The sequence below is a fragment of the Citrobacter portucalensis genome, from assembly GCF_023374935.1.
GTDB classification, from domain to species: domain Bacteria; phylum Pseudomonadota; class Gammaproteobacteria; order Enterobacterales; family Enterobacteriaceae; genus Citrobacter; species Citrobacter portucalensis.
The window spans coordinates 3,278,428-3,393,770 of record NZ_CP092466.1 but is presented as its reverse complement, the minus strand read 5'-3'; the positions used below and the strand labels follow the sequence as shown (position 1 = coordinate 3,393,770).

The following is a 115,343-nucleotide window of genomic DNA, read 5'->3' as shown; positions in this document are numbered from 1 at the left end:
TTTATGGCGATGTTCATTGATGTGCATTTGCTGACGCAGCTCCCGGCCTTGCAGGGGATTTCCCACCAGATTGGCACGCTCTCAGCACCGGGACTTTGGTTAACGGCTATTGGCCTGTCGCAGTTTATCAGTAATGTGCCCAGTACGATTTTGCTGCTGAACTATGTCCCGCCGACGTTGCTGCTGGCCTGGGCGGTTAATGTGGGCGGCTTTGGTCTGTTGCCGGGATCGCTGGCGAATCTCATTGCGTTACGGATGGCAAACGACCGACGGATCTGGTGGCGTTTTCATTGGTATTCGGTACCGATGCTGATATGGGCGGCGCTGGTGGGGTATGGTTTGCTGCTGTTGATGTAATTGATGTGATGTGCCGGATGGCGGCTGGCGCCTAATCCGGCCTACTGCGTTGGTAGGCCCGATAAGCGTAGCGCCATCGGGCATATATAGCAGATTAGTTCAAACGAACCGGCATACCTGAACGGTTCTGTACCGCCTGCTCAACGACGGCTTGATCGACGTCAGACTGGCCGGTGATGCTGGTAATGCTCTTGGTCAGGGTAATCGGTACGATTTCTCCGCCTTCGAACTGTGCTTCAGTCGTAGACAGTGGGTTATGTACTTCGATGTAACGGCTGCCGTCTGGTTCGGTAGTGGCTTTTACCGGCTCATCAATAAACTGTACACGGGTGCCGACTGGCACATTTTCAAACAGGAATTTGATGTCGTCGTTACGCAGACGCACGCAACCGTGGCTGACGCGTAAGCCTACGCCGAAGTTAGCATTGGTGCCGTGGATGGCATACAGGCGACCGATATACAGCGCGTACAGTCCCATCGGGTTATCCGGACCTGCCGGAACAACGGCTGGCAGCGGCTCGCCCGCAGCGCGGTATTCCGCATGCATTTTCGCCGTTGGCGTCCAGGTTGGGCCCGCTTTTTTACGTTCTACTTTGGTTGTCCAGTTGATTGGCGTGTCTTTGCCCAGCTGGCCGATACCGATCGGCAGAACAATTACGGTGTTGGTGCCTTTCGGGTAGTAGTACAGACGCATTTCAGCGCTGTTGATAACAATACCTTCATGCACGGTATCCGGCAGGATCAACTGCTGAGGAATGTTCAGCACGGTGCCGCCTTTCGGCAGGAAGGTATCCACGCCCGGGTTGGCTTCCAGCATGTTAGACAGACCCATCTGATACTCTGCCGCAAAATACTCCAGCGGTTGGGTGTTGCCTTCAGGAATAGTAATGACCTGGTTTTGGCCAATCAAACGGCTACCATCAGTCGGCAGCGGGTACGTGACGGCTGAAGCGGTATTACAAAAACCAACTATTGCGAGTGCCGCCGCGAAAAGCGTTGTTAATTTCATATTCATATTCATGTATGCGAGATTCAGTGCCAGGCAGGCTAGTGGGTTGAGATTTATGTAGTGTTGGGCACGCATTATATGTGCAATCTGAGCAACAAGGAATTCGGATGTGTACTAAATCACATTTTTTTCCTTTTGGTTTCACTTTTTCCCTTCCGCATGAAGACGCGATCTTCTTGCAGACTTATGGCATAATAAGCGGTTTGTCACATATTTCTTTCTCTTTCAGGATACGCCAGTGTTAGTTTCCAGCAACGTCACCATGCAGTTCGGCAGTAAGCCGCTGTTTGAAAATATTTCCGTCAAATTTGGCGGCGGCAACCGTTACGGCCTGATTGGCGCGAACGGTAGCGGTAAATCCACTTTTATGAAAATTCTCGGCGGCGATCTCGAACCGACGCTGGGCAACGTTTCCCTCGATCCTAACGAGCGCATTGGTAAGCTGCGCCAGGATCAGTTCGCCTTTGAAGAGTTCACCGTGCTTGACACCGTGATCATGGGTCACGCTGAACTGTGGGAAGTGAAGCAGGAGCGCGATCGCATTTACGCTCTGGCCGAGATGAGCGAAGAAGACGGCTATAAAGTTGCTGACCTCGAAGTTCAGTATGGCGAAATGGACGGCTACTCTGCGGAAGCGCGTGCGGGTGAACTGCTGCTGGGCGTAGGTATTCCGGTAGAACAGCATTACGGCCCGATGAGCGAAGTCGCACCCGGCTGGAAGCTGCGTGTGCTTCTGGCGCAGGCGCTGTTCTCTAACCCGGACATTCTCCTGCTCGACGAACCAACGAACAACCTGGATATCGACACCATCCGTTGGCTGGAGCAGACGCTGAACGAGCGTGACAGCACCATGATCATCATTTCACACGACCGTCACTTCCTGAACATGGTCTGTACGCACATGGCGGATCTGGACTACGGCGAACTGCGTGTTTATCCGGGTAACTACGACGAATACATGACGGCGGCAACCCAGGCGCGTGAACGTCTGCTGGCCGATAACGCCAAGAAGAAAGCACAGATTGCCGATCTGCAATCCTTCGTCAGCCGCTTTAGCGCCAACGCGTCTAAATCTCGACAGGCGACTTCTCGTGCGCGTCAGATTGATAAGATTAAGCTCGACGAAGTGAAAGCGTCCAGCCGTCAGAACCCGTTCATCCGCTTCGAACAGGATAAGAAACTGTTCCGTAACGCGCTGGAAGTGGAAGCGCTGGTGAAAGGTTTTGATGAAGGCCCGCTGTTTAAAAACTTCAACCTGCTGCTGGAAGTAGGGGAGAAGGTTGCCATCATTGGTGCCAACGGCGTGGGTAAATCCACTATGCTGAAAACGTTGGTTGGCGACTTACAGCCGGACAACGGTACCGTTAAGTGGTCTGAAAACGCCCAGGTCGGTTACTACGCGCAGGATCATGAATACGAGTTCGAAAACGATCTGACCGTTTTCGAATGGATGAGTCAGTGGAAGCAGGAAGGCGATGATGAGCAGGTAGTACGTAGCTTCCTTGGTCGTCTGCTGTTCAGCCAGGACGATATCAAGAAACCTGCAAAAGTCCTCTCCGGTGGTGAAAAAGGACGCATGCTGTTCGGTAAGCTGATGATGCAGAAACCGAATATCCTGGTTATGGATGAACCGACCAACCACCTGGATATGGAATCTATCGAGTCGCTGAACATGGCGCTGGAAATGTACCAGGGCACGCTGATCTTCGTTTCTCATGACCGTGAGTTCGTCAGCTCGCTGGCAACCCGCGTGATTGAAATTACGCCGGAACGCGTAATCGACTTCACCGGTAACTACGAAGATTACCTGCGTAGTAAAGGCGTCGAATAAGTCTCCCGTCGTTCTCGTGTTACAGGTGTGATGGTTGCACCTGTAACACGAGATACTTAGGGATAAGGGGATATAAAATTAAACAATCCCCAGCGCGCGTTTACCGTGGATATTCAAATCCTCCAGCGTGAAGCGTCCTTCCCAGTTAGTTTCATAATCCTCCCGTGGAAAATCACCCGGTGATGCACCTTTTTCCAGCGCGGCCTTCACTTTGTGGGCGTAGGCCAGATTCTTTTCGCACATCGGTGCGGCAGGAATGTACATCACGTTACCCCAACCCTGCTGATTTTCCACCGGTGCGACGGAGTGAATCACATCACAATGCCACCAGACGGAGTCTCCGGCGTCCAGTTGTGGAATGCTGGTTAACGCTTCAATCAGCAGAGGATGCCATTGCGTGGAAATCGGCAGCACCCGGCCGGGCGCGACGCCGCAAAGTTCATCTTCCGGCACATCGTCAAGCAATGGGCGTAACAGCACATACGCCATCGCTTCAGGGATCGGGACCACATGCAACAATCCCTGACCTGGCAGCATATCGGACAGTGCAGTCCAGCCCTGGAAGGTACGGAATACCGAACATTTGGTGGTGTTATCCACCGTATACTCTTCTACCTCAGTGCGATGCGCCGCCTGCCACGGATCGTAATCTTCCAGCTTGCCATTGAAAACATGAGCAAAGACCTGCTGATATGCCGGAAGAAGCCAGCGTTCCAGCGCGCCGGAATCCGTATGCGCGCCCAGCCCTTTAGACGTGGTTCCCGGCGGTCGACGGCGAATGCGGTCAGGGTAAATAACGCTGATATCCGGGTTAAACCATTGTTTACCTTCGCTTGTAAAGGTCCACAAACGATTGAGGAACGACTGTGCATTGGCCATTTCTTCACTCTGGCGGGCCTGCATCTGCGCCTGGGACCAGTAGATGGGGTAGATTTCAGGCCGTGATGCGCTCAGAGTACCGAAGAAATTATCGCCGGGTCCTTGATAGACGTCGTCAAAGTGGTTGCGGTCCAGATAGTCCAGCATTGAGCTGTCCCATCCGAGAGCCTGTTCGCGAGGGAAATGACCTTTAATGACTGCGCATCCGCGACGCTTAATTTCTTCACGCTGCTCTGCACTTACGTGGCCTGCTTTGATATCTGCATAAGATATCACTGGCCACACTGGGGCACCTTGCGCTTTGAGGGCGTTGATTTCCGCCACGCGGGTGGCGATAGCATCGCTCAACTGATTGAAGATTAACTGAACATCCCCAAGCTGTGCCCGCAGTTGCTGTTTCATCTGCCGGATTGCCGCTTTGTGATCGGCAGGCAGCGTGTCGCTGGTAAAAGTAAAAGCCATATCCACCTCGCATTAACTTTCATTCGAAACTTAACTAACTTACAGATGATAATATAAGTTAAAATTTAGTTAACGCAAGTTTAAAACTTGATGGAGTGAGCAAAATAGAAAAAGAGTGAAAACCGGGATGAGGGATACCCCGGTTGGCAGGATTAGACGTTAAAAGGGGAGGTGTTATCCAGCACAGCCTGAATTACGTTCAGCGCGCCCTGATGGTTATTGTCGTCGGTCTGATAGCGAGCAATCGCTTTGATATTCTCTGCCGCGTTGGCCATGGCGAAAGAGTAGTGCGCCATTTTCAGCATTTCCGCGTCGTTTCCGCTATCGCCAATGGCGACTACGTTTTGCGGTGACAGGTTCCAGCGTTTAAGCAGGCGGCTGATCCCGTTGGCTTTATGTAGGCCCGGAATGATCAGATCGATAAACCCGAAGCCGCTGGTGACGGGCTTCATAATGCCGTCCAGCGCAGCATGCAGGTGATCGATAACCAATGGGATTTGTTGGTCCGGTAAATTTAGCGAGAACTTGAACAGCACATCATCGATATCCTGATAATCCTTTACGGGTTTCAGGCGATGGTAGTGTTTTGACATCAATGCGACAAAGGACTCCGGCGCATTTTCGCTAACGTAAGCGCTTTGCAGCCCACAAGCCACAAAGTTGAGCTGCTTATCTTTTAGCAGTTCACCAATGACAATACGGGATTCGTGGCGGGTAAGCTCGCCGTGAAACAGCTGTTTGCCATGTTCAAAGACCAAAGCCCCGTTCTCAGCGACAAAAGAAATTTCCTCTTTGAGCTCCGGGAAAAAGGAGATCAGCTGGTAATACTGGTTACCGCTGGCCACGACAAATTCGATATTTCGTTTTTTCAGTTCCAGATACTGCGCCATAAAACGTGCACGATCGTATTTCTTGGCGTCGTCGAGAAAAGTTCCGTCCATATCGGTGACGATAACTTTGATGGTCATAAAGATAGGCTCCTGGCGATTACTGCAACCAGAAACATTCTAATAACAATGTGACCTGTAGCACAAATTTAATTTCGAATGAAAGTAAAAAGCCGGATGGTAGCTTTGCCTTACCCGGCTACGGGAAGAATCGTTGTAGGCCGGATAAGCGTCAGCGCATCCGGCAATGGGGAGGGTAGCGTGCCGGATGGCGGTGTGGAATCTCATCCGGCCGACAATATTGTTTACAGCATATGTTCAGTACGCGCGATGATGTCGTCTTGCGCATCCGGAGAAAGCGCAGTGAAAAAGGCGGAATAACCTGCTACACGGACCACCAGGTCACGATATTGATCCGGGTGTTTTTTGGCTTTCAGCAGCGTTTCACGGGAGACAATGTTGTACTGAATATGCCAGCCTTTGTGCTCTTCGAAGAAGGTACGCAGCAGGATCATCAGCTTTTGCTTATCGGATTCATTTTCCAGCGTGGCCGGGTTGAGCTTCTGATTTAACAGCACGCCGCCGAGAATCGAACCGGTCGGCAGTTTACCCACCGAACCAATTACCGCCGTTGGGCCGAGATGGTCCGTACCGGAGGCCGGGCTTGCGCCTTCTGCCAGCGGAGTGTGTGCTTTACGGCCATCCGGCGTTGCCATCGTTGCTGCGCCAAACGGCACGTTTGCCGAAATAGATGAGGTCCCGGCGTAGTAATTGCCGCCAACCGGGCCACGTCCGTAACGCGGATTATGATACTGTTTCAGTTCATCGATATAGGTCTGATAAGCGCGGGCCAGCAGCGTATCAACGCTATCGTCATCGTTGCCGTATTTCGGCGCGCCGTTGATCAGTCGTTGGCGTAACTGCTCATGGGTCAGACCGTCAAAATCATCGGCCAGCGCGGCGGCCAGCTGTTGTTGACCAATAGCGCCCTGTTCAAAGACCAGTTTCTTCACTGCTGCCAGGCTATTACCGAGGTTGGCAATACCCACCTGCAAACCCGATACCCAGTCATACTTCGCGCCGCCTTGCTTAATGCTTTTCGCCCGTTCAATGCAGTCGTCTACCAGCGCGGAACACAGAATATCGTGCACGTTCTCTTCCAGCATGGTGTCGACGACATACTCAATTTCTATGGATTTACGCGTGTAGTAGCGGATTTGCGTATCCCAGGCATCCATCACTTCGTCGAAATTGTTGAAGTTACCAGCCGAGAGCGCTTTTTCCTGTGGCAGAAAGACTTTGCCACTGGTGGCATCACGCCCACCTTCCAGTGCCGCCAGCATCACGCGGGCAAAGTTAATAAAGCTCATGCCGGTGCAACGGTAGCCCCATTTCCCGCCGACTGCGGTTTCGATACACCCAATGGCCGCATAGTCATAGGCATCCTGCGGTTCAATGCCCAACTTAATGAATTCCGGTATGACGATTTCATCGTTGTTAAAGGCTGGCATCCCGAAACCGCAGCGGATCACCTGCACGCAGGCATCAAGGAAGTCATTACTCATCCCCGCGTGATAACGCACGCTCAGGTTTGGCTGCGTAGAACGCAGACGGCCACAGGACTCCAGAATCGCGTAGGAGAGCGGGTTGACGGCATCCATCGGCTGGCCGTTGACCAGGTTTTGACCACCAATGGTCACGTTCTGATACAGCGGACTGCCCGCCGAGGCTTTCGAATGGGAGCCGGAACGGATTTTGTTCACTTCCAGCAGTTTCAGCCAGCAGCTGTGCAACAGTTCAATAGCGTGCTCACGATCAAGACTCTGGTTCAACTCGACGTCGCGACGATAGAACGGGTAGAGGTATTGATCCATACGACCAAACGACACCGAGTGACCGTTTGATTCAATTTGCAGGATCAGCTGGATGAAATAGCACAACTGCAATGCCTGCCAGAACGTTTTTGGCGGCTCATGGGCGATCACATCGCAGTTTTCCGCCATGGTCAGCAGTTCATCTCGACGGCTGGTGCGGGTTTCCGTGGACGCCATTTTACGCGCCAGCGCGGCAAAGCGCTCAATGTGAAGACTGACGGCTTCCAGCACGATATCAATCGCTTTCAGGAACTGATCGCCATGGAGGTCTTCCAGACATGTCAGATTGATGCGGGAGCGACGTTCATCGACTTTGTGACGCAGGCCGTCGAGACCTTTTTCCAGCAGCAGCGGGAAGTTTACCGCCAGGTGTGCGTCGCCGGAGGTCATGTTACCTTCGGCTTTGATAATGCCGGTTTCCAGCAGCCCTTTCTGCTCATCAGTGAACATCCCGTAGCAGCGATCCTGCACGGTCTGACCACGCCACCATGGGCACACCTCATGCAATACACGTTTGTTCTCTTCGCTTACCGCAAAGCCTGCGCCCGGTCTGTCGGCGAGGTCGTCGATCTCTTTTTCAATCCACGAGACGGTGTATTCCGGGAAAATAGGCGCGGCACGCACTTCGCTTGCCTGGTTACCAATGATCAGTTCGTCATGTTTGATCCAGATGGTGCGTTCCGCCAGATGATGAGCTAGTGCCAGTGCACGACGTACCGGGATAGGCTTATCCAGGTGTTGCTGATACATCTCGGTATAGTGCTGGGCGCGCTCGGTACAAACCGGTGGTTTCACGATGTGGATCAGGGCCGTTTTATGCGCTTTGATACGGTCGCTGAGTGTGTCCAGTTTCAGAGTGGTCATGGCGATTATCCTCGTAGGGTCGCGGTTAAACCTTTAAGGCTGGCGTACTGCTGGGCAAATTCGAGCAGTGCTGGCGCATCAAGCGGTTTATCCGGTGCGTTGTAGGGTTGACTGAGTAAGTGGTATTTGTTGATGCCAAGGGTGTGGTAGGGCAAAAAATGGATCTCACCGACGTGAAGCTCATCGGCGGCAAAATCGGTAATGGCCTGAATAGCGGCTTCGTCTGCGTTGAATCCCTGAATCAGCGGTACGCGGATAATCATTTTTTTACCGGCGGCAGCCAGTTTTTTTAGATTTTCCAGTACGCGAGAGGCACTGCCATCGGTCCATTGTTTAAACGGCGCATCCGCCACGTGTTTTAGATCGGCCAGAAACAGATCGACGTCAGGTAATGATGGTTCAATATACTTCCACGGGACATGCAGACAGGTTTCGACCGCGGTATGAATGCCTGCGTCGTGGCTGGCTTTGAATAATTCTGCCGCCAGTTCTGGCTGCATAAACGGTTCACCGCCGGACAGGGTGAGGCCTCCGCCACTGCGGTCGTAAAACGGTTTATCTCGCAATACGGTCGCCATGATATCGTCCACGCTTTTTACCTCTCCGCAGACGGTTAACGCCTGAGTCGGACAGCAGTCGGTCAGTACGGTGAGAGCGTCATCGGTCAGTTTTTCGCGATGAATAAGTAATCCGCCCAGCGTCCGTTCAATCACCGCGGGTGCAGCCTGAGCACAGAGATCGCAACCGTCGAGGCACAAACGCGCGTCATAAAGCAGGTCCTGCGTACGGGCGCGGCTTTCCGGATTCTGGCACCACCGACAGCCCAGGGAGCATCCCTTAAGGAACACCACGGTACGAATACCGGGACCATCATGCGTGGAGTAGCGCTGGATATTGAAAATCATAAGCGACCTCTCTTCTTTCGTATAAAGATTAAATTACTTTCGAATGAAAGTTATATTGACGTGCGTCAACTAACCGTGAGGTTTCGCCGTGCTACCTTTTATTCATGCTAATTATTCGTTTGAGGAAAGGTTATGGAACTCTATTTAGATACGTCGGATGTTGCCGCTGTCAAAGCTCTGGCGCGTATTTTTCCGTTGGCCGGGGTGACCACTAACCCGAGCATTGTGGCGGCAGGGAACCAGACGCTGGAAGTACTACTGCCGCAACTGCAGGAAGCGATGGGGGGACAAGGCCGTCTGTTTGCTCAGGTGATGGCGACGACCGCCGAAGGTATGGTCAGCGATGCGCGTAAACTGCGGACAATCATTGCGGATATCGTGGTTAAAGTACCAGTGACGGCAGAAGGTCTGGCGGCGATTAAGCTTCTAAAAGAAGAAGGGATCCCGACGCTGGGTACCGCGGTATACGGTGCTGCTCAAGGGTTATTGGCTGCTCTGGCGGGTGCGGAATACGTTGCGCCTTACGTTAACCGCGTGGATGCGCAAGGAGGGGATGGCATTCAGACGGTGACCGACCTGCAGACGTTACTGAAAATGCATGCCCCGCACGCCAAAGTACTGGCGGCCAGTTTTAAAACACCGCGTCAGGCGCTGGATTGTCTGCTGGCGGGCTGCGAGTCCATCACGCTACCGCTGGACGTTGCTCAGCAGATGATTAGCTCTCCGGCGGTTGATGCTGCCGTCGCGAAGTTTGAGCACGACTGGCAGAGCGCATTCGGTCGCACGTCGATCTGATGCTGTTGCCGGGTGGTGCTAACGCTTACCCGGCCAACGTTCGAGCTGTTGTAGGTCGGGGAAGGCGAAGCCGTCACCCGACTTTTTTACCGACTACAAACCTCACATCCCGGGTTGCGCATCAGCTTCATTTCGCGAAACTGGCAGGTCATGGCATCGTACATGACGATTTTTCCGGATGCCGGTTTACCGTAGTTTGCCAGTAGCTTAATGGCTTCCATCGCCTGTAACGATCCGATCACGCCGATCAGCGGGGCCATCACTCCGGCTTCTACGCAGGTCAGGGCATTTTCACCGAACAGACGACTCAGGCAACGGTAGCAGGGCTCACCGTCCTGGTATGTAAATACGGTAATTTGTCCTTCCATGCGAATAGCTGCACCGGAAACCAGCGGGACTCTGGCGGCAAAACATCCGGCATTCAGCTGATTGCGGATGCTGACGTTATCCGTACAGTCCAGCACCAAATCGTGTTCGGTAATAAGCGCGTGAATCTCGCTATCGTCAAGCAGCGCATTCACCGGCGTAATGGCGATATAAGGGTTAATCCGCGCTAGCGCGTCACGGGCGGATAGCACTTTGGGTTGCCCGACTGTTGCATCGCTGTGCAGCGTCTGGCGTTGGAGGTTTGACACGGAGACCGTGTCAAAGTCGAGCAGGGTTAAATGCCCGACGCCAGCGCCCGCAAGGTACTGGGTTGCTGCGCATCCCAGTCCCCCCAGACCAACGACCAGTACCCGCGCATCTTTGAGCGCTTCCTGACCTTCGAAATCGAAGCCGCGCAGAATGATTTGCCGGTTATAGCGCATCATCTCCTGATCGCTGAGTTCTGCCATTACAGGCCTCCAAACAATGCGTTAAACGGCTCTACCTCAACCCATTCTCCGGCCTCAACGTTACCGCGATCGCGCTCCAGCACGATAAAGCAGTTGCCCTGGCTAAAGGAGCTAAAAATATGCGAGCCCTGGTGTCCGGTGGTGGTGACTTCCAGTTCGCCTTCCGCGGTACGCTGCAATACACCACGTTGAAAATCCAGACGCCCTGGCGTTTTCTTCAGGCGTGAGGCGGTGCGCACGCGCTGGCGCGCAGGCAACCCACAGGCGGTGTTGCCGCTGAGTTTCGCCAGCATCGGTTGCACCAGCTGATAAAAGGTGAGGGCCGCAGAAACCGGATTACCCGGCAGGCCGCAAAACCAGCTGTTGCTCAGTTTACCAAACGCGAACGGTTTACCGGGTTTGATGGCCAGCTTCCAGAAGGCAATTTCTCCCAGCTCTTCCAGAATGGTTTTGGTGTAATCCGCTTCGCCTACCGAAACGCCGCCAGAGCTGATGACGACGTCGGCCTGGCTGTCGGCTTCGATAAATGCGGCTCGCAGCGCGTTGGGATCGTCGCGAATAATTCCTAAGTTGATCACTTCGCAGCCCAGCTGCTGCAGCATCAGGTGAACGGTCAGACGGTTTGTATCATAAATCTGCCCGTCGCCCAGCGGTTGACCCGGCAGTTGCAGCTCATCACCGGTGGAAAACAACGCCACGCGAACTTTGCGCACAACCGGTACTTCGGCAATGCCGAGCGAGGCCAGAACCGGAAGCTCAGCGGTTGTCAGACGAGTTCCGGTGGGGAATACCACCGCGCCGTTTGCGATATCTTCACCGCGCAGACGAATATTTTGTCCGCTGCGGACCTCGGCGGTAAAACGCACACCGTCGTCAGTTTGTTCCGTTTGCTCCTGCATGACCACTGCTTCACAACCGGCAGGCACCGGGGCACCGGTCATAATGCGGATGCAGGTTCCCGCAGGCCACTCGCCGTGGAATGGTTGACCAGCAAAGGCTTTGCCAGCCACCGCAAGAGGCTGGTCTGATTGTAAATCGGCTAATCGCACCGCATAGCCATCCATTGCCGAGTTATCGAATCCCGGCACATCGATCGGGGAGATGACGTCGGTGGCCAGAATGCGGCCAAAGCATTGAACCAGCGGCAGCGTTTCGACGGCGGTGAGTGGGGTAATACGCGAAAGCATCTGAGAGAGAGCCGTTTCAAGCGGCATCAGTCCGGCGGTAAATTCCATGAGAAGACTCCTGCGGGGCAAAATCGAATCCGCTCATTATGTCAGAAAATGGACGCGGACAGTATGCTACCTCAGGCTTAGGATCCGATCTGAGACAGGTTTTCTGCCAGAGAATAGCGCTACAGGAAAAATGCAGTATAGACTCATTATTTCTGCTTTTTTCCAGGAGGCTAAATGGCTGCGACTATCCCGAATTCAATTCGACAACAGGTGAATGCCGCCAGTGCACTGATTGCGCTGATTATCGAGGGCGACCTGGTTGCTGTTCATTTGTATGGCTCTGCTGTTGAAGGTGGCTTAAAGCCCCAAAGCGATATCGATTTACTGGTTACCATTAGGCAGCCACTGAATACCCGGCAAATAAAAGATCTGATGCAGGGGTTTCTGGAAATATCAGCACCGCCTGGCAGCGTTGATAACTATCGGGCGCTGGAAGTGACCATCGTGGTCTATTCACAACTTGTGCCGTGGCAATTCCCACCGTCAAGAGAAATGCAATTTGGCGAATGGTTGCGTGACGATATTCGCGCGGGAATTTTTGAACCGAGACAGGTGGATCCTGATCTTTCCATCCTGCTGACCCAGGCCCGGCGCGTCAGCGTAGCGTTGTTCGGTGAACCCGCTGAGACGTTATTCAACGTCATCCCTTTTAGCGATGTCTTGCAAACGTTTCGGCATATCCTTGATATGTGGCAGAAACCGGGCGATTTAGAGGGTGACGAGCGAAATATCATCCTTACTCTGGCGCGTATTTGGTACAGCGTAGTTACGGGCAATATTGTCGCTAAAGATGAAGCCGCCTCCTGGCTTATACCGCAATTACCCGATGAGTATGCTGATACGCTGCAAGCCGCACGTGCGGAATACCTGGGGTTAACCAAAAAGAACTGGGCTGCGTCTATGCCATCTGTTGAACGCTTTGTGTTTTATGCAAAAAAACAGATTGCCGATCGGCTTGAATAATATATTCAACGATGTTGGAAGATACTCTTTCTGTTTAACTCATCTAAATAACCTGATGGGATGGGGCGTGAGGTACGGGCCTTTACCTTTACATGACGTCTGCATCTTTCTATATTCAAAAATCGAATCAATAAGTCACAGAAATTCTGATATTTATAACCCCGGTACCTGCCACCTAATGGACGAAAAAAATGGGTAAAGCAGTCATTGCAATTCACGGCGGCGCAGGGGCTATCACCCGTTCGCAGCTGAGCCAGGAGCAAGAGTTGCGTTATATACAGGCGCTGTCGGATATCGTTGAAACCGGTCAGCGGATGCTTGAGGACGGTCGTAACGCACTGGATGTGGTGACCGAAGCCGTGCGCTTGCTGGAAGAGTGCCCGTTGTTTAATGCCGGAATTGGCGCGGTGTATACCCGTGATGAAACCCATGAACTGGATGCCTGCGTGATGGACGGTAACACGCTCAATGCGGGAGCCGTCGCCGGAGTCAGCCATTTACGCAATCCGATTCTCGCGGCGCGCCTGGTAATGGAACGCAGTCCACACGTCATGATGATAGGTGAAGGGGCTGAAAACTTTGCCATTGCGCAGGGTATGGAGCGCGTATCCGCGGATATTTTCTCGACGCCAGAACGCTACGCTCAACTATTAGCGGCGCGAACAGCGGGTGAAACGGTGCTGGACCATAGCGCGAGCCCGCTGGATGAAAACACCAAAATGGGTACCGTGGGTGCGGTCGCGTTAGATATGTTTGGCAATCTGGCGGCCGCAACATCGACCGGTGGGATGACCAACAAATTACCGGGGCGGGTGGGCGACAGTCCGTTGGTCGGCGCAGGCTGTTATGCCAATAATGCAAGTGTGGCAGTCTCCTGCACCGGAACCGGGGAAGTCTTTATTCGTGCGCTGGCGGCCTATGACATTGCGGCGTTGATGGACTATGGCGGCCTGAGTTTATCCGAAGCGTGTGAACGCGTAGTGATGGAAAAATTACCGGCGCTTGGCGGCAGTGGCGGTTTAATTGCTATCGATCATGAGGGCAACGTGGCCTTGCCGTTTAATAGCGAAGGCATGTACCGCGCCTGGGGATACGCAGGCGATACGCCAACCACCGGTATTTATCGGGAAAAAGGAGATAGCGTTGCCACACAGTGATGAGCTTGATGCCAGCGACGTGCTGGCAGTCAGCAATCTGAATATTGCCTTTGAACAGGAGCAGCAGCGTGTCAGCGCAGTGCGTAATCTGTCATTTCGCCTGAAGCGTGGCGAAACGCTGGCGATTGTTGGTGAGTCCGGTTCAGGAAAGTCGGTGACAGCCTTGTCGCTGATGCGTCTGATTGAACAAGCAGGCGGCGAGGTAAGCTGCGATGAAATGCTGCTGCGACGCCGCAATCGGCAGGTTATTGAGCTGGGTGAGCAGAGCGCGTCGCAGATGCGTCACGTACGCGGCGCGGATATCGCCATGATCTTCCAGGAGCCGATGACATCGCTCAATCCGGTATTCACCGTGGGTGAGCAGATTGCCGAGTCAATCCGTTTGCATCAGGGGGCCAGTCACGAAGAGGCGATGGTGGAAGCTAAACGGATGCTCGATCAGGTCCGTATCCCTGAGGCGAAGGCGATTTTATCGCGTTATCCACACCAGCTTTCCGGCGGTATGCGCCAGCGGGTGATGATCGCCATGGCACTGTCGTGTCGCCCTGCGGTTTTAATTGCCGATGAGCCGACGACCGCGCTGGATGTCACTATCCAGGCGCAGATCCTGCAACTGATAAAAGTGTTGCAGCAGGATATGTCGATGGGCGTGATTTTTATTACCCACGATATGGGCGTTGTGGCGGATATTGCTGACCGCGTGCTGGTGATGTATCAGGGTGAGGCGGTAGAAACCGGCAGCGTTGAGCAGATTTTTCATGCTCCCCAGCACCCCTATACCAAAGCGCTGTTGGCCGCTGTGCCGCAGCTTGGGGCGATGAACGGGCATGAGCTTCCGCGCCGTTTCCCGCTCATTTCATTGCACGATCCCAGTCATGTAGAACCGCAGACCGAGCAGGACACCGTGGTTGAAGGCGAGCCTATTCTGCGGGTACGTAATTTGGTGACGCGTTTTCCTCTGCGCAGCGGCATTCTAAATCGCGTGACTCGCGAGGTGCATGCAGTGGAAAACGTCAGCTTTGACCTGTGGCCTGGAGAAACGCTCTCACTGGTGGGGGAGTCGGGCTGCGGGAAATCCACCACCGGGCGGGCGCTGCTGCGCCTGGTTGAGTCTCAGCGTGGGGAAATCATTTTCAACGGACAGCGTATTGATACCCTTGCTGCCAGCAAGTTGCAGCCGCTGCGTCGGGATATTCAGTTTATCTTCCAGGATCCGTATGCCTCGCTCGATCCGCGCCAGACCGTGGGATATTCCATTCTGGAGCCGCTACGGGTACATGGGTTATTGCAGGGCGATGCGGGGTCAAAACGGGTTGCATGGTTGTTGGAACGTGTAGGCTTGCTGCCTGAGCATGCCTGGCGCTATCCGCACGAGTTTTCCGGCGGTCAGCGTCAGCGTATCTGCATTGCCCGGGCGCTGGCGCTCAATCCCAAGGTGATCATTGCCGATGAATCCGTTTCGGCGCTGGATGTCTCGATTCGCGGGCAAATTATCAACCTGTTGCTCGACCTGCAGCGTGAACTGGGGATCGCATACCTGTTTATTTCCCACGATATGGCGGTGGTGGAGCGGATCAGTCACCGTGTGGCGGTAATGTACCTTGGGCAGATTGTCGAGATCGGCTCCCGGCGCGCGGTGTTTGAAAATCCGCAGCACCCATACACCCGCAAACTGATGGCGGCGGTCCCGGTTGCCGATCCATCGCATCACCGGCCCCAGCGCGTGCTGTTGTCGGATGATATCCCCAGTAATATCCGCAAACGCGGCGAAGAGATTCCCCCCGTTTCACTACAGTTAGTTGGCCCGGGGCATTATGTCGCGCGTGGGCAACCAGAAAATGCGCTTTCGCGTTTATAACAGGCAGGCAGGGTTTAAGGAGAATAACATGACAAAAATTGTTGCTCGAAAATGGCTGGTTGCTGTGGGTGTGGCCTCTGCTCTGGCCGCAACACCTGGCTGGGCCGCCAAGGATGTGGTGGTGGCGGTAGGATCTAATTTCACCACGCTCGACCCCTACGACGCGAACGACACGCTGTCGCAGGCGGTAGCGAAGTCGTTTTATCAGGGGCTGTTTGGCCTTGATAAAGAGATGAAGCTGAAAAACGTGCTGGCGGAGAGCTATACGGTTTCTGATGATGGCCTGACTTACACCCTTAAGCTGCGTCAGGGCGTGAAGTTTCAGGATGGCACTGACTTCAACGCCGATGCGGTTAAAGCTAACCTCGACCGGGCCAGTAATCCGGAAAACCATCTGAAACGTTACAATCTGTATAAGAATATCGATAAAACCGAAGTCGTCGATCCGTCGACGGTGAAGATTACGCTGAAACAGCCGTTCTCTGCCTTTATCAATATTCTGGCGCATCCGGCAACGGCGATGATTTCTCCCGCCGCGCTGGAGAAATACGGTAAGGAGATAGGTTTCCACCCAGTGGGGACCGGGCCGTACCGGCTTGATACCTGGAATCAGACGGATTTTGTGAAGGTTAAGAAGTTCGCGGGCTACTGGCAGCAAGGGCTGCCAAAGCTGGATACGATTACATGGCGTCCAGTGACCGACAACAACACGCGTGCGGCCATGCTGCAGACCGGGGAAGCGCAGTTTGCTTTCCCGATCCCTTACGAGCAGGCGGCGTTACTGGCGAAGAACAAAAACCTGGAACTGGTGGCTAGTCCGTCTATCATGCAGCGTTATATCAGCATGAACGTCACGCAAAAACCATTCGACAACCCGAAGGTGCGTGAAGCGCTGAATTATGCCATCAACCGCCAGGCGCTGGTGAAAGTGGCTTTTGCCGGTTACGCGACGCCGGCATCCGGCGTTCTCCCCCCGTCGATAGCCTATGCGCAAAGCTATACGCCATGGCCATACGACCCGGCGAAAGCGCGGGAACTGCTGAAAGAAGCAGGTTATCCGAACGGTTTTACCACCACGTTATGGTCTTCGCATAACCACAGTACGGCGCAGAAAGTGCTGCAATTTACCCAGCAGCAGTTGGCGCAGGTGGGTATTAAGGCTCAGGTAACAGCGATGGATGCCGGACAACGCGCGGCGGAAGTTGAAGGAAAAGCGCAGAAAGAGAGCGGAGTACGGATGTTCTACACCGGCTGGTCTGCCTCTACGGGTGAAGCTGACTGGGCGTTGTCACCGCTGTTTGCATCACAAAACTGGCCGCCGACTCTGTTTAATACGGCGTTCTACAGCAACAAGCAGGTGGACAGTGATTTAGCGGCAGCGTTGCAAACCAACGATCCGACGCAGAAAGCGAAGCTGTACAAGGATGCGCAGGATACTATCTGGAAAGAGTCGCCGTGGATCCCGCTGGTAGTGGAAAAACTGATTTCGGCGCACAGCACCAGGTTGACCGGGTTCTGGATTATGCCGGATACCGGATTTAGCTTTGATGATGCGGATTTAAAATAAGCTATTCATTCGGCCCCGCAGCCCAGGGGCTGACGAAGGGAGTGTGATGCTTAACTATGTTTTCAAGCGCCTGCTGGGGTTGATTCCAACTCTGTTGATTGTTGCGGTGCTGGTGTTTTTATTTGTTCACCTGCTACCCGGCGATCCGGCCCGGCTGATTGCCGGACCGGAAGCTGACGCCGAGGTGATTGAACTGGTGCGCAAGCAACTGGGTCTGGACCAGCCGCTGCATGTTCAGTTCTGGCATTACATGACCAATGTATTGCAAGGCGATTTTGGGACCTCGATGGTTTCTCGTCGCCCGGTTTCAGAAGAGATAGCCAGTCGTTTTATGCCATCGCTATGGCTGACTATTGCCAGTATGGCGTGGGCGGTGTTATTTGGCATGACGGCAGGGATTATTGCCGCGGTATGGCGCAATCGCTGGCCGGACAGATTGAGTATGACGCTGGCGGTCACCGGGATCTCGTTCCCGGCATTTGCGCTTGGCATGCTGCTGATGCAGATATTCTCTGTTGAACTTGGTTGGTTGCCTACCGTGGGCGCAGACACCTGGCTGCACTACGTCCTCCCGTCTATTACGCTGGGTGCGGCGGTGGCTGCGGTGTTAGCTCGATTTACTCGCGCCTCGTTTGTTGATGTGCTCAGCGAAGATTATATGCGCACCGCGCGGGCTAAAGGGGTGAGTGAAACTTGGGTGGTGTTAAAACATGGTCTGCGTAATGCGATGATCCCGGTGGTCACCATGATGGGACTACAGTTTGGCTTTTTGCTTGGTGGATCAATCGTGGTTGAGAAGGTGTTCAATTGGCCCGGGCTTGGGCGGCTGTTGGTGGACTCCGTCGAAATGCGCGACTACCCGGTGATTCAGGCCGAGGTGCTGTTGTTTTCTCTGGAATTTATTCTTATTAACTTAGTGGTGGATGTGCTCTACGCTGCCATTAATCCGGCTATCAGGTACAAGTAAGGATGCGATTTTTTAACTGGCGCCGACAGGCGATTTTAAATGCGATGCCCCTTGTTAAGCCAGAGCAGATACGCACACCGTGGCATGAGTTCTGGCGTCGGTTCCGTCGACAGCACATGGCGATGGTCGCTGGGCTGTTTGTATTGCTCCTGATCGTGGTAGCGATTTTTGCCCGCTGGCTGACGCCATTTGATGCCGAGAATTACTTCGATTATGACCGTCTGAATGACGGGCCATCGATGCTGCACTGGTTTGGCGTTGACTCACTGGGACGGGATATCTTTAGCCGCGTGCTGGTTGGGGCGCAAATCTCGCTGGCGGCAGGGGTCTTTGCCGTATTTATTGGCGCGGCGATTGGTACGGTTCTGGGTCTGCTGGCGGGGTACTACGAAGGCTGGTGGGATCGACTGATCATGCGAATCTGCGATGTGCTGTTCGCCTTTCCGGGGATATTGCTGGCGATAGCCGTGGTCGCTGTGCTGGGCAGCGGTATTGCTAACGTGATCATTGCCGTGGCCATTTTCTCCATTCCAGCCTTCGCGCGCCTGGTGCGTGGGAATACGCTGGTGCTGAAGCAACAGACGTTTATTGAGTCTGCGCGTAGTATTGGTGCCAGCGATGCGACCATCATCTTCAACCATATTCTGCCTGGAACGGTCTCATCGATCGTGGTCTTTTTTACCATGCGAATTGGCACGTCGATCATCTCTGCCGCGAGCCTGTCATTTCTGGGATTAGGCGCACAGCCGCCGACGCCGGAGTGGGGGGCAATGCTTAATGAAGCGCGAGCTGATATGGTGATCGCACCGCACGTGGCGATTTTCCCGGCGGTAGCGATATTCCTGACGGTGCTGGCGTTTAACTTACTGGGAGATGGTCTGCGTGACGCGCTGGACCCGAAGATAAAAGGGTAAACCGTAGGCCTGATAAGACGCTTCAGCGTCGCCATCAGGCATTGCCGGATGCGGCATAAATGCCTTATCCGGCCTACGTTGGGTTACGCTAATTAAACGCGGGTGCCCCACAGATCGTATTCATCTGCGTTTTCGACCTTCACGCGGATGATATCGCCAGGTTTCACCTTGGTTTCACCATTCAGGTATACCGCGCCGTCGATTTCTGGAGCATCAGCCATGCTACGACCAATTGCGCCTTCTTCGTCAACTTCATCAACGATAACCAGAATCTCGCGGCCCACTTTCTCTTGCAAACGTTCAGCAGAGATCTGCTGCTGCAATTGCATAAAGCGGTTCCAGCGTTCTTCTTTCACCTCTTCCGGGATTTGATCCGGCAGGTCATTAGCGCCAGCGCCTTCTACCGGGCTGTATTTAAAGCAGCCCACGCGATCCAGACGCGCTTCCTTCAGGAAGTCGAGCAACATCTGGAAGTCTTCTTCCGTTTCACCCGGGAAACCAACAATGAAAGTGGATCGCAACGTCAGTTCAGGGCAGATTTCACGCCACTGCTTGATGCGCGCCAGCTGTCTGTCCACGGAGCCCGGGCGTTTCATCAGTTTAAGAATACGCGGGCTGGCATGCTGTAACGGGATGTCCAGATACGGCAGGATTTTGCCTTCCGCCATCAGCGGGATCACATCATCAACGTGCGGGTAAGGGTAGACGTAATGCAGACGCGTCCAGATCCCCAGTTTTGATAACTGTTCGCACAGATCAACCATGCTGGTTTTGACCGGCTCGCCGTTATGGAAACCGGTACGATGCTTCACATCTACACCGTACGCAGAGGTATCCTGAGAGATTACCAGAATCTCTTTCACGCCCGCATCGACCAGACGCTTGGCTTCGCTGAGGACGTCGCCAATCGGACGGCTCACCAGATCGCCGCGCATGGAGGGAATAATGCAGAACGTGCAGCGGTGGTTACAGCCCTCGGAAATCTTCAGATAGGCGTAATGGCGAGGAGTCAGCTTGACGCCCTGCTCAGGAACCAGACTCTGGAACGGGTTGTGTTTTGGTTTTGGCACATAGTGGTGAACGTGCTCCAGAACCTGTTCATAGCTATGCGGCCCGGTGATTTCCAGCACCTTCGGGTGGACTTCACGGATCTGATCGACTTTCGCGCCCAGACAGCCGGTGACGATCACCTTACCGTTCTCGTTCAGCGCTTCGCCAATTGCTTCCAGGGACTCCTGAACCGCACTGTCGATAAAGCCGCAGGTATTAACGATAACCATATCCGCGTCGTCGTAGCTTGGCACAACATCATAGCCTTCGGTACGAAGTTCGGTCAGGATGCGCTCAGAATCGACGAGGTTTTTCGGACAACCTAGTGATATAAAACCAATTTTTGCCATTTTCTTATACTGTACATTGCTCGTAATCGGGGGATTATACAGATGCCTTCACGGTACATCTATATCTGATCAGCATAAGACGGAGAGAATAAAGAGCGATACCTATAAAGAGTAGATCGGTCAGTGAAAGGTGTTTAGTGAGTCTAATTCCGGCTTTAAGTGCCGCTTCTTGGCTATAGACACTCATTATCGTAAATTTTATCTCGTCGAGCGTTACTAATGAGGTTAAATTTGAAAGATATTGTTTTGAAGTCGAAACTTGAAATGGCTAAAACTCTTTATGCTAATGGTGTGAGTTTATATTATATCTCGCTTGCCACAGGCTTAAGTTGGCGTGTATTAATGACAGAATTAACGTTTATCGCCAGTCATGAAAATATTCGACAAAAAGCTAACGCTCACGTACCCAAACTTTAAATAATTCACCTGTCTATTACCATCCTACAAAATTTGAAAGGTAACGTATAATATGTATATTTCGCCACTTCCGGTCGTCACGGACTCTGATGTTGATAAACTTAGAGATGATATTGCTAATAAACTTTTATTCATAATTGGCAAAGATCCCGCAATCGCCACGAAACGGGAGTGGCTTAATGCGACATTATATGCGGTACGCGATCGGATGGTCGAGCGCTGGCACCGTTCTAATCGGGCGCAATTCTCTCAGGATGCGCGCCAGGTATATTATCTGTCGATGGAATTTTTAATTGGTCGTACGCTATCCAATGCATTGCTCTCTTTAGGTATTTATGACGAAGTCAGAAGCGCGCTGGAGGCAATGGGGCTTGAACTGGAAGAACTGATTGATGAAGAAAACGATCCCGGGTTAGGTAATGGTGGTCTCGGTCGTCTGGCGGCCTGCTTCCTTGATTCACTGGCGACGCTTGGGTTGCCGGGATGTGGATACGGTATTCGTTATAACTACGGTATGTTCAAACAAAATATCGTTAACGGTGTACAAAAAGAGTCGCTCGATTATTGGCTGGAATACGGTAATCCCTGGGAGTTTAAACGTCATAATACGCATTATAAAATACGTTTTGGCGGGCGTGTTCAACAGGAGGGGAATAAAACCCGCTGGCTTGAAACCGAGGATATTCTGGCCGTGGCGCATGATCAAATTATTCCAGGTTATGCGACGGACACGACTAATACGTTGCGCTTGTGGAACGTGCAGGTGAATAGCGAAGTTAATGCGGGCAAACTGAATCAGCAGGACGACTTTGCTACTGAAGTGGAAAACAAATACCACTTCGATCGTATCTCGCGGGTTTTGTACCCGGATGATTCCACCGATGCGGGGCGTGAATTGCGTTTACGCCAGGCCTATTTCCTGGCCTCGGCGACGATTCAGGATATTCTGAGTCGTCATTATCAGTTGCACAAAACTTACGACAATCTGGCCGATAAAATTGCGATTCACCTTAATGATACGCATCCGGTACTGGCGATCCCTGAGTTGATGCGTTTATTGATTGATCATCATCAGTTTAGTTGGGATAACGCGTTTGACGTGACTTGTCAGATTTTTTCTTATACCAACCATACGTTGATGAGTGAGGCGCTGGAGACCTGGCCAGTAGAAATGCTAAGTCGAATTTTGCCGCGCCATTTGCAGATTATTTTTGAGATTAACGATCGTTTTCTGAAGACCTTACAGGAACGTTATCGTAATGACAGCGATCTGCTAAAACGTGTGTCGTTAATTGATGAGTCCAATGGTCGTGTGGTGCGTATGGCCTGGCTGGCGGTAGTTGTCAGTCATAAGGTAAACGGCGTGTCGGCATTGCATTCAAAACTGATGACCGAATCACTGTTTGCAGATTTTGCGAATATTTTTCCCCTGCGTTTCACCAACGTAACCAATGGTGTGACTGCGCGTCGTTGGCTGGCGCTGGCGAATCCACCGCTTGCCAAAGTGCTGGACGAAAATATCGGTGACAGCTGGCGGACTAAATTAATGCAGTTGGGCGAGCTGAAGCAGTTTATAGATTATCCGTCGGTGAATGAGGCTGTGCATCGTGCGAAACGTAAAAATAAGCAGCGACTGGCGCACCATATTGCCACCCACTATGGCGTGGTGGTGAATCCTGATGCGCTGTTTGATGTGCAGGTGAAACGCATCCACGAGTACAAGCGGCAACTTATGAATGTGCTCCACGTTATTACACGCTATAACCGAATTAAAGCCGCGCCGGATGCCAACTGGGTACCGCGAGTGAATATCTTTGCCGGAAAAGCAGCCTCCTCTTATCACATGGCAAAACAAATTATTCGCTTGATTAACGATGTGGCGCAGTTAGTCAATAACGATCCGCAGATTGGCGGCAAACTGAAAGTAGTGTTTATCCCGGATTACAGCGTCAGTCTCGCTCAGCTAATTATTCCGGCAGCCGATCTGTCAGAGCAAATTTCCCTGGCCGGGACGGAAGCCTCCGGGACCAGCAATATGAAATTCGGTATGAATGGTGCGCTCACTATCGGTACGCTCGACGGTGCGAATATCGAAATGCGCGAATACGTTGGGGAAGATAACATCTTTATCTTTGGCAATACGGCGAATCAGGTTGAAACTCTGCGACGTGATGGCTATGACCCGAGGCACCTCTTTGAAAAGGATGAGGAACTTCATCAGGTGCTGACGCAAATCGGTACGGGGATGTTTAGTCCGCAGGAGCCAGGGCGTTATAGGGAGGTGTTGGATTCATTGATTAACTTCGGCGACTACTATCAGGTGTTGGCAGATTACCGCAGCTATGTAGATTGTCAGGATGCGGTGGACGAGTTGTATCGTACTCCCCGGGAGTGGACGACAAAAACCATGCATAATATTGCTAACATGGGGTATTTCTCGTCGGACAGAACGGTTCAGGAATATGCCGACCATATCTGGCGCATAGCAAAAATTCGCGTGTAGCCAGTATTTCTAACGCTCAGCCTCTCTGGTTTTCATAACAGGGAGGCTGTTTGCAAATCAGCCAGAATAGGTGAGAGGATTTTGTGGGTATTACTTTCTTTGCGCGATGAGGCAAACACGCTAAATTGTGGCAAGGGAAACGGAGTGTTTATTTTTTTTAGTCCATACAGGTGAGCGTGTGTTTCAAATACCTTTTCCGGGATTACCCCTAAACAATGTGTATTGGACACAATCGTCAGAATCGCCGTAAACGATGAGGTAAGCAGGCAGCGTTCTCCGGTTCTAAATTTTTTATCTACAATACTGCGATGATAAATGATTTTCTCATTCTTAGTATTGTAACCGACCAGGTTAGCGTTTCTGAATTGCGCTTCACTGATGGTGTTACCATATAAAGAATTATTCTGCGAGGCCGCCAGCACCAGGCGCATATCGCATATTTTCTGGCATGAAAGACTTGCTGACTCTACAGAAAAGGTAGAAAAAACGGCATCTGCCTGACGCATATTCAGCAGTTCAATAATACTCTGTTCATTCAGGTCGGCGGTAAGGTGCAGGAGGCTGATATCGGCGTCAGTCTCGATTATTCTGGCGGTGACATCTGGAATAACGATAGGGGAAATAAAAGATTCCGTATAAAGCGTTAACCTTTTTTTGGTGGCAGGCGTGGAAAGCGGCATCAGCGTTGACAGCTTATCGATAATTGGGATTGTATTATCATACAGTTCATCAGAATAGACCGTCGGTAACAGTGCATTCCCGCTACGGACAAACAGATTATCCCCCATCATTTCGCGCAGTTTTCTTAATGACTGGCTGACGGCGGAAGGTGAGATGTTCAGCATGTCAGCGACTCTGGAAATGCTACCCACGCTATAGATCAAACAGAAAATGGTCAGCAGATTGAGATCTATTTTTGATAGTGTGCGTATCTTTTCTGCATCATTTGCTTTCGACATAGACCCCTCATCATCAACACCATGGCAGTAACCACATCAGGTATAGCAAAAAAAGTCAGGCGAGTCAGACACTGGGCGCTTTCTATAAGCGTACCGGATGAAGTTGTAACATTGTAAATTATGTTAATCAATTGAGCTTTATTGATGTAGGACATCTATTTGTTCAAAAAACAACCATACTATTAAGTTGCACCATAGTTGGAAAGAGGAGGAACAAAGTATGGTTGTTGACAGACTGAGAACCGATCTTCTCAACAAATTGATAAACGCCCGTATCGAACTTGCCGCTTATCTGCAGTTGAGAAAAGCGAAAGGCTACATGTCAGTTAGCGAGAGCGATCGCCTGCGTGATGTTTTTTTTGCACTGAATCGCGAATTGCACGAGCAATCACAGCTTCACGGTATGCATCTTGATCAGGAAGAGTGGAATGCCCTTCATCGTGCTGAAGGGGCGTTAGCCGCCGCCGCTGTTTGTCTTATGAGTGGACATCACGATTGTCCAACGTTTATCGCCGTTAACGCAGAGAAACTGGAAAACTGCCTGACAACGCTGACGCTGAGCATCCAGTGTTTGCAATCTTACCCAACGCTGGAACACGTCTGAATCAGGGGGAGGGCGCTCCCCCTTTTCGTCAAGATTATGTAAATGTAGCGGGATAATTCCCCTTGCTGGCTACGCTTTATGCAGAGCCATTAAGGAGGTGTTATGCGTCGACTCTTTCTCTGTGCTATTCCACTTGCGCTATTTTCCACTTATGCCGCCGCGGTAAAAGTGGAAGTGCTGCAAACTAAACTCGATCACCCATGGTCACTGGCTTTTTTACCCGATAACCGCGGTATGCTCATTACGCTCAAAGGTGGACAGCTTCGACTCTGGCAGCCTGATAAAGGGCTTTCCGACCCGCTGACCGGCGTACCCAAAGTTTGGGCAAATGGTCAGGGAGGACTGCTTGATGTGGCGTTAGCACCGGATTTTGCACAATCTCGCCGGGTATGGCTAAGCTTCGCTGAAGCCGACCGCGAAGGCAATGCGGGCACTGCGGTAGGCTACGGGCGATTGAGTGACGATCTCAAACATCTGCAAGGATTTCAGACCGTTTTTCGCCAACAGCCAAAGCTTTCCACCGGAAACCATTTTGGTGGACGTCTGGTATTTGATGGTAACGGTTATCTGTTTATTGGCCTGGGGGAGAATAATCAACGCGCTACCGCCCAGGACCTGGATAAATTGCAGGGTAAATTAGTCCGACTGACCGACGAGGGAAAAATTCCGCCGGATAATCCGTTTGTGAACATGGCAGGAGCGCGGGCAGAGATTTGGTCGTATGGCATCCGCAACCCGCAGGGTATGGCGATGAATCCGTGGAGTGATGTGTTGTGGCTCAATGAGCATGGTCCACGCGGAGGCGATGAAATCAATATCCCCGAGAAAGGGAAAAACTACGGCTGGCCTATCGCGACCTGGGGTGTTAACTACAGTGGTTTGAAAATTCCCGAAGCAAAAGGTCAAATTGTTGCTGGCACGGAACAACCCATCTTTTACTGGGAAAAGTCGCCGGCGGTTAGTGGAATGGCTTTTTACAATAGCGATACCTTCCCGCAGTGGCGGCAGAAGTTGTTCATCGGCGCGTTGAAAGATAAAGAAGTGATCGTGCTGAGCATTAAAGGGAATACGGTCACTGAGGATGGTCGTCTGTTGCAGGAAAGGGGGCAGCGGATCCGTGATGTGCGCGTCGGACCAGACGGTTATTTGTACGTGTTAACCGACGAGTCCGACGGGGAATTACTGAAAGTGAGTCCCTGATTTGGTTAGCTGACCGGGATCATCACGATTTTTTGAAACGCCGGGCGCTCGGTCAGTTGTTGATACCAGCGTTCCAGATGCGGGCGCGGGGTCCAGCTCAGACCAACGTTGAACAGGTTATAGATGAACGGTGCCACAGCGATATCCGCGGTGCCAAATTCAGCGCCGGAGAACCATGGCTGGTCTGCCAGCGCGTTATCCAGAATGGCAAACAGGTTCTCGCAAACTTGCTTACTTGCCTCAATGGCCGCCATATCGCGCTGATCGGCAGGTGTTCTGACCAGACCAAATAAGATAACCCGATGCGCAGGGCTTAGCGTCTGATTTGCCCAGTCCATCCATTTTTCACCGACTGCGCGCGCGGCCGGGGCGTCAATCCACAAACGTTTTTGTCCGTACTGAGCGGCCAGATAGCGGACAATGGTATTGGATTCCCACAGAACAACGTCTGTTTCATCATCGCGTAGCAGCGGGACCAGTCCGTTCGGGTTCAGTGCCAGATAGTCGGCATCGCGGTTACCGCCATGCTGTCCGCCCGCCAGAATTTGGTTATACGGCAGTTCCAGTTCCTCGAGCGTCCACAATACTTTTTTTACGTTGGTCGAGTTATTGCGACCCCACAGTGTAATCATAGTAACCCCGCAAATTAATTGAGCAGCTTTATGGCTGCAGATGCCATCTGACTAGCTCACATGGTGGGGTAAACCTAATATTTACGCAACAAAGTCTAAAAAAATCGTGCCAGGAGCAGCGCACCGCGGCGTTATTGCATAAACTTTAAAAACTTTACCAACTTACGGTTTCTTTAAGCTCGTTAGTGCGTTATTACTCACCGCACTTATTTTACACGTCATCCATCAGACTTTTTCTGCATGGGTTGGTCGAGGTCGCTTGGCCGGTTTTGTGTAAACACGGTGTGGTATGACGTGGTTTTTTGGAATGGATACTCGGGTGGCATTTATGACGCAATACTTCTCTTCACTTCGCAGCTTTGCTGCAGGTTCTGCACTCTTAATCCTTTTGGCGCCGACCGTACAGGCGGCGGAGCAACCGACGGCCCCGCCGAGCGTGGACGCGCGCGCGTGGATTCTGATGGATTACGCCAGTGGTAAGGTGCTGGCGGAAGGTAATGCTGATGAGAAACTGGATCCTGCCAGTCTGACCAAAATCATGACCAGCTATGTGGTTGGGCAGGCGCTGAAGGCCGGGAAAATTAACCTCAACGACATGGTCACCGTGGGCAAAGACGCCTGGGCGACCGGTAATCCAGCCCTGCGCGGTTCGTCGGTCATGTTCCTCAAGCCCGGCGATCAGGTCGCGGTGTCCGATCTGAATAAAGGCGTTATCATTCAGTCAGGTAACGATGCCTGTATTGCACTCGCTGATTACGTTGCCGGTAGCCAGGAATCTTTTATTGGTCTGATGAACGGCTATGCGAAAAAACTGGGGCTGACCAACACGACTTTCCAGACGGTACACGGCCTGGATGCGGCAGGACAGTTCAGTACCGCACGTGATATGGCGTTGCTCGGGAAGGCGTTAATCCACGATGTGCCGGAAGAGTACGCTATTCACAAAGAGAAAGAATTTACCTTCAATAAAATCCGCCAGCCGAACCGCAACCGTCTGTTGTGGAGCACCAACCTGAACGTGGACGGTATGAAAACCGGGACCACTGCCGGGGCGGGATACAACCTGGTGGCCTCCGCGACCCAGGGCGATATGCGCCTGATCTCCGTGGTGCTGGGAGCAAAAACCGACCGCATTCGTTTCAATGAGTCAGAAAAACTGCTGACCTGGGGCTTCCGTTTCTTTGAAACCGTTACGCCGATAAAGCCGGATGCGACTTTCGTCACCCAGCGCGTCTGGTTTGGCGATAAGAGTGAAGTGAATTTGGGCGCCGGAGAAGGGGGGTCTGTGACCATTCCGCGTGGCCAGCTCAAAAACCTGAAGGCCAGCTTTACCCTGACTGAACCACAGCTAACTGCACCGCTGAAGAAAGGTCAGGTTGTGGGCACTATCGACTTCCAGTTGAACGGAAAATCCATTGAGCAGCGTCCGTTGATGGTGATGGAAGATGTGGAAGAGGGTGGTTTCTTTAGCCGCATGTGGGACTTTGTGATGATGAAATTCCACCAGTGGTTTGGTGGTTGGTTCTCGTAATCTTATTTATTGCCGGATGGCGCAATCGCCGTCCGGCAGTATCTGTTAGTACTTCAGCGTGATACGTTGCGCTTTAGCGTACTCAACAAACTCATCGTCAGGGCGGTTATCACTGATGATGGTATCAAAGCGTTTCAAGTCCCCCATCCTCGCAGGTCGCACCTTGCCAAACTTGCTGTGATCGACCACCAAAACGTGATGCTGCGCCATCGACATCGCCCAGTGTTTCACCGGCAGTTCTTCCAGATTAAAACAGGTCGCGCCTTTCTCGATATGAACACCTGCCGCAGAATAAAAGGCGATATCCGGACAGAGGTTGTTCAGCGTTTCCTGAAAATCGAGCGGTTTAAAAATCGCGTTACTGGCATGGAATTCACCACCACACAGAATGACGCGGCAATGCGGTTTTTCCTGTAGCACCAGAAACGTATTCAACGAGTAGCAGATTGCGGTGAAGGGCAGTTCATTGTCGATCGCTTCAATGATCCACGGCGTGGTCGTACCGCAATCGAAAAAGATGGTCTGATGCGCCTGCACGAGACTCGCCGCCTGCTGGGCAGCGCGACGCTTTTCATCAACCAGACGGGATTTTTGATCGCTGATTAAATAGTGGTTAGCGCTGCGGGGTTCCAGAACAATATAGCCCCCGAGCAGCACGACGGGAGCATCATGATTATTCAGGTCGCGACGAATGGTCATCTCAGATACGCCCAGCAACGTCGCGGCTTCTTTGAGGTGTAATTTATCGCTGCGTTTCAGTGCCTGCAGTAATTGACCAATACGCTCGTCGCGTCGAGTTTCCATAGTTCCCCTGGAGAATAGAATAAGTGCTTAGTTTCGCGCTTAATACTACTCTTTTTACCGCGGGTTAGTCACGTACCCAACCTTTACGGATGGGGAGAGCGAAGCAGGTGCGATAGCACGTCTGCAGGCCGAGGTACAAGGTTGTGCCGAACCGTTGCCAGATCATCTGGGCGCTCAGACAGCCGATCAACCCGGCCAGTAATCCGCCCAGCATATCCAGCGGCCAGTGAACGCCAAGGTAAACTCGTGACCAGGCAATCGCCACGGCGACAACCATCAGCAGAGCACCCGTCCACAAGCGATGCCAGAACAGGAAGGCCAGAGCAAAGGTAAAGATAACCGTACCGTGGTCGCTCGGGAAAGAGTCATCTGCCGCATGGTGCAGGAAGTTATAGCCGATGTGGTTAACGAACGGACGATCGTGGGGGAAAAGATGCCCCATCAGCCAAGAAATCGTCAGACCGACTACCAACGCAATGGCCATTTTGATGACCAACTGGCGCTGGAGCGTAACTTGACCACGAGGTCCCCAAAGCCAGAGCACAACGGCTAACAGCGGCACAATGCTGATCAGATCTTTGGCAATGAAAATGGCGAGCGAAATTGCCCATCGCTCAGAGTCGGGTGTTGCATTGATCAAGTAAAAAAGCGAATTGTTCAGATTTTCCAGCATAACGTCCAGACTCAGTGTAATCGTTAAATAGACCCATTTGGGGAGAGCATAAAATTGCTTCCACGGGATAAAAAGCGGTCTTGTCTTATTTGCCTGTTAAATGACGATTTTTAAGACAATTAATGAGACTTATTGAGCATGATAGCGGTCTCAACTTAAATTAACCTTAAAGCAAAATGTTCTTGAGCAAATGAGTGTAAAAATGTGCGCATTTTGCTTTCAAATCACATAATTCACTATCACCAGTACGGCGCATTTATTACACTTTGCGCGATTTTTCTATAGTTAAGAGATTGCATGCAGAACCGTTTATCTTCAGGCGTCCGTTTGGGGCGTCAGGCATTACTTTTCCCGCTCTGTCTGGTGCTTTACGAATTCTCCACTTATATCGGCAACGATATGATCCAGCCCGGAATGTTGGCGGTGGTGGCGCAATATAACGCCGGATTAGATTGGGTACCTACGTCCATGACCGCCTATCTGGCAGGCGGCATGTTTTTGCAGTGGTTGTTAGGACCGCTGTCGGACCGTATTGGTCGTCGTCCGGTAATGTTAACCGGTGTGATCTGGTTCATCGTTACCTGCCTTGCAACCCTGCTTGCACAGAATATTGAGCAATTTACCTTCCTGCGTTTTTTGCAGGGGATAAGCCTGTGCTTTATTGGTGCGGTGGGTTACGCCGCCATTCAGGAATCCTTTGAAGAAGCGGTCTGCATAAAAATTACCGCGCTGATGGCAAACGTGGCGCTGATTGCGCCACTGCTGGGTCCGTTGGTAGGCGCAGCCTGGGTACATGTTCTGCCGTGGGAAGGGATGTTTATCCTGTTTGCTGCTCTGGCGGCCATCTCCTTTTTTGGTCTGCAACGCGCGATGCCGGAAACGGCAACCCGGCTTGGTGAAAAGCTGTCCATTAAAGAACTGGGCAAGGATTATAAGCTGGTGCTAAGGAACGTGCGCTTCGTTGCAGGCGCACTGGCGTTGGGTTTTGTCAGCCTGCCGTTACTGGCGTGGATTGCGCAGTCCCCGATTATTATCATCAGTGGTGAACATCTCAGCAGCTACGAATATGGTCTGTTGCAGGTACCGATTTTTGGCGCGTTGATTGCCGGTAACCTGGTGCTGGCGCGTCTGACTTCGCGAAAAACCGTGCGTTCGCTAATTATCATGGGCGGCTGGCCAATCGCCGTTGGCCTGATTATTGCTGCTGCGGCCACGGTAGTGTCATCTCATGCATATCTATGGATGACGGCAGGTTTGAGTATCTATGCGTTTGGCATTGGCGTGGCGAATGCGGGGCTGGTGCGCCTGACGCTGTTTGCCAGCGAAATGAGTAAGGGTACCGTTTCTGCCGCAATGGGTATGTTGCAGATGCTGATTTTTACCGTCGGTATTGAGTTGAGCAAACACGCGTATCTGCTGGGAGGGAACGGCTTGTTCAGCCTGTTCAATCTGGCAAGCGGCGTACTGTGGCTGATTTTGATGGTTATCTTCCTGAAAGATAAACGGGTAGGGAATTCCCGGGAAGGTTAAGGCCCGGTTGTCCGCAATCCAGCGCAGATAAGCATAATGACGCCGATAAATTCATCATTATGTTGATAATAGAATCACGCTGTAGGCCGGATAAGCGAAGCGCCATCCGGCGGCCTGTAGCAAATTGCCGGATGGCGGCGTAAACGCCTTATCCGGCCTACCGCTCACCAAAGATCTTAACTGACCAGTATTACTGTTGTCTGGGCCTGGCGACAACTTAGTGGTGGTCGTCAATCTGATGTTCGATAACCATCCCTTCACCGACGCTTGCCACATGTCGCGCATAAGGATGTGCGCGATAGACAGGGGCCGGAGCAGGCGCTGGAGCAACATATACCGTTTGTGGTGCGGTCGTTACGCTGACCGCCTGCGGGACGCTGACGGAAGAGGGCACTACCACCACTTTATAACCGCTGGGGACATCAACGGTAACGCTCTGTGCAAATATTGTCCCCGCAAAGCCCAGCAACAATGTCGCCATCAGTACACTTTTCTTCATGATCCGCTCGCCTGAAATATTCACTGGAAGTAATAATCCAGCGGGTTAATTTGAGGCGGATTATGAATAGATCATGCCATCATTTTGTTGCCGTCTGTGCTGAGCCGTTAATGCGTAAACGGTGCTTCATTCTTTAACACGCGGTCGATAACATCCAGCACGCCCTCTTCGTTGTTCGAGCCTGCACGATATTTTGCCGCCTGGACAACCGGTTCGTGAGCGTTGGCCATTGCGAAACTAAATCCCGCCTGACGCAGCATCTCAATATCATTTCCGCCATCGCCAAACACAACAACTTCGTCGTCGTTAATATTCCAGCGTTGTTGCAGCAGGCGCAGACCGTTAGCCTTATGCACGCCGGGTATTATTAAGTCGATGCTGCCGTAGCCGGTATGCACCGGTACCATAATATCGCCAATCGCCTCGTGGAGATCGGCCTGTACCTGTGGAATTCGGTCGTCGGAAATATTCAGCCCGAATTTGAAAAAAACGTCGTTGAGATTGTCAAAATTATCTACAAATTCGAGACGATGATAGTACATGGCGGAAACGTTCTTATGCTCATCGCTGTACTGTTTCAACGTATAGGCGCTGTTTTTACCACAGGCAATAATGTCGATATCGGCGCGGGTCAGCAGATGATCTACGATGGCATGGAAATCGTCTTTAGCCAGTTCGCCGTTAAAGACATCTTCTCCTTCACTGACCACCCAACCGCCGTTTTCGGCGACAAATGAGATCTCATAGGCCAGTTCGGGGAAAAAGGAAATCAACTGATAATATTGGTTGCCGCTGGCGACCACAAAGCGGATCCCTTGTTCTTTCATCTGGCGGTATTGCGCCATAAAGCGCTCACGGTTATAGGTTTTTTGGTCGCTTAAAAATGTGCCGTCCATGTCGACCGCAATTAATTTGATACTCATTAGCTGTTCTCCATCAACGTAGTATTTTTGAGATCCGGTTTCGCTACCGCTTTCGCGACGACGGCGGCGACAAGCACCAGCGCCAGCACCACTAACATAGCGCTGCGCAGGCCATAGTGTTCACCCAGATAGCCCAGCAGCGGCGGTCCAACAAGGAACGCCAGGTAACCGGTGGTCGCTACGACGCTGACGCGGGTCGGTGCATCGGGGCCGGTGTCGCTGGCGGCTGAAATGGTCAGCGGGAAGCCGAGCGAAGCGCCGAGTCCCCACAGAATAACGGACACACCGGCCACCCAAGAGCTGTCGACAAAAATAATCAGGCTAATCCCGAGAGCGCCCATCAGCGCACTGGCGCGCACCACCGCAACGCGGCTGTAACGGTCGATGAACCAGCCACCGGTAAATCGCCCAACGGTCATACCCAGCGTAAAACCGGCATAAATCAGCGAGCCTGATGTCGGGCTAAATCCATGTCCGTCCACCATTAACAGTGGAAGCCAGTCGTTGGCGGAACCTTCAGCAAATGCCATCGCCAGCACTACAACGCCGATCAGCAATAGCTGGATATCACGATAAAAAGGCAGTCCTTTTTCACCGGAGTGAGAACCGTCAGCGGCATTTTTGCCCGTGCCGTCAGGAATAGCTTTGATGGCGATGAAAATAGGTGTGATAGCAACCATTGCAGCCAAAATGATATGCGCGGTAGCCGGGACGCTGAAGGCGGTAAGCATCATTCCAACTCCAGCCCCTGCCAACGTTCCCAGGCTGTAAAAACCGTGCATCATCGGCAGCACGGTTTTGTTCATTTCGCGCTCAACGGCTGCACCTTCGACGTTGATGGCAACTTCTGCCGCACCAAAGCTGGCGCCAAATACGCCCAGGCCAAACGCGAAAAGCCATGCGGAATGCAGCCAGAGCGCTACGCTGAGGATCGCCATTCCGAGGACGGCACAAGACATGGTGGTGCGAATCACCTTACGCGTGCCAAATCGTTTCACCAGCCAGGCCGAACAAAGTATGCCACTCATCGAACCAATAGAGAGCCCAAACAACACCGCACCCATTTCGGCAGTGGAGATGGAGAGGATATCTCTGATGGCAGGGGTACGCGTTGCCCAGGAGGCCATTAATAATCCTGGTAAAAAGAAGAACGTGAACAGCGCCCAGGTGCGACGTCTTAAGGCTTTGCGTGATGAGATGCCAGTCATGAATTCGAGCCAAAGAAAAGAGGGAAGGAGACAACATTAGCAAGACTGTGTACATTTGTACACAAATGCAAGAAGAGGAAATGTAGTGCGACGTGCAAACGATCCGCAGCGGCGGGAAAAAATAGTTCAGGCGACTCTGGAAGCAGTAATAGCCCATGGTATTCATGGGGTTACACATCGTAAAATCGCTATGATTGCCGAGGTGCCACTGGGTTCTATGACCTATTACTTTTCGGGAATTGATGAGCTTTTGATGGAGGCATTTGGCCGTTTTACTGACAGGATGATGCTGCAGTATCAGGACTTTTTTGCCGACGTTAAGGATGCGTCGCAGGCTTGCCATGCCATTACCGATATGATTTACGGCTCTCAGGTCACAACGCCTGATAATATGGAGCTCATGTATCAGCTGTATGCTTTTGCCAGCCGTAAACCAGCGTTGAAAACGGTGATGCAGAACTGGATGCTACGCAGCCAACAAACGCTGGAGCAGTGGTTTGACCCGGTTACTGCGCGGGCGCTGGATGCTTTTATTGAAGGAATGACGCTGCATTTTGTCACGGACAAAAAACCGCTGCAGCGAGAAGATATCTTGCTGATGGTGGAGCGTATTGCAGGGATACCCGCGACAGTCAGCTGTGCGTAGCGCCTCCGGTAATATTCACCACCGTCGCGGTCATGGCGCTGGCATGGTCTGAAGCAAGAAAGGTCATGACCTCAGCGATTTGTGCAAGCGTAGGCAGGCGCGCGAGCATGGTACTTTGCGCCGCACCCCCTAACCATTGATCGACGGTTAAACCCATTGACTGTGCTTTGGCGGAGAAAATTTCTCCGGTATAGGAGCCAGCTGCAACAGCATCCACAATCGCATGCGAGCGCACGCCGACGACCCGGATATTTGCCGGTCCTACCTCGCTGGCGAACGCTTTAATAAAAGCCTCTGTTCCTGCACAACCAACAATATGACCCAGATGACCCGGCATCGCCATCGGGGCCGCGGGGGCAACAACGCTGAGAATGACGCCCGCACGATTGCCGCCCATGTGCGGCGTTACGGCTTTAGCGATATTGAACTGCGCCGAGAGGAAAGGGGTGATGCCGCTCATAAACTCAGAGAGGGATAATGTGTCAATGCGTTTGCCCTGTTCGTGCATAAATCCCGTTGCGTTAACCACCACATCTATTCCACCGGTTTGCTGCGCAAGGCGGGTAACTTCCTTCGATGCGTTGTGCTCGGCGAGTACATCGGTGATAAAGGTTTCGACTGTACCACCTGCCGTTCGGATAATACTGGCCGCCCGATCAAGTTTTTCCTGGCTGCGAGCACCCAGACACACATGGGCTCCTTCGCGTGCCATGGCCTGCGCAACCGCACTACCAATAGCCCCGCAGCCACCAAAAATTACTGCGACTTTGCCAGTAAGCAACATGACTAACCCCCATCCCCGATAAAGCACCGTTTTAAAGTATGTGCCATAACCGGCATGCTGCAAATTTGGGAGGAGTTTCAGAGGTGGAAGGCGATGAACGCAAATTTCAGGCAACAAAAAACCCATCAACCTTGAACCAAAACGGCGGGGTTGATGGGCTCCACAAATTGGGGACATCAAAGAAAAGCAGTGGCAATAGTTATGACTGACGCCTTGAAGAAAAGTTCTGCTTACCTGCAAAAATTTTTCAATTAAGGGAAAATTTCAGCGCTACCCAAGGCCAGGCCAGACAATGACGATGAGTGTCCCCGCTAATGTCAGCAGAACGTTAGCAATCGCGTAAGTCCCGGCATAGCCTAACGCAGGGATGTTGCTGCGTGCGGTGTCGCTGATGATTTCCATTGCTGGAGCACAGGTACGTGCGCCCATCATGGCACCAAACAGCAGGGCGCGGTTCATGCGCAATACGTAAGCACCAAACAAGAAACAGATGACAACCGGAACCAGGCTGACTACCAGACCGGCAATCAACATTTGACCACCGACGGCACCCAAGCCATTACCAATGCCACTGCCTGCGCTTAAACCGACGCCTGCCATGAATACCATCAGGCCAAACTCTTTCACCATATTCAGCGCACCCTGTGGGATATAGCCAAATGTGGGGTGGTTGGCTCGCAGGAAGCCCAGCATGATCCCAGCGAACAGCAGTCCAGCCGCATTCCCGATGCCGAAGCTGAAATTACTGAACTGGAAGGTGATCATCCCGATCATCAGACCGATGATAAAGAAGGCGCAGAAGGCCAGCAGATCGGTCACCTGACTGTGAATGGAAATGAAGCCGATACGATCGGCAATGGTTTTCACGCGACGAGCATCACCGCTGACCTGCAACACGTCGCCTTTATTGAGTACGACGTTGTCATCAATAGGCATTTCAATCTGGCTGCGGATCACGCGGTTCAGGAAACAACCGTGGTCGGTCAGTTTCAACTGGGCCAGGCGACGACCAACGGCATTGTGGTTTTTCACCACAATTTCTTCAGTGACGATGCGCATATCGAGCAGATCGCGATCGAACACCTCTTTACCGTTACGGAAGCTGGGATCGAGGCGAGCATGGGCGTCCGGATAACCCACCAGGGCTATCTCATCGCCCATTTGCAACACTGCATCACCATCCGGGTTGGCCAGAATGCCGTTGCGACGGATGCGTTCAATGTAACAACCGGTCTGGCGATAAATACCCAGTTCGCGCAGATTTTTGCCATCGGCCCATGCCACTAGCTCAGGGCCAACGCGATAGGCGCGGATCACCGGGAGGTACACTTTACGATTGGCGTCGGTGTCCAGACCTCGTTCACGCGCGATTTGTTGGGCGCTGGTTTGCAGATCCTGATGCTGCAGTTTCGGCAAATAGCGCGCACCAACAATCAGGCTGACCAGACCAATCAAATAGGTGAGGGCGTAACCCAGGCTCAGGTTATCGAGAGCACTTGAAAGTTGTGTCCCTGTCATTCCTGAATGGCGCAAGGTATCACCCGCGCCGACCAGCACCGGCGTTGAGGTCATCGAGCCAGCCAGCATACCCGCCGTCAGGCCGATATCCCAGCCAAATAGCTTACCCAGCCCCAGCGCGATCAGCATTGCGCTACCGACCATCACCAGGGCAAGCATTAGATAATTTTTCCCATCGCGAAAAAAAATCGAAAAAAAGTTGGGACCGGCTTCGACGCCGACGCAAAAAATAAACAGCATAAAGCCGAGATTTAATGCATCGGTGTTAATACTAAAGTGCTGCTGACCTAATAATAGGGAGACCACTAAAACGCCAATGGAATTACCGAGTTGGACTGAACCCAGACGTAATTTGCCCAGACACAGGCCCAGAGCCAGGACCACAAATAATAACAGGATGTAATTCCCATTTAACAAATCTGCGACGTTTATATTCACGGAGACTAACTTCTTGTTTACTAGTAAGCTATTGAAAGAAATGGCAATTTACGCTAATGTTTTTGCCAGAAATTAAGGGGCGATAGCATCGTACACAGCCCCGAATAATGCAGCATAACAATATATGCGGTTAGTTTAATCTCATTACGTATCAACGGCTATAAGAATCGTGTGGGTGTGTTTTTGGCATGGAATGCCGAGTTACTTTATCTGACTGGACGCCTGCGGGCGAAAAGAGTGTTCGATAGAGAATGTGTCAGGAGGAACGATTGAAACATAAGCAAAGTTGGGCGAGTGCGGTCTGCTGCTTTGTGCTCTTTATTGTGGTGTGTCTTTCATTAACGCTGAACGTGAAAGGGGCATTCAGAGCGGCAGGGCATCCTGAGGTCGGATTGTTGTTTTTTATCTTACCTGGTGCTGCAGCAAGCTTTTTTTCCCATCGTCGGGAAGTGCTCAAACCCCTGCTTGGTGCAATGTTGGCGGCGCCGTGCTGCCTGTTACTGATGCGGTTCGTTTTTATGCCGACGCGTTCATTGTGGCAAGAGCTGGCGTGGTTGTTTAGTGCGGTGTTTTGGTGCGCACTTGGCGCATTATGTTTTTTATTTATCAGTAGCTTATTCAATCAGCATCAACGGCGGAAAAAGAACTGATGACGCCCTCAGGGTGAGGGCGTAGAAACCGCTATCAGGCGAACAGATTCATGTTCTCTTTTGCCCAAGCTTCAAAATCCGTGCAGCCGCCGATGTGTTTTTGATCGACAAAAATCTGTGGAACGGTTTCAACTGGCTTACCTACCGTCTTTTCCAGATCTGCTTTGGTAATTCCTTCAGCATGGATATCAATGTAGCGGAAGTTAAAATCTTCATGCTCACTGCTTAATTTTTCTGCTAATTCTTTTGCGCGCACGCAATACGGGCACCCTGGGCGACCAAAAATAACGGCAAACATCTCTTTCTCCTCGAACTTATCAGGCCGGATGGCAATACTGGTTATGATGCCGCGATTTGTGACGGATGGAAAGCAGGTTCAGCCTGTTGCTTTGATATCCTCAAGCTATATCTGTTAAACACGGCAAGCCGGAACGTTTTATAATGAAAGCCATTTCGCCGGGAGGCCGCGTATGCGCACAATTGGTGTATTACCCAAAAGCGTATTGATGCTGGAAATAATTGGGATGGTTTTGTTATCGCTGGCGCTACTATCGCTTAACGATTACCTCACCTTGCCCGCACCGCTTAACAGCCCGTTAGCCTGCGTGGTGATGATATTTCTGGGCGTACTGCTGATGCTCCCTGCTGCGGTGGCGTTGATGTGGCGTGTTGCTCAACTGCTGGCACCGCAACTGCTGGCACGCGCACCCGGTGATTCAACTGATTCAGACAGAGACAAAAGAGATGACTCCAACCATTGATTTACTTCGCAGCCACCGTTCCATTCGCCATTTTACTGATGATGCCATTTCGGATGCACAGCGTGAGGCGATTATTGCCGCCGCTCAGGGAACGTCAAGCTCCAGTTTTCTACAGTGCACGACGATCGTTCGCATAACGGATAAATCCCTGCGTGAATCACTGGCTACCTTATCTGGCGGCCAAAAGCATGTGGCTCAGGCCGCTGAGTTCTGGGTGTTTTGCGCTGATTTTAACCGTCATTTGCAGATTTGCCCTGACGCGCAACTTGGGCTGGCGGAACAGCTGCTGCTGGGCGTGGTTGATACTGCAATGATGGCGCAAAATGCATTGACGGCGGCAGAGTCGCTGGGACTTGGCGGCGTGTTTATTGGCGGTTTGCGTAACAATATTGAGCCGGTCACCGAACTGCTGAAGCTTCCGCAACATGTTCTGCCGCTCTTTGGATTGTGCCTCGGCTGGCCTGCGGATAACCCGGATATCAAGCCGCGGCTGCCCGCGTCGCTTGTGGTGCATGAAAACCAATACCAGCCACTCAACAGCGATGTTTTGGCGCAATATGATGAGCAGCTCGCGCAGTACTATCTGACCCGAGGAAGCAATACCCGTCGCGACACCTGGAGCGATCATATTCGCCGTACCATCATTAAAGAAAGTCGCCCCTTTATCCTGGAATATTTGCATAAACAGGGATGGGCCACGCGCTAAAGATTTTAACCCAGTGTATGATACGCCAGCTTTTACCAGGTCATTCAGAGAGGTGCAGGGTGAAAATTGCCATTTTGTCCCGGGACGGAACGCTCTATTCTTGTAAACGCCTGCGTGAAGCGGCGATGCAGCGCGGTCACCTGGTTGAAGTTATCGATCCCCTTTCTTGCTATATGAACATCAGCCCGGCGGCATCCTCTATTCATTACAAGGGCCGTCAGCTTCCCCATTTCGACGCGGTGATCCCGCGGATTGGTTCCGCGATTACCTTTTATGGGACGGCGGCGCTGCGCCAGTTTGAGATGCTGGGTAGCTATCCGTTGAATGAATCGGTAGCGATTACGCGAGCGCGCGATAAGCTGCGTTCGCTACAACTGCTGGCGCGTCAGGGAATTGATTTACCCATCACCGGAATTGCTCACTCTCCGGACGATACCAGCGACATGATTGACATGGTTGGCGGTGCGCCGTTGGTGGTGAAACTGGTTGAAGGCACCCAGGGGATCGGCGTGGTGCTGGCGGAAACGCGGCAGGCTGCAGAAAGCGTGGTAGATGCCTTTCGTGGGGTGAATGCCCATATCCTGGTTCAGGAATATATCAAAGAAGCGAAGGGGCGGGATATCCGCTGTTTCGTGGTGGGCGATGAAGTAGTGGCCGCCATTGAACGACGGGCTAAAGAGGGCGATTTTCGATCTAATCTCCATCGCGGTGGGGTGGCGACTATTGCGAATATCACGCCGCGCGAAAGAAAAATTGCGCTCAAAGCCGCTCAGACCATGGGGCTGGATGTTGCAGGTGTTGATATTCTGCGTGCAGAACGTGGGCCGCTGGTCATGGAGGTTAACGCTTCTCCGGGTCTGGAAGGGGTCGAGAAAACCACCGGGATAGACATTGCCGGCAAGATGATCCAGTGGATCGAGCGCCATGCTACGCCTGAATTTTGTCTTAAAATCGGCGGCTAAACACAATATCGATTGCGATCGTGGTATGACACGCTCTTTTTGCGTAAGCTGTGCCGGTATTTTTTTCATCAATAGAGGTCGCACATTATTATGACATCACTGGTCGTTCCCACTCTGGATACGTTGCGTCAATGGCTCGACGACCTGGGCATGAGTTTTTTTGAATGCGATACCTGTCAGGCGCTGCACTTGCCACACATGCAGAATTTTGACGGCATCTTTGATGCAAAAGTTGATTTGGTCGATAACGTCATTCTGTTTTCTGCGATGGCGGAAGTCAGACCTTCTGCATTGCTGCCACTGGCAGCCGATCTGTCTGCGATCAATGCCAGTTCACTGACTGTGAAAGCGTTTCTGGATATGCAGGATGATAATCTGCCAAAGCTGGTGGTTTGCCAGTCTTTATCCGTTACGCCGGGCGTAACGTTTGAGCAGTTTGAATGTTTTGTTCGCCAGAGCGAAGAGCAAATATCGATGGTGATCCTCGAAGCCGGAGCGCATCAGCTGTTATTTAATGCTGAAGAAGATGCGCAAAACAGCACCGCTGAAATTCATTTCCTCCATTAATTCTTCCTGAATCTGGACATATATTGCGCAGCCGCTGCCAGAGCGGTTGCGTATTGCCTGTTTTTATTCTGCATTTAACCTTTCATTAAAGAATTATTCACCTCGATTCAGCGCCTTCCGCTTTATGTCATAGACAATTCTTGCATAAAAAATTGATAAAAGACGTTTTTTAATCTGGGCTATATCCACAATTCCTGGCTAAAGTTATTCTTGCGAAGCTTACCAACGTCATCATTTAAACAACCCCTTGTGACCTGACCTGTGGCCACAATGTGTGTTGAATGCATCGGCGGATGCCAGCGAGCAACAGCGGCATGAGGAGAGGTCTCTCTTTTCATCGGTGCCGCATGAAAGAATATGCACGTTTCTTGCATATCATTAGAGTGTGACATTTTTGTTCGTTTGTTAACGAACTTTCAGAAGGAAAGAGATTATGACCGCCTTAAATAAAAAATGGTTATCAGGCCTGGTTGCGGGTGCTCTGATGGCCATCTCTGCCGGCACGCTCGCTGCTGAACAAAAAACGCTGCATATATATAACTGGTCTGATTATATCGCCCCGGACACGGTGGCTAATTTTGAAAAAGAGACCGGAATTAAAGTTATCTATGACGTATTTGATTCCAATGAAGTACTGGAAGGTAAGCTCATGGCTGGCAGCACCGGCTTTGACCTTGTCGTTCCTTCTGCCAGCTTCCTTGAGCGTCAACTGACTGCGGGCGTATTCCAGCCGCTGGATAAGAGCAAATTGCCGGGCTGGAAAAATCTTGATCCTGAACTGCTGAAGCTGGTGGGTAAACACGATCCGGACAACAAGTTCGCGATGCCGTATATGTGGGCTACGACCGGTATTGGCTATAACGTGGACAAAGTCAAAGCGGTGCTGGGGCCGGATGCGCCGGTTAACAGCTGGGATTTGATCCTCAAACCGGAAAATCTGGAAAAACTCAAAAGCTGCGGCGTCTCTTTCCTCGATGCGCCCGAAGAGGTGTTTGCCACGGTGCTGAACTATTTGGGTAAAGACCCAAACAGTACCAAAGCGGATGATTACACCGGACCGGCAACTGACCTGCTGTTGAAGCTGCGCCCAAATATTCGCTACTTCCACTCCTCGCAATATATTAACGACCTGGCAAACGGTGATACCTGCGTCGCGATTGGCTGGGCAGGGGACGTATGGCAAGCGGCAAACCGTGCGAAAGAAGCGAAAAATGGCGTCAATATCTCCTTCTCAATTCCTAAAGAAGGTGCAATGGCGTTCTTTGACGTATTCGCGATGCCTGCCGATGCGAAAAACAAAGATGAAGCCTATCAGTTCCTCAATTACCTGCTGCGCCCTGATGTGATTGCGCATATCTCCGACCACGTGTTTTATGCCAATGCCAACAAAGAAGCGACGGCTCTGGTCAGCCCTGAAGTTCGTGACAACCCGGGTATCTACCCGCCTGCAGATGTTCGCGCCAAGCTGTTCACACTGAAAGTACAGGATCCGAAGATCGATCGTGTACGTACCCGCGCATGGACGAAGGTAAAAAGCGGGAAATAAACCGATGTTTGGGACATGACCCGGCAGGATTTTTGCCTGCCGGGCAGCGTTGAACCCGGACACATATAACCCGGCAATACGCACCGTTATGGTGCGTTATTTGCACCGTTTCTTTGTTTTATGCCGGAGAGCACCTGAGTGAATGATGCAACCCCACGCCCACAAGCGAAAATCCGCAAGGCGCTGACCCCGCTGCTTGAAATTCGCAATCTGACCAAGTCATTTGACGGTCAGCACGCCGTTGATGACGTCAATCTTACTATCTACAAAGGTGAAATATTTGCTCTGCTCGGCGCGTCCGGCTGTGGCAAATCGACTCTGCTACGGATGCTGGCGGGATTTGAACTGCCGACTACCGGGCAAATCATGCTGGATGGCGTCGATTTAGCGCATGTCCCGCCTTATCTGCGTCCGATTAATATGATGTTTCAGTCCTATGCCCTGTTTCCGCACATGACGGTGGAGCAGAACATTGCCTTTGGCCTCAAGCAGGACAAGCTGCCGAAGGCTGAAATCGCCAGTCGGGTGAATGAGATGCTGGGGCTCGTGCATATGCAGGAGTTCGCCAAACGCAAACCGCACCAGCTTTCCGGCGGTCAGCGTCAGCGTGTGGCACTGGCGCGTAGTCTGGCGAAACGGCCAAAACTGCTGCTGCTGGATGAGCCGATGGGAGCGCTGGATAAAAAACTCCGAGACCGCATGCAACTGGAAGTGGTGGATATCCTCGAACGCGTCGGGGTTACCTGCGTGATGGTGACACACGATCAGGAAGAAGCCATGACGATGGCGGGCCGTATCGCGATCATGAACCGTGGCAAATTTGTCCAGATCGGCGAGCCGGAAGAGATCTACGAGCATCCGACTACGCGCTACAGCGCAGAGTTTATCGGTTCGGTAAACGTTTTTGAGGGACTGCTAAAAGAACGCCAGGAAGATGGTCTGGTGATTGAGTCTCCTGGACTGGTGCATCCGCTGAAAGTGGACGCCGATGCGTCTATTGTCGATAACGTCCCGGTATACGTTGCGCTGCGCCCGGAGAAAATCATGCTCTGCGAAGCCCCTCCGCCAGAGGGTTATAACTTCGCGGTAGGCGAAGTGGTACACATTGCCTATTTGGGCGATTTGTCGGTGTACCACGTACGTTTGAAAAGCGGCCAGATGTTGAGCGCCCAGCTACAAAATGAGCATCGTTATCGCAAGGGATTACCAACCTGGGGTGACGAAGTCCGTTTATGTTGGGATGCGGACAGCTGTGTGGTGTTGACGGTTTAAGGAGCGAAGATGAGTACACTTGAACCTCCGGCACGCGTGGATAAAGCAGGGCGATTCACGCTGTTTATGTCGCGGCTGCAAATGAAGCACGGGCGCAAGCTGGTGATCGCGCTGCCGTATGTGTGGCTGCTGCTCCTGTTTCTGCTGCCTTTTCTGATCGTCTTCAAAATCAGTTTGGCTGAAATGGCGCGCGCTATTCCTCCCTATACGGACCTCGTTTCATGGGCTGACGATCAGCTATCCATCACGCTCAACTTAGCCAACTTCCTGCAGTTAACGGACGATCCGCTCTATTTCGATGCCTACCTGCAATCGTTACAGGTGGCGGGAATTTCGACAATCTGTTGCCTGCTGCTGGGATACCCGCTGGCATGGGCCGTCGCGCACAGTAAACCCTCAACGCGTAATATTCTGCTGTTGCTGGTGATCCTGCCGTCCTGGACCTCGTTTTTAATTCGCGTATATGCCTGGATGGGGATCCTAAAAAACAACGGCGTGCTGAACAACTTCCTGATGTGGTTGGGCGTCATCGACCAACCGTTGACGATTTTGCACACCAATCTGGCGGTCTACATCGGTATTGTTTACGCCTATTTGCCCTTTATGGTGCTGCCGATTTATACCGCGCTGACCCGTATCGATTACTCGCTGGTGGAAGCGGCGCTGGATTTAGGTGCCCGGCCGCTGAAGACCTTCTTTAGCGTGATTGTGCCGTTGACCAAGGGCGGGATTATCGCCGGGTCAATGCTGGTATTTATTCCGGCTGTTGGCGAGTTTGTGATCCCGGAACTGTTGGGCGGCCCGGATAGCATCATGATTGGTCGCGTGCTGTGGCAGGAATTTTTCAATAACCGAGACTGGCCGGTGGCTTCTGCTGTCGCGATTATTATGCTGCTGCTACTGATTGTGCCGATCATGTGGTTCCACAAATATCAGCAAAAAAGCGTGGGGGAACACGGATGAATAACTTACCGGTCGTTCGCTCGCCGTGGCGTATTTTTATCCTGGTAGTGGGCTTTACCTTCCTGTACGCGCCGATGCTGATGTTGGTTATCTATTCGTTTAACAGCTCGAAGCTGGTGACGGTCTGGGCGGGGTGGTCAACACGTTGGTATGGCGAGCTTTTTCACGATAGCGCGATGATAAGCGCCGTCGGCATGAGTTTAACGATTGCTGCGGGTGCTGCGACGATGGCGGCAATCCTTGGCACCATCGCCGCCGTGGTAATGGTGCGCTTTGGTCGTTTTCGTGGTTCGAATGGTTTCGCTTTTATGATCACCGCGCCGCTGGTTATGCCAGATGTCATTACCGGTTTGTCGCTGCTGCTGCTGTTTGTAGCGTTGGCTCACGCCATCGGCTGGCCAGCGGATCGCGGTATGTTGACCATATGGCTGGCGCACGTCACCTTCTGTACGGCATATGTGGCGGTGGTGATTTCTTCACGTTTGCGCGAACTGGATCACTCCATTGAGGAAGCGGCGATGGATCTCGGCGCCACGCCGCTGAAGGTCTTTTTCGTCATCACCCTGCCGATGATTATGCCGGCCGTGATTTCCGGTTGGTTATTAGCCTTCACGCTGTCACTCGATGATCTGGTTATTGCCAGCTTTGTCTCTGGTCCTGGCGCCACAACGTTACCGATGCTGGTGTTCTCCAGCGTACGTATGGGGGTGAACCCGGAGATCAACGCCCTGGCGACGCTGATCCTTGGTGTGGTAGGAATTATCGGATTTATCGCGTGGTATCTGATGGCGCGAACAGAAAAACAACGGATCCGCGATATCCAACGTGCAAGACGCGGCTGAAAAAACTAAAATCTGCCAACCTGTCTATACGGCGCAGCTGTGGTGGCTGCGCCGTTTTCATGGAAGACGACGCGTTGGGATTTTTTAAGAAATCATCCACATCACATGCTCGCTTAAACGTCCCTGCTTTGGTGCAGGTGGCGGCGCTGGCTATTATCATGATCCGCTGTCTCGATCTGTTGATGATTTTTAATACGCTTGGGTTTCGTGGAACCAGTGAGTTTATTCATCGCAGTGTGCAGACCTGGAATTTGACGCTGGTGTTTCTGGGCAGTCTGGTGCTGCTATTTATCGAAATTTACTGCGCATTTTCGCTGGTAAAAGGACGGAACTGGGCACGCTGGATCTATCTGTTGACCCAGATTATCGCCAGCGTCTATCTGTGGGCTGCTTCGTTGGGCTACGGATATCCAGAATTGTTCAGCATTGCGGGGGAGTCCAGACGCGAAATCCTGCATACGCTGGTGATGCAAAAACTGCCGGATATGCTGGTATTGCTGCTGCTGTTTGTTCCTGCGTCCAGCAGGCGGTTCTTCCGTTTGCAATAACGTGTATAATCTTGGCCCCCGGTTAATTTGTAGGTCTTTGTATGCAGTGCGCACTATATGACGCCGAACGCTGTCGCTCCTGTCAGTGGATAACACAGCCTGTCGCCGATCAACTCTTCGAAAAAACAGCCGATCTGCAGAATCTGCTGGCCGAGTATCCGGTCGGAGAATGGTGCGCGCCGGTCAGTGGTCCGGAAAGCGCGTTTCGTAATAAAGCCAAAATGGTAGTCAGCGGCAGCGTGGAAAAACCGCTGCTGGGAATGCTGCATCGTGACGGTACGCCTGAGGACTTGTGCGACTGTCCGCTCTATCCTGAGTCTTTTGCACCCGTATTTGCCGCGCTTAAGCCGTTTATCGCTCGGGCGGGGCTGACGCCCTATAACGTGGCGCGCAAACGCGGGGAGCTGAAATATCTGCTGTTAACGGAAAGCCGATACGACGGCGGTATGATGCTGCGTTTTGTCCTGCGTTCTGAAGCAAAATTAGCACAGCTGCGCGCGGCGCTCCCCTGGTTGCAGGCACAACTCCCACAGTTAAAAGTGATCACTGCCAATATTCAACCGGTGCATATGGCGATCATGGAAGGGGAGACAGAAATCTTCCTGACCGAACAACAGGCGTTGGCGGAACGCTTTAACGATGTGCCGTTGTGGATCCGCCCGCAGAGCTTCTTCCAGACTAACCCGGTGGTGGCGGGACAATTATATGCCACGGCGCGCGACTGGGTGCGCCAGCTTCCGGTTAATCACATGTGGGATCTGTTTTGCGGCGTAGGGGGTTTTGGTCTGCATTGCGCTACGCCGCAGATGAAACTGACGGGTATTGAAATCGCGCCAGAGGCGATTACCTGCGCGAAGCAGTCAGCGCAGGAGCTTGGGTTGCAGAATCTGCATTTTCAGGCGCTGGATTCAACCCAGTTTGCTACCGCTCAGGGCGAAGTACCTGACCTGGTGCTGGTGAATCCGCCGCGTCGCGGGATTGGAAAACCGTTGTGCGATTTTCTTTCCCGCATGGCACCGCGTTTTATTGTTTATTCCAGCTGTAATGCGCAAACCATGGCGAAGGATATTCGTGAGTTGCCCGGGTATCGCATTGAACGCGTCCAACTTTTCGATATGTTCCCACACACCGCGCACTATGAAGTGCTAACGCTACTCAGCCGACAATAACTGCCATGCCTGATGGCGCTTCGCTTATCAGGCCTACAGAGATATGCGGGGCTGTAGCAATGTAGGCTGGATAAGGCGCTTGCGCCGCATCCGGCAAATGCAACATGCGAAAAAAAAGCCCGTACTTTCGTACGAGCTCTTCTTAAAATATGGCGGTGAGGGGGGGATTGACTCGCTTCGCTCGCCCTGCAGGGCAGCCCGTTCGCTGCGCTCCCGGTCTGTCCAGTTGGCTGCGCCAGCTGTCGAACCCCGGTCGGGGCTTCTCATCCCCCGCAGATTTGCAACATGCGAAAAAAAAGCCCGTACTTGCGTACGAGCTCTTCTTTAAATATGGCGGTGAGGGGGGATTGACTCGCTTTGCTCGCCCTGCAGGGCAGCCCGTTCGCTGCGCTCCCGGTCTGTCCAGTTGGCTGCTGCGCCAGCTGTCGAACCCCGGTCGGGGCTTCTCATCCCCCGCAGATTTGCAACATGCGAAAAAAAAGCCCGTACTTTCGTACGAGCTCTTCTTTAAATATGGCGGTGAGGGGGGGATTGACTCGCTTTGCTCGCCCTGCAGGGCAGCCCGTTCGCTGCGCTCCCGGTCTGTCCAGTTGGCTGCGCCAGCTGTCGAACCCCGGTCGGGGCTTCTCATCCCCCGCAGATTTGCAACATGCGAAAAAAAAGCCCGTACTTTCGTACGAGCTCTTCTTTAAATATGGCGGTGAGGGGGGGATTGACTCGCTTCGCTCGCCCTGCAGGGCAGCCCGTCGCTGCGCTCCCGGTCTGTCCAGTTGGCTGCGCCAGCTGTCGAACCCCGGTCGGGGCTTCTCATCCCCCGCAGATTTGCAACATGCGAAAAAAAAGCCCGTACTTTCGTACGAGCTCTTCTTTAAATATGGCGGTGAGGGGGGGATTCGAACCCCCGATACGTTGCCGTATACACACTTTCCAGGCGTGCTCCTTCAGCCACTCGGACACCTCACCATATTGTATTGCTGCCTGACCGCTTGGGGGCAACGGGGCGCTACTATAGGGAGTTGCGCTAAAACGGTCAAGCAGAATTTACGTGTTAACTCTCGTTTGGTTACGCAATATACATATTCCTCCGCCCAGGCAGGCGCGGAGGAAAGGATTAGCGCTGAGAGTCCAGTTTTTCGCCGCTGGTCACGACATCCTGAGCTTTGCTGTAGCTTTCGATCAGCAACTGATAAGCCGGGAAGACTTTGGTATACACTTCCGCCCATTCGGCGGCGTCTTCACGGTTCCATGTACCCTGAATTTCAGAAGCGACGGCGGCGGTATCCATCGGCACGACGCCAGCCTGAACAACACGAGCCAGGGTGATTTCCTGCGCCATTTTGCTGTAAGTACCGGAAGCGTCGATCACAGCGAAAACCTTATAGCCTTCCGCAACCGCGCTGATAGCCGGGAAAGCCATGCACACGCTGGTAATCGTACCGGCGATAATCAGCGTTTTACGACCCGTTGCTTTGACCGCTTTCACGAAATCTTCGTTATCCCAGGCGTTGATTTCGCCTTTACGCGCCACGTATTGGGCATGCGGCGCATTGGCGTGGATCTCAGGGATCAGCGGGCCGTTAGGTCCCTGCGGTACGGATGCCGTGGTAATCACCGGCATCTTCGCCAGAGTCGCCATTTTAGCCAGCGCGGCGGCACGCGCACGCAGTTCTGGCATTGGCATGTCGCCGACGGTCTGGAACAGCCCGCTCTGATGATCGATAAGCAGCATGACGGAATCATTCACATCGATGACCGGACGTGAACCATTAAAGTTTGCAGGACTGGACATATTCTTCTCCTTCGATTCAGATTTGGCCAAAGCGGCCGGAGTTAAAATCGCGTACGGCTTCAGCGATTTCTTGTTTCGTGTTCATTACAAACGGACCGTAACCTACAATCGGCTCGTTCAACGGTTCTCCAGAAAGCAGCAGCACGCTGGCGTCGCTGGAGGCTTCAATATGCAGCGTTTTCCCCTGCTGGCTCAGCACCACCAGTTGCGCTTCGCTGGCAGACGTAGTGCCGTTTACGGTGATATTTCCTTTCAATACCACCAGGGCAGTGCTCCATCCTTCCGGCTGGGACAACGTGAGCTGATGATTACGTTGCAAACGCATATCCCAGACGTTCAGCGGCGAGAAGGTATGTGCCGGGCCTTTTGTATCCTGATAGCTGCCCGCAATCACACGAACGCTCCCTGCTTCATCAGGCAGGGCGACAGTGGGGATCACATCGCTGCTGATGCCCTGGTAACCCGGAACGGCCATTTTGTCTTTTGCTGGCAGATTGACCCACAGCTGTACCATTTCCAGTTCGCCACCCTGACGGGTAAATTCAGGTGAATGGAACTCTTCGTGTAATATTCCTGCTCCTGCGGTCATCCACTGCACGTCGCCGGGGCCGATAATGCCGCCGCGACCGGTTGAATCACGGTGTTCAACTTCGCCGCTGTAAACGATGGTCACCGTCTCAAAACCACGGTGAGGGTGTTCGCCTACGCCGCGTTTTTCGTTACCCGGCGTAAACGTATGTGGACCGGCGTAATCCAGCAGCAGGAACGGACTTAGTTGCTCAGCATGAGACTGGTAAGAAAACATCGAGCGAACCGGAAATCCATCGCCAACCCAGTGTGGGCGAGGTGCGGTGTAGACGCCTGTTACTTGTTTCATATGTGTCTCCTCTGTGGCGTTATCTTGATGTGAATAAGCTTATATTCATGACAGCGAGCTGAGTAGTAGCTAAAATAGTCCTCACTGTCTCATAAATAGGACAATTAGATGACAAAGCCGGATCTCAATGATTTTGCATGGTTTGTGCATGTTGTAGAGGAAGGGGGATTCGCGGCGGCGGGTCGGGCGCTTGATGAACCGAAATCAAAACTAAGCCGACGGATAGCGCAACTGGAAGAGACGCTGGGAGTTCGACTGATTCAGCGAACCACCCGCCAGTTTAACGTGACGGAAGTTGGGCAAACCTTTTACGAGCACTGTAAGGCGATGCTGGTGGAAGCGCAGGCAGCGCAGGATGCGATTGCCGCGTTACAGGTTGAACCGCGTGGCGTGGTGAAGTTGACGTGTCCGGTCACGCTGCTGCATGTGCATATCGGGCCAATGCTTGCCCGTTTTATGGCGCGTTATCCTGACGTATCAGTGCAATTGGAGGCCACTAACCGCCGCGTGGACGTTGTTGGAGAGGGCCTGGACGTGGCGATTCGCGTCAGGCCCCGACCATTTGAGGATAGCGACCTGGTGATGCGTGTGCTGGCGGACAGGGGACATCGTTTGTATGCCAGCCCGCAGTTAATAGAGCAAATGGGAACGCTACATTCTCCGGCGGAGTTGACGCGTTGGCCGGGCCTGAGTCTGGCGACGGGTAAACATGTGCATCGTTGGGAGTTATTCGGGCCGCAGGGCGCACGTGCGGAGGTGCATTTCACGCCGCGTATGATCACCACCGATATGCTGGCGTTACGTGAAGCCGCAGTTGCCGGTGTTGGGGTAGTTCAACTTCCACAGCTGATGGTAAAAGATCAAGTAGCCGCGGGTGAACTGGTGGCATTGCTCGACGGCTGGGAACCGAAGCGAGAAATAATTCACGCAGTCTTTCCATCACGCAGGGGATTATTGCCGTCAGTACGCACATTAGTGGATTTCTTAACGGAAGAATATGCGCGGATGATTGAGGATTAAATACCTGACCTTGGCCCACAAAAAAGGCCGGTTAAACCGACCTTTTATTATCTGGACGCCATTCGGGCGTTAAAAACAATCAGCGACTACGGAAGACAATGCGGCCTTTGCTCAGGTCGTACGGGGTCAGCTCAACAGTCACTTTGTCGCCCGTCAGGATGCGGATATAGTTTTTACGCATTTTACCGGAGATGTGTGCAGTAACCACGTGACCGTTTTCTAACTCTACGCGGAACATGGTATTAGGTAACGTATCGAGAACGGTACCCTGCATTTCAATATTGTCTTCTTTGGCCATCTAATCCTCTGGGGTATCACTACCGTAATTTGAACCGGCAAGATAATGCCGAAGTTCTTTTAATAAGTAAAGATTTGTGCGTTTAAAACACAGCAAATCGGGTTTGGCGCATTACTCTAACCACACACGGCAAAGCCGCACTTAAAGCGCAACGTGTAAGGGAACGAGGAGATAAACGATAGGCGTTGCCTGACGCGAACTGTTCCTTAACCGCGGCGGGGTAATGGGCTAAACCAACTCTGCGCGACAATTATAACACCCCGACAAAAAATGTGCCGAAAACATTCACCCCTGAGGCGAAAATAACGTCCTGGGAACCCAGAAATGGCTCGGTAGCCGCTGCTGGCGCAGTCTGCTCAGGTGTTCAAGGTACTCCCGACGTGGGGTTTCGACGGCGCCCAGCGAAGCTGTGTGGCTATTTAATACCTGGCAGTCGATTAATTTTCCGCCCTGATGGATAAATTCAGCGCAAAAAACAAGCAGTGCGGTTTTGGACGCATTTTCCTGACGGCTGAACATTGATTCGCCACAAAATAGCGTACCTTGCGCCACGCCATACATACCGCCCACTAATTCATTTTGTCGCCATACTTCAATGGAGTGCGCATGGCCCAGTTCGTGCAGGCGATGGTAGGCGTCCACTACATCATGCGTTATCCAGGTGCCTTCTTCCCGGTCGTTGGCGCAGCCTTCAATCACCTGACCGAACGCGTAATTGAGCGTCACGCGATAAGGCGAATTTTTATGAAAGCGTTTCATGCTGCGGCTGAGATGAAATTTCTCGGGCCAAAGAATGGCGCGTGGATCGGGCGACCACCAAAGGATGGGGTCGCCAGGTGAAAACCACGGGAAAATTCCGCGTTGGTAGGCCATTAACAGTCGGGCTGGACTGAGATCGCCGCCAAGCGCCAACAAACCGTTAGGCTCGCGTAAAGCACCTTCCGGTGAAGGGAAGGCTATAGAATGGCGGGACAATTGCACCAGGCGCATGACAGCGAAACTCCACTACGCGAGTTTGATCGTTCAATAATAGCTTACAGACGTTGCTTAAACTGGTAATAACGCCCCTGCCGGGCTAACAAATCTGCGTGATTACCTTGCTCAATAATGTGTCCGTTGTCCATCACTATTATTTGATCAAAACGTGACAAGCCGCGCAGACGATGTGTCACCATCAGTACGGTTTTATCGCGCATGACATCGCCAATTAATTCAAGCATTTGGCTTTCTGTTGTGGCATCAAGCCCTTCGGTCGGTTCATCCAGCAGCATCAGTGGGGCATCGTGCAATAAGGCGCGAGCGATAGCCAGACGACGGAGTTCGCCGCCAGAAAGTTGACGACCGCCTTCGCCTAACCAGGCATTGAGTCCATCACCCTCTAGCAGTTTGTCCAGACCGACGCGGCACAGCATTGCGGATAATGTGTCATCACTGGCGTGCGGTGCTGCCAGCAGCAGGTTATCGCGAAGCGTCGCGCTGAACAGGTGCACGCGCTGTGGCACGACGCTGATGCTCTGGCGCAGCGCGGCTTCACTGAGGGCTGAAATCGGCTGCTCATTAATCAGAATTTCGCCATGCTGCGGATCCCATGCGCGGGTCAGCAATTGTAGTAACGTTGACTTACCGCAGCCAGTGCGACCGAGAATCGCAATGTGTTCACCGGGCTGAGCCTGCAGCGAAAGGGTGTCGAGCGCTTTTTGTGTTTGCCCCGGATAGCTGAATGAAACATCGCGTAGCGTGAGAGTGACCTGCTCAGAAACTGGAGAACCGGCATCCGGGAAGGTGACTTCTGGCTGTTGTTCGGTCAGTTCGGTGATGCGCAGCGCAGAGGCAATAACCTGTCCGAGATGCTGAAACGCCCCGGTGACGGGTGCCAAAGCTTCAAACGCGGCCAGCGCACAGAAGACAAACAGCGCGATCAGCGCGCCAGGCTGGGTATTGCCACCCACGCCGCCGGAGGCCATCCATAACATCACAACCACTGCCAGTGCGCCGACTAACAGCATGACCGCCTGTGATAGCGCCGTTAATTCAGACTGACGTCGTTGGGCTTCATGCCACTGCAACTCGGTGGCTTCCATTTGGGCGCGGTAACGTTCACTGGCACCAAAGATGGTCAGTTCAGCCTGGCCCTGCAGCCAGGATGTTAACTGCTGACGATACTGCCCACGTAAATGCGTCAAACTTTGCCCGGTGCTTTTACCTGCCTGATAAAAGAGTGGGGGCAGGATAAATAAGGTCAGCAGCATAATACCGCCGAGAGTGATAGCCAGCGTGAAATCGAGAACGCTTAGCCCCAGCGTGACCACCATGATGACGACAAAAGCGCCCACAAGCGGGGAGAGCACGCGCAAATAGAGATGATCGAGCGTGTCGACATCCGCCACCACGCGGTTAAGCAATTCACCTTGTCCATAACGGGACAGGCCAGCAGGGGAGAGCGGCAGCAGTTTGCTGAAGGTATAAATACGCAAATGTTGCAGCACGCGGAACGTCGCGTCGTGGCTGACCAATCGCTCGAAATAGCGGCCCGCGGTTCGGGTGATTGCCGCACCGCGCACCCCGGCAGCAGGGAGCATATAGTTAAAACTGTAAATCCCGGTGACACCCACCACAGCAGAAGCCGACAGGAACCAGCCGGAAAGCGTCAGCAAACCAATACTTGCCAGCAGTGTGACGATCGCCAGAACGATCCCCAGGGTTAACATCCATTTGTGACGTTTATACAGCGTCAGATAAGGTAGCAAAGCGCGCATTTAAATGTCCTCCTGACGATGAGCCAGTAATGTCGCAAACGCCCCGTTGGCTGCGCTAAGTTCGGCATAAGTGCCTTGTTCAACGATCTGTCCGTCCTGCATCACCCAGATAACGTCCCAGTCGGCAAGATCTTCAAGTTGGTGTGTCACCATCAGCGTGGTCTGGCGGCGTGACGCTGCTTTCAACGCCTGCATCACGCGTTGTTCGCTGTGTGCATCAAGGCTGGCGGCGGGCTCGTCAAGCAGCAACAACTGACATGGATTGAGTAAGGCGCGAGCCACGGCAACGCGCTGCGCTTGTCCGACAGAAAGTCGAGCAGCCTGATCGCCTACTGGTGTATCCACACCCTGTGGCAGAAGTGGTAAAAACTCACTGACCCAGGCGCTGTCGAGTGCGGCTTGCAGCTGTTCTTCGCTGGCATCGGGGCGAGCGAGCAGCACGTTATCGCGTAACGTGGCGGCAGGGAGCTGCGGGTTTTGTCCAACCCAGGACAGCTGTTTGCGCCAGCAATCAGGCGACAGGTCGCGCAGCTCAAAGCCGTTAATCAGCAGCGAACCCTGATAAGAGAGAAAACCGGACAGGACATTGAGCAACGAACTTTTGCCGGAGCCGCTGCGGCCAACCAGCACCGCGCGTTGGCCCGCTGGCAGGGTAAAGTTGAGCGGACCTGCAAGCACTTTACCTTCCGGCGAGGTGATGACCAGATCTTCTGCTTCAATTGTAACTGCGTCTTTTGTTGTCAGCTCAATATCGCCACTCTCAGGATGTGCAAGCGGGGTTTCCATGAAGGTTTTCAGACTGTCTGCAGCACCAACGGCTTGTGCTTTGGCGTGATAGAACGTACCCAGATCGCGCAGGGGCTGGAAAAATTCCGGCGCCAGAATGAGCGCCAGGAAGCCAGCCGCCAATGTGACGCCCGTCCCGTAGTGGCCAAAATCGAGTTCACCGAGGTAGGAAAAACCGAAGTAAACCGCGACCAGTGCGATGGATAGGGAGGTAAAGAACTCAAGGACACCGGATGACAGAAACGCCAGGCGCAGGACTTCCATGGTGCGCTGGCGGAAATCCTGTGACGCTGCGCGGATGCTTTCTGTTTCGGCTTCACCGCGGCCAAAGATTCTTAGCGTCTCCATGCCCCGCAGGCGATCGAGAAAATGGCCGCTGAGGCGGGCAAGAGCCTGAAAGTTGCGGCGGTTAGCATCGGCTGCACCCATACCAACCATCGCCATAAACAACGGGATCAGCGGGGCAGTTCCAAGCAGAATAAGGGCGGCTACCCAGTTTGACGGGAATACCGCCGCCACGATCAATAAGGGGACGCATACGGCCAGCGCCATTTGCGGCAGATAACGTGCATAGTAATCATGCATGTCATCAATCTGTTCCAGGATTAGCGTAGCCCAGCTCCCGGCTGGTTTGCCTTGTATCCAGGCGGGACCTGCTTGTTGCAGACGGTCAAGCACCTGGCGACGAATCTCAAAGCGGATATGTTGGCCAGCATGAAACCCGACGCGTTCGCGTAACCAGACGACCCATGCCCGCAGGATGAAAATCAATACCAGCACAATGAAAGGGAGCAGAAGCGCCTCTCTGGGGATATTGTCCATGATCATATGGTCGAGAATTCGGGCCATGAGCCAGGCCTGAGCGACAATTAACAGGCCGCTCACGAACCCCAACAGGCGTGAAATGTTCAGCCATCGTTGGGAAATTACACTTTGCTGTTTTAACCAGCGGGTCAGCTCTTTTTGACGGGTTTTATTCATTGCACGCTTAGCAGGTGAGTTATTGGAATTTTTGGGCAGGACAATGTTACAACGAGGCAAAAATAAAGGCGACTTATAGTCGCCTTTTTTACTTTTGTTACTGATTTGTAAAACTTATTTGCAAGCGTCTGCCAGACCGTCGAGATAACGCTCTGCGTCAAGCGCAGCCATACAACCGGTGCCTGCTGAAGTGATCGCCTGGCGATAAATATGGTCCATCACGTCACCGGCGGCGAATACACCCGGGATGCTGGTTTGGGTGGCGTTACCATGAATACCGGACTGAACTTTGATGTAGCCATTTTCCAGTTCAAGCTGACCGTCAAAAATGGCGGTATTCGGGCTGTGACCGATAGCGACAAACAACCCTGCAACGTCAAGTGACTCGACGTTGTCAGTGTTTTGCGTATCGCGCAGGCGCAGTCCGGTTACGCCCATTTGATCGCCGGTCACTTCTTCCAGTGTGCGGTGGGTATGCAGCACGATGTTGCCGTTTTCGACTTTATCCATCAAACGCTTGATCAGGATTTTTTCGGCGCGGAAGCTGTCGCGACGGTGAATCAAATGCACTTCAGATGCGATATTCGCCAGGTACAGCGCTTCTTCAACAGCAGTGTTGCCGCCGCCGATCACCGCAACTTTTTGGTTACGGTAGAAGAAACCGTCGCAGGTCGCGCAGGCGGAAACGCCACGGCCTTTGAAGGCTTCTTCTGAAGGCAGACCCAGGTAGCGTGCTGACGCACCGGTGGCGATGATCAGTGCGTCACAGGTGTATTCACCGCTGTCGCCGGTCAGACGGAAAGGGCGGTTTTGCAGATCAACTTTGCTGATATGATCAAAAATAATTTCAGTTTCAAATTTGGTCGCATGTTCGTGCATGCGTTCCATCAGCAATGGGCCTGTAAGATCGTGCGGATCGCCAGGCCAGTTCTCCACTTCTGTTGTTGTGGTCAACTGACCACCTTTTTCCATACCGGTAATCAGTACCGGTTGCAGGTTCGCGCGTGCAGCGTAGACCGCAGCGGTATACCCCGCAGGGCCAGAGCCCAGAATAAGAAGTTTACTGTGTTTGGTTGCGCCCATGAGATCCCCATAGTTGTTAGCAGGCAATGAGCAGGATTGTAGGGAATTTACAGGCGTAAAAAAAGAGTATGGCGATTTTGTTAACAATATGTGTAATAGCGAGAACCGATGAACGGCAGAATTAGTCGTAATACTATAACGATTTCTACTTAAAATCGGTCAGTTATAAGGTGATAAAATGACGATTTTCCATCACTGCGAATGAATAACTGGCATGTTGTACTAAAAATCGATGTTTTGCTTTGACAATCCCCTGCTGTTTTGCGAAAACATTCAAGGAAGAAAAAAACTGTGTCATGTATGTGCTGCATAATCATGCATGTAGATACCATGTTTACCGTGTTAGCGAAATCTACGCATGGTGTGGACAGATGCCATTCGTGATGTCGATAGCCGCCGACAGGCAACGGTCTTCTCACCATAAACCCAGGCATTGCGAACCGAAAATCCCTCTGGGTTGCGGTTTATTTTGATGGGTAGCGACTCTGAACAGTGATGTTGGTAGAGTCAGGCAGGAGTAGGGAAGGAATACAGAGAGACAATAATAATGGTAGATAGTAAGAAGCGCCCTGGCAAAGATCTCGACCGTATCGATCGTAACATTCTTAATGAGCTGCAAAAGGATGGGCGTATTTCTAACGTCGAGCTTTCTAAACGTGTGGGACTTTCACCAACGCCCTGCCTTGAGCGTGTGCGTCGGTTGGAAAGACAGGGTTTTATTCAGGGCTATACAGCGCTGTTAAACCCGCATTATCTGGATGCATCACTTCTGGTTTTTGTTGAGATTACTCTGAATCGTGGCGCCCCGGATGTGTTTGAGCAATTTAACTCTGCAGTACAAAAACTTGAAGAAATTCAAGAGTGTCATTTGGTTTCCGGTGATTTCGACTATTTGCTGAAAACACGCGTACCGGATATGTCGGCATACCGTAAGCTGTTGGGGGAAACCCTGCTGCGTCTGCCTGGCGTGAATGACACACGTACTTATGTAGTAATGGAAGAAGTCAAACAGAGCAATCGTCTGGTAATTAAGACGCGCTAACACGGAACAGGTGCAAAATCGACGCAGTTTGATTACACTCCTGTTAATCCATACAGCAACAGTGCCGGGGCAACCCGGTGCTGTTGTCCGTTTTAGCATCGGGCAGGAAAAGCCCGAAACCTGGAGAGCCGTTTTTGAGCCAGGAATACACTGAAGACAAAGACGTCACATTGACGAAGTTAAGCAGCGGGCGCCGACTTCTGGAAGCGCTACTGATTCTTATTGCCCTTTTTGCTGTCTGGTTGATGGCTGCCTTACTCAGCTTTAACCCTTCGGATCCCAGTTGGTCGCAAACCGCGTGGCATGAGCCTATCCATAATCTGGGCGGAATACCTGGAGCATGGCTGGCGGACACGCTGTTCTTTATTTTTGGCGTCATGGCCTACACCATCCCCGTCATCATTGTCGGTGGCTGCTGGTTTGCCTGGCGACATCAGGCCAGCGACGAATACGTCGATTATTTTGCCGTCTCGCTGCGCATTATTGGCGTTCTGGCGCTGATTCTCACTTCCTGCGGGCTGGCCGCAATTAACGCCGATGACATCTGGTATTTCGCCTCTGGCGGCGTGATCGGCAGTCTGCTCAGCACCACGCTACAACCATTGCTGCACAGCAGCGGCGGCACGCTGACGTTGTTGTGCATTTGGGCAGCGGGATTAACGCTGTTCACCGGTTGGTCATGGGTGAGCATTGCGGAAAAACTGGGTGGCTGGTTACTCAATATCCTGACGTTTGCCAGCAACCGTACCCGCCGCGACGATACCTGGGTCGATGACGAAGAGTATGAAGACGAAGAAGAGTCTGTCGACGCCGCTGATGGCAAACCCCATGAATCGCGCCGAGCTCGTATCCTGCGCGGTGCGTTAGCGCGCCGTAAACGTCTGGCGGAGAAATTTACCAACCCGCTTGGTCGTCATACCGATGCGGCGCTGTTCTCCGGCAAACGCATGGATGATGAAGACGAAATTGAATACAGCGCCCGTGGCGTGGTTGCCGATCCTAATGATGTGCTGTTTTCCGGTAATCGCGCGACGCTGCCTGAATATGACGAACTTGATCCACTGCTTAACGGCCACTCGGTGACCGAGCCTGTAGCTGCAGCAGCTGCAGCTACAACAGCCGCTCAGGCCTGGAGCGCACCGGTCGATCCGTTACTGCAAACGTCACCCGTGACCAACACTGTTATGGAGCAACCGGTCCCAACCGTGGCCTGGCAACCCGTGCCTGGCCCGCAAACCGGTGATGCCGCGATTGCACCAGCGCCTGAAGGTTATCCGCAGCCAGCCCAGTACGCGCAACCTCCGGTGCAGCAGCCTTATGAGCCATGGCAACAACCGGTTGTGGAGCAGAGTCCGCAGCCGCAATATTACGCACAGCAGCCCGTTGAACCTGTTTATACGCAGCCTGTCGCGCCGCAGCCGGAACCTGTTTATCAGCCGGAGCCCGTGCTGCAACCTGTCTATCAACAGGATCCGACCTCTCAACAGAACGCCGCATTCCAGCAGCCTGGTTATCAGCCGGAGCCTGTGCAGCAACCTGTTTATCAGCAGGATCCAACTTTTCAACAGAGCACTACGTTCCAGCAGCCTGTGGTTGAACAACCAACAGTGGTGGAACCTGAGCCGGTGGTTGAAGAAGTTAAACCGACTCGTCCGCCGCTCTATTACTTTGAAGAAGTCGAAGAGAAACGTGCGCGTGAGCGTGAGCAACTGGCCGCATGGTATCAGCCGATTCCAGAACCTGCTCAGGAGCCTGAGCGTGTTAAGCCGTCTACGCCGTCTATGCCGACGACTGCATCCATACCGCCCGTTGAGTCTGTTGCTGCCGTTGCACCGCTGGCCGCTGGCGTAAAAAGCGCCGCGTTAGGGGTGAGTGCCGCTGCCGCAGCACCTGTCTTTAGCCTTGCAGGCAGCGGTACGCCGCGTCCGCAGGTGAAAGAGGGCATTGGCCCGCAGTTGCCGCGTCCGAATCGTGTGCGCGTGCCTACTCGTCGTGAGCTGGCTTCATATGGCATAAAACTGCCGTCACAGCGTATGGCTGAAGAGAAAGCGCGCGAAGAGCAGCTTGATACAGATGCGTACAGTGACGATGAAATGGATGCAATGCAGCAGGACGAGCTGGCACGTCAGTTCGCTCAGTCGCAGCAGCATCGTTATGGCGAAGAGTATCAGGACGATACCCACCAGACTGATGACGAAGATTCAGCCGCAGAAGCGGAACTGGCCCGCCAGTTTGCTTCTTCTCAGCAGCAGCGTTATTCCGGTGAACAGCCTGCCGGAGCGAATCCATTCTCCCTCGATGACTTTGAATTTTCGCCAATGAAAACGCTGGTGGATGAGGGGCCGCATGAGCCGCTGTTTACGCCTGGCGTAATGCCGGAGCCCGCGCCGCAGTACCAGGAACCCGTTGCGCCGCAGCAGCATTATCAGCAACCGGCGCAGCCAGTTGCACCGCAGCAGCATTATCAGCAGCCGCCACAGCCTGTTGCACCACAGCAGCATTATCAGCAGCCGGCACAGCCTGTTGCACCACAGCAGCATTATCAGCAACCGGCACAGCCTGTTGCACCACAGCAGCATTATCAGCAACCGGCGCAGCCTGTCGCACCGCAGCAACATTATCAGCAGCCAGCGCAGCCTGTTACACCGCCGCCGCAGGATAGCCTGATCCATCCGCTGCTGATGCGTAATGGCGACAGTCGTCCGGCGCACCGTCCAAGTACGCCTCTGCCATCGTTAGATCTGCTCACGCCGCCGCCGAGCGAAGTTGAGCCGATAGATACGTTCGCGCTGGAGCAAATGGCACGTCTGGTGGAAGCGCGTCTGGCGGATTTCCGCATTAAAGCCGATGTGGTGAACTACTCTCCAGGTCCGGTGATTACCCGCTTTGAGCTTAATCTGGCTCCAGGGGTTAAAGCGGCGCGTATTTCCAACCTGTCACGAGATCTGGCGCGTTCATTGTCGACCGCGGCGGTACGTGTGGTCGAGGTTATTCCAGGCAAACCGTATGTCGGACTGGAGTTACCGAATAAAAAACGTCAAACCGTTTATCTGCGTGAAGTGCTGGATAACGCTAAATTCCGTGATAACTCATCTCCGCTGACCGTGGTGCTGGGTAAAGATATTGCGGGCGAACCGGTGGTTGCCGATCTGGCGAAAATGCCGCACCTGCTGGTGGCAGGGACAACCGGTTCCGGTAAGTCTGTTGGGGTGAACGCCATGATCCTCAGCATGCTGTACAAAGCGCAGCCGGAAGACGTTCGCTTTATCATGATTGACCCAAAAATGCTGGAACTTTCTGTTTATGAAGGTATTCCGCATCTGCTTACTGAAGTTGTGACCGACATGAAAGATGCCGCCAATGCCTTGCGTTGGAGCGTCAATGAAATGGAACGTCGCTACAAACTGATGTCGGCGCTTGGCGTGCGTAACCTTGCCGGTTATAACGATAAGATTGCTGAAGCCGCCCGTATGGGACGTCCGATTCCGGACCCATACTGGAAGCCGGGCGACAGCATGGATGTTCAGCATCCGGTGCTGGAAAAACTGCCGTATATCGTGGTGCTGGTGGATGAATTCGCAGACCTGATGATGACCGTTGGCAAAAAGGTGGAAGAACTGATTGCTCGTCTGGCGCAAAAAGCGCGTGCGGCGGGTATTCACCTGGTGCTGGCAACCCAGCGACCGTCAGTTGACGTTATCACCGGTCTGATTAAAGCGAACATCCCGACGCGTATCGCCTTTACAGTGTCCAGTAAAATTGACTCGCGTACCATCCTTGACCAGGGCGGCGCGGAATCGCTGTTGGGTATGGGTGACATGCTTTATTCTGCACCAAACTCGACGATCCCTGTGCGTGTACACGGCGCCTTTGTACGCGATGAAGAAGTTCACGCGGTAGTTCAGGACTGGAAAGCGCGCGGCCGTCCACAATACGTTGATGGCATTACCTCTGACAGCGAAAGCGAAGGCGGCGGTGGCGGCTTTGATGGTGGTGAAGAACTGGATCCGCTGTTCGATCAGGCGGTGAACTTTGTTACTCAGAAACGCAAAGCCTCAATCTCCGGCGTCCAACGTCAGTTCCGTATCGGTTACAACCGAGCGGCGCGCATCATCGAACAGATGGAAGCGCAGGGAATAGTCAGCGAACAAGGGCATAATGGTAATCGTGAAGTGCTGGCTCCGCCGCCCTTCGAATGATTGCAAAGTTAAGTAATTCAGTATTTTCTACTTTCCTCATGCTGATTTTTGGCCTGAAATGGATAGCAGAGGGATCTCCCCGTTGGGAGTGACGTATTTTGAGGAATAACGATGAAAAGAATCGCAATCACCTGTGCATTACTGTCTAGCTTTGTGGTGAGCAGCGTCTGGGCTGACGCTGCCAGCGACCTGAAAAGCCGTCTGGATAAAGTCAGCAGCTTCCATGCCAGCTTTACTCAGAAGGTCACGGACGGTAGCGGCGCTGCGGTGCAGGAGGGTCAGGGCGACTTATGGGTTAAACGCCCTAATCTTTTTAACTGGCATATGACGCAGCCTGACGAGAGCATCCTGGTTTCCGATGGTAAAACGCTGTGGTTCTTTAACCCGTTTGTTGAGCAGGCGACTGCGACCTGGTTGAAAGACGCCACGGGCAACACGCCGTTCATGCTGATTGCGCGTAACCAGGCCAGCGACTGGCAACAGTACAACATTAAGCAAAACGGCGACGATTTCGTGCTGACGCCAAAAACCAGCAGCGGTAACCTGAAGCAGTTTACTATCAATGTTGGGCGGGACGGGACGATCCATCAATTCAGTGCCGTTGAGCAAGACGATCAGCGCAGCAGCTATCAGCTGAAATCTCAGCAGAATGGTGCGATTGAACCTTCGAAATTCACCTTTACCCCGCCGCAAGGTGTAACGGTTGACGATCAACGTAAGTAGAGGCGTGTGAGTGAGCAATCTGTCGCTCGACTTTTCTGATAATACCTTTCAGCCACTGGCCGCACGTATGCGGCCAGAAAATTTAGCGCAGTACATCGGCCAGCAGCATCTGCTGGCTGCGGGTAAACCCTTGCCGCGCGCCATCGAGGCCGGGCACCTGCACTCTATGATTTTATGGGGTCCGCCGGGGACGGGGAAAACCACGCTAGCCGAAGTTATTGCCCGTTACGCTAACGCCGATGTTGAACGAATTTCGGCGGTCACGTCTGGTGTAAAAGAAATTCGTGAAGCGATTGAGCGGGCGCGTCAGAATCGTAACGCGGGTCGACGTACGATCCTGTTCGTGGACGAAGTTCACCGTTTTAATAAAAGCCAACAGGATGCGTTTTTACCGCATATTGAAGACGGTACCATCACGTTTGTTGGCGCCACCACTGAAAATCCCTCGTTTGAACTGAACTCGGCACTGTTGTCGCGGGCGCGTGTTTATTTACTGAAATCGTTAACCACCGACGATATTGAACAGGTGCTGGACCAGGCGATGTCAGATAATGCCCGTGGTTACGGTGGTCAGGATATCGTACTGCCACCAGAGACGCGTCGGGCGATTGCCGAACTGGTGAATGGAGACGCGCGGCGAGCGCTGAATACGCTGGAAATGATGGCCGATATGGCCGAAGTTGATGATTCCGGTAAGCGCGTATTGAAACCAGAATTGCTCACTGAAATTGCCGGTGAACGCAGCGCACGCTTCGATAATAAAGGCGATCGTTTTTACGATCTCATCTCCGCATTACACAAATCGGTTCGCGGCAGCGCCCCGGATGCGGCACTTTATTGGTATGCGCGCATCATTAGTGCAGGCGGTGACCCGCTGTATGTAGCCCGTCGCTGTCTGGCAATTGCCTCTGAAGATGTGGGCAATGCCGATCCTCGCGCCATGCAGGTGGCAATTTCCGCATGGGACTGCTTTACCCGCGTGGGACCCGCGGAAGGTGAACGAGCGATTGCTCAGGCGATTGTTTATCTGGCCTGCGCGCCGAAAAGTAATGCGGTTTACACCGCCTTCAAAGCCGCGCTGGCTGATGCCCGTGAACGTCCGGATTACGACGTGCCGGTCCACCTGCGCAATGCGCCAACTAAGCTGATGAAAGAAATGGGCTATGGTCAGGAGTATCGTTACGCCCATGATGAACCAAATGCCTATGCCGCCGGAGAAGAGTACTTCCCGCAGGAAATGGCACAAACGCGCTATTATCACCCCACAAACAGAGGTCTTGAAGGCAAGATTGGCGAAAAGCTCGCCTGGCTCGCCGGACAGGATCAAAATAGCCCTATAAAACGCTACCGTTAGTGTTATCGTTGCGGTAATGTTGTCTCTGTATCCCTGTGACCGCAGGCTGTGGTCACTTTCTCCTATTTTAATTCGATAAGCACAGGATAAGCATGCTCGATCCCAATCTGCTGCGTAATGAGCCAGACGCAGTCGCAGAAAAACTGGCAAGCCGGGGCTTTAAGCTGGATGTAGATAAGCTGCGCGCTCTTGAAGAGCGTCGTAAAGTTCTGCAGGTACAAACTGAAAACCTGCAGGCAGAGCGTAACTCTCGATCGAAATCCATCGGCCAGGCAAAAGCGCGCGGGGAAGATATCGAGTCTTTACGTCTGGAAGTGAACAAACTGGGCGAAGAGCTGGATGCCGCGAAAGCTGAACTTGATACCTTACAGGCCGAGATCCGCGACATTGCGCTGACCATTCCTAACCTGCCAGCGGACGACGTTCCGGTGGGTAAAGATGAAAATGACAACGTCGAAGTCAGCCGTTGGGGTACGCCGCGTGAGTTTGATTTCGAAGTGCGCGATCACGTTACCCTGGGTGAAATGCACACGGGTCTTGATTTTGCCGCTGCGGTTAAGCTGACCGGCTCTCGTTTCGTCGTGATGAAAGGGCAGATCGCGCGCATGCACCGTGCGCTGTCTCAGTTCATGCTGGATCTGCATACCGAACAGCATGGTTACAGCGAAAACTACGTTCCGTATCTGGTTAACCATGACACGCTGTACGGAACAGGGCAACTGCCGAAATTTGCTGGCGATCTGTTCCACACCCGTCCGCTGGATGAAGAAGCTGACAGCAGCAACTATGCGCTGATCCCAACGGCAGAAGTTCCGCTGACCAACCTGGTTCGCGACGAAATCATTGACGAAGATGCGCTGCCGATCAAAATGACCGCGCATACGCCGTGCTTCCGTTCTGAAGCAGGTTCTTACGGTCGTGATACCCGTGGTCTGATCCGTATGCACCAGTTCGATAAAGTTGAAATGGTGCAGATCGTTCGCCCAGAAGACTCTATGGACGCGCTGGAAGAGATGACCGGCCATGCCGAGAAGGTTCTTCAGCTGCTGGGCCTGCCGTACCGTAAGATCATTCTGTGCACAGGCGACATGGGCTTCGGCGCATGCAAAACGTACGATCTGGAAGTGTGGATCCCGGCGCAGAACACCTATCGCGAAATCTCCTCTTGCTCCAACGTGTGGGATTTCCAGGCTCGTCGTATGCAGGCGCGTTGCCGCAGCAAATCCGACAAAAAGACCCGTTTAGTACATACGCTGAACGGTTCTGGTCTGGCGGTTGGACGTACGCTGGTTGCGGTGATGGAAAACTATCAGCAGGCTGATGGCCGTATTCAGGTTCCGGAAGTGTTACGTCCGTACATGAATGGCCTGGAGTTTATCGGCTAAGCTACCTTTCTTTGCTAAAAAAGCGCCTCAGGGCGCTTTTTTTATGCCCGTTTGACGTCGGACAATAACGCCTACCTCCATAGGAGTAATACTGCCTTCGAATGAAAGTCAGTATTTATCTCTGTCTTTTCGCAAATTCGGTATCTACCAGTCTGTATATCGATATTAGCGCTATATAAAAACCTGTATAACGAGTATTTCTCTTTTGTTTATTGTGAGCAGCAGAGTGAGCCACTATGAAAACTAAGATCCCCGATGCCATGCTGGCAGCTGAGGTTAGTCGCCGAGGTTTGGTGAAAACGACGGCGATAGGCGGACTGGCGGTGGCCAGTAGCGCGTTTACCCTGCCATTTACCCGTATTGCAAATGCTGCAGAAGCCCTTAATCCGACACAGGCCAATGAGAAAGTCATCTGGAGCGCGTGTACGGTGAACTGTGGTAGCCGCTGTCCTCTGCGTATGCACGTGGTAGACGGTGAAATAAAGTATGTTGAAACCGACAACACCGGTGATGACAACTATGACGGCTTGCACCAGGTACGCGCCTGTCTGCGTGGTCGCTCCATGCGTCGTCGCGTTTATAATCCCGACCGTCTGAAATACCCGATGAAACGTGTCGGTAAACGTGGCGAAGGGAAATTTGAGCGTATCAGCTGGGATGAAGCCTACGACATCATTGCCAGCAATATGCAGCGTCTTATCAAAGACTACGGCAACGAGTCTATCTACCTGAACTACGGCACAGGTACGCTGGGCGGCACCCTGACACGCTCCTGGCCGCCAGGCAAAACGCTGGTAGCACGTCTGATGAACTGCTGTGGCGGCTACCTGAACCACTACGGTGACTACTCTTCAGCACAAATCGCTGCCGGGTTGAACTACACCTACGGCGGCTGGGCAGACGGTAACAGCCCGTCCGACATTGAAAACAGCAAGCTGGTGGTTCTGTTCGGGAATAACCCAGGTGAAACCCGTATGAGCGGGGGTGGGGTAACCTATTACCTTGAACAGGCGCGACAGAAATCCAATGCCCGCATGATTATTATCGATCCTCGCTACACGGATACCGGCGCGGGTCGTGAAGATGAATGGATCCCGATCCGCCCAGGTACCGATGCGGCATTGGTGAATGGTCTGGCGTATGTGCTGATCACCGAAAACATGGTTGATCAACCGTTCCTTGATAAATACTGCGTGGGTTACGACGAGAAAACCTTACCGGCCGACGCACCGAAAAACGGTCACTATAAGGCGTATATTCTTGGGCAGGGCAAAGACGGTATCGCCAAGACCCCGGAATGGGCAGCGCAAATTACCGGTATTCCTGCTGATCGAATCGTCAAACTGGCACGTGAAATCGGTAGCGCTAAACCGGCATATATCAGTCAGGGGTGGGGACCGCAGCGCCATGCTAACGGTGAAATAGCGACCCGTGCCATTTCTATGCTGGCAATCCTTACCGGTAACGTTGGGATTAACGGCGGCAACAGCGGGGCGCGTGAGGGCTCATACAGTTTGCCGTTTGAACGTATGCCTACGCTGGAAAACCCAGTCGAAACCAGCATCTCTATGTTTATGTGGACGGACGCCATTGAGCGAGGTCCGGAGATGACGGCGCTGCGTGACGGTGTTCGTGGTAAAGATAAACTCGATGTTCCGATTAAGATGATCTGGAACTATGCCGGTAACTGTCTGATTAACCAGCACTCTGATATCAACCGCACACATGAAATCCTACAGGATGATAAGAAGTGCGAGATGATCGTTGTCATCGACTGTCATATGACCTCCTCGGCGAAATACGCGGATATTTTGCTGCCGGACTGCACCGCTTCGGAGCAGATGGACTTCGCACTGGATGCCTCCTGCGGAAATATGTCGTATGTGATTTTCACCGATCAGGCGATCAAACCACGCTTCGAATGCAAGACTATCTACCAGATGACCAGTGAGCTGGCGAAACGCCTTGGTGTTGAGCAGCAGTTTACAGAAGGTCGTACTCAGGAAGAGTGGATGCGTCATCTGTACGAGCAGTCGCGAAAAGCCATTCCTGAACTGCCAACGTTTGAAGAATTCCGCAAGCAGGGGATCTTTAAACAGCGCGACCCACAGGGACATCACGTGGCCTACAAGGCGTTCCGTGAGGATCCTAACGCCAATCCGCTGACCACGCCGTCAGGTAAGATCGAAATTTATTCGCAGCAGCTTGCCGAGATCGCGTCAACCTGGGAACTGCCGGAAGGTGATGTGATTGATCCACTGCCGATTTATACCCCAGGCTTTGAGAGCTTAGACGATCCGCTGGTGGAGAAATTCCCTCTGCAGTTGACCGGCTTCCACTATAAGTCTCGCGTCCACTCGACCTATGGCAACGTGGATGTTCTGAAAGCATCCTGCCGCCAGGAAATGTGGATCAACCCGATGGATGCCCAGCGACGCGGCATTAACAACGGCGACAAGGTGCGCATCTTTAACGATCGTGGTGAAGTGCACATCGAGGCGAAAGTAACGCCGCGTATGATGCCTGGCGTGGTGGCATTGGGCGAAGGGGCGTGGTATGACCCGGACGCAAAACGCGTGGACCAGGGCGGTTGTATTAACGTCCTGACGACCCAGCGTCCGTCTCCTCTCGCGAAGGGGAACCCATCACACACGAACCTTGTTCAGGTTGAAAAGGTGTAAGGAGTAACCGATGACAACCCAGTATGGATTTTTTATTGATTCCAGCCGTTGCACCGGTTGCAAAACCTGCGAACTGGCGTGCAAAGATTTCAAAAATTTAACCCCTGAAGTCAGCTTCCGCCGCATTTATGAGTACGCGGGAGGTGACTGGCAGGAAGACAACGGCGTCTGGCATCAGAACGTCTTTGCCTATTACCTCTCCATTGCGTGTAACCACTGTGAAGACCCGGCCTGTACCAAGGTGTGTCCGAGCGGTGCGATGCACAAACGTGAAGATGGTTTTGTCGTTGTCGATGAAGATGTGTGCATCGGCTGCCGCTATTGCCACATGGCCTGTCCTTACGGCGCACCACAGTATAATGCTGACAAAGGGCACATGACCAAATGCGATGGCTGCCATGAGCGCGTCGCTGAAGGTAAGAAACCTATTTGCGTCGAGTCCTGTCCACTGCGTGCGCTGGATTTTGGCCCAATTGATGAACTGCGCAAAAAACACGGTACTTTGGCTGCGGTTGCGCCACTGCCGGGCGCGCACTTTACCAAACCGAGCATTGTCATCAAACCTAACGCCAATAGCCGCCCGACCGGGGATACCACAGGTTATCTGGCTAATCCGAAGGAGGTGTAAGATGGGAAGTGGATGGCATGAATGGCCGCTGATGATCTTCACGGTCTTTGGACAGTGTGTGGTTGGCGGTTTTATTGTTCTGGCGCTGGCGTTGATGAAAGGGGGCTTACGCCCAGAATCGCAGCAACGCGTAATTACCTGCATGTTTGGGCTTTGGGTATTAATGGGCATTGGTTTTATTGCCTCTATGCTCCACCTGGGCTCACCGATGCGCGCCTTTAACTCACTCAATCGCGTTGGGTCATCTGCGTTGAGTAACGAAATTGCCAGCGGCTCACTCTTCTTTGCCGTTGGCGGTATCGGCTGGCTGTTGGCTATGTTGAAGAAAATGTCGCCCGCATTACGCAATCTGTGGTTAGTTGTCACCATGGTGCTGGGTGTGGTTTTTGTCTGGATGATGGTGCGCGTGTATAACACCATCGATACCGTACCGACCTGGTACAGCGTCTGGACACCGCTGGGCTTCTTCCTGACGATGTTTATGGGCGGTCCGCTGCTGGGATATCTGTTACTGAGAATTGCTGGCGTGGATGGTTGGGCGATGCGCCTGCTGCCGGCTATATCAGTGCTTGCTCTGGTCGTGAGCGCTATCATGTCGGTAATGCAAGGGACTGAACTGGCGACGATCCACAGTTCGATTCAACAGGCGTCTGCACTGGTTCCGGATTATGGCTCGCTGATGGCCTGGCGGATCGTGGCACTGGCGTTAGCGCTGTGCTGCTGGATTGTTCCGCAAGTCAAAGGTTATCAACCCGCAATACCACTGCTTTCCGTCGCATTTATTCTGCTGATAGTCGGTGAGCTGATTGGTCGTGGCGTGTTCTATGGCCTGCATATGACCGTCGGCATGGCGGTTGCAAGCTAATCCATACCTGGCCGGATGGCGGCTCGCACCTATCCGGCCTACACGATCTGTAGGCCTTCAAGCTGCGCGTCATCCGGCATTATGTCACGCCAGGTTTTTCGCCCCGGTTTTTTACTTCTGTTTGGTTAACGTGTCGTAGCTGGTCATCAGATTGCGATAATCTGGAATGTGATTAGAGAACAACGTCGCCAGACCTTCGATATCGTTGCGCCAGTCGCGGTGCAGTTCGCATGCTACTCCGAACCATGTCATCAATTGAGCGCCTGCTTGAGACATCCGATCCCATGCTGAATGGCGGGTAATTTCATTAAACGTGCCTGAAGCATCGGTGACAACAAAGACGTCAAAACCTTCTTCAATAGCCGAGAGCGCTGGGAAAGCGACGCAAACCTCCGTCACGACACCAGCGATAATCAGCTGCTTTTTGCCGGTCGCTTTTACTGCTTTCACGAAATCTTCGTTATCCCATGCGTTAATGTTTCCTGGGCGAGCAATGTAGGGCGCATCGGGAAATTGAGCTTTCAGTTCCGGTACCAGCGGTCCGTTTGGTCCTGTCTCAAAACTGGTTGTCAGAATGGTTGGGAGGTTGAAGTATTTTGCTAAGTCACCGAGCGCAAGCACGTTGTTTTTAAATTTATCGGGATCGATATCCCGAACCAGAGAGAGCAGGCCAGCCTGATGGTCGACCAGCAGTACTGCCGCATTGTCTTTATCAAGTCTTACGTAAGGTTTAGTCATGGTATTTCTCCTGTTCAGTATCAGTGGGGGAAATTTGATGAGTTTAAGTCTACGAAAAGAACGATATTTGGATTAGATAGATAAATAAGAACTCACTGTTCTATTTTGAAGACAATGCAGCTCAGCATCCCGAATACAGTTTAGTAAGAAATAAAAGTAAGGGGAGTCCATGAAATTTTTCGACTGAACGTAACGCGAGATTTTTGTTTTAGATCAATAAAAACAAGCAGATGTGTTTTTGTGTTTTTTATCTATTCACATTAAGAATCAGTAATGCAAATCGATCGACCAGAAAGCGCCTCAGCCCTCTGATTCCGCCGATTGACAATGTTTTTAGCAGTGGCATGATGCGCATGAAATTTGAACTTCCTCACGGTTTTTATTCATGTCCACCTATACCCGTCCCGTCATGCTATTGCTGTGCGGGCTACTTCTGTTGACCCTGGCGATCGCCGTGTTAAACACGCTCGTCCCGCTTTGGCTCGCCCATGAAAATCTGCCTACCTGGCAGGTAGGCGTGGTGAGCTCGTCTTACTTTACCGGTAATCTGGTAGGGACGTTGCTGACAGGGTATTTAATAAAACACCTTGGTTTTAACCGCAGCTATTACATCGCCTCGCTTATTTTTGCCGCGGGCTGTGTCGGGTTGGGGATTATGGTGGGATTCTGGAGCTGGATGACATGGCGTTTTATCGCCGGTGTTGGCTGCGCCATGATCTGGGTGGTCGTGGAAAGCGCGCTGATGTGCAGCGGGACGTCCCGTAATCGCGGACGGTTACTTGCCGCCTATATGATGATCTATTATGTGGGAACGTTTTTAGGCCAACTGCTGGTTAGTAAAGTATCAACAGAATTGATGAACGTCCTGCCGTGGGTGACGGGTACTATCCTGGCGGGTGTTTTGCCACTGCTCTTTACGCGCATTGCTAATCAGCAGGGCGATGAACAGCAGTCTACGCCTATTGTCTCCATGCTGAGGTTGCGTCAGGCACGCCTGGGCGTTAATGGCTGCATTATTTCCGGGATCGTGCTGGGGTCTTTGTATGGCCTGATGCCGCTGTATCTCAACCATCAGGGGGTGAGCAACGCCAGCATTGGTTTCTGGATGGCGGTTCTGGTAAGTGCCGGTATTCTGGGGCAATGGCCGATTGGCCGTCTGGCGGATAAGCTGGGACGTCTGCTGGTTTTACGAGTCCAGGTCTTCGTGGTGATCGTCGGGAGTATCGCCATGCTGAATCAGGCGGCGATGGCGCCCGCGTTGTTTATGTTGGGTGCGGCAGGCTTTACCCTCTATCCGGTCGCGATGGCCTGGGCCTGTGAAAAGGTGGAACATCATCAGCTGGTCGCCATGAATCAGGCATTGTTATTGAGCTATACCGTGGGTAGCCTGCTGGGACCTTCGTTTACTGCGATGCTGATGCAGAATTATTCAGACAGCTTGCTGTTTATCATGATCGCCAGCGTATCGTTTATTTATTTACTGATGCTGTTGCGTAAGACTGGCCATACGCCCAATTCTATTGCGCACATTTGACCTGATTTAACAGAATATGAACAGGTTCCCATACATACTGTTTATGTATGCTTTATGGGAACCTGCATTATTTAATCGCACACGTCTGTCCTGAAAATAAAGTGTGCAGAAGGTTATAGTTTTACATCCTGCCGTTTCCGCTCGCTCATTTTACCGCGCATAATCCCACGCCTCATATATTGATAATCAAAAAGCTTCCACAAAGGATTGCGTATGGCTGGTGTGCAGGAAAAACAATTGCGATGGTACAACATTGCATTGATGTCATTTATTACCGTCTGGGGTTTTGGTAACGTCGTTAACAACTATGCTAATCAGGGATTGGTTGTTGTCTCCTCCTGGATATTTATTTTCGCGCTCTATTTTATTCCTTATGCGTTGATCGTCGGGCAGCTTGGCTCAACCTTTAAAGAGGGTAAAGGCGGAGTCAGTACCTGGATTAAACATACCATGGGGCCAGGGTTGGCCTATCTTGCTGCCTGGACCTATTGGGTTGTGCATATACCTTATCTGGCGCAAAAACCGCAGGCTATTCTGATTGCGCTGGGATGGGCGCTGAAGGGCGATGGTTCGTTGATTAAAGAGTACACCGTCGTGGCGTTGCAGGGGCTGACGCTGGCGCTGTTTGTCTTTTTCATGTGGGTTGCGTCCCGTGGCATGAAGTCACTGAAAATTGTTGGGTCAGTTGCTGGCATCGCGATGTTTGTGATGTCCATTTTGTATGTCGTGATGGCGGTAACCGCGCCTGCAATTACGGATGTGCAAATAGCGACAACCAATATCACCTGGGAATCGTTTATCCCACACATCGATTTTACCTACATTACCACGATCTCCATGCTGGTCTTTGCCGTGGGCGGTGCGGAGAAAATTTCGCCATATGTTAATCAGACCCGTAATCCGGGCAAAGAATTTCCAAAAGGGATGCTCGTTCTGGCTGTTATGGTAGCGGTATGCGCGATTCTCGGGTCGCTGGCTATGGGAATGATGTTTGACTCCCGGCATATTCCAGATGACCTGATGACGAATGGTCAATATTACGCCTTCCAGAAATTGGGTGAGTATTATGGTATGGGTAATTCGCTGATGGTTATTTACGCGATTGCCAATACGCTGGGACAGATTGCGGCATTGGTATTTTCTATTGATGCACCGCTTAAAGTTCTGCTGGGTGATGCTGATCATAAATATATTCCCGAGAGCCTGTGTAAAACCAACGCTTCCGGTACGCCGGTAAATGGTTATATTCTGACGCTGGTGCTGGTGGCGATTTTGATTATGTTGCCAACGCTGGGAATTGGCGACATGAACAACCTGTATAAATGGCTATTGAATCTTAACTCTGTCGTGATGCCATTGCGTTATTTATGGGTGTTTGTGGCGTTCATTGCCGTTATTCGCCTGGCGCAAAAATATAAATCGGAATATGTCTTTATTCGCAACCGCTCGCTTGCGATGACCGTGGGGATCTGGTGCTTTGCCTTTACCGCATTTGCCTGTCTGACCGGGATCTTCCCGAAAATGGAAGCCTTTACCCCTGAATGGACATTCCAGCTCACGCTGAATATTGTGACGCCATTTGTGCTGGTTGGACTGGGATTGATTTTCCCGCTACTGGCGAGAAGAGGACGCTAAAGACAAGTGTGGCAGAAGAGCAGGAGATAGTGATGCTATCTCCTGCTTTGCTTCTCAAAACAACGGGGACAGTTCTTTTGGGATGGCATACTGTTTGCCATCATAACGCAGCACCCAACTGGCTTTCCCCGGTTTATCCTTTGATGCGCACTGCTCGTTGGCGTCTGTATAGGCCGTTGATTCCACGTTTTTCTCGTTTACCCGAATATCGGTGTACCCATTATGTGAATCAGGCGCAAGGGCAAGGGTACGTTTAATATCGTGGAATGTTCCCACACAGTTTCCGTCCCATTCACCGGTGCTATTCTCAAGTACGATTCCGTTTAATACCGCCCGTAGTTGATTATTTTCAATAACAAACAGCGATAGCGCATCTTCACTATAAGGATTTACACGGGAACTGCCGGTGCGGGTGACTCGCAACCCAAATGCGGTCTGATCTGGGGTAACTTTCCAGCGCGCAGTATCCAGCGCCAGACCGGTAATTTGAATGGCATCGTCATTCATACGTTCGGGCAGGCGTAGCCGCTGTTTTACGTCGAGGCTTGTGGAATCCAGTACCAGAAGCTCCAGATCGCCAATGCGATCGTAATCGCTATATTGTTGTGCCATCAGCGGGATCGCCGCTAAGGTCAGTTCCGGGTGGGCTGGCCAGACACGGCAAATTGCGCTTTGCGGTGAGTTACCTGTGATTTCGATAACCTGATTATGCTGTGTGAGTAGCTTGCCTTCCGCTGTCGGTTTTGCATCCGGCCACGCATGTTGCACAATGGCGTTGATATCACAGTTGCTGGCGGCATTTACGTATTGGGCAGATAACAGCAACATGCCAGAAATGAATAACCGCATGGCGTCCTTTCCTTTAATTCGAGTGGTTGTCGCTTAGATAGCAAAACGGCTGCCGTTCAGGGCAGCCGTTTCGTGGTGGCTAAAACTCAATACATCACTTTATGTCCATATTGCTCGAGAATGCCCTTCACGCGCTCCATGGTCTCTTTCTTCGGTGGTTTGACACCATCCAGTTTGTACTCTTCGCCCATTGCTACCCATTTGTGTTTGCCCAGCTCGTGGTAAGGCAGCAGCTCGATTTTTTCAACGTTACCCATATCGCGGGTAAATTCGCCGAGGCGGTGTGCGGAGTCATCGTCATCAGACCAGCCAGGTACGACAACATAGCGGATCCACACTTTGATGTCTTTGTTTGACAGGTAACGCGCGAACTCCAGCGTACGATGGTTAGATACGCCGACCAGATTCTGATGGATTTCATCGTTCATCTGTTTGAGGTCGAGCATGACCAGGTCGGTGACTTCCAGCAGCTCATCGATCACCGGATCGTAGCGGCGAACAAAACCGTTGGTATCCAGACAGGTATGAATACCTTCTTTTTTACAGGCGCGGAACCAGTCACGTACGAATTCAGCTTGCAGGATAGCTTCGCCGCCAGATGCCGTCACGCCGCCGCCGGATGCGTTCATAAAGTGGCGATAGGTCACCACCTCTTTCATTAATTCGTCGACGGTGACTTCTTTACCGCCGTGTGTATCCCACGTGTCGCGGTTATGGCAATACAGGCAGCGCATCAGGCAGCCCTGAAAGAAGGTAATAAAGCGGATGCCCGGGCCATCAACAGTGCCACAGGATTCAAAGGAGTGAATGCGACCAATAACTGACATTGCGGTGTTTCTCCAGGTGTGGCCCATCCGGGGCCAGTGTTAGTGCACAGTTATTAACTGTGTCGAGTCTGTTTTGGCTGCTATCCATACTTTTCGTCTTTCAAGCTGCATCTTTGTTAGCTTCCTTCGCTCACCCCAGTCACGTACTTCTGTACGCTCCAGGGGATTCACTCCGTTGCCGCCTCAATGCAACTCGAAATCCATCGAGTATATAAGTATAGATAGCTGACAAAGCAGGCTATTAAAAAGGCCCCACTTACGTGGAGCCTTTATTGTACGCTTTTTAAAGTACGATTTCAGTCAAAACCAATTACATGGTCTGAGTGAAGGTACGAGTAATAACGTCCTGCTGCTGTTCTTTAGTCAGGGAGTTAAAACGTACTGCGTAGCCAGAAACGCGGATGGTCAGCTGCGGATATTTTTCCGGATGTTCCATCGCATCCAGCAGCATTTCGCGGTTCATGACGTTCACGTTCAGGTGCTGACCACCTTCGATGGACGCTTCGTGGTGGAAGTAACCATCCATCAGACCAGCCAGGTTGGTCTTACGAACTTCGTCGTCTTTACCCAGAGCGTTCGGAACGATAGAGAAGGTGTAAGAAATACCATCTTTAGCGTAAGCAAACGGCAGTTTAGCAACGGAGGTCAGAGAGGCAACAGCACCTTTCTGGTCACGACCGTGCATTGGGTTAGCACCCGGTCCGAACGGCGCGCCAGCACGACGACCATCTGGGGTATTACCAGTTTTCTTACCATAAACCACGTTAGAGGTGATGGTCAGAACAGACTGAGTCGGGATAGCGTTACGATAAGTAGTCAGTTTCTGAATTTTCTTCATGAAACGTTCTACCAGGTCAACCGCCATGTCATCAACGCGAGAGTCGTTGTTACCAAACTGCGGGTATTCGCCTTCGATTTCGAAGTCGATAGCCAGACCGTCTTCGTCACGAATCGGTTTAACTTTCGCATATTTGATTGCAGACAGGGAGTCAGCAGCAACGGACAGACCAGCGATACCACACGCCATAGTGCGGATAACGTCACGGTCGTGCAGCGCCATCAGAGAGGCTTCGTAGCTGTACTTGTCGTGCATGTAGTGGATAACGTTCAGCGCGGTGACGTACTGTTTAGCCAGCCAATCCATGAAGTGATCCATGCGGTCCATAACTTCGTCGAAGTTCAGAACGTCGCCTTTGATCGGTTCAGATTTAGGACCAACCTGCATTTTCAGTTTTTCATCAACGCCACCGTTGATTGCGTACAGCATGGTTTTCGCCAGGTTTGCACGCGCACCGAAGAACTGCATTTGTTTACCAACAACCATCGGGCTTACGCAGCAAGCGATAGCGTAGTCGTCGTTGTTGAAGTCCGGACGCATCAGGTCATCGTTCTCATACTGCAGAGAAGAGGTGTCGATGGACACTTTAGCGGCGAATTTCTTGAAGTTCAGAGGCAGTTTTTCAGACCACAGAACAGTGATGTTCGGCTCCGGAGAAGGACCCATGGTGTACAGGGTGTTCAGGAAGCGGAAGCTGTTTTTGGTAACCAGAGTACGGCCATCAACGCCCATACCACCGATTGATTCAGTTGCCCAAATCGGGTCACCGGAGAACAGTTCATCATATTCAGGAGTACGCAGGAAACGAACCATACGCAGTTTCATGACCAAGTGGTCGATCATTTCCTGTGCGTCTTGCTCGGTGATTTTGCCTGCTTTCAGGTCACGTTCGATGTAAGCATCCAGGAAGGTGGATACGCGACCGAAGGACATTGCTGCACCGTTCTGAGATTTAACTGCGGCCAGGTAGCCGAAGTAAGTCCACTGGATAGCTTCCTGAGCGTTGGTAGCCGGACCAGAGATATCGCAGCCATATTTAGCAGCCATTTCTTTGATCTGACCCAGAGCGCGGTGCTGTTCAGCGATTTCTTCACGCAGACGGATTGTTGCTTCCAGGTTTACGCCGTTTTCCAGATCGGACTGCAGAGAGACGAACTGAGCGTATTTGTCTTTCATCAGGTAGTCGATACCGTACAGCGCAACGCGACGGTAGTCACCGATGATACGGCCACGGCCATACGCATCTGGCAGACCAGTCAGAACACCGGATTTACGGCAGTTCAGAATGTCTTTGGTGTAAACATCGAATACGCCCTGGTTGTGGGTTTTGCGGTATTCGGTGAAGATTTTTTTCAGCATCGGGTCCAGTTCGCGATTGTACGCTTTGCAGGAACCTTCAACCATTTTGATGCCGCCAAACGGAATGATCGCACGTTTCAGCGGAGCTTCAGTCTGCAGACCAACAATCTTCTCGAGCGCTTTGTTGATGTAGCCAGCGTCGTGAGAAGTGATGGTAGAAGCAACGGAGGTGTCAAAGTCAACAGGCGCGTGAGTGCGGTTTTCCTGTTTAACGCCTTCCATCACGCTGTCCCACAGTGCAGTGGTCGCATCAGTTGCGCCAGCCAGGAAGGACTCGTCACCCTCATACGGAGTGTAGTTTTTCTGAATGAAGTCACGTACGTTTACTTCATTCTGCCAATCACCTTTGGTAAAACCTTCCCAGGCTGTGGCTAACTTTTCATTAAGCTCGGACATGTAACACCTACCTTCTTAAGTGGATTTTTTATTTACTGCGTGTAATGGGCATCAACAGATTAATGATGATCGTTACCACGCAGATAAATGACCCAGTATGTCAACCCGACCAACAAACCGCCGCCGATAATGTTACCGATCGTAACCGGAATCAGGTTATCGGTGATGAAATTCATCACGGTCAGGTGAGAAAAATTCTCCGGAGAAGACCCAACTGCGGTCCAGAATTCCGGGGTGGCGAAATCGCGTATTACAATACCCATAGGGATCATAAACATGTTTGCGATACTGTGCTCAAAACCGCTGGCAACAAACATTGCGACCGGTAATACCATAATAAACGCTTTGTCCATCAGGCTGCGGCCCGAGTAGCTCATCCATACGGCCAGACACACCATCAGGTTAGCCAGGATACCAAGGCTCACTGCCTCAACAAAAGTATGGTGCACTTTGTGGTCGGCTGTTTGCAGAACGTTGAGCCCCCATGCGCCGTTGGCGGTCATATACTCGCCAGAAAGCCACATGAGTAACACAAAGATCAGGGCGCCAATCAGGTTGCCGACATAAACGTTAAGCCAGTTTTTCGCTAACTGACCCCAGGTAATACGACCACTGGCTTTAGCAACGACGATCAGTACGGTTGAAGTGAAGAGGTCTGCACCGCAGACAACACAAAGGATCAGCCCCAGGGAAAAGCAGATACCACCTACTAATTTCGCCATGCCGAAAGGCATAGTACCAGTGCCGGTTGTGGCGGTGATATAGAAAACAAAGGCAATTGAAATGAATACACCGGCAGTAATTGCCAGATAGAACGTCTTAAGCGGATGTTTCGTTGCTTTATAGACGCCTGCTTCTTCGGCAACTTTGGCCATTGCAGCAGGTAGAATAAGATCAAAAGGGTTGTCAGCTTTCACACTAACTCTCTCTTTATTAAGTCGGCGACGAGATACTAACAAAGCATTATAGATGAGAATTTGATATAGATCATATCTCGCCTGGCTTATAGGCCCGCAAGACGCATGGTTTTTATGCGATTACGGTGTAACATGTTGATTATCCATATAAAAATAAATTTTAAAAATTATAAAGTGAGTTGAATTTTTTCTTTCAGCCTCCTATGGTGCGGTTAATTAAAATGGAGTAATTGAGATAAAAAACCACATTAATAAGCTAATTTTTTTAATATCAACTACTAATATTTAACCTTGTTTTTACATTTATTTTTTGGTTTGACCAAAATAAAAAACGGGGCGCTTTAAGCGCCCCGTAATATAGCTCAGACAATACATTTAGCCTACTCGAGGCAAGTTGTTTGTCACTATTTTGACCAGTGTGCCGCTTTCGCGCGTTGCAATTTCTCATAGGCTTTCAGCAGAGACTGATGTGCCGGGAATGCGTGCAGATCGCTGTCTACTGGCTGAAGTCCATAAAACGGCGCTTCACCACTCAGTGCCGCACTTGCCGCTTCAACCGCCTCAGCGCCGTACATGCGGACGAATGCGTTCAGATACTGCAGCGGCTGACGGTCTTCTTCCTGAGACAGCAGCAACAATGTTTGCAGGCAGCGATAGTAGTTTGCACGTTCCGTGCTAAAGACGGAGGCGTTAAATTCCATCGTCCATTCGGTCCACACCAAGGCCTGCTCCAGATCGCCACCGGCCAGCGCCAGCATCACTTTAAGCTCGCCAATACGCAGGGTGTACCAACCGTTATCCGCACCGGTCGCCAGACCGAGCAGCTCGCGCACGCGGGTGAAGTCGTCAAAACCTTCTTCATCCAACTGTTCAATCAGATTGAGGTAGTCTTCTTTATCCCACTCACTGCCTGGCAGAGAAAGAATGGTGTCACGCAGATGGGTGCCCATAGCGTTGTTGGCTAACCACAGATCTTCTGCCGGATAGATGTCAGACATTCCCGGAACAATAATGCGGCACGCGTAAACGCCCAGGTGCTCATAGTCAGCGATATACACTTCTTTATCTTCAGCATTGAAGATGGCCATCAGGGTGGCGAACTCTTCTTCCGTGGTGCCGGAGAAATTCCAGTCAACGAACGGATAGTCGGCATCCTGCTTGAACAGATCCCAGGAGATCAGACCGCTGGAATCGATGAAGTGAGTTTCAAGGTTGGTATGTTCTGCCACTTCCTCATCGTCGAAGGTCGGTGGGGTGAAGACATCAAGATCCTTCAGACCACGGCCCTGCAGCAGTTCAGTCACGGTACGCTCCAGCGCAACGCCGAAATCCGGGTGTGCGCCGAAGGAGGCAAAGCAGGTACCGTTGACCGGGTTGAACAGGACAACGCAAATCACCGGATACTTGCCGCCCAGCGAGCCATCGTAGGCAAAAATTGGGAAACCTTCCGCTTCCAGTGTGGCGATGGACTCCACCACTGCCGGATAGCGCGCCATCACCTCGGCCGGGATTTCCGGCAGGCTGATGCTTTCGGCGATAATACGGTTCTTCACATGGCGCTCAAAGACTTCAGACAGGCCCTGAACGCGAGCTTCGTTAGGTGTGTTACCCGCAGACATGCCGTTAGAAACATACAGGTTGCCGATAATATTCATCGGAATGTAGACGGTCTGGTTATCAGACTGGCGGGTAAACGGCAGGCCACAGACGCCACGCTCTTCATTACCAGACTGTAGATCGATAAGCATGCTGCCGGCCAGTTCGTTATCTGGATCGTAAAACGCACGCAGACGTGCATCCAGTAAACCTTCTGGAACATCGTCGTCTTCAGTCAGCGGGAACCATTTTTCGTTCGGATAATGCACGAACGGGCCATTGGCGATAGTTTCGCCCAGCCAGAAATCTGCAAAGAAGTAGTTAGTCGACAGACGCTCAAAGTATTCACCCAGCGCAGAAGCCAGCGCCGCTTTTTTTGTCGCACCTTTACCGTTGGTGAAGCACAGCGCGCATTCTTTGTCGCGAATATGTACAGACCAGACGTTAGGGACGGGATTCAACCACGAAGCTTCTTCAATTTGAAAACCAAGGTCGAGTAATTTTTGCTGGAAGCGAGCGATGGAGTCTTCCAGAGCGGCATCTTTGCCGGGGATAAATGTTTGCGTCATGAAAATCACTTTTGTCGTACGGAAAGCGCGCAATGATACGGGTTTTCAATGAACGGCGCTATCGCCGCCGGAGCCCAGGCGTAAATAAAACTATTGGCTATGCTTTCACACAGTCAACAATGTTAAGAGCACAAAATGAAAGCATTCGATTTACAGCGTATGGCACTGGATAAGGTGCCAATGGAGTTTCTTGGTGAGGTTGCGCTGCGCAGTCTCTATACCTTTATATTGGTTTTTCTGTTTTTAAAGCTTACAGGGCGGCGTGGCGTACGGCAGATGTCGCTTTTTGAAGTGCTGATTATTCTTACGCTGGGCTCTGCGGCGGGCGATGTTGCGTTTTATGACGATGTGCCGATGATTCCGGTGCTGGTGGTTTTTATTACCCTGGCGCTGCTTTATCGTCTTGTCATGTGGCTGATGTCACACAGCGAAAAGCTGGAAGATCTACTGGAAGGCAAGCCAGTGGTCATCATTGAAGACGGCGAGCTGGCATGGTCAAAGCTCAATAGCGCCAATATGACGGAATTTGAATTCTTTATGGAACTGCGTTTGAACGGCGTGGAGCAATTGGGACAAGTGAAACTGGCTATTCTGGAGACGAATGGGCAAATCAGCGTCTACTTCTTTGCCGATGAAGACGTAAAGCCGGGGCTCAGTATTTTGCCTAAACGTTGTACGCAACGATTTAAAGTAATACCTGAAGCAGGGGACTATGCCTGCATACGTTGTAGCGAAGTGGTGCAAATGAAGGCCGGAGATCATCAATTATGTCCGCGCTGTGCAAATCCAGAATGGTCGAAGGCCAGTCGGGCAAAACGGGTTACCTGACAGCAAAAATCTCGGTTTTTACCCGTCAATCCGATAGATTCTGTTGTGTGACCGATGACACATTTTTACCCTTGCCAGTTTTACCCATTGCGGCGCGTGTCACTGAATGATAAAACCGATATCCACAGGAATAACTTATACCAATGTCTGTCACCGGATTATCGTCAATGACAGGATGTTGATTGGACAACAACACAACGTGGTGAGGGGAAATGGCTCAGGTCTTCAATTTTAGTTCTGGTCCGGCAATGTTACCGGCAGAAGTACTTAAACTGGCTCAACAGGATCTTTGTGACTGGAACGGTCTTGGCACGTCAGTGATGGAAATTAGCCACCGTGGCAAAGAATTCATCCAGGTCGCAGAGGAAGCGGAGCAGGATTTTCGCGATCTTCTCAGCATCCCCTCCAACTATAAAGTGTTGTTCTGCCATGGCGGTGGTCGCGGGCAGTTCGCGGGTATCCCGTTAAATATTCTGGGCGATAAAACCACCGCGGATTACGTCGATGCCGGTTATTGGGCCGCCAGCGCAATTAAAGAAGCGAAAAAATACTGCACGCCAAACGTTATTGATGCCAAAGTCACCGTGGACGGCCTGCGTGCTGTTAAGCCGATGAGTGAATGGCAGCTTTCTGATAACGCGGCATACCTGCACTATTGCCCGAACGAAACCATCGATGGCATTGCGATCGATGAAACGCCGAATTTTGCCAGCAACGTTGTGGTCACGGCGGATCTGTCCTCCACCATTCTTTCCGCACCGCTTGACGTTAGCCGTTATGGCGTAATTTATGCCGGGGCACAGAAAAATATCGGCCCGGCCGGTCTGACGATTGTCATCGTCCGTGAAGATTTACTGGGTAAAGCTCATGTCTCATGCCCGTCAATCCTCGACTATACCGTGCTGAATGACAACGATTCCATGTTCAATACGCCGCCAACCTTTGCCTGGTATCTGTCTGGCCTGGTCTTTAAATGGCTGAAAAAGCAGGGCGGTGTTAATGCGATGGATAAAATTAACCAGCAAAAAGCGGAATTGCTCTACGGCGTAATCGATAACAGCGATTTCTACCGTAACGATGTGGCGAAATCCAACCGTTCACGCATGAACGTACCGTTCCAGTTGGCTGACAGCGCATTGGATAAACTGTTCCTGGAAGAGTCTTTTGCTGCGGGCCTGCACGCGCTGAAAGGGCATCGTGTAGTCGGCGGTATGCGTGCGTCCATCTACAATGCCATGCCGCTTGAAGGTGTTAAAGCACTGACCGATTTCATGGTCGATTTCGAACGCCGCCGCGGCTAATCTGCTGTACTTTTCATCCCCACAGCCCGTCTGTGGGGTTTTTATGTCTGTTTTTTGAGAGTCGAGTTTCATGGAATCCCTGACGTTACAACCCATTGCGCGGGTGGATGGCACCATCAATCTGCCTGGATCCAAAAGTGTTTCTAACCGCGCTTTGCTGCTGGCTGCATTAGCCAATGGCACCACTGTCCTGACCAATCTGCTGGACAGCGATGATGTTCGCCATATGCTCAATGCTCTGAATGCGTTAGGGATTAGCTATACCCTTTCTGCCGATCGTACCCGCTGCGAGATAGTTGGCAATGGCGGTGCGTTGCACGCAGAAGGTGCAGTTGAGCTGTTCCTTGGCAACGCCGGAACCGCAATGCGCCCACTGGCCGCAGCGCTATGTCTGGGCAGCAATGACATCGTGCTGACGGGCGAACCGCGCATGAAAGAGCGCCCGATTGGCCATTTGGTTGATGCGCTGCGCCAGGGCGGAGCCAAAATTGACTATCTGGAGCAGGAAAACTATCCACCTTTACGTCTGCGCGGTGGCTTTACCGGAGGGCAGGTTGAGGTAGACGGTAGCGTTTCCAGCCAGTTCCTTACTGCGCTGCTGATGACTGCGCCGCTGGCGCCGCAGGATACGACGATCGCAATTAAAGGTGAACTGGTATCCAAACCCTACATTGATATCACACTGAACCTGATGAAAACGTTTGGTGTTGAAATTGAAAATCAAAACTACCAGCGCTTTGTCGTGAAGGGGCAGCAGCAGTATCAGTCACCGGGAGCATACCTGGTTGAAGGCGATGCTTCTTCCGCTTCCTATTTCCTCGCGGCGGGTGCTATTAAAGGCGGTACGGTAAAAGTTACCGGGATTGGCCGCAACAGCATGCAGGGTGATATTCGTTTTGCCGATGTACTGGAAAAAATGGGTGCGACCATTACATGGGGCGACGATTTTATTGCCTGTACTCACGGCGAGTTGAACGCAGTGGATATGGATATGAACCATATTCCTGACGCGGCGATGACCATTGCAACGGCGGCGCTGTTTGCGAAAGGCACCACGACTTTACGTAACATCTACAACTGGCGTGTCAAAGAGACCGATCGTCTGTTCGCGATGGCGACGGAGTTACGCAAAGTGGGCGCGGAAGTGGAAGAGGGGCATGACTTTATCCGCATCACCCCGCCTGCGACATTGCAATTTGCGGACATCGCGACCTACAACGATCACCGCATGGCAATGTGTTTCTCGCTGGTGGCGTTGTCTGACACGCCGGTGACCATTCTTGACCCAAAATGTACCGCCAAAACCTTCCCGGATTATTTCGAACAGTTGGCTCGTATTAGTACATCTGCCTGATTCTCCCGGAACGCCGATCCTCCCGGACTGGCGTTCCGAGGTCCGTAACCGCACTGTTTTTATGCTTTCAACTAATGCTAATTTGTTGATGATTTAACTTATTTATTTGTTTTTACTATAAATATCAACGGAAGATTAGCATGAAGCATAAATCACTCTTTTTGGCGTTAGCAGTTTCCGCCACGTTGCTGGCTGGTTGTAAAAATGGTGTGAATGGCGACCTTGTTGCCAGTTCCGGTATGGCTGCTTATAAAGCAGCGACACTTTCTGATGCTGATGTCAAAGCCCTCTCTAACAGTTCATGTAAGCAGATGGATAGCGAAAATCAGCTGGCGGGCGCGAAAAGCAAGTACACTAAGCGCCTGAATAAAATTGCGAAAGCGTTGGGTAATAACATTGATGGAACGCCAGTTAACTATAAAGTTTATATGACCAGTGATATCAATGCCTGGGCAATGGCGAATGGATGCGTACGTGTTTATTCGGGCTTGATGGACCTGATGACTGACAATGAAATAGAAGGCGTGCTGGGTCATGAGCTGGGCCATGTTTCTTTAGGGCACTCGCGTAAAGCAATGCAGACCGCGTATGCCACTCTGGCTGCGCGTGATGCTATTTCTGCGACCAGCGGCGTCGCTTCTCAGCTTTCCCAGTCTCAGTTGGGCGATTTGGCAGAAGGCGTGATTAATTCAGCGTTCTCCCGTAGTCAGGAATCAGATGCGGATGACTTTTCCTATGACTTGCTGAAAAAACGCGGTATTGACCGCCAGGGCTTAGTGACTGCGTTTGATAAGTTTGCCACGATGGACGCAGGCCATGCCAAATCACTGATGGATTCTCACCCAGCATCTGACGATCGCGCTCAGCATATGCGTGAACGTATCGCTGCAGATAAAAAGTAAATCAGTGTCATCTTCCGGGCTGGTTTCTCACCAGCCCGCTATAATTGCGCAATTCTTCCTCATATCGTTACAGACTAATCGGGTTTTTACACTCTGTGTTAACGATTATTTGCGTTGGCGCGTATAATGCGCGGCGTTCACGTTAACGTATGCCCGTTTAAGGAGAAAAAGATGACGGCAATTGCCCCGGTTATTACCATTGATGGCCCAAGCGGTGCAGGTAAAGGCACCTTGTGCAAGGCAATGGCGGAAGCATTGCAGTGGCATCTGTTAGATTCAGGCGCGATCTACCGCGTACTGGCGCTCGCAGCGTTACATCACCATGTTGATGTCACATCTGAAGATGCTCTGGTACCGCTTGCCTCACACCTGGATGTGCGTTTTATCTCAACAGACGGCAACCTGGAAGTCATTCTTGAAGGTGAAGATGTCAGCGGTGAAATCCGCACTCAGGAAGTAGCGAATGCCGCCTCTCAGGTTGCGGCGTTTCCCCGCGTGCGTGAAGCGCTTTTACGTCGTCAACGCGCGTTTCGCGAAACCCCTGGCCTGATTGCCGATGGACGTGATATGGGCACCGTGGTGTTCCCGGATGCGCCGGTGAAAATTTTTCTGGACGCCTCCTCGCAAGAACGTGCGCATAGACGTATGCTACAGTTGCAGGAGAAGGGCTTTAGTGTTAACTTTGAACGCCTTTTGGCCGAGATCGAAGAACGCGATTATCGCGATCGTAACCGTGCTGTAGCGCCGCTGGTTCCCGCTGCTGATGCTTTAGTTTTGGATTCAACCCGATTAAGCATTGAGCAAGTGATTGAAAAAGCGTTACAATACGCGCGCCAAAAACTGGCTCTCGCTTAAGTGCGACCGAATTTGCAGTACCCCCGTTGCAATGGATTGACAGCGGGTATGTTAAACAACCCCATCCGGCATGGAGCCAGGTGGACGTTAAATATGAAACCTGAAGATTAAACATGACTGAATCTTTTGCTCAACTGTTTGAAGAATCCTTAAAAGAAATCGAAACCCGTCCGGGTTCCATCGTTCGTGGTGTTGTTGTTGCTATCGACAAAGACGTAGTACTGGTTGACGCTGGTCTGAAATCTGAGTCCGCCATTCCGGCAGAGCAGTTCAAAAACGCCCAGGGCGAGCTGGAAATCCAGGTTGGTGACGAAGTTGACGTTGCTCTGGATGCAGTAGAAGACGGCTTCGGTGAAACCCTGCTGTCCCGTGAAAAAGCTAAACGTCACGAAGCTTGGATCACGCTGGAAAAAGCTTACGAAGAAGCTGCAACCGTTACTGGTGTTATCAATGGCAAAGTCAAGGGTGGCTTCACTGTTGAGCTGAATGGTATTCGCGCGTTCCTGCCGGGTTCCCTGGTAGACGTTCGTCCGGTCCGCGACACGCTGCACCTGGAAGGCAAAGAGCTTGAATTCAAAGTCATCAAGCTGGATCAGAAGCGTAACAACGTTGTTGTTTCCCGTCGTGCCGTTATCGAATCCGAAAACAGCGCAGAACGCGATCAGCTGCTGGAAAACCTGCAGGAAGGCATGGAAGTTAAAGGTATCGTTAAGAACCTCACTGACTACGGTGCATTCGTTGATCTGGGTGGCGTTGACGGCCTGCTGCACATCACCGACATGGCATGGAAACGCGTTAAGCATCCGAGCGAAATCGTAAACGTTGGCGACGAAATCACTGTTAAAGTGCTGAAGTTCGACCGCGAGCGTACTCGTGTATCTCTGGGCCTGAAACAGCTGGGCGAAGATCCATGGGTAGCTATCGCTAAGCGTTATCCGGAAGGTACCAAACTGACTGGTCGCGTGACCAACCTGACCGACTACGGCTGCTTCGTTGAAATCGAAGAAGGCGTTGAAGGCCTGGTTCACGTTTCCGAAATGGATTGGACCAACAAAAACATCCACCCGTCCAAAGTTGTTAACGTTGGCGATGTAGTGGAAGTTATGGTTCTGGATATCGACGAAGAACGTCGTCGTATCTCCCTGGGTCTGAAGCAGTGCAAAAACAACCCATGGCAGCAGTTCGCGGAAACCCACAACAAGGGTGACCGTGTTGAAGGTAAAATCAAGTCTATCACTGACTTCGGTATCTTCATCGGCCTGGACGGCGGCATCGACGGCCTGGTTCACCTGTCTGACATCTCCTGGAACGTTGCAGGCGAAGAAGCAGTTCGTGAATACAAAAAAGGCGACGAAATCGCAGCAGTTGTTCTGCAGGTTGACGCAGAGCGTGAGCGTATCTCTCTGGGCGTTAAACAGCTCGCAGAAGATCCGTTCAACAACTGGGTTGCACTGAACAAGAAAGGCGCAATCGTAAACGGTAAAGTCACTGCAGTTGACGCTAAAGGCGCAACCGTAGAACTGGCTGACGGCGTTGAAGGTTACCTGCGCGCTTCTGAAGCTTCACGTGACCGCGTTGAAGATGCAACTCTGGTTCTGAGCGTAGGCGACGACGTTGAAGCTAAATTCACCGGCGTTGATCGTAAGAACCGTGCAATCAGCCTGTCTGTTCGTGCTAAAGACGAAGCTGATGAGAAAGATGCAATCGCAACTGTTAACAAACAGGAAGATGCTAACTTCTCTAACAACGCAATGGCTGAAGCTTTCAAAGCAGCTAAAGGCGAGTAATATCGAGTGCTCTAAATCCTTTGTGCTGTTAACGGCACAAAGGGTGACGAGTAGCTTGACAGATTACAGGATTCGTCCTGTAATCAATGACAAAGGGCGGCTACGGCCGCCCTTAATCAATGCAGCAGCTAATTATGCCTTTAAGGAACCGGAGGAATCATGACCAAGTCAGAATTGATTGAAAGACTTGCAACCCAGCAACCTCATATTCCCGCGAAAGCGGTTGAAGATGCAGTTAAAGAGATGCTGGAACATATGGCCTCGACTCTTGCGCAGGGCGAGCGTATTGAAATCCGCGGTTTCGGCAGCTTCTCTTTGCATTACCGCGCACCACGCACCGGACGTAATCCGAAGACCGGCGATAAAGTGGATCTGGAAGGGAAATACGTTCCGCACTTTAAACCAGGTAAAGAACTGCGCGATCGCGCCAATATTTACGGTTAAGTTTTTAGCGAGACTTAACGCCGAGAAAAGCACCCAAATGGGTGCTTTTTTCATTTCTGTTCACCTATCCTGGAATCCTCATCCTAGTTAATTTGTACGTTACAACCATCACTAAATGTCTGCGGAACTCAGGTCGTATAACGATAAATTGATGCCAGACAACCGTCGAAGAGTACTGCACACTCCCTGTAACAGGGAGGTGATTGATGAAAATAACAACGGTGAGTATCTGCGCATTACTCGGCATTCTCCCACTCATGCTATTACCTATGCTGCCAGGCATGTTGTGTATCGGCATTGTATTTTGTCTGGCATGTCTGCTCTGTTTTCTCCCCTACAAATATATGCGTTCCGCCGGACTAACCCTGTTGTTTTTTCTTTGGGGAATCCTGGCCGCGAAAGAGGCTCTGTGGGCCGGTAATATGCTGCCTGCGAAAACCCAGCAAGCCATTGTGCGGATAACCGGAACTGACAATATGACAACGCACTATGGCCAGATCACTCACCTTCAGGGGAAACGAATCTTTCCTGCACAAGGAATCGTCTTGTACGGGCAGTATTTACCCGGTGATGTTTGTGCGGGTCAGACATGGGCGATGACGTTGAAAGTCCGCGCTGTACACGGTCAATTAAACGAAGGCGGATTTGATAGCCAGCGTTACGCATTGGCGCAGCATCAACCGCTGACGGGACGATTCTTGCAGGCTTCGGTAATCACACCAAAATGTAGTTTGCGTTCGCGGTATCTCGCCTCGCTGAAAACGGCACTCACCGACTATCCCTGGCAGCAGGTCATACTGGGTCTGGGAATGGGGGAGCGCTTGTCTGTGTCACAAGAGGTGAAAACGATTATGCGTGATACCGGCACGGCTCATTTGATGGCTATCTCCGGGCTGCATATTGCGTTTGTTGCATTACTGACCGCAGGATTGATACGTGCTGGACAATTTTTTATGCCAACAAGGTGGATTTGCTGGCAGATGCCATTAGTGGGTGGGATTGTCTGTGCCACATTTTATGCCTGGCTGACGGGGCTGCAACCCCCGGCATTACGAACGGTTGTTGCGCTGCTAGTCTGGGGGGCGCTGAGACTTAGCGGCAGGCAGTGGAGTGGATGGTCGGTCTGGATCTGCTGTCTGGCAGCCATCGTGGTGGTGGATCCTGTTGCTGTTCTTTCGCAAAGCCTATGGTTGTCTGCATCCGCCGTTGCGGCACTGCTGTTCTGGTACCAATGGGTACCGCTCCCGGACTGGTCGCTGTCGCGTGCTGGACGTCAATTTCTGGCGCTGGCGCATCTGCAAATGGGTATTACGCTTATGCTTCTTCCCGTACAAATCGCAATGTTTCACGGTTTTAGTCTGACCTCGTTTCTGGCTAATTTGTTTGCCGTCCCTTTGGTCACGTTTGTTTCCGTACCCTTGATATTAGCAGGCATGATCGTGCATTTAGCCGGGACGGTGATGGTTGAATCAAGCCTGTGGTATCTAGCGGATCGTTCTCTGGCGCTGCTATTTTGGGGGCTCAGAAGTCTGCCTCAAGGGTGGATCAATATTGATGCACGCTGGCAATGGCTGGCATTTTTACCCGGAATGATGATTATCGCATGGCGACTAAATATCTTGCGTACGCTACCGGTGGTCTGTTTCTCTGTGCTCCTTTTGCTGAGTGGGCCGCTTTGGCGTGCACCGCGTACTGATGTGTGGCAAGTGCATATGCTGGATGTCGGGCAGGGGCTGGCGATGGTGATCGCGCGAAATGGGAAAGCGCTGCTTTACGATACCGGTCTGGCATGGCCTGAAGGCGATAGCGCACAACAGCTGATTATTCCCTGGTTGCGTTGGCATAATCTGGAGCCAGAAGGAATTATTTTAAGCCATGAGCACATGGATCACCGCGGCGGGTTGCACTCCTTACAACAAGCCTGGCCGTCGCTATGGGTAAGAAGTCCGCTGAGCTGGAAAGGTCATCTCCCGTGTTTTCGCGGAGAGCATTGGCAATGGCAAGGGTTAACCTTCAGTGCGCACTGGCCTGTGCGTGGAAATACAGACCGGGGGAATAACCACTCCTGCGTGGTTAAGGTCGATGACGGATATCAGAGTATTCTGCTGACCGGTGATATCGAATCTCCTGCTGAACAAAAAATGCTAAGTCACTATTGGCAGCACCTTCAGTCGACGGTGATGCAGGTTCCACATCATGGCAGCAATACTTCATCATCACTGGCACTCATTCAGCGGGTTGACGGGCAGGTCGCACTCGCCTCTGCATCCCGTTACAACGCCTGGCGTCTGCCGTCCTGGAAAGTGAAGCAACGTTATCGGCAACAAAATTATCAATGGCTGGATACCCCCCATCAGGGGCAGATTACGCTGGATTTTTACCAAAAAAACTGGCGCATACGCAGCATGCGGGATCAGATTTTACCTCGTTGGTATCATCAGTGGTTTGGCGTGTCGGAGGATAACGGGTAGAATATGCGGCTATTCTAACAAATGCTGGTTTTTTGAATGCATAACGATAAAGATCTCTCTACGTGGCAGACGTTTCGCCGACTATGGCCAACCATAGCGCCTTTTAAATCGGGTCTGATCGTGGCGGGTATAGCGTTAGTCCTTAACGCGGCCAGCGATACCTTCATGTTATCGCTCCTTAAACCATTACTGGATGATGGTTTTGGTAAAACGGATCGCTCGGTGCTGCTGTGGATGCCGCTGGTGGTCATTGGGCTGATGATAGTTCGTGGCTTAACCAGCTATGTCTCCAGCTACTGTATCTCATGGGTGTCAGGCAAAGTGGTCATGACCATGCGCCGCCGCCTGTTTGGCCATATGATGGGCATGCCCGTCTCCTTTTTTGATAAACAGTCTACAGGGACATTGTTATCGCGTATTACCTATGATTCAGAACAGGTTGCGTCATCGTCTTCCGGCGCGCTGATCACCGTGGTACGTGAAGGGGCCTCAATCATTGGCCTGTTTATCATGATGTTCTATTACAGCTGGCAGCTGTCACTGATCCTGATTGTACTGGCGCCAATTGTGTCAGTGGCAATCCGTGTGGTTTCCAAGCGCTTTCGTAGCATCAGTAAAAACATGCAAAACACCATGGGTCAGGTTACGACCAGTGCGGAGCAGATGCTGAAAGGCCACAAAGAAGTTCTGATTTTTGGTGGTCAGGAAGTCGAAACCAAGCGCTTTGATAAGGTCAGCAACAAGATGCGTTTGCAGGGTATGAAGATGGTTTCCGCTTCTTCTATCTCCGACCCTATCATCCAGCTGATTGCGTCTTTGGCACTGGCCTTCGTGTTATATGCGGCTAGCTTCCCAAGCGTAATGGAAAATCTGACAGCAGGGACAATTACGGTTGTCTTCTCCTCAATGATCGCATTAATGCGTCCGTTGAAATCGCTGACCAACGTCAACGCGCAGTTCCAGCGCGGTATGGCGGCATGCCAGACCTTATTTACGATTCTGGATAGCGAACAGGAGAAAGATGAAGGTAAACGTGTGATCGAGCGTGCTACCGGCGATCTCGAGTTCCGCAACGTGACGTTCACTTATCCGGGACGTGAAGTACCGGCTCTGCGTAACATCAACCTGAATATTCCCGCGGGTAAAACCGTTGCTCTGGTTGGCCGTTCGGGCTCAGGGAAATCCACCATCGCCAGCCTGATTACGCGCTTCTACGATATTGATGAAGGGCAGATTCTGATGGACGGACACGATCTGCGCGAATATACCCTGGCATCACTGCGCGATCAGGTTGCGTTGGTTTCGCAGAATGTGCACTTGTTTAACGATACGGTTGCCAACAACATCGCCTATGCGCGTACCGATATGTACAGCCGTGAGCAGATCGAAAAAGCGGCACAGATGGCCTACGCTATGGATTTCATCAACAAGATGGATAATGGCCTGGATACGGTGATTGGTGAAAACGGCGTCCTGCTTTCCGGCGGACAACGTCAGCGTATCGCTATCGCCCGTGCCTTGTTGCGTGACAGCCCAATTCTGATCCTTGATGAAGCAACATCGGCTCTTGATACTGAATCTGAACGCGCGATTCAGTCTGCGCTGGATGAGCTACAGAAAAACCGTACTTCTCTGGTCATTGCTCACCGTCTTTCAACCATTGAACAAGCCGACGAAATCATCGTGGTGGAGGATGGTCTGATTGTCGAACGCGGAACCCATAGCGAGCTGATTGAGCAGCGCGGGGTGTATGCGCAATTACACAAAATGCAATTTGGTCAATGATCGCACGTATCTGGTCTGGTGAATCGCCGCTGTGGCGATTGTTACTTCCACTCTCCTGGCTGTATGGCCTGGTGAGTGGTGCGATCCGCTTATGCTACAAGTTAGGGCTTAAACGCGCATGGCGCGCGCCAGTCCCGGTAGTGGTGGTCGGAAACCTTACCGCGGGCGGAAACGGTAAAACGCCGGTGGTGATTTGGTTGGTTGAACAACTGCGACAACGCGGGATTCGCGTGGGTGTGGTATCGCGTGGATATGGCGGGAAAGCGACTGCTTACCCGCTGTTGCTAACAGCTGATACTACTACCGCAGAAGCGGGCGATGAACCTGTGCTGATCGCCCAACGTACCGGCGTGCCGGTAGCGGTATCCCCGGTAAGATCGGATGCGGTAAAAGCCATTTTGGCCCAACACGACGTGCAGATTATTGTGACGGACGATGGACTACAGCACTATCGTCTGGCGCGAGATGTTGAAATCGTAGTCATTGACGGCGAACGTCGGTTTGGCAACGGCTGGTGGCTTCCCGCTGGTCCAATGCGGGAACGCGCAGGTCGCCTTAAATCGGTGGATGCGACTATTGTTAACGGTGGCGTTGCGCAACCAGGGGAAATCCCTATGCGACTTGAACCGGGGCTGGCCGTTAATTTACGTACAGGTGAACGCCGTGGTGTGGCGCAATTGTCCAATATTGTCGCCATGGCGGGCATTGGTCATCCACCGCGTTTTTTTGCCACGCTGAAAGCATGTGGTGCTAGCGTGCAAAAAAGCATTGCGCTGGCAGACCATCAGTCTCTGACCTACAGTGACGTCAGTGCGTTTGTAGACGCCGGGCAAACGCTGGTCATGACGGAAAAAGATGCGGTTAAGTGCCGGGAATTTGCCGATGAAAACTGGTGGTATTTACCTGTTGATGCACATTTGTCAGGCGATCGGCCTGATGTATTGCTGAATAGCTTAATCTCGCTGACTCGCTAACTGATTCACGCTGCGGCAGCGAATCATTTATGAGGCCATAAATGTCGTTGCCGCGCCTTTCTCTGACGGATGCCCGTCATCTTCACCTTGCTGCTCAAGGTCTGCTGAAAAAAACACGCCGCCGGGCAACCCCGGCAGATATTCTCGCGACCATTTCGCGCATGTCGTTACTGCAAATCGACACCATCAATATTGTGGCGCGCAGTCCTTACCTGGTGCTGTTTAGTCGTTTAGGCGATTATTCCCCCCAATGGCTGGACGACTCGTTACAGCAGGGCGAACTGATGGAATACTGGGCGCACGAGGCCTGTTTTTTGCCGCGCAGCGATTTTATGCTGATTCGTCACCGCATGCTGGCCCCGGAGAAAATGGGCTGGAAATATAAAGCGGCGTGGATGAAAGAACATGCGCATGAGATTGAGCAACTGCTCCAGCACATCCAGCATAACGGGCCGGTACGCTCAGCTGATTTTGAGCATCCACGCAAAGGGACCAGCGGCTGGTGGGAATGGAAACCGCAGAAGCGTCATCTTGAAGGGTTGTTCACTGCCGGGAAAGTGATGGTCGTGGAACGGCGTAATTTCCAGCGAGTGTATGATTTAACCCATCGCGTCATGCCGCACTGGGACGATGAACGCGACCCACTTTCGCAAGAAGATGCTGAAAGTGTCATGCTGGATAACAGCGCCCGCAGTCTGGGGATTTTCCGCGAACAATGGCTGGCAGACTACTACCGCCTGAAGCGCCCGGCGCTAAAAAACTGGTGCAACGAACGGGCAGAACAGCGGCAGATTATTCCTGTCGACGTTGAGGGGCTAGGAGCCTTGTGGCTGCATAGCCACCTTCAGCCGCTGCTTGAACAGGCGCTGGCGGGCAAATTAACGGCGACTCACAGTGCAGTATTATCACCTTTTGATCCGGTGGTCTGGGATCGTAAACGGGCAGAGCAGCTATTCGATTTTAGCTATCGGCTGGAGTGTTACACGCCAGCACCAAAACGTCAGTACGGTTATTTCGTCTTACCGCTGCTGCATCGCGGACAGTTAGTTGGGCGGATGGATGCCAAAATGCACCGCAAAACAGGTGTGCTGGACGTTATTTCGCTGTGGTTACAGGATGGGGTTAAGCCTGGAGTGACGTTGCAAAAAGGATTGTTTCAGGCGATTGACGATTTTGCCCGCTGGCAGCAGGCAGCACGCGTGACGCTGGGACGTTATCCTGAAGGTTTATTTGCTGATGCACGCCATGGTTGGGAAATAGACCCAGCCCTTTAAGCGATTATGTTAATATTTACGGATTCACAATCCGGTCCATCTGGAGGAACTATGGATCATCGTCTGCTTGAAATCATTGCCTGCCCGGTATGCAATGGCAAACTCTGGTTTAACCAGGAAAAACAGGAACTGATTTGTAAACTGGATAACCTTGCTTTCCCACTGCGTGATGGCATTCCCGTGTTACTGGAAACCGAAGCCCGCGTTCTGACTGCTGATGAGAGTAAATCATGAGTTTTGTGGTCATTATTCCTGCGCGTTATGCGTCCACTCGTCTGCCGGGTAAGCCGTTGCTGGATATCAACGGTAAACCGATGATCGTGCATGTACTGGAGCGTGCGCGTGAATCTGGCGCTGAACGTATCATCGTTGCCACCGATCACGAGGATGTCGCTCGCGCGGTAGAAGCGGTGGGTGGCGAAGTGTGCATGACTCGCGCCGATCACCAGTCTGGTACGGAGCGCCTGGCGGAAGTCGTCGAGAAATGTGGTTTTAGCGATGATACCGTTATTGTGAACGTACAGGGTGATGAGCCGATGATTCCGGCGGTCATTATTCGCCAGGTGGCTGAGAATCTGGCGCAACGTCAGGTCGGTATGGCGACTCTTGCGGCTCCGATTCACAGTGCGGAAGAGGCATTTAATCCGAATGCGGTAAAAGTCGTGTTGGACGCTGAAGGATATGCTCTCTATTTTTCACGCGCGACCATCCCATGGGATCGCGATCGTTTCGCCAAAAGTCTGGAAACGGTGGGGGACACCTTTCTGCGCCATCTGGGCATTTACGGCTATCGCGCCGGTTTTATTCGCCGCTATGTTAACTGGCAGCCTAGCCCGCTTGAGCATATCGAAATGCTGGAGCAGCTGCGAGTGCTGTGGTACGGCGAAAAAATTCACGTTGCCGTCGCAAAAGAAGTCCCGGGTACCGGCGTAGACACTGCCGAAGATCTTGAGCGCGTTCGCGCCGAGATGCATTAGTTTTTCTCACGGCACTCCCCCATATTGAGGCGTATTTTTGGGAGGAGTGTCGTATCGTTGCGCTTTCCCTCCACTTTTCTTTTCATCAATTGATCTCATCCGGGTGACATCTGTCTGCACGACGCTCATTATGAAAGCAGTAGCTTTTATGAGGGCAATCTGAAATGGAACAGTTGCGTGCCGAACTCAGCCACCTGCTGGGCGAAAAACTGAGTCGCATAGAATGCGTGAATGAAAAAGTGGATACGGCCCTGTGGTCACTGTACGACAGCCAGGGAAATCCGATGCCGCTGATGGCGAGAAGTTTCACCACGCCAGGTATGGCGCAGCAGCTGGCATGGAAAACCTCCATGTTGGCGCGAAGTGGTACGGTGCGAATGCCCGTCATTTACGGGGTCTTAACCCACGAAGAGCATCCCGGTCCCGATGTGCTACTGCTTGAGCGTTTACGCGGTGTGCCGGTGGAAGCGCCAGCCCGAACGCCCGAACGCTGGGAACATTTAAAAGATCAGATCGTAGAAGGTCTGCTGTCATGGCATCGGCAGGATAGCCGTGGCTGCGTGGGAATGGTGGATAACACGCAAGAGAATATCTGGCCATCCTGGTATCGTCAGCGTGTTGAAGTGTTGTGGACCACGTTAAATCAGTTCAACAATACCGGGCTGACGATGCAGGATAAGCGGATCCTGTTTCGTACCCGTGAGTGTTTGCCCGCTTTATTTGAAGGATTCAATGATAACTGCGTGCTGATCCACGGTAATTTTAGTTTACGTAGCATGCTCAAAGACGCCCGTAGCGATCAGCTTCTGGCGATGGTCGGACCGGGATTGATGCTGTGGGCACCCAGAGAGTATGAATTGTTCCGTTTAATGGATAATGCGCTGGCGGAAAGTCTGCTTTGGCAATACCTGCAACGCGCGCCCGTGGCGGAGTCCTTCATCTGGCGGCGCTGGCTGTATGTGTTATGGGATGAGGTGGCGCAACTGGTCAACACCGGACGTTTTAACCGCTCCAACTTTGACCTTGCCACGAAATCACTGCTGCCGTGGCTCGCCTGATGAACATGTGAACGCCTTATCCGGCCTACAATTCTGCGCTGAACACGTAGGCCTGATAAGACGCGTTAGTGTCGCCATCAGGCAACATTCCTGTCAATGTTCCGATCCCTTTAGCCACTGCCAGATTCGCCCCAACGTTTCGTAACCAACACGATCGCTATGCATCAACCAGACGGGAGAGGGGATCGCGCGCTCCCACGGATTAAGCGGTGAATCAATTGCTAACTGGTTGGCTGGCGCGGGCAACGGATGTAGTCCGGCCTGTTGGAAGAAAATCATTGCTCGTGGTAAGTGCGATGCGGAGGTCACCAGCAGGAACGGCGCGCTGCCGATGGCCTGCTTAACCGCTGCGGCTTCTTCTTCGGTGTCTTTAGGTTTATCCAGCGTGATGATATCACCGGGCGGCACACCCAGTGACTGCGCTACGCGGGCGCCCGCTTCTGCAGTACTGACGTTATTGCTCTTTGCCGCAGCACCGGTAAAGATAAGCTTCGATCCCGGGTTAGCACGCCAGAGGCGAATACCTTCATTCAGACGCGGAAGACTGTTGCTTATCAGGTTTGAACTCGGCGCCCACTGTGGATTCCAGGTATACCCACCGCCCAGCACCACAATGTATTCCACTTTTTGTGTATCCTGCCAGGTTGGATAGCTGTCCTCAATCGGTTTCAGCAGACTGTCAGCGACGGGCTGCAAGCTTAGAAGTAACAGTGCCAGCCAACTCAGGCTAATGCACACTTTCCCTGTTTTTTGAAAGCGGCTAAACCAGAGCAGCGCCAGGCCTATGCCCATGATAATGAGCATTAGCGGAAGTGGCAGCATCATACCGCCAATCACTTTCTTCAGCGTAAAAAGCATCCTTTTTGGTTCCTTTTTTAACCATACAGCAGGGGATCAGCAGGGATATTACACCAGGAAGGTTCATTCTCGGCGTGGGTGTGACAAAATAGCGGTTTTACTTAGTCACCCTAAAGCCAGCATGTGGAGAGCCCGATGCGGGATCGCAATTTTGATGACATTGCAGAGAAGTTTTCCCGTAACATTTACGGCACCACCAAAGGTCAGCTTCGTCAGACGATCCTCTGGCAGGATCTGGACAAACTTCTTGCCGACTACGCGGGCCAAACGTTGCGTGTGCTTGATGCGGGTGGCGGAGAAGGGCAGACAGCCATTCTGATGGCGCAGCGGGGCCATCACGTCACCTTGTGCGATCTTTCTGCTGAGATGGTGGCGCGAGCGCAACGGGCGGCAGAAGAGCAAGGTGTGAGCGACAACATGCATTTTATACATTGTGCCGCTCAGGACATTCCACAGCATTTGGATTCTCAGGTTGATCTGATATTGTTTCATGCTGTGCTGGAATGGGTGGCCGATCCGCAAGCCGTCTTAAAAACATTGTGGTCGATGTTACGCCCGGGCGGTGCTTTATCGCTGATGTTCTACAATGCAAACGGTCTGTTGATGCGTAATGTGTTGGTCGGTAATTTCGGCTATGTACAGCAGGGAATGTATAAAAAGAAACGGCGCACGTTGTCTCCCGATTTTCCGCGCGACCCTCAGCAGGTCTATGGCTGGCTGGAGGAGATTGGCTGGGAGATAACCGGTAAAACGGGCGTGAGGGTGTTTCATGATTATCTGCGTGATAAACAAAAACAGCATGACTGTTTTGATGCTTTAACAGAAATAGAAACACGTTATTGCCGCCAGGAACCGTATATCAGCCTTGGGCGCTATATTCATGTCACCGCGATTAAACGTCCGGCCCGAGCCGCAGATGCAAGGATAACCTATGAGTGAATTTTCCCAGACAGTCCCCGAACTGGTTGCCTGGGCCAGAAAAAATGACTTCTCCATCTCTCTGCCGGTAGACAGACTTTCGTTCCTGCTGGCTGTTGCCACACTAAACGGTGAGCGACTTGACGGTGAGATGAGTGAAGGTGAACTGGTGGATGCGTTCCGCCATGTGAGTGATGCGTTTGAGCAAACCAGCGAAACCATCGGCGTCCGCGCCAACAACGCGATCAACGATATGGTGCGTCAACGTCTGCTGAACCGCTTTACCAGCGAGCAGGCTGAAGGCAACGCCATTTACCGTTTAACGCCGCTCGGGATTGGCATCACAGATTACTATATTCGTCAGCGCGAATTCTCTACGCTGCGTCTTTCTATGCAGCTGTCAATTGTGGCAGGCGAACTGAAGCGCGCGGCGGATGCGGCAGCGGAAGGTGGTGATGAGTTCCACTGGCATCGCAACGTCTATGCGCCATTGAAATACTCGGTGGCGGAGATTTTCGACAGTATCGATCTGACCCAGCGCATCATGGATGAACAGCAGCAGCAGGTAAAAGACGACATCGCACAGTTGCTAAACAAAGACTGGCGGGCGGCGATTTCTAGCTGTGAAATGCTGCTGTCAGAAACATCTGGTACGCTGCGTGAGCTGCAAGATACGCTGGAAGCGGCAGGGGATAAGCTACAGGCTAACCTGTTACGCATCCAGGACGCCACGATGACGCATGACGATTTGCATTTTGTCGATCGGCTGGTGTTTGATTTACAAAGCAAGCTCGACCGCATTATTAGCTGGGGTCAGCAGTCCATTGACTTGTGGATCGGCTACGATCGTCACGTGCATAAATTTATCCGTACCGCGATCGATATGGATAAAAACCGCGTCTTCGCCCAGCGTCTGCGTCAGTCCGTGCAGACCTACTTTGACGACCCATGGGCGCTGACCTATGCCAACGCCGATCGTCTGCTGGATATGCGTGACGAGGAGATGGTGCTGCGTGACGAAGAGGTCACCGGTGAACTTCCGGAAGATCTGGAATATGAAGAATTTAACGAGATCCGTGAGCAGCTGGCGGCGATCATCGAAGAACAGCTGGCTATCTACAAATCCAGACAAACACCACTGGATCTCGGTTTGGTAGTGCGCGAGTATCTGGCGCAATACCCACGTGCGCGTCATTTCGACGTCGCGCGCATTGTTATCGATCAGGCGGTACGCCTTGGCGTAGCGCAAGCAGACTTCACCGGACTGCCAGCAAAATGGCAGCCGATTAATGATTACGGAGCCAAGGTACAGGCGCATGTCATTGACAAATATTGAACAAGTGATGCCGGTAAAGCTGGCGCAGGCGCTGGCGAATCCGTTATTTCCGGCGCTGGATAGCGCCTTACGTTCGGGCCGACATATCGGCCTGGATGAACTGGATAATCATGCCTTCCTGATGGATTTTCAGGAATATTTTGAAGAGTTTTATAGCCGATATAACGTGGAATTAATCCGTGCGCCGGAAGGGTTCTTCTACCTTCGCCCGCGTTCCACGACGCTCATTCCGCGTTCGGTCCTGTCTGAACTGGACATGATGGTCGGTAAAATTCTTTGCTATCTCTATCTCAGCCCGGAACGCCTGGCGAACGAAGGGATTTTTACCCAGCAAGAGCTGTACGACGAGCTGCTAACGCTGGCAGATGAAGCGAAGTTACTGAAGCTGGTGAACAACCGTTCAACCGGTTCTGACGTTGACCGCCAGAAGCTACAGGAAAAAGTGCGTTCTTCGCTCAACCGCTTGCGCCGCTTAGGCATGGTGTGGTTTCTGGGTCACGACAGCAGCAAATTCCGTATTACGGAATCTGTCTTCCGCTTTGGCGCGGATGTGCGTAGCGGTGACGATCCGCGTGAAGCACAGCGTCGCTTAATTCGTGATGGTGAAGCGATGGCGGTCGAGAACCGTCTGCAGCTCAACGATGAGCCCGAAGAGAATCAGCCGGACAGTGGAGAAGAAGAATAATGATTGAACGCGGTAAATTTCGCTCACTTACGCTGATTAACTGGAATGGTTTTTTTGCCCGTACGTTTGATCTCGATGAGCTGGTCACCACGCTGTCCGGTGGTAACGGTGCGGGTAAATCCACCACCATGGCGGCATTTGTTACGGCGCTCATTCCGGACTTAACCCTGCTGCATTTCCGTAACACCACCGAAGCCGGTGCAACCAGCGGTTCACGTGATAAAGGCCTGCACGGTAAGCTGAAAGCAGGGGTTTGTTATTCAATGCTCGACGTCCTTAATTCGCGTCATCAGCGCGTGGTCGTGGGTGTGCGTCTGCAACAGGTTGCTGGTCGCGATCGCAAAGTGGATATCAAACCGTTTGCCATTCAGGGGCTGCCGATGTCGGTACAGCCAACCCAACTGGTGACGGAAACGCTGAACGAACGCCAGGCGCGCGTACTGTCTCTACCTGAGCTGAAAGAGAAGCTTGATGAGATGGAAGGCGTGCAGTTTAAGCAGTTCAACTCAATAACCGATTATCACTCATTGATGTTCGATCTGGGCATCATTGCCCGTCGTCTGCGCTCTGCGTCCGATCGTAGTAAATTCTACCGTCTGATTGAAGCCTCGCTGTACGGCGGGATCTCCAGCGCCATTACCCGTTCACTGCGTGACTACCTGCTGCCGGAAAACAGCGGCGTACGTAAAGCGTTCCAGGATATGGAAGCCGCGCTGCGTGAAAATCGTATGACGCTGGAAGCGATTCGCGTAACCCAGTCTGACCGCGACCTGTTTAAGCATTTAATCAGTGAAGCGACCAACTATGTGGCCGCAGATTATATGCGCCACGCCAATGAACGTCGCATCCATCTGGATAAAGCACTGGAATATCGTCGTGAACTGTATACCTCGCGCAAGCAGCTGGCGGCAGAGCAGTACAAACACGTGGATATGGCGCGTGAACTGGGTGAACACAACGGTGCGGAAGGCGATCTGGAAGCTGATTACCAGGCCGCGAGCGATCACCTGAATCTGGTGCAAACCGCGCTGCGTCAGCAGGAAAAAATTGAACGCTACGAGGCGGATCTCGAAGAATTGCAGGTCCGTCTTGAAGAACAAAACGAGGTGGTCGCGGAAGCCGTTGACCGCCAGGATGAAAACGAAGCCCGCGCAGAAGCCGCTGAGCTGGAAGTGGATGAGCTGAAAAGCCAGCTTGCCGATTACCAGCAAGCGCTGGACGTCCAGCAAACGCGAGCCATCCAGTATACTCAGGCGATCCAGGCCCTAAACCGGGCGAAAGAACTCTGCCACTTACCGGACCTGACAGCCGACAGCGCCGCCGAATGGCTGGAGACTTTCCAGGCCAAAGAGCAGGAAGCCACTGAAAAACTGCTGACGCTTGAACAAAAAATGAGCGTGGCGCAAACCGCGCATAGCCAGTTCGAACAGGCTTATCAGCTGGTGGCGGCTATCAACGGCCCGCTGGCGCGCGGTGAAGCCTGGAGCGTGGCGCGTGAACTGCTGCGCGAAGGCGTGGAGCAGCGCCATCTGGCGGAACAGGTTCAGCCGTTGCGTATGCGACTGAGCGAACTGGAGCAGCGTCTGCGCGAACAGCAGGATGCCGAGCGTCTACTGGCCGAATTCTGCAAGCGTCAGGGTAAACAGTTCGATATCGATGAGCTGGAAGCGCTGCACCAGGAGCTGGAAGCGCGCATCGCCGCCTTGTCGGACAGCGTCTCGTCTGCCAGCGAACAGCGTATGACACTGCGTCAGGAGCAGGAACAGCTGCAATCCCGTGTTCAGCATTTGATGAAGCGGGCACCTGTCTGGCTGGCTGCGCAAAATAGCCTGAATCAGCTTAGCGAGCAGTGTGGCGAAGAGTTTACCTCCAGCCAGGACGTGACTGAGTATCTGCAACAATTGCTGGAGCGCGAGCGTGAGGCCATTGTTGAGCGTGATGAAGTCGGTGCACGTAAAAATGCAGTTGATGAAGAGATTGAACGTTTAAGTCAACCGGGCGGGGCGGAAGATCAGCGTCTGAACGCGCTGGCGGAACGCTTTGGCGGCGTACTGCTGTCAGAAATTTATGATGACGTTAGCCTTGAAGATGCACCGTACTTCTCTGCGCTATACGGTCCTTCGCGTCATGCCATTGTGGTACCGGATCTGTCGCTGATTACCGAACAGCTTGAAGGGCTGACGGATTGCCCGGAAGATCTCTATTTCATCGAAGGGGATCCGCAGTCGTTTGATGACAGCGTCTTCAGCGTTGATGAACTGGAAAATGCGGTGGTGGTGAAAACTGCCGAGCGTCAGTGGCGTTATTCTCGCTTCCCGACGGTGCCTATTTTTGGGCGTGCAGCACGTGAAAGCCGTATCGAAACCCTGCATGCCGAGCGTGAAGGGCTGTCTGAACGTTTCGCCACGCTCTCCTTTGACGTCCAGAAAACCCAACGTCTGCATCAGGCGTTCAGTCGCTTTATCGGCAGCCATCTGTCGGTGGCGTTTGAAGCCGATCCAGAAGCGGAAATTCGCCAACTGAATAGCCGTCGCGTTGAACTGGAACGTGCGCTGACCAATCATGAAAATGATAACCAGCAAAGCCGTATGCAGTTTGAACAGGCGAAAGAGGGCGTCTCTGCGCTGAACCGCCTGCTGCCGCGCTTGAATCTGCTGGCAGATGATACGCTAGCCGATCGCGTAGACGAAATTCGCGAGCGTCTGGATGAAGCTCAGGAAGCCGCGCGTTTTGTACAGCAACATGGCAATCAGTTGGCGAAACTGGAACCTATCGTTTCGGTTCTGCAAAATGACCCTGAGCAGTTTGAACAGCTGAAGGAAGACTATGCGTACTCCCAGCAGATGCAGCGCGATGCGCGTCAGCAGGCTTTTGCGCTGACCGAAGTCGTACAGCGTCGGGCGCACTTTAGTTATTCCGACTCATCCGAAATGCTGAGCGGCAATAGCGATCTGAACGAAAAATTGCGTGAACGCCTGGAACAGGCGGAAGCCGAACGTACCCGCGCTCGTGAAGCGCTGCGCAGCCACGCCGCACAGTTAAGCCAGTACAACCAGGTCATGGCATCGCTGAAAAGCTCTTTTGACACCAAAAAAGAGCTGCTTAACGATTTACAACGTGAACTGCAGGATATCGGCGTTCGTGCGGACAGTGGTGCCGAAGAGCGCGCGCGTATCCGCCGTGACGAACTGCATGCGCAGCTCAGCAACAACCGTGCACGCCGCAACCAACTTGAGAAAGCACTGACCTTCTGCGAAGCGGAGATGGAAAACCTGACCCGCAGACTGCGCAAGCTGGAACGTGATTATCATGAAATGCGCGAGCAGGTAGTCACCGCCAAAGCCGGCTGGTGTGCAGTCATGCGGATGGTGAAAGATAACGGTGTGGAACGTCGTCTTCACCGCCGCGAGTTGGCCTATCTTTCCGGTGACGAACTGCGTTCGATGTCGGATAAGGCGCTCGGTGCGCTACGTCTGGCGGTTGCGGATAACGAGCACCTGCGCGATGTGTTGCGTCTGTCTGAAGATCCAAAACGTCCAGAGCGCAAAATTCAGTTCTTCGTCGCGGTTTACCAGCATCTGCGTGAACGTATTCGCCAGGATATTATTCGTACCGATGATCCGGTGGAAGCCATTGAACAGATGGAGATTGAGCTGAGCCGTCTGACGGAAGAGTTAACCTCACGTGAACAGAAGCTGGCGATCAGCTCACGCAGCGTGGCGAATATTATTCGTAAGACCATTCAGCGTGAACAGAACCGTATTCGCATGCTGAACCAGGGGCTGCAAAGCGTGTCGTTTGGCCAGGTCAACAGCGTTCGCCTGAACGTCAATGTGCGTGAAACACATGCTACCTTGCTGGACGTACTTTCAGAGCAGCATGAACAGCATCAGGATCTGTTTAACAGCAATCGCCTGACCTTCTCAGAAGCGCTGGCGAAGCTGTATCAGCGTCTGAATCCGCAGATAGACATGGGGCAACGCACGCCGCAAACCATTGGTGAAGAGCTGCTGGATTATCGTAACTATCTGGAAATGGAAGTTGAGGTTAACCGTGGCTCTGACGGCTGGCTGCGTGCTGAGTCTGGTGCGTTGTCAACGGGGGAAGCGATCGGGACCGGGATGTCTATTCTGGTGATGGTGGTGCAAAGCTGGGAAGATGAAGGCCGCAGATTGCGCGGGAAAGATATCTCTCCTTGCCGACTGCTGTTCCTTGATGAAGCTGCACGACTCGATGCGCGTTCTATTGCGACCTTGTTTGAGCTGTGTGAGCGTTTGCAGATGCAGCTGATTATCGCTGCGCCGGAAAACATCAGCCCAGAGAAAGGCACCACCTACAAACTGGTGCGTAAAGTCTTCCAGAACACCGAACACGTTCACGTGGTGGGGCTGCGCGGATTTGCGCCTCAGTTACCGGAACCACTGCCGGGGACTGAAGATGCCTCCTCGCAGGCAAGCTAAGCAAAAAGGCGGCTACATGGCTAATGCTCATCAGTTAAGCATGTATGATGAACATGTGATTCTTGCTCAGGGTTCCGTTCACCTCAGTGGTGTCATTTCTCTGAAGCGCAGATACCTGTGAACGTGCAAGGGAGGCTCACCGCCACCTCCCTTGCAACCCAGGCTCTCGGCGGGAAAATCGTTGCTACGCAATACCCTCCGCTTATTCCTCCTGGCTATCGGGCCGGGTGCGAGGAAGCATCCCTGCAAAGCGCGCCCTGAGCCAGCATCCATGCTGGCTCTCCCGGCCTTACGGAAACACGTCGGCAATTTTCAGCCGGGAGCCGGGATTGTAAAGGGCGTGGCGGAGAACGCCCTTTACACGTTCACGGGAATCCGTGTTTCAGAGAAACAATGAGCATGAGGTGAACGGAACTCTATTTCCGAGATAGCATGTTCTTTACCTCCGCCAGTTTACTGAGACTGAGGCGCTAACTGACTGGCATTACGGCTACATGGCCGCCTTATTTTTTTCCGAAAAGACTTCATGCCTGGTGTAATTTCTTTAGACTTCTTTACATTAGGTTAGGCAAAAAGTTTTTGATGTTTATATACTAAAGGTGAGCCTAACGCGTCACAGGCTTGCTCGTCATACTTCAGTTTGTATTGGCGTTTTACAGGTCCGACCCTCGTCAGAATAAAGGGGAATACAGACGGCCTGGCTATTCAGAGTATGATAAAGAAAACAGGGGGCAAGGGATGTTGCTTAATAAAATGTGTGGTCGTCGGCTGTCGGCAATCAGTTTGTGCCTGGCCGTAACATTCGCTCCACTGTTCAATGCTCAGGCCGATGAGCCTGAAATGATCCCTGGCGATAGCTCTGCGACCGTCAGTGAACAGCCAACAGCATTATCGCAGCCGCAGGTTCAATCTTCTGCGACGGCTATCATGGCGGGTATTCAACCGCTGCCAGAAGGCGTGTCTGTCGATAAAGCCCGCGCTGAAATACACTCTCAACTGCCAGCAGGTTATACGCCGGTTTACATGAGCCAGCTGGAACTGCTGTATGCCGCACGCGAAATGAAGCCGATGTGGGAAAATCGTGATGCGGTAAAGGCATTTCAGCAACAGTTAGCCGAGGTCGCAATTGCCGGCTTTCAGCCGCAGTTCACTACCTGGGTTGCACTTCTGACTGACCCGGCAGTAACCGGTCAGGCGAGAGACATTGTGCTCTCTGATGCGATGATGGGGTATCTGCACTTTATCGCTAACATCCCTGTCAAAGGTAATCGCTGGCTTTACAGCGATAAGCCCTATGCGCTAACGACGCCGCCGATTTCCGTCATCAATCAGTGGCAGGTCGCACTGGATAACGGTCAACTGACTTCATTTGTGGCCAGCCTTGCGCCTCAACATCCGCAGTATGCAGCCATGCATGAATCACTGCTCAAGCTGGTGGGCGATACACGTCCCTGGCCGCAGCTCACCAGTACAGTAACGCTGCGTCCGGGGGATTGGAGTAATGACATTCCCGCGCTGCGTGAAATTTTGCGCCGAACCGGGATGCAGGAGCCTGCCGTCAGTACGTCTGGCAAAGAAGGGCGTGGCACCTACGATCGTGAATTGGTTGATGCGGTAAAGCGTTTTCAGACGTGGCAGGGACTTGGCGCAGATGGCGCGATTGGTCCAGCCACACGTGACTGGCTGAACGTGACGCCTGCTCAGCGTGCGGGCGTGCTGGCGTTAAATATTCAGCGCTTACGCCTGCTGCCGAGTGAGCTGTCTACCGGTATCATGGTGAACATTCCTGCCTATTCGCTGGTTTATTATCAGAATGGCAATCAGGTGCTGGCCTCGCGCGTTATTGTCGGGCGTCCCGATCGTAAAACGCCGATGATGAGCAGTGCGCTAAATAACGTGGTCGTTAACCCACCGTGGAACGTTCCGCCGACGCTGGCACGTAAAGATATTCTGCCTAAGTTATGGAATGATCCGGGATATCTTGAACGTCATGGCTATACCGTAATGCGCGGCTGGAACAGTAAAGAGACGATAGATCCGTGGCAGGTTGATTGGGCGACCATCACTGCGTCCAATCTGCCGTTCCGCTTTCAGCAGGCTCCGGGTGCACGTAACTCGCTCGGACGCTATAAATTCAATATGCCGAGTTCGGACGCTATTTATCTGCACGATACGCCGAACCACAATCTGTTCCAGAAAGATACGCGGGCGTTAAGCTCCGGATGCGTGCGTGTGAACAAGGCATCTGAGCTGGCGAATATGCTGCTACAGGACGCGGGTTGGAATGATTCACGCATCTCGGATGCCCTGAAGCAAGGGGATACGCGGTATGTGAATATTCGCCAGAATATTCCGGTCAACCTCTACTATCTGACCGCATTTGTCGGCCCTGATGGGCGCACGCAGTATCGTACAGATATTTACAATTACGATCTGACAGCGCGATCCAGCGCACAAATTGTGTCAAAAGCCGAGCAATTAATCAGATAAATGAAGCAGTTCGAGGAAAATGATTGTCGTAAGTTATGCTGGAAACGGGGCAAAATGGCTGTGAGCCCCGTATTTCCTGGGGTTGGGAGCCTTGACGTGGACTACTTAGCCAGATAAGGTTTCCCGCGTGCGCTAGAGCATACATACGATAACATTGACCTTGTAGACCTTAATACCATGGACAAATTTGACGCTAATCGCCGCAAACTGCTGGCGCTTGGTGGTATTGCCCTCGGCGCTGCCATCTTGCCTACGCCTGCGTTTGCAACACTCTCTACCCCACGTCCGCGTATATTGACTCTGAATAACCTGCATACCGGTGAGTCAATAAAAGCAGAGTTTTTTGATGGCAGGGGCTATATTCAGGACGAATTAGCAAAACTTAACCACTTTTTCCGTGACTTTCGGGCCAATAAAGTGAAATCCATTGACCCGGGATTGTTTGATCAACTCTTCCGTCTGCAGGGTCTGCTTGGCACGCGTAAACCCGTACAGCTGATTTCAGGCTATCGCTCTATCGATACCAATAATGAACTCCGTGCACGTAGCCGTGGTGTGGCCAAGAAAAGCTACCACACTAAAGGTCAGGCCATGGATTTTCATATTGAAGGCATTGCATTAAGTAATATTCGCAAAGCTGCGTTATCTATGCGCGCAGGTGGTGTAGGATACTACCCCAGCAGTAACTTTGTGCATATTGACACCGGCCCTGCACGGCACTGGTGATCCATAAGCTTAATGAAACAGGAGCTGTATGAACTATCGTATTATTCCGGTCACTGCCTTCGCCCAGAACTGCTCGCTAATCTGGTGTGAGCAAACTCGTCTGGCCGCGCTGGTCGATCCCGGCGGCGATGCCGAGAAAATCAAACAGGAAGTGGATGCCAGCGGTCTGACGCTAATGCAGATCCTGCTTACTCACGGTCATCTTGACCATGTTGGAGCGGCGGCTGAACTGGCACAGCATTATGGTGTACCGGTTATTGGCCCGGAAAAAGAAGATGAGTTCTGGTTACAGGGACTCCCTGCTCAGAGCCGCATGTTTGGCCTGGGAGATTGTGAGCCGCTGACGCCCGATCGCTGGTTGAATGAAGGTGACCGGATAAGCGTTGGCAACGTGACGTTACAGGTTCTGCATTGTCCGGGTCATACACCGGGACATGTGGTCTTCTTTGATGAGCAATCAAAATTACTGATTTCTGGTGATGTGATTTTCAAAGGTGGCGTAGGGCGCAGCGATTTCCCGCGCGGTGATCACAGCCAACTGATCGATTCGATTAAACGTAAACTATTGCCGTTAGGCGATGACGTGACGTTTATTCCGGGTCACGGCCCACTCTCTACGCTGGGTAATGAACGGCTACATAACCCGTTCCTGCAGGATGAAATGCCTGTCTGGTAATTCGTTTAATAAATAAAAAGGCCGCGTTTGCGGCCTTTTTTGTGTGCGATAGATTACAGTACTGCGACAATCGCTTCGCACAGCGGCGCCATATTATCTGGCGTCATTCCTGCCACGTTTACGCGTCCGGAAGCGACGGCATAGACGCCAAATTCTTCACGCAGACGCAGAACCTGTTCTTTGGTCAGGCCGCTGAATGAGAACATGCCGTTCTGTTTGATGATAAAGCTGAAGTCGCGGTTTGCACCTTTCTCCTGCAGCGTATTCACGAACAGTAGACGCATGCGCTGAATGCGTTGGCGCATATCAGTCAGTTCCTGTTCCCAGATAGCACGCAGCGCGTCGTTGCTCAGAATAGTGGCGACGACGGAAGCGCCGTGTGCTGGCGGGTTGGAGTAGTTAGCGCGAATGGCGGATTTCATCTGGCTAAACGCACGGTCAACGGTTTCAGCATCGGCTGCAACCAGCGTACAGGCGCCTACGCGCTCATTGTACAGACCAAAGTTCTTGGAGTAGGAGCTAGCGACGATCAGCTCTTTGTGCAGCGCTGCGAATGCGCGCAGACCTTCTGCATCTTCTTCCAGGCCACGGGCAAAGCCCTGGTATGCGAAGTCAAACAGCGGCAACCAACCTTTTTCGACAGAAAGCTGGGCCAGCGTTTGCCACTGCTCCAGAGTAGGGTCGATACCGGTTGGGTTATGGCAGCAGCCGTGAAATAACACCACGTCGCCAGCCTGCGCTTCGCTGAGGCTTGCCAGCAGCGCATCAAAGTCTAAAGAATGGTTCGCCGCATCGTAATAGTTGTATTCACGAACTTCCAGACCGGCGGAGTTAAACACGCTCTTATGGTTAGGCCAGCTTGGATTGCTCACCCATACGCGTTTAGCCGACGTGTTTTTCGCCAGGAAATCAGCTGCCACACGCAGTGCGCCAGTACCGCCAGGGGTCTGTGCTGTACGTGCGCGTTTGTCGTTGATAAGCGAACTCTCTTTACCAAACAGTAATTCCTGAGTGCAACGACCAAACTCTGGAATACCGTCAATGCCAAGGTAATTTTTGGTGGTTTCATTTTCCAGTATATATTGCTCGGCTTTTTTAACGCTGGTCAGTACCGGCGTTTTGCCTGTCTCATCTTTATATACACCGATCCCGAGGTTTATTTTTCCAGGGCGGTCATCGGTACGAAACAAATCAGCCAGACCCAAAATGGGGTCGGCAGGAGCGGCGGTAATGTTCTCAAACATGACGAGGTTCCATAGTGATTACAGAAGGGAAGTCCGCTATCAGGTTAACGGTAGATTTACAAAATGCCAACCGTTACTGACGAAAAGCTGAGGTGTTTTTTTAAGACGCAAGAATCCGCTAGCAGAGATAAAAAAACAGGACCGAAGTCCTGTTTTTTAGGCATTTAACAAAGAGGTCTGCTATTAGAACTGGTAAACGATACCGACTGCAACGATGTCGTCAGAGTTCACGCCCAGTTTGTTGTCAGAGTCAATCTGGTTGATCTGGTAGTCAACATAGGTGGACATGTTTTTGTTGAAGTAGTAGGTCGCACCAACTTCGAAGTAATCAACCAGATCTACGTCACCGATACCTTCTACGTCTTTCGCTTTAGATTTGTTGTAGGAGATGGACGGACGCAGACCGAAATCGAACTGGTACTGAGCAACGACGAACACGTCTTCAGTTTTGTTTGCGAAGCCGCTGTTACCAGCACCTGAGATGCGGGTTGCGTTACGGGTTTCACCGTAGTTTGCCGCCAGGTAGATGTTGTTAGCATCGTATTTCACCCCGGTAGCCCACTGCTCAGCTTTTTTACCGCCGTTGCCGTAGAAAGAGTTTTCCTGCGCGTTGGTGCGGTCAGCAGCGCCGTATGCACCGACGATACCGAAGCCATCCATTTCGTAGCTTACAGATCCGCCAACGCCATCGCCGTTAGAACGACCGGTATTGCCATCACGCTCGTTTTTACCCAGATACTGGATACCGAAGTTCAGGCCGTCAACCAGACCGAAGAAGTTAGAGTTACGGTAGGTTGCAACACCACCAACACGACCAACGAAGAAGTTGTCGCTGTACGCGGTATCACCACCAAACTCTGGCAGCATATCGGTGTAACCCAGCGCATCGTAAACGATACCGTAGTTACGACCGTAGTCGAAAGAGCCCAGATCGGCATATTTCAGACCAGCAAATGCCAGACGGGTTTTGTTACCGTTCTGAGCGTCGCTGCCGCCTTCAGAATTGTTACCGGCAAAGTTGTATTCCCACTGACCGTAGCCGGACAGATCGGAATTAATCTGAGTTTCCCCTTTGAAACCAAGACGAGCATAAGTCTGATCGCCATCGTTATCAGCGCTGTCAGAGAAATAGTGCAGACCAACGGTTTTACCGTAGATATCCAGTTTGTTGCCATCTTTGTTATAAACTTCTGCAGCGTTAGCTGCCCCGGCTACCAGCAGAGCAGGGATAACCACTGCCAGAATATTGCGCTTCATCATTATTTATTACCCTCATCGGTTTTTATATGACACCTGCCACTGCCGCCAATAAATTCCGTCAATCAAAATTTACGGAACTATTGATGAGAGTTTGGTGTCTTTATGTGTCTGACAGGCATCTTTCCATTCAAACTACCGTTTCGCTACCGTCAAAGTGCTACAAATATAAAGATTTGGTTTCAAAAAGAAAAAATGTGTAACAAAATGTTATTTTTGTGCAACTTTGTGAACAGCGTCAAACTTCGGATGCCCCTGCGCTTAAAATTCTCGTTTTTATTTCTATTTATATGATTTTCTTATGTTTAATTTTGCTAAGGTCATTTTTTATCCGTTATGCAGGAAAGTTCGGATTTTACAGGTAACGATTTTTGGACGTCTGGAGTGCCGTGCGTGAGGCTAAAAAATGTACTATTTAATCAGAAAATGCTAATCCACAATAAAATTGCTGATTATTTTTTGTGCAAATGTATTGCGATGAAATATTACGTAACAGGTGGAGGGGGGTGAAAGGTTGTGTTTAACGTGAGATGGGTATCCAGATAACACGAAAAGGGTATAAAAAAGGCCAGCAATGCTGGCCTTTGAAACAATAACGCACGTTTAGAAGGTGGCGTTACGTGGAGTACGCGGGAACGGAATAACGTCACGGACGTTCTGTACGCCGGTGACGTAAGCGATCAGACGCTCGAAGCCCAATCCGAAGCCGGAATGCGGAACGGTACCGTAGCGACGCAGGTCGCGATACCACCAGTAATCCTCTTTGTTCAGACCCATTTCCAGCATACGGGCATCCAGCACGTCCAGGCGCTCTTCACGCTGAGAACCACCGATGATTTCACCGATTCCCGGGGCCAGTACGTCCATTGCAGCAACGGTTTTACCGTCTTCGTTAAGGCGCATATAAAACGCTTTGATATCTTTCGGGTAGTTTTTCACCACCACCGGCGCTTTAAAGTGCTCTTCAGCAAGATAACGTTCGTGCTCGGAAGAGAGATCCACTCCCCAGTAAACCGGGTTTTCAAACTGCTTGCCGCATTTTTCGAGAATGCTTACCGCGTCGGTGTAGTCCACCTGCGCGAAGTCGGCGTCAATGAAACGTTCCAGGCGTGAAATCGCATCTTTGTCGACACGTTCAGCGAAGAATTTCATATCATCCGCACGCTCTGCCAGTACGGCTTTAAACGCGTACTTCAGCATCGCTTCAGCCAGGCCTGCAACATCATTCAGGTCAGCAAAAGCCACTTCTGGTTCCAGCATCCAGAACTCTGCCAGGTGACGACTGGTGTTAGAGTTTTCTGCACGGAACGTCGGGCCAAAAGTATAAATTTTGGACAGGGCGCAGGCGTAGGTTTCACCGTTCAGCTGACCGGAAACGGTCAGGAAGGCTTCTTTACCAAAGAAGTCTTTATCGAAATCGACTTTGCCTTGATCGTTACGCGGCAGGTTTTCCAGATCCAGCGTAGAAACACGGAACATTTCACCGGCACCTTCCGTATCGGAAGCGGTGATCAACGGAGTCGATACCCAAAAGAAACCCTGCTCGTGGAAGAAACGATGCAGAGCTTGCGCCAGCGTATGACGTACACGCGCTACCGCACCAATCATGTTGGTACGCGGACGCATGTGCGCCACTTCACGCAGATACTCAATGCTGTGACGCTTGGCTGCCATTGGGTAAGTGTCAGGATCTTCAACCCAGCCGGTTACTTCAACCTCAGTGGCCTGAATTTCAAAGCTCTGTCCTTGTCCAGGAGATGCAACGACTTTACCCGTTACGATAACTGAACAACCCGTCGTCAGGCGCAGTACGTCCTGATTGTAATTGGGCAGAGAATTATTGATGACGGCCTGTACAGGATCAAAGCAGGAACCGTCATAAACGGCGAGGAAGGAGATGCCAGCTTTTGAATCTCGGCGGGTACGCACCCATCCGCGCACGGTGACTTCGCTGTCAACGGCTACGCGGCCCTGGAGTACGTCGGCTACAGGCACAACGCTCATAATATTCTCTCTGTTAATAGTCGGATATATAAACACATGTCCACCCGTAATGGGGGGATACCTATGTTACCTGGCATCTGCAATCAGACAAGCAGAATTCGTAGCTGGAGTGAAAGATTTCGGAAATAAACGCGAAAAAGGGAGCCAAAATGGCTCCCTGGAAGGCTTAACTGGCTTTTTTGATATGCGGGAGATCGAAGGCTTTGCGCAGTGCACGAACAAATGCTTTATCGTGGCAGATGGTTTTACCCGGGCTGTCAGATAACTTCGCCACCGGTTTGCCGTTACATTCCACCAGCTTGATCACAATATTGAGTGGCTTAACCTGCGGAATGTCGCATGTTAGCCGTGTCCCAATACCAAAACTCAACTGTACGCGGGAAGAGAAGTGGCGGTAGAGTTCAATCGCTTTTTTCAGATCGAGATTATCTGAGAAGACCAGCGTTTTGCTCAGCGGATCAATACCCAGTTTTTCATAATGAGCGATGGCTTTTTCACCCCATTCCACCGGATCGCCTGAGTCATGGCGTAACCCTTGGTAGCGGGTAGCGAACTCAACGCCAAAGTCGCGTAAAAATGCGTCCATGGTGATGCAATCGGTCAATGCAATGCCGAGTTGATCAGGGTATTCATTTAACCAGGCTGCCAGGGCTACGCGCTGGCTGGTGGCAAGTTCTGGACTGATTTGCTGATGAGCCTGGAACCACTCATGCGCCTGCGTACCCATTGGGGTTAATGACAGGCGGCGGGCCAGATCGTAGTTACTGGTGCCGACAAACCAAGGCTCTTGCTGCAGGCGTTTAACGATAGCCTGCTGTACTTCGCGCGAAAAACGACGGCGCGTACCGAAATCCATCAGATGGAAGCGGGACATATCGACATCTTTCGTTAAAGCAGAGAATTCGACTAGTTTGCTTTCCAGCTCATCGAGTGCCTGCGGGACGCCTGATTCAGGTGAACGGTAACGGTGCACCAGTTCACTGATAACCGCCAACAGCGGAACTTCCCACATGATCACTTCACGCCATGGCCCGGTTAAGCGGATGTTTAGCTTGCCGTTATCATTGGTGACGTGAACCTGTTCCGGGTTATAGCGGAAATCACGTAGCCAGGTGAGGTAATCAGCTTTAAAGAATGGCAGGCCGGAGAGCCACTGGTACTCATCCTCCTGCAGTCGCAGGTGCTGCATAGCATTCACCTGCTCACGAATAGAATCGGCATAAATACCGAGCAGGTCATCGCCACGGCAACGAAATTCAGCCGCTACTTGTACATCATAGTAGTGGTGAAAAACGGCTTGCTGCATATGCAACTTATAAGCGTCTGTATCCAGCAGCGA

Annotated in this window: 95 protein-coding genes and 1 tRNA gene (2 of these 96 only partly in view); 59 read left to right on the top strand and 37 right to left on the bottom strand. The window is 52.1% G+C overall.

Annotated elements, in window-relative coordinates:
- On the top strand, positions 1-357 hold the 3' portion of the coding sequence (locus tag LY264_RS16555) for an anion transporter (protein WP_048226004.1). The gene continues 753 nt to the left of window position 1, outside the view; the window shows 357 of its 1,110 coding nt (coding positions 754-1,110); its start codon lies beyond the left edge, outside the window; the stop codon is at positions 355-357.
- A gap of 94 nt (positions 358-451) precedes the next feature.
- Here the strand turns inward: LY264_RS16555 and ldtB are convergent, their stop codons facing one another.
- Positions 452-1,372, bottom strand: coding sequence for a L,D-transpeptidase (gene ldtB / locus LY264_RS16550; protein WP_008784213.1), 921 nt, complete (start codon positions 1,370-1,372; stop codon positions 452-454).
- A 232-nt stretch (positions 1,373-1,604) separates the two neighbouring features.
- Between ldtB and LY264_RS16545 the strand changes: the two genes are divergently transcribed.
- On the top strand, positions 1,605-3,197 hold the full coding sequence (locus LY264_RS16545; protein ID WP_048226001.1) for an ABC-F family ATPase: 1,593 nt from the start codon (positions 1,605-1,607) through the stop codon (positions 3,195-3,197).
- A 78-nt stretch (positions 3,198-3,275) separates the two neighbouring features.
- Here LY264_RS16545 and LY264_RS16540 read toward each other — a convergent pair whose 3' ends face one another.
- The 4 genes from LY264_RS16540 to LY264_RS16525 all read right to left on the bottom strand — a co-directional run bounded on the left by LY264_RS16540 (position 3,276) and on the right by LY264_RS16525 (position 9,068).
- On the bottom strand, positions 3,276-4,538 hold the full coding sequence (locus LY264_RS16540; protein WP_048225998.1) for a DUF1479 domain-containing protein: 1,263 nt from the start codon (positions 4,536-4,538) through the stop codon (positions 3,276-3,278).
- Between the two features lie 152 nt (positions 4,539-4,690).
- Positions 4,691-5,506 (bottom strand): Cof-type HAD-IIB family hydrolase, encoded by an 816-nt coding sequence (locus tag LY264_RS16535; RefSeq protein ID WP_032942782.1) that lies wholly within the window; start codon positions 5,504-5,506, stop codon positions 4,691-4,693.
- Positions 5,507-5,730: 224 nt separating this feature from the next.
- A complete protein-coding gene (locus LY264_RS16530; protein WP_048225997.1) occupies positions 5,731-8,163 on the bottom strand; it encodes a glycyl radical protein in 2,433 nt (810 codons plus the stop codon).
- A 5-nt stretch (positions 8,164-8,168) separates the two neighbouring features.
- On the bottom strand, positions 8,169-9,068 hold the full coding sequence (locus tag LY264_RS16525; protein ID WP_048225995.1) for a glycyl-radical enzyme activating protein: 900 nt from the start codon (positions 9,066-9,068) through the stop codon (positions 8,169-8,171).
- Positions 9,069-9,200: 132 nt separating this feature from the next.
- Between LY264_RS16525 and fsa the strand changes: the two genes are divergently transcribed.
- The gene (gene fsa / locus LY264_RS16520; RefSeq protein WP_048225993.1) at positions 9,201-9,863 is read left to right on the top strand and encodes a fructose-6-phosphate aldolase; all 663 of its coding nucleotides are present in this window, start codon (positions 9,201-9,203) and stop codon (positions 9,861-9,863) included.
- A gap of 86 nt (positions 9,864-9,949) precedes the next feature.
- On the opposite strand, the gene moeB is transcribed toward fsa, so the two are convergent.
- Both moeB and moeA read right to left on the bottom strand, forming a co-directional pair.
- Entirely contained in the window at positions 9,950-10,699 is a 750-nt protein-coding gene (gene moeB / locus LY264_RS16515) for a molybdopterin-synthase adenylyltransferase MoeB (protein WP_048225992.1), read from the bottom strand.
- Positions 10,699-11,934 carry a molybdopterin molybdotransferase MoeA gene (gene moeA / locus LY264_RS16510; protein WP_048214602.1) on the bottom strand — a complete coding sequence of 412 codons (1,236 nt, stop codon included), beginning with the start codon at positions 11,932-11,934 and terminating at the stop codon, positions 10,699-10,701. Before moeA ends, moeB begins: the two co-directional genes overlap by 1 nt.
- 174 nt (positions 11,935-12,108) lie before the next feature.
- On the opposite strand from moeA, the gene LY264_RS16505 reads away from it, so the two are divergent.
- From LY264_RS16505 to gsiD, 6 genes are all read left to right on the top strand, one after another.
- Complete coding sequence (locus LY264_RS16505) at positions 12,109-12,897, top strand: aminoglycoside adenylyltransferase family protein (RefSeq protein WP_048225990.1); 789 nt, start codon at positions 12,109-12,111, stop codon at positions 12,895-12,897.
- A 191-nt stretch (positions 12,898-13,088) separates the two neighbouring features.
- Positions 13,089-14,054, top strand: a complete 966-nt coding sequence (iaaA, locus tag LY264_RS16500) for a beta-aspartyl-peptidase (protein WP_048225988.1) — start codon at positions 13,089-13,091, stop codon at positions 14,052-14,054.
- Complete coding sequence (gene gsiA / locus LY264_RS16495) at positions 14,041-15,912, top strand: glutathione ABC transporter ATP-binding protein GsiA (protein WP_048225986.1); 1,872 nt, start codon at positions 14,041-14,043, stop codon at positions 15,910-15,912. Before iaaA ends, gsiA begins: the two co-directional genes overlap by 14 nt.
- Before the next feature lie 28 nt (positions 15,913-15,940).
- Entirely contained in the window at positions 15,941-17,479 is a 1,539-nt protein-coding gene (gene gsiB / locus LY264_RS16490; RefSeq protein WP_071692213.1) for a glutathione ABC transporter substrate-binding protein GsiB, read from the top strand.
- A 46-nt stretch (positions 17,480-17,525) separates the two neighbouring features.
- Positions 17,526-18,446, top strand: a complete 921-nt coding sequence (gene gsiC, locus LY264_RS16485) for a glutathione ABC transporter permease GsiC (RefSeq protein WP_048225982.1) — start codon at positions 17,526-17,528, stop codon at positions 18,444-18,446.
- A gap of 2 nt (positions 18,447-18,448) precedes the next feature.
- Entirely contained in the window at positions 18,449-19,360 is a 912-nt protein-coding gene (gsiD, locus tag LY264_RS16480) for a glutathione ABC transporter permease GsiD (protein WP_032942798.1), read from the top strand.
- A gap of 92 nt (positions 19,361-19,452) precedes the next feature.
- Here gsiD and rimO read toward each other — a convergent pair whose 3' ends face one another.
- Positions 19,453-20,760 carry a 30S ribosomal protein S12 methylthiotransferase RimO gene (rimO, locus tag LY264_RS16475; RefSeq protein ID WP_003831616.1) on the bottom strand — a complete coding sequence of 436 codons (1,308 nt, stop codon included), beginning with the start codon at positions 20,758-20,760 and terminating at the stop codon, positions 19,453-19,455.
- Between the two features lie 231 nt (positions 20,761-20,991).
- Between rimO and LY264_RS16470 the strand changes: the two genes are divergently transcribed.
- Positions 20,992-21,177, top strand: a complete 186-nt coding sequence (locus LY264_RS16470; RefSeq protein WP_223240755.1) for a glycine cleavage system protein T — start codon at positions 20,992-20,994, stop codon at positions 21,175-21,177.
- Positions 21,178-21,229: 52 nt separating this feature from the next.
- Positions 21,230-23,680 (top strand): glycogen phosphorylase, encoded by a 2,451-nt coding sequence (gene glgP / locus LY264_RS16465; protein WP_048225980.1) that lies wholly within the window; start codon positions 21,230-21,232, stop codon positions 23,678-23,680.
- A gap of 32 nt (positions 23,681-23,712) precedes the next feature.
- Here glgP and LY264_RS16460 read toward each other — a convergent pair whose 3' ends face one another.
- Positions 23,713-24,639, bottom strand: a complete 927-nt coding sequence (locus LY264_RS16460) for a LysR family transcriptional regulator (RefSeq protein ID WP_048214596.1) — start codon at positions 24,637-24,639, stop codon at positions 23,713-23,715.
- 220 nt (positions 24,640-24,859) lie between these two features.
- Between LY264_RS16460 and bssR the strand changes: the two genes are divergently transcribed.
- Together bssR and LY264_RS16450 are read left to right on the top strand one after the other, a co-directional pair.
- Complete coding sequence (gene bssR, locus LY264_RS16455) at positions 24,860-25,243, top strand: biofilm formation regulator BssR (RefSeq protein ID WP_048225978.1); 384 nt, start codon at positions 24,860-24,862, stop codon at positions 25,241-25,243.
- A 102-nt stretch (positions 25,244-25,345) separates the two neighbouring features.
- On the top strand, positions 25,346-26,443 hold the full coding sequence (locus LY264_RS16450; protein WP_048225976.1) for a PQQ-dependent sugar dehydrogenase: 1,098 nt from the start codon (positions 25,346-25,348) through the stop codon (positions 26,441-26,443).
- A gap of 5 nt (positions 26,444-26,448) precedes the next feature.
- Here LY264_RS16450 and LY264_RS16445 read toward each other — a convergent pair whose 3' ends face one another.
- Positions 26,449-27,075, bottom strand: coding sequence for a glutathione S-transferase family protein (locus tag LY264_RS16445; protein WP_032942804.1), 627 nt, complete (start codon positions 27,073-27,075; stop codon positions 26,449-26,451).
- Positions 27,076-27,403: 328 nt separating this feature from the next.
- On the opposite strand from LY264_RS16445, the gene dacC reads away from it, so the two are divergent.
- Positions 27,404-28,606, top strand: coding sequence for a serine-type D-Ala-D-Ala carboxypeptidase (dacC, locus tag LY264_RS16440; RefSeq protein WP_020996521.1), 1,203 nt, complete (start codon positions 27,404-27,406; stop codon positions 28,604-28,606).
- A gap of 45 nt (positions 28,607-28,651) precedes the next feature.
- Here the strand turns inward: dacC and deoR are convergent, their stop codons facing one another.
- Together deoR and ybjG are read right to left on the bottom strand one after the other, a co-directional pair.
- On the bottom strand, positions 28,652-29,410 hold the full coding sequence (gene deoR / locus LY264_RS16435) for a DNA-binding transcriptional repressor DeoR (protein ID WP_048225974.1): 759 nt from the start codon (positions 29,408-29,410) through the stop codon (positions 28,652-28,654).
- 64 nt (positions 29,411-29,474) lie between these two features.
- Positions 29,475-30,083, bottom strand: coding sequence for an undecaprenyl-diphosphate phosphatase (gene ybjG, locus LY264_RS16430; protein ID WP_048225972.1), 609 nt, complete (start codon positions 30,081-30,083; stop codon positions 29,475-29,477).
- A gap of 297 nt (positions 30,084-30,380) precedes the next feature.
- On the opposite strand from ybjG, the gene LY264_RS16425 reads away from it, so the two are divergent.
- Positions 30,381-31,613, top strand: coding sequence for an MFS transporter (locus LY264_RS16425; protein WP_008784235.1), 1,233 nt, complete (start codon positions 30,381-30,383; stop codon positions 31,611-31,613).
- A 217-nt stretch (positions 31,614-31,830) separates the two neighbouring features.
- On the opposite strand, the gene LY264_RS16420 is transcribed toward LY264_RS16425, so the two are convergent.
- From LY264_RS16420 to LY264_RS16410, 3 genes are all read right to left on the bottom strand, one after another.
- Positions 31,831-32,112, bottom strand: coding sequence for a hypothetical protein (locus LY264_RS16420; RefSeq protein WP_048225970.1), 282 nt, complete (start codon positions 32,110-32,112; stop codon positions 31,831-31,833).
- 107 nt (positions 32,113-32,219) lie between these two features.
- Complete coding sequence (locus LY264_RS16415; protein ID WP_048225968.1) at positions 32,220-33,035, bottom strand: Cof-type HAD-IIB family hydrolase; 816 nt, start codon at positions 33,033-33,035, stop codon at positions 32,220-32,222.
- Complete coding sequence (locus LY264_RS16410; RefSeq protein WP_048225966.1) at positions 33,035-34,243, bottom strand: MFS transporter; 1,209 nt, start codon at positions 34,241-34,243, stop codon at positions 33,035-33,037. The genes LY264_RS16415 and LY264_RS16410 overlap by 1 nt, the downstream gene beginning before the upstream one ends.
- An 85-nt stretch (positions 34,244-34,328) precedes the next feature.
- Between LY264_RS16410 and LY264_RS16405 the strand changes: the two genes are divergently transcribed.
- Positions 34,329-34,889 carry a TetR/AcrR family transcriptional regulator gene (locus LY264_RS16405; RefSeq protein WP_048225964.1) on the top strand — a complete coding sequence of 187 codons (561 nt, stop codon included), beginning with the start codon at positions 34,329-34,331 and terminating at the stop codon, positions 34,887-34,889.
- Here the strand turns inward: LY264_RS16405 and LY264_RS16400 are convergent.
- Entirely contained in the window at positions 34,876-35,673 is a 798-nt protein-coding gene (locus tag LY264_RS16400; RefSeq protein WP_048225962.1) for an SDR family NAD(P)-dependent oxidoreductase, read from the bottom strand. The genes LY264_RS16405 and LY264_RS16400 overlap by 14 nt on opposite strands.
- Before the next feature lie 270 nt (positions 35,674-35,943).
- A complete protein-coding gene (locus LY264_RS16395; protein ID WP_003831652.1) occupies positions 35,944-37,629 on the bottom strand; it encodes an aspartate:alanine antiporter in 1,686 nt (561 codons plus the stop codon).
- A 269-nt stretch (positions 37,630-37,898) separates the two neighbouring features.
- Between LY264_RS16395 and LY264_RS16390 the strand changes: the two genes are divergently transcribed.
- Positions 37,899-38,279, top strand: coding sequence for an inner membrane protein YbjM (locus LY264_RS16390; RefSeq protein ID WP_003035356.1), 381 nt, complete (start codon positions 37,899-37,901; stop codon positions 38,277-38,279).
- A 34-nt stretch (positions 38,280-38,313) separates the two neighbouring features.
- On the opposite strand, the gene LY264_RS16385 is transcribed toward LY264_RS16390, so the two are convergent.
- Positions 38,314-38,577, bottom strand: coding sequence for a GrxA family glutaredoxin (locus LY264_RS16385; protein ID WP_008784241.1), 264 nt, complete (start codon positions 38,575-38,577; stop codon positions 38,314-38,316).
- Between the two features lie 172 nt (positions 38,578-38,749).
- Between LY264_RS16385 and LY264_RS16380 the strand changes: the two genes are divergently transcribed.
- From LY264_RS16380 to rlmC, 10 genes are all read left to right on the top strand, one after another.
- Positions 38,750-39,040, top strand: a complete 291-nt coding sequence (locus tag LY264_RS16380; RefSeq protein WP_048225913.1) for a DUF1418 family protein — start codon at positions 38,750-38,752, stop codon at positions 39,038-39,040.
- On the top strand, positions 39,024-39,746 hold the full coding sequence (gene nfsA, locus LY264_RS16375; RefSeq protein ID WP_008784243.1) for a nitroreductase NfsA: 723 nt from the start codon (positions 39,024-39,026) through the stop codon (positions 39,744-39,746). The genes LY264_RS16380 and nfsA overlap by 17 nt, the downstream gene beginning before the upstream one ends.
- A 59-nt stretch (positions 39,747-39,805) precedes the next feature.
- Positions 39,806-40,708 carry a 30S ribosomal protein S6--L-glutamate ligase gene (gene rimK / locus LY264_RS16370; protein ID WP_048225909.1) on the top strand — a complete coding sequence of 301 codons (903 nt, stop codon included), beginning with the start codon at positions 39,806-39,808 and terminating at the stop codon, positions 40,706-40,708.
- A gap of 90 nt (positions 40,709-40,798) precedes the next feature.
- Complete coding sequence (locus LY264_RS16365; protein ID WP_003831662.1) at positions 40,799-41,275, top strand: type III secretion system chaperone family protein; 477 nt, start codon at positions 40,799-40,801, stop codon at positions 41,273-41,275.
- 433 nt (positions 41,276-41,708) lie between these two features.
- Entirely contained in the window at positions 41,709-42,821 is a 1,113-nt protein-coding gene (potF, locus tag LY264_RS16360) for a spermidine/putrescine ABC transporter substrate-binding protein PotF (RefSeq protein ID WP_003831664.1), read from the top strand.
- A gap of 138 nt (positions 42,822-42,959) precedes the next feature.
- Positions 42,960-44,093 (top strand): putrescine ABC transporter ATP-binding subunit PotG, encoded by a 1,134-nt coding sequence (potG, locus tag LY264_RS16355; RefSeq protein WP_008784245.1) that lies wholly within the window; start codon positions 42,960-42,962, stop codon positions 44,091-44,093.
- Between the two features lie 9 nt (positions 44,094-44,102).
- On the top strand, positions 44,103-45,056 hold the full coding sequence (gene potH, locus LY264_RS16350) for a putrescine ABC transporter permease PotH (RefSeq protein WP_003831667.1): 954 nt from the start codon (positions 44,103-44,105) through the stop codon (positions 45,054-45,056).
- Positions 45,053-45,898, top strand: coding sequence for a putrescine ABC transporter permease PotI (potI, locus tag LY264_RS16345; RefSeq protein ID WP_008784246.1), 846 nt, complete (start codon positions 45,053-45,055; stop codon positions 45,896-45,898). The genes potH and potI overlap by 4 nt, the downstream gene beginning before the upstream one ends.
- Positions 45,899-45,957: 59 nt before the next feature.
- A complete protein-coding gene (locus LY264_RS16340; protein WP_003035378.1) occupies positions 45,958-46,446 on the top strand; it encodes a YbjO family protein in 489 nt (162 codons plus the stop codon).
- Positions 46,447-46,487: 41 nt separating this feature from the next.
- The gene (rlmC, locus tag LY264_RS16335) at positions 46,488-47,615 is read left to right on the top strand and encodes a 23S rRNA (uracil(747)-C(5))-methyltransferase RlmC (protein WP_048225907.1); all 1,128 of its coding nucleotides are present in this window, start codon (positions 46,488-46,490) and stop codon (positions 47,613-47,615) included.
- An 875-nt stretch (positions 47,616-48,490) separates the two neighbouring features.
- On the opposite strand, the gene LY264_RS16330 is transcribed toward rlmC, so the two are convergent.
- The 3 genes from LY264_RS16330 to LY264_RS16320 form a co-directional block, all read right to left on the bottom strand.
- Positions 48,491-48,578, bottom strand: a tRNA-Ser gene (locus tag LY264_RS16330).
- 148 nt (positions 48,579-48,726) lie between these two features.
- On the bottom strand, positions 48,727-49,404 hold the full coding sequence (locus tag LY264_RS16325) for an isochorismatase family protein (RefSeq protein ID WP_048225905.1): 678 nt from the start codon (positions 49,402-49,404) through the stop codon (positions 48,727-48,729).
- 16 nt (positions 49,405-49,420) lie between these two features.
- Positions 49,421-50,281 (bottom strand): pirin family protein, encoded by an 861-nt coding sequence (locus LY264_RS16320; RefSeq protein ID WP_003831674.1) that lies wholly within the window; start codon positions 50,279-50,281, stop codon positions 49,421-49,423.
- 108 nt (positions 50,282-50,389) lie between these two features.
- On the opposite strand from LY264_RS16320, the gene LY264_RS16315 reads away from it, so the two are divergent.
- On the top strand, positions 50,390-51,301 hold the full coding sequence (locus LY264_RS16315; protein WP_003831675.1) for a LysR family transcriptional regulator: 912 nt from the start codon (positions 50,390-50,392) through the stop codon (positions 51,299-51,301).
- A gap of 79 nt (positions 51,302-51,380) precedes the next feature.
- On the opposite strand, the gene infA is transcribed toward LY264_RS16315, so the two are convergent.
- From infA to trxB, 5 genes are all read right to left on the bottom strand, one after another.
- On the bottom strand, positions 51,381-51,599 hold the full coding sequence (infA, locus tag LY264_RS16310) for a translation initiation factor IF-1 (RefSeq protein ID WP_002211347.1): 219 nt from the start codon (positions 51,597-51,599) through the stop codon (positions 51,381-51,383).
- Between the two features lie 285 nt (positions 51,600-51,884).
- On the bottom strand, positions 51,885-52,589 hold the full coding sequence (gene aat, locus LY264_RS16300) for a leucyl/phenylalanyl-tRNA--protein transferase (RefSeq protein WP_048225903.1): 705 nt from the start codon (positions 52,587-52,589) through the stop codon (positions 51,885-51,887).
- Between the two features lie 44 nt (positions 52,590-52,633).
- Positions 52,634-54,355 (bottom strand): heme ABC transporter ATP-binding protein/permease CydC, encoded by a 1,722-nt coding sequence (gene cydC / locus LY264_RS16295; RefSeq protein ID WP_048225901.1) that lies wholly within the window; start codon positions 54,353-54,355, stop codon positions 52,634-52,636.
- The gene (gene cydD / locus LY264_RS16290; RefSeq protein WP_048225899.1) at positions 54,356-56,122 is read right to left on the bottom strand and encodes a heme ABC transporter permease/ATP-binding protein CydD; all 1,767 of its coding nucleotides are present in this window, start codon (positions 56,120-56,122) and stop codon (positions 54,356-54,358) included.
- A gap of 114 nt (positions 56,123-56,236) precedes the next feature.
- The gene (trxB, locus tag LY264_RS16285; protein ID WP_003831889.1) at positions 56,237-57,205 is read right to left on the bottom strand and encodes a thioredoxin-disulfide reductase; all 969 of its coding nucleotides are present in this window, start codon (positions 57,203-57,205) and stop codon (positions 56,237-56,239) included.
- 547 nt (positions 57,206-57,752) lie between these two features.
- Here trxB and lrp point away from each other — a divergent pair.
- The 8 genes from lrp to LY264_RS16245 all read left to right on the top strand — a co-directional run bounded on the left by lrp (position 57,753) and on the right by LY264_RS16245 (position 70,082).
- A complete protein-coding gene (gene lrp, locus LY264_RS16280; protein WP_002439523.1) occupies positions 57,753-58,247 on the top strand; it encodes a leucine-responsive transcriptional regulator Lrp in 495 nt (164 codons plus the stop codon).
- A 134-nt stretch (positions 58,248-58,381) separates the two neighbouring features.
- Complete coding sequence (ftsK, locus tag LY264_RS16275) at positions 58,382-62,446, top strand: DNA translocase FtsK (RefSeq protein WP_071692604.1); 4,065 nt, start codon at positions 58,382-58,384, stop codon at positions 62,444-62,446.
- A 111-nt stretch (positions 62,447-62,557) separates the two neighbouring features.
- Complete coding sequence (gene lolA / locus LY264_RS16270; RefSeq protein ID WP_003831898.1) at positions 62,558-63,169, top strand: outer membrane lipoprotein periplasmic chaperone LolA; 612 nt, start codon at positions 62,558-62,560, stop codon at positions 63,167-63,169.
- 10 nt (positions 63,170-63,179) lie between these two features.
- Positions 63,180-64,523, top strand: coding sequence for a replication-associated recombination protein RarA (gene rarA / locus LY264_RS16265; protein ID WP_171846116.1), 1,344 nt, complete (start codon positions 63,180-63,182; stop codon positions 64,521-64,523).
- Between the two features lie 92 nt (positions 64,524-64,615).
- The gene (gene serS / locus LY264_RS16260; RefSeq protein WP_003831902.1) at positions 64,616-65,908 is read left to right on the top strand and encodes a serine--tRNA ligase; all 1,293 of its coding nucleotides are present in this window, start codon (positions 64,616-64,618) and stop codon (positions 65,906-65,908) included.
- Positions 65,909-66,144: 236 nt separating this feature from the next.
- Positions 66,145-68,589, top strand: a complete 2,445-nt coding sequence (gene dmsA, locus LY264_RS16255; protein ID WP_071692605.1) for a dimethylsulfoxide reductase subunit A — start codon at positions 66,145-66,147, stop codon at positions 68,587-68,589.
- 10 nt (positions 68,590-68,599) lie between these two features.
- On the top strand, positions 68,600-69,217 hold the full coding sequence (dmsB, locus tag LY264_RS16250) for a dimethylsulfoxide reductase iron-sulfur subunit DmsB (protein ID WP_003831905.1): 618 nt from the start codon (positions 68,600-68,602) through the stop codon (positions 69,215-69,217).
- A 1-nt stretch (position 69,218) separates the two neighbouring features.
- Positions 69,219-70,082: a dimethyl sulfoxide reductase anchor subunit family protein gene (locus LY264_RS16245; protein ID WP_071692606.1), complete on the top strand. Its 864-nt coding sequence runs from the start codon at positions 69,219-69,221 to the stop codon at positions 70,080-70,082.
- A 111-nt stretch (positions 70,083-70,193) separates the two neighbouring features.
- Here the strand turns inward: LY264_RS16245 and ycaC are convergent, their stop codons facing one another.
- A complete protein-coding gene (gene ycaC / locus LY264_RS16240) occupies positions 70,194-70,820 on the bottom strand; it encodes an isochorismate family cysteine hydrolase YcaC (protein ID WP_003035746.1) in 627 nt (208 codons plus the stop codon).
- Positions 70,821-71,205: 385 nt separating this feature from the next.
- Between ycaC and LY264_RS16235 the strand changes: the two genes are divergently transcribed.
- Both LY264_RS16235 and LY264_RS16230 read left to right on the top strand, forming a co-directional pair.
- Positions 71,206-72,354 carry an MFS transporter gene (locus LY264_RS16235; protein ID WP_003831907.1) on the top strand — a complete coding sequence of 383 codons (1,149 nt, stop codon included), beginning with the start codon at positions 71,206-71,208 and terminating at the stop codon, positions 72,352-72,354.
- Positions 72,355-72,567: 213 nt separating this feature from the next.
- Complete coding sequence (locus LY264_RS16230; RefSeq protein ID WP_048225891.1) at positions 72,568-73,989, top strand: APC family permease; 1,422 nt, start codon at positions 72,568-72,570, stop codon at positions 73,987-73,989.
- 54 nt (positions 73,990-74,043) lie between these two features.
- Here the strand turns inward: LY264_RS16230 and LY264_RS16225 are convergent, their stop codons facing one another.
- The 5 genes from LY264_RS16225 to ycaO all read right to left on the bottom strand — a co-directional run bounded on the left by LY264_RS16225 (position 74,044) and on the right by ycaO (position 81,340).
- Positions 74,044-74,838 (bottom strand): PA3715 family protein, encoded by a 795-nt coding sequence (locus LY264_RS16225; RefSeq protein ID WP_048225889.1) that lies wholly within the window; start codon positions 74,836-74,838, stop codon positions 74,044-74,046.
- An 86-nt stretch (positions 74,839-74,924) separates the two neighbouring features.
- Positions 74,925-75,665 carry a pyruvate formate lyase 1-activating protein gene (gene pflA / locus LY264_RS16220; RefSeq protein ID WP_003035751.1) on the bottom strand — a complete coding sequence of 247 codons (741 nt, stop codon included), beginning with the start codon at positions 75,663-75,665 and terminating at the stop codon, positions 74,925-74,927.
- Between the two features lie 310 nt (positions 75,666-75,975).
- Positions 75,976-78,258 (bottom strand): formate C-acetyltransferase, encoded by a 2,283-nt coding sequence (gene pflB, locus LY264_RS16215; RefSeq protein ID WP_003035753.1) that lies wholly within the window; start codon positions 78,256-78,258, stop codon positions 75,976-75,978.
- 59 nt (positions 78,259-78,317) lie between these two features.
- Complete coding sequence (focA, locus tag LY264_RS16210; protein WP_003831909.1) at positions 78,318-79,175, bottom strand: formate transporter FocA; 858 nt, start codon at positions 79,173-79,175, stop codon at positions 78,318-78,320.
- A 404-nt stretch (positions 79,176-79,579) separates the two neighbouring features.
- Positions 79,580-81,340: a 30S ribosomal protein S12 methylthiotransferase accessory factor YcaO gene (gene ycaO, locus LY264_RS16205; protein ID WP_048225887.1), complete on the bottom strand. Its 1,761-nt coding sequence runs from the start codon at positions 81,338-81,340 to the stop codon at positions 79,580-79,582.
- A gap of 135 nt (positions 81,341-81,475) precedes the next feature.
- Between ycaO and LY264_RS16200 the strand changes: the two genes are divergently transcribed.
- From LY264_RS16200 to LY264_RS16135, 14 genes are all read left to right on the top strand, one after another.
- Complete coding sequence (locus tag LY264_RS16200; protein ID WP_048225886.1) at positions 81,476-82,168, top strand: DUF421 domain-containing protein; 693 nt, start codon at positions 81,476-81,478, stop codon at positions 82,166-82,168.
- 212 nt (positions 82,169-82,380) lie between these two features.
- Positions 82,381-83,469: a 3-phosphoserine/phosphohydroxythreonine transaminase gene (gene serC / locus LY264_RS16195; RefSeq protein ID WP_032942886.1), complete on the top strand. Its 1,089-nt coding sequence runs from the start codon at positions 82,381-82,383 to the stop codon at positions 83,467-83,469.
- Between the two features lie 70 nt (positions 83,470-83,539).
- Complete coding sequence (aroA, locus tag LY264_RS16190; protein WP_048225884.1) at positions 83,540-84,823, top strand: 3-phosphoshikimate 1-carboxyvinyltransferase; 1,284 nt, start codon at positions 83,540-83,542, stop codon at positions 84,821-84,823.
- Positions 84,824-84,963: 140 nt separating this feature from the next.
- Positions 84,964-85,725 carry a metalloprotease LoiP gene (loiP, locus tag LY264_RS16185; RefSeq protein WP_048225883.1) on the top strand — a complete coding sequence of 254 codons (762 nt, stop codon included), beginning with the start codon at positions 84,964-84,966 and terminating at the stop codon, positions 85,723-85,725.
- Between the two features lie 171 nt (positions 85,726-85,896).
- Positions 85,897-86,580, top strand: a complete 684-nt coding sequence (cmk, locus tag LY264_RS16180; RefSeq protein WP_003035772.1) for a (d)CMP kinase — start codon at positions 85,897-85,899, stop codon at positions 86,578-86,580.
- Between the two features lie 113 nt (positions 86,581-86,693).
- The gene (gene rpsA / locus LY264_RS16175; protein WP_003035776.1) at positions 86,694-88,367 is read left to right on the top strand and encodes a 30S ribosomal protein S1; all 1,674 of its coding nucleotides are present in this window, start codon (positions 86,694-86,696) and stop codon (positions 88,365-88,367) included.
- A 159-nt stretch (positions 88,368-88,526) separates the two neighbouring features.
- Positions 88,527-88,811, top strand: a complete 285-nt coding sequence (gene ihfB / locus LY264_RS16170; protein WP_003035780.1) for an integration host factor subunit beta — start codon at positions 88,527-88,529, stop codon at positions 88,809-88,811.
- A 206-nt stretch (positions 88,812-89,017) separates the two neighbouring features.
- Positions 89,018-91,282 (top strand): ComEC family protein, encoded by a 2,265-nt coding sequence (locus LY264_RS16165; RefSeq protein WP_048225881.1) that lies wholly within the window; start codon positions 89,018-89,020, stop codon positions 91,280-91,282.
- A gap of 36 nt (positions 91,283-91,318) precedes the next feature.
- Positions 91,319-93,067 carry a lipid A ABC transporter ATP-binding protein/permease MsbA gene (gene msbA, locus LY264_RS16160; RefSeq protein WP_048214571.1) on the top strand — a complete coding sequence of 583 codons (1,749 nt, stop codon included), beginning with the start codon at positions 91,319-91,321 and terminating at the stop codon, positions 93,065-93,067.
- On the top strand, positions 93,064-94,041 hold the full coding sequence (lpxK, locus tag LY264_RS16155) for a tetraacyldisaccharide 4'-kinase (RefSeq protein ID WP_048225879.1): 978 nt from the start codon (positions 93,064-93,066) through the stop codon (positions 94,039-94,041). The genes msbA and lpxK overlap by 4 nt, the downstream gene beginning before the upstream one ends.
- A gap of 41 nt (positions 94,042-94,082) precedes the next feature.
- Entirely contained in the window at positions 94,083-95,315 is a 1,233-nt protein-coding gene (locus LY264_RS16150; protein WP_048225877.1) for a winged helix-turn-helix domain-containing protein, read from the top strand.
- 51 nt (positions 95,316-95,366) lie between these two features.
- Positions 95,367-95,549 (top strand): protein YcaR, encoded by a 183-nt coding sequence (ycaR, locus tag LY264_RS16145; protein WP_003035793.1) that lies wholly within the window; start codon positions 95,367-95,369, stop codon positions 95,547-95,549.
- A complete protein-coding gene (kdsB, locus tag LY264_RS16140; protein WP_003831932.1) occupies positions 95,546-96,292 on the top strand; it encodes a 3-deoxy-manno-octulosonate cytidylyltransferase in 747 nt (248 codons plus the stop codon). Before ycaR ends, kdsB begins: the two co-directional genes overlap by 4 nt.
- A 164-nt stretch (positions 96,293-96,456) precedes the next feature.
- Positions 96,457-97,350: a YcbJ family phosphotransferase gene (locus tag LY264_RS16135; RefSeq protein ID WP_003831934.1), complete on the top strand. Its 894-nt coding sequence runs from the start codon at positions 96,457-96,459 to the stop codon at positions 97,348-97,350.
- 93 nt (positions 97,351-97,443) lie between these two features.
- Here LY264_RS16135 and elyC read toward each other — a convergent pair whose 3' ends face one another.
- Complete coding sequence (gene elyC / locus LY264_RS16130) at positions 97,444-98,208, bottom strand: envelope biogenesis factor ElyC (protein WP_003836882.1); 765 nt, start codon at positions 98,206-98,208, stop codon at positions 97,444-97,446.
- A 135-nt stretch (positions 98,209-98,343) separates the two neighbouring features.
- Here elyC and cmoM point away from each other — a divergent pair, with 135 nt between their 5' ends.
- From cmoM to LY264_RS16095, 7 genes are all read left to right on the top strand, one after another.
- Positions 98,344-99,147: a tRNA uridine 5-oxyacetic acid(34) methyltransferase CmoM gene (gene cmoM, locus LY264_RS16125; RefSeq protein WP_003035803.1), complete on the top strand. Its 804-nt coding sequence runs from the start codon at positions 98,344-98,346 to the stop codon at positions 99,145-99,147.
- Positions 99,140-100,462, top strand: coding sequence for a chromosome partition protein MukF (gene mukF, locus LY264_RS16120; RefSeq protein ID WP_003831939.1), 1,323 nt, complete (start codon positions 99,140-99,142; stop codon positions 100,460-100,462). Before cmoM ends, mukF begins: the two co-directional genes overlap by 8 nt.
- Entirely contained in the window at positions 100,443-101,147 is a 705-nt protein-coding gene (gene mukE / locus LY264_RS16115) for a chromosome partition protein MukE (RefSeq protein ID WP_003035809.1), read from the top strand. The genes mukF and mukE overlap by 20 nt, the downstream gene beginning before the upstream one ends.
- Positions 101,147-105,607: a chromosome partition protein MukB gene (gene mukB / locus LY264_RS16110; RefSeq protein WP_048225876.1), complete on the top strand. Its 4,461-nt coding sequence runs from the start codon at positions 101,147-101,149 to the stop codon at positions 105,605-105,607. Before mukE ends, mukB begins: the two co-directional genes overlap by 1 nt.
- Before the next feature lie 738 nt (positions 105,608-106,345).
- A complete protein-coding gene (gene ldtD, locus LY264_RS16105; protein ID WP_048225874.1) occupies positions 106,346-108,097 on the top strand; it encodes a L,D-transpeptidase in 1,752 nt (583 codons plus the stop codon).
- A gap of 177 nt (positions 108,098-108,274) precedes the next feature.
- Positions 108,275-108,823, top strand: coding sequence for a peptidoglycan L,D-endopeptidase MepK (mepK, locus tag LY264_RS16100; protein ID WP_003831948.1), 549 nt, complete (start codon positions 108,275-108,277; stop codon positions 108,821-108,823).
- 28 nt (positions 108,824-108,851) lie between these two features.
- Positions 108,852-109,499 (top strand): MBL fold metallo-hydrolase, encoded by a 648-nt coding sequence (locus tag LY264_RS16095; RefSeq protein ID WP_003831949.1) that lies wholly within the window; start codon positions 108,852-108,854, stop codon positions 109,497-109,499.
- 53 nt (positions 109,500-109,552) lie between these two features.
- Here the strand turns inward: LY264_RS16095 and aspC are convergent, their stop codons facing one another.
- From aspC to pncB, 4 genes are all read right to left on the bottom strand, one after another.
- A complete protein-coding gene (aspC, locus tag LY264_RS16090; protein ID WP_048225872.1) occupies positions 109,553-110,743 on the bottom strand; it encodes an aspartate transaminase in 1,191 nt (396 codons plus the stop codon).
- A 183-nt stretch (positions 110,744-110,926) separates the two neighbouring features.
- A complete protein-coding gene (gene ompF / locus LY264_RS16085; RefSeq protein ID WP_048225870.1) occupies positions 110,927-112,003 on the bottom strand; it encodes a porin OmpF in 1,077 nt (358 codons plus the stop codon).
- A gap of 600 nt (positions 112,004-112,603) precedes the next feature.
- On the bottom strand, positions 112,604-114,004 hold the full coding sequence (gene asnS, locus LY264_RS16080) for an asparagine--tRNA ligase (RefSeq protein ID WP_020996514.1): 1,401 nt from the start codon (positions 114,002-114,004) through the stop codon (positions 112,604-112,606).
- Between the two features lie 166 nt (positions 114,005-114,170).
- Positions 114,171-115,343 carry the 3' portion of a nicotinate phosphoribosyltransferase gene (gene pncB, locus LY264_RS16075; protein WP_020996513.1) on the bottom strand. Its footprint extends 30 nt past the window's final position, so 1,173 of the gene's 1,203 nt are visible here — the last part of the coding sequence; its start codon lies off the right edge, out of view; the stop codon is at positions 114,171-114,173.

Excerpts from the sequence above, each read along its gene's own strand:
- fsa (WP_048225993.1), top strand. The coding sequence starts at position 9,201 with ATGGAACTCTATTTAGATACGTCGGATGTTGCCGCTGTCAAAGCTCTG.
- iaaA (WP_048225988.1), top strand. The coding sequence starts at position 13,089 with ATGGGTAAAGCAGTCATTGCAATTCACGGCGGCGCAGGGGCTATCACC.
- ycaC (WP_003035746.1), bottom strand. The coding sequence starts at position 70,820 with ATGACTAAACCTTACGTAAGACTTGATAAAGACAATGCGGCAGTACTG.
- LY264_RS16445 (WP_032942804.1), bottom strand. The coding sequence starts at position 27,075 with ATGATTACACTGTGGGGTCGCAATAACTCGACCAACGTAAAAAAAGTA.
- deoR (WP_048225974.1), bottom strand. The coding sequence starts at position 29,410 with ATGGAAACTCGACGCGACGAGCGTATTGGTCAATTACTGCAGGCACTG.
- potH (WP_003831667.1), top strand. The coding sequence starts at position 44,103 with ATGAGTACACTTGAACCTCCGGCACGCGTGGATAAAGCAGGGCGATTC.
- lolA (WP_003831898.1), top strand. The coding sequence starts at position 62,558 with ATGAAAAGAATCGCAATCACCTGTGCATTACTGTCTAGCTTTGTGGTG.
- serC (WP_032942886.1), top strand. The coding sequence starts at position 82,381 with ATGGCTCAGGTCTTCAATTTTAGTTCTGGTCCGGCAATGTTACCGGCA.
- trxB (WP_003831889.1), bottom strand. The coding sequence starts at position 57,205 with ATGGGCGCAACCAAACACAGTAAACTTCTTATTCTGGGCTCTGGCCCT.
- infA (WP_002211347.1), bottom strand. The coding sequence starts at position 51,599 with ATGGCCAAAGAAGACAATATTGAAATGCAGGGTACCGTTCTCGATACG.
- kdsB (WP_003831932.1), top strand. The coding sequence starts at position 95,546 with ATGAGTTTTGTGGTCATTATTCCTGCGCGTTATGCGTCCACTCGTCTG.
- LY264_RS16135 (WP_003831934.1), top strand. The coding sequence starts at position 96,457 with ATGGAACAGTTGCGTGCCGAACTCAGCCACCTGCTGGGCGAAAAACTG.
- elyC (WP_003836882.1), bottom strand. The coding sequence starts at position 98,208 with ATGCTTTTTACGCTGAAGAAAGTGATTGGCGGTATGATGCTGCCACTT.
- bssR (WP_048225978.1), top strand. The coding sequence starts at position 24,860 with ATGGTTGTTGACAGACTGAGAACCGATCTTCTCAACAAATTGATAAAC.
- gsiD (WP_032942798.1), top strand. The coding sequence starts at position 18,449 with ATGCGATTTTTTAACTGGCGCCGACAGGCGATTTTAAATGCGATGCCC.
- potI (WP_008784246.1), top strand. The coding sequence starts at position 45,053 with ATGAATAACTTACCGGTCGTTCGCTCGCCGTGGCGTATTTTTATCCTG.
- dmsA (WP_071692605.1), top strand. The coding sequence starts at position 66,145 with ATGAAAACTAAGATCCCCGATGCCATGCTGGCAGCTGAGGTTAGTCGC.
- pflB (WP_003035753.1), bottom strand. The coding sequence starts at position 78,258 with ATGTCCGAGCTTAATGAAAAGTTAGCCACAGCCTGGGAAGGTTTTACC.
- LY264_RS16530 (WP_048225997.1), bottom strand. The coding sequence starts at position 8,163 with ATGACCACTCTGAAACTGGACACACTCAGCGACCGTATCAAAGCGCAT.
- msbA (WP_048214571.1), top strand. The coding sequence starts at position 91,319 with ATGCATAACGATAAAGATCTCTCTACGTGGCAGACGTTTCGCCGACTA.
- dacC (WP_020996521.1), top strand. The coding sequence starts at position 27,404 with ATGACGCAATACTTCTCTTCACTTCGCAGCTTTGCTGCAGGTTCTGCA.
- nfsA (WP_008784243.1), top strand. The coding sequence starts at position 39,024 with ATGACTCCAACCATTGATTTACTTCGCAGCCACCGTTCCATTCGCCAT.
- LY264_RS16230 (WP_048225891.1), top strand. The coding sequence starts at position 72,568 with ATGGCTGGTGTGCAGGAAAAACAATTGCGATGGTACAACATTGCATTG.
- lpxK (WP_048225879.1), top strand. The coding sequence starts at position 93,064 with ATGATCGCACGTATCTGGTCTGGTGAATCGCCGCTGTGGCGATTGTTA.
- cydD (WP_048225899.1), bottom strand. The coding sequence starts at position 56,122 with ATGAATAAAACCCGTCAAAAAGAGCTGACCCGCTGGTTAAAACAGCAA.
- LY264_RS16165 (WP_048225881.1), top strand. The coding sequence starts at position 89,018 with ATGAAAATAACAACGGTGAGTATCTGCGCATTACTCGGCATTCTCCCA.
- rpsA (WP_003035776.1), top strand. The coding sequence starts at position 86,694 with ATGACTGAATCTTTTGCTCAACTGTTTGAAGAATCCTTAAAAGAAATC.
- mepK (WP_003831948.1), top strand. The coding sequence starts at position 108,275 with ATGGACAAATTTGACGCTAATCGCCGCAAACTGCTGGCGCTTGGTGGT.
- mukB (WP_048225876.1), top strand. The coding sequence starts at position 101,147 with ATGATTGAACGCGGTAAATTTCGCTCACTTACGCTGATTAACTGGAAT.
- glgP (WP_048225980.1), top strand. The coding sequence starts at position 21,230 with ATGTATATTTCGCCACTTCCGGTCGTCACGGACTCTGATGTTGATAAA.
- aroA (WP_048225884.1), top strand. The coding sequence starts at position 83,540 with ATGGAATCCCTGACGTTACAACCCATTGCGCGGGTGGATGGCACCATC.
- LY264_RS16225 (WP_048225889.1), bottom strand. The coding sequence starts at position 74,838 with ATGCGGTTATTCATTTCTGGCATGTTGCTGTTATCTGCCCAATACGTA.
- LY264_RS16420 (WP_048225970.1), bottom strand. The coding sequence starts at position 32,112 with ATGAAGAAAAGTGTACTGATGGCGACATTGTTGCTGGGCTTTGCGGGG.
- LY264_RS16245 (WP_071692606.1), top strand. The coding sequence starts at position 69,219 with ATGGGAAGTGGATGGCATGAATGGCCGCTGATGATCTTCACGGTCTTT.
- serS (WP_003831902.1), top strand. The coding sequence starts at position 64,616 with ATGCTCGATCCCAATCTGCTGCGTAATGAGCCAGACGCAGTCGCAGAA.
- LY264_RS16425 (WP_008784235.1), top strand. The coding sequence starts at position 30,381 with ATGCAGAACCGTTTATCTTCAGGCGTCCGTTTGGGGCGTCAGGCATTA.
- LY264_RS16235 (WP_003831907.1), top strand. The coding sequence starts at position 71,206 with ATGTCCACCTATACCCGTCCCGTCATGCTATTGCTGTGCGGGCTACTT.
- LY264_RS16505 (WP_048225990.1), top strand. The coding sequence starts at position 12,109 with ATGGCTGCGACTATCCCGAATTCAATTCGACAACAGGTGAATGCCGCC.
- asnS (WP_020996514.1), bottom strand. The coding sequence starts at position 114,004 with ATGAGCGTTGTGCCTGTAGCCGACGTACTCCAGGGCCGCGTAGCCGTT.
- LY264_RS16340 (WP_003035378.1), top strand. The coding sequence starts at position 45,958 with ATGGAAGACGACGCGTTGGGATTTTTTAAGAAATCATCCACATCACAT.
- loiP (WP_048225883.1), top strand. The coding sequence starts at position 84,964 with ATGAAGCATAAATCACTCTTTTTGGCGTTAGCAGTTTCCGCCACGTTG.
- aspC (WP_048225872.1), bottom strand. The coding sequence starts at position 110,743 with ATGTTTGAGAACATTACCGCCGCTCCTGCCGACCCCATTTTGGGTCTG.
- LY264_RS16365 (WP_003831662.1), top strand. The coding sequence starts at position 40,799 with ATGACATCACTGGTCGTTCCCACTCTGGATACGTTGCGTCAATGGCTC.
- ihfB (WP_003035780.1), top strand. The coding sequence starts at position 88,527 with ATGACCAAGTCAGAATTGATTGAAAGACTTGCAACCCAGCAACCTCAT.
- ldtB (WP_008784213.1), bottom strand. The coding sequence starts at position 1,372 with ATGAATATGAAATTAACAACGCTTTTCGCGGCGGCACTCGCAATAGTT.
- ycaR (WP_003035793.1), top strand. The coding sequence starts at position 95,367 with ATGGATCATCGTCTGCTTGAAATCATTGCCTGCCCGGTATGCAATGGC.
- LY264_RS16095 (WP_003831949.1), top strand. The coding sequence starts at position 108,852 with ATGAACTATCGTATTATTCCGGTCACTGCCTTCGCCCAGAACTGCTCG.
- LY264_RS16380 (WP_048225913.1), top strand. The coding sequence starts at position 38,750 with ATGCGCACAATTGGTGTATTACCCAAAAGCGTATTGATGCTGGAAATA.
- pflA (WP_003035751.1), bottom strand. The coding sequence starts at position 75,665 with ATGTCAGTTATTGGTCGCATTCACTCCTTTGAATCCTGTGGCACTGTT.
- aat (WP_048225903.1), bottom strand. The coding sequence starts at position 52,589 with ATGCGCCTGGTGCAATTGTCCCGCCATTCTATAGCCTTCCCTTCACCG.
- LY264_RS16315 (WP_003831675.1), top strand. The coding sequence starts at position 50,390 with ATGACAAAGCCGGATCTCAATGATTTTGCATGGTTTGTGCATGTTGTA.
- lrp (WP_002439523.1), top strand. The coding sequence starts at position 57,753 with ATGGTAGATAGTAAGAAGCGCCCTGGCAAAGATCTCGACCGTATCGAT.
- potF (WP_003831664.1), top strand. The coding sequence starts at position 41,709 with ATGACCGCCTTAAATAAAAAATGGTTATCAGGCCTGGTTGCGGGTGCT.
- mukF (WP_003831939.1), top strand. The coding sequence starts at position 99,140 with ATGAGTGAATTTTCCCAGACAGTCCCCGAACTGGTTGCCTGGGCCAGA.
- dmsB (WP_003831905.1), top strand. The coding sequence starts at position 68,600 with ATGACAACCCAGTATGGATTTTTTATTGATTCCAGCCGTTGCACCGGT.
- ycaO (WP_048225887.1), bottom strand. The coding sequence starts at position 81,340 with ATGACGCAAACATTTATCCCCGGCAAAGATGCCGCTCTGGAAGACTCC.
- LY264_RS16460 (WP_048214596.1), bottom strand. The coding sequence starts at position 24,639 with ATGTCGAAAGCAAATGATGCAGAAAAGATACGCACACTATCAAAAATA.
- ybjG (WP_048225972.1), bottom strand. The coding sequence starts at position 30,083 with ATGCTGGAAAATCTGAACAATTCGCTTTTTTACTTGATCAATGCAACA.
- moeA (WP_048214602.1), bottom strand. The coding sequence starts at position 11,934 with ATGGAATTTACCGCCGGACTGATGCCGCTTGAAACGGCTCTCTCTCAG.
- LY264_RS16535 (WP_032942782.1), bottom strand. The coding sequence starts at position 5,506 with ATGACCATCAAAGTTATCGTCACCGATATGGACGGAACTTTTCTCGAC.
- LY264_RS16415 (WP_048225968.1), bottom strand. The coding sequence starts at position 33,035 with ATGAGTATCAAATTAATTGCGGTCGACATGGACGGCACATTTTTAAGC.
- rimO (WP_003831616.1), bottom strand. The coding sequence starts at position 20,760 with ATGGCAAAAATTGGTTTTATATCACTAGGTTGTCCGAAAAACCTCGTC.
- LY264_RS16525 (WP_048225995.1), bottom strand. The coding sequence starts at position 9,068 with ATGATTTTCAATATCCAGCGCTACTCCACGCATGATGGTCCCGGTATT.
- moeB (WP_048225992.1), bottom strand. The coding sequence starts at position 10,699 with ATGGCAGAACTCAGCGATCAGGAGATGATGCGCTATAACCGGCAAATC.
- LY264_RS16150 (WP_048225877.1), top strand. The coding sequence starts at position 94,083 with ATGTCGTTGCCGCGCCTTTCTCTGACGGATGCCCGTCATCTTCACCTT.
- cmk (WP_003035772.1), top strand. The coding sequence starts at position 85,897 with ATGACGGCAATTGCCCCGGTTATTACCATTGATGGCCCAAGCGGTGCA.
- LY264_RS16410 (WP_048225966.1), bottom strand. The coding sequence starts at position 34,243 with ATGACTGGCATCTCATCACGCAAAGCCTTAAGACGTCGCACCTGGGCG.
- ldtD (WP_048225874.1), top strand. The coding sequence starts at position 106,346 with ATGTTGCTTAATAAAATGTGTGGTCGTCGGCTGTCGGCAATCAGTTTG.
- LY264_RS16540 (WP_048225998.1), bottom strand. The coding sequence starts at position 4,538 with ATGGCTTTTACTTTTACCAGCGACACGCTGCCTGCCGATCACAAAGCG.
- LY264_RS16385 (WP_008784241.1), bottom strand. The coding sequence starts at position 38,577 with ATGTTTGCCGTTATTTTTGGTCGCCCAGGGTGCCCGTATTGCGTGCGC.
- rlmC (WP_048225907.1), top strand. The coding sequence starts at position 46,488 with ATGCAGTGCGCACTATATGACGCCGAACGCTGTCGCTCCTGTCAGTGG.
- LY264_RS16450 (WP_048225976.1), top strand. The coding sequence starts at position 25,346 with ATGCGTCGACTCTTTCTCTGTGCTATTCCACTTGCGCTATTTTCCACT.
- LY264_RS16320 (WP_003831674.1), bottom strand. The coding sequence starts at position 50,281 with ATGAAACAAGTAACAGGCGTCTACACCGCACCTCGCCCACACTGGGTT.
- LY264_RS16325 (WP_048225905.1), bottom strand. The coding sequence starts at position 49,404 with ATGTCCAGTCCTGCAAACTTTAATGGTTCACGTCCGGTCATCGATGTG.
- ompF (WP_048225870.1), bottom strand. The coding sequence starts at position 112,003 with ATGATGAAGCGCAATATTCTGGCAGTGGTTATCCCTGCTCTGCTGGTA.
- gsiB (WP_071692213.1), top strand. The coding sequence starts at position 15,941 with ATGACAAAAATTGTTGCTCGAAAATGGCTGGTTGCTGTGGGTGTGGCC.
- gsiC (WP_048225982.1), top strand. The coding sequence starts at position 17,526 with ATGCTTAACTATGTTTTCAAGCGCCTGCTGGGGTTGATTCCAACTCTG.
- mukE (WP_003035809.1), top strand. The coding sequence starts at position 100,443 with ATGTCATTGACAAATATTGAACAAGTGATGCCGGTAAAGCTGGCGCAG.
- LY264_RS16200 (WP_048225886.1), top strand. The coding sequence starts at position 81,476 with ATGAAAGCATTCGATTTACAGCGTATGGCACTGGATAAGGTGCCAATG.
- cydC (WP_048225901.1), bottom strand. The coding sequence starts at position 54,355 with ATGCGCGCTTTGCTACCTTATCTGACGCTGTATAAACGTCACAAATGG.
- cmoM (WP_003035803.1), top strand. The coding sequence starts at position 98,344 with ATGCGGGATCGCAATTTTGATGACATTGCAGAGAAGTTTTCCCGTAAC.
- LY264_RS16400 (WP_048225962.1), bottom strand. The coding sequence starts at position 35,673 with ATGTTGCTTACTGGCAAAGTCGCAGTAATTTTTGGTGGCTGCGGGGCT.